At 71.4% G+C, this 113,757-nt stretch carries 101 protein-coding genes (1 of these 101 running past the window's edge); 48 read left to right on the top strand and 53 right to left on the bottom strand.

The window, feature by feature from the left end:
* Nucleotides 1-4: 4 nt before the first annotated feature.
* Nucleotides 5-1,594: an MFS transporter gene (locus ABZ860_RS17625; protein ID WP_357221015.1), complete on the top strand. Its 1,590-nt coding sequence runs from the start codon at nt 5-7 to the stop codon at nt 1,592-1,594.
* 75 nt (nt 1,595-1,669) lie between these two features.
* Nucleotides 1,670-2,464, top strand: a complete 795-nt coding sequence (locus tag ABZ860_RS17630; protein WP_357221018.1) for a DoxX family membrane protein — start codon at nt 1,670-1,672, stop codon at nt 2,462-2,464.
* A gap of 86 nt (nt 2,465-2,550) precedes the next feature.
* Here the strand turns inward: ABZ860_RS17630 and ABZ860_RS17635 are convergent, their stop codons facing one another.
* The gene (locus tag ABZ860_RS17635; RefSeq protein WP_357221021.1) at nt 2,551-3,933 is read right to left on the bottom strand and encodes a HAMP domain-containing sensor histidine kinase; all 1,383 of its coding nucleotides are present in this window, start codon (nt 3,931-3,933) and stop codon (nt 2,551-2,553) included.
* Between the two features lie 191 nt (nt 3,934-4,124).
* Here ABZ860_RS17635 and ABZ860_RS17640 point away from each other — a divergent pair, with 191 nt between their 5' ends.
* A complete protein-coding gene (locus ABZ860_RS17640; protein WP_357221024.1) occupies nt 4,125-5,135 on the top strand; it encodes a 2-oxoglutarate and iron-dependent oxygenase domain-containing protein in 1,011 nt (336 codons plus the stop codon).
* A gap of 34 nt (nt 5,136-5,169) precedes the next feature.
* Complete coding sequence (locus ABZ860_RS17645) at nt 5,170-6,300, top strand: low temperature requirement protein A (RefSeq protein ID WP_357221027.1); 1,131 nt, start codon at nt 5,170-5,172, stop codon at nt 6,298-6,300.
* Between the two features lie 12 nt (nt 6,301-6,312).
* Here ABZ860_RS17645 and ABZ860_RS17650 read toward each other — a convergent pair whose 3' ends face one another.
* From ABZ860_RS17650 to ABZ860_RS17715, 14 genes are all read right to left on the bottom strand, one after another.
* On the bottom strand, nt 6,313-7,596 hold the full coding sequence (locus ABZ860_RS17650; protein WP_357221030.1) for a GH1 family beta-glucosidase: 1,284 nt from the start codon (nt 7,594-7,596) through the stop codon (nt 6,313-6,315).
* Nucleotides 7,593-8,600 carry a LacI family DNA-binding transcriptional regulator gene (locus tag ABZ860_RS17655; protein WP_357221457.1) on the bottom strand — a complete coding sequence of 336 codons (1,008 nt, stop codon included), beginning with the start codon at nt 8,598-8,600 and terminating at the stop codon, nt 7,593-7,595. The genes ABZ860_RS17650 and ABZ860_RS17655 overlap by 4 nt, the downstream gene beginning before the upstream one ends.
* Nucleotides 8,591-11,416, bottom strand: coding sequence for a glycoside hydrolase family 3 C-terminal domain-containing protein (locus ABZ860_RS17660; protein WP_357221032.1), 2,826 nt, complete (start codon nt 11,414-11,416; stop codon nt 8,591-8,593). The genes ABZ860_RS17655 and ABZ860_RS17660 overlap by 10 nt, the downstream gene beginning before the upstream one ends.
* Before the next feature lie 328 nt (nt 11,417-11,744).
* Entirely contained in the window at nt 11,745-12,662 is a 918-nt protein-coding gene (locus ABZ860_RS17665) for a hypothetical protein (RefSeq protein ID WP_357221035.1), read from the bottom strand.
* A gap of 147 nt (nt 12,663-12,809) precedes the next feature.
* Nucleotides 12,810-14,021 (bottom strand): ROK family transcriptional regulator, encoded by a 1,212-nt coding sequence (locus ABZ860_RS17670; RefSeq protein ID WP_357221037.1) that lies wholly within the window; start codon nt 14,019-14,021, stop codon nt 12,810-12,812.
* 449 nt (nt 14,022-14,470) lie between these two features.
* Nucleotides 14,471-14,725, bottom strand: a complete 255-nt coding sequence (locus ABZ860_RS17675; RefSeq protein WP_357221040.1) for a hypothetical protein — start codon at nt 14,723-14,725, stop codon at nt 14,471-14,473.
* A 65-nt stretch (nt 14,726-14,790) separates the two neighbouring features.
* A complete protein-coding gene (locus ABZ860_RS17680) occupies nt 14,791-16,173 on the bottom strand; it encodes a hypothetical protein (protein WP_357221043.1) in 1,383 nt (460 codons plus the stop codon).
* An 804-nt stretch (nt 16,174-16,977) separates the two neighbouring features.
* Complete coding sequence (locus tag ABZ860_RS17685) at nt 16,978-18,360, bottom strand: serine/threonine-protein kinase (RefSeq protein ID WP_357221046.1); 1,383 nt, start codon at nt 18,358-18,360, stop codon at nt 16,978-16,980.
* Between the two features lie 2 nt (nt 18,361-18,362).
* On the bottom strand, nt 18,363-19,877 hold the full coding sequence (locus ABZ860_RS17690) for a serine/threonine-protein kinase (RefSeq protein WP_357221049.1): 1,515 nt from the start codon (nt 19,875-19,877) through the stop codon (nt 18,363-18,365).
* A 223-nt stretch (nt 19,878-20,100) separates the two neighbouring features.
* A complete protein-coding gene (locus ABZ860_RS17695; protein WP_357221052.1) occupies nt 20,101-23,031 on the bottom strand; it encodes a glycoside hydrolase family 3 C-terminal domain-containing protein in 2,931 nt (976 codons plus the stop codon).
* Between the two features lie 40 nt (nt 23,032-23,071).
* Nucleotides 23,072-23,911, bottom strand: coding sequence for a carbohydrate ABC transporter permease (locus ABZ860_RS17700; protein ID WP_357221055.1), 840 nt, complete (start codon nt 23,909-23,911; stop codon nt 23,072-23,074).
* Nucleotides 23,908-24,810 (bottom strand): sugar ABC transporter permease, encoded by a 903-nt coding sequence (locus ABZ860_RS17705; protein ID WP_357221058.1) that lies wholly within the window; start codon nt 24,808-24,810, stop codon nt 23,908-23,910. Before ABZ860_RS17705 ends, ABZ860_RS17700 begins: the two co-directional genes overlap by 4 nt.
* Before the next feature lie 107 nt (nt 24,811-24,917).
* Entirely contained in the window at nt 24,918-26,234 is a 1,317-nt protein-coding gene (locus ABZ860_RS17710; protein ID WP_357221062.1) for a sugar ABC transporter substrate-binding protein, read from the bottom strand.
* Nucleotides 26,235-26,256: 22 nt separating this feature from the next.
* Complete coding sequence (locus ABZ860_RS17715) at nt 26,257-28,539, bottom strand: TIM-barrel domain-containing protein (protein ID WP_357221065.1); 2,283 nt, start codon at nt 28,537-28,539, stop codon at nt 26,257-26,259.
* A gap of 158 nt (nt 28,540-28,697) precedes the next feature.
* Here ABZ860_RS17715 and ABZ860_RS17720 point away from each other — a divergent pair, with 158 nt between their 5' ends.
* Together ABZ860_RS17720 and ABZ860_RS17725 are read left to right on the top strand one after the other, a co-directional pair.
* Nucleotides 28,698-28,934: a hypothetical protein gene (locus ABZ860_RS17720; protein ID WP_357221069.1), complete on the top strand. Its 237-nt coding sequence runs from the start codon at nt 28,698-28,700 to the stop codon at nt 28,932-28,934.
* 89 nt (nt 28,935-29,023) lie between these two features.
* The gene (locus ABZ860_RS17725) at nt 29,024-29,884 is read left to right on the top strand and encodes a hypothetical protein (RefSeq protein ID WP_357221072.1); all 861 of its coding nucleotides are present in this window, start codon (nt 29,024-29,026) and stop codon (nt 29,882-29,884) included.
* A 75-nt stretch (nt 29,885-29,959) separates the two neighbouring features.
* Here ABZ860_RS17725 and ABZ860_RS17730 read toward each other — a convergent pair whose 3' ends face one another.
* From ABZ860_RS17730 to ABZ860_RS17740, 3 genes are all read right to left on the bottom strand, one after another.
* On the bottom strand, nt 29,960-31,051 hold the full coding sequence (locus ABZ860_RS17730) for a glycosyl hydrolase 53 family protein (protein ID WP_357221075.1): 1,092 nt from the start codon (nt 31,049-31,051) through the stop codon (nt 29,960-29,962).
* Nucleotides 31,052-31,162: 111 nt separating this feature from the next.
* Nucleotides 31,163-32,326: an arabinogalactan endo-1,4-beta-galactosidase gene (locus tag ABZ860_RS17735; protein WP_357221077.1), complete on the bottom strand. Its 1,164-nt coding sequence runs from the start codon at nt 32,324-32,326 to the stop codon at nt 31,163-31,165.
* A 90-nt stretch (nt 32,327-32,416) separates the two neighbouring features.
* Nucleotides 32,417-34,414 carry a beta-galactosidase gene (locus ABZ860_RS17740; protein ID WP_357221080.1) on the bottom strand — a complete coding sequence of 666 codons (1,998 nt, stop codon included), beginning with the start codon at nt 34,412-34,414 and terminating at the stop codon, nt 32,417-32,419.
* A gap of 207 nt (nt 34,415-34,621) precedes the next feature.
* Between ABZ860_RS17740 and ABZ860_RS17745 the strand changes: the two genes are divergently transcribed.
* Genes ABZ860_RS17745 through ABZ860_RS17760 form a run of 4 tightly spaced genes read left to right on the top strand, consistent with a single transcriptional unit; the run spans nt 34,622 to nt 38,765 of the window.
* Nucleotides 34,622-35,938: a sugar ABC transporter substrate-binding protein gene (locus ABZ860_RS17745; protein WP_357221083.1), complete on the top strand. Its 1,317-nt coding sequence runs from the start codon at nt 34,622-34,624 to the stop codon at nt 35,936-35,938.
* A 2-nt stretch (nt 35,939-35,940) separates the two neighbouring features.
* A complete protein-coding gene (locus ABZ860_RS17750; RefSeq protein ID WP_357221460.1) occupies nt 35,941-36,837 on the top strand; it encodes a sugar ABC transporter permease in 897 nt (298 codons plus the stop codon).
* Nucleotides 36,838-37,719: a carbohydrate ABC transporter permease gene (locus ABZ860_RS17755; RefSeq protein ID WP_357221086.1), complete on the top strand. Its 882-nt coding sequence runs from the start codon at nt 36,838-36,840 to the stop codon at nt 37,717-37,719. It begins immediately after the preceding gene.
* A 44-nt stretch (nt 37,720-37,763) separates the two neighbouring features.
* Nucleotides 37,764-38,765, top strand: a complete 1,002-nt coding sequence (locus ABZ860_RS17760) for a LacI family DNA-binding transcriptional regulator (protein WP_357221089.1) — start codon at nt 37,764-37,766, stop codon at nt 38,763-38,765.
* Nucleotides 38,766-38,829: 64 nt separating this feature from the next.
* On the opposite strand, the gene ABZ860_RS17765 is transcribed toward ABZ860_RS17760, so the two are convergent.
* On the bottom strand, nt 38,830-39,324 hold the full coding sequence (locus ABZ860_RS17765) for a helix-turn-helix domain-containing protein (protein ID WP_357221092.1): 495 nt from the start codon (nt 39,322-39,324) through the stop codon (nt 38,830-38,832).
* Nucleotides 39,325-39,430: 106 nt separating this feature from the next.
* On the opposite strand from ABZ860_RS17765, the gene ABZ860_RS17770 reads away from it, so the two are divergent.
* The 5 genes from ABZ860_RS17770 (at nt 39,431) to ABZ860_RS17790 (ending at nt 43,490) form a co-directional block, all read left to right on the top strand.
* Complete coding sequence (locus ABZ860_RS17770) at nt 39,431-40,900, top strand: MFS transporter (protein WP_357221095.1); 1,470 nt, start codon at nt 39,431-39,433, stop codon at nt 40,898-40,900.
* Nucleotides 40,901-40,922: 22 nt separating this feature from the next.
* On the top strand, nt 40,923-41,873 hold the full coding sequence (gene sigJ / locus ABZ860_RS17775) for an RNA polymerase sigma factor SigJ (protein ID WP_357221098.1): 951 nt from the start codon (nt 40,923-40,925) through the stop codon (nt 41,871-41,873).
* 1 nt (nt 41,874) lies between these two features.
* The gene (locus tag ABZ860_RS17780; protein ID WP_357221101.1) at nt 41,875-42,324 is read left to right on the top strand and encodes a carboxymuconolactone decarboxylase family protein; all 450 of its coding nucleotides are present in this window, start codon (nt 41,875-41,877) and stop codon (nt 42,322-42,324) included.
* Nucleotides 42,325-42,598: 274 nt separating this feature from the next.
* Complete coding sequence (locus ABZ860_RS17785; RefSeq protein WP_357221103.1) at nt 42,599-42,766, top strand: hypothetical protein; 168 nt, start codon at nt 42,599-42,601, stop codon at nt 42,764-42,766.
* Between the two features lie 88 nt (nt 42,767-42,854).
* Nucleotides 42,855-43,490: a pyridoxamine 5'-phosphate oxidase family protein gene (locus ABZ860_RS17790; protein ID WP_357221106.1), complete on the top strand. Its 636-nt coding sequence runs from the start codon at nt 42,855-42,857 to the stop codon at nt 43,488-43,490.
* A gap of 19 nt (nt 43,491-43,509) precedes the next feature.
* Here the strand turns inward: ABZ860_RS17790 and ABZ860_RS17795 are convergent, their stop codons facing one another.
* From ABZ860_RS17795 to ABZ860_RS17805, 3 genes are read right to left on the bottom strand one after another with little or no spacing between them, the layout of a single operon-like run.
* Entirely contained in the window at nt 43,510-44,022 is a 513-nt protein-coding gene (locus tag ABZ860_RS17795; protein WP_357221109.1) for a hypothetical protein, read from the bottom strand.
* 8 nt (nt 44,023-44,030) lie between these two features.
* Nucleotides 44,031-44,879 (bottom strand): SDR family NAD(P)-dependent oxidoreductase, encoded by an 849-nt coding sequence (locus ABZ860_RS17800; RefSeq protein WP_357221112.1) that lies wholly within the window; start codon nt 44,877-44,879, stop codon nt 44,031-44,033.
* Complete coding sequence (locus ABZ860_RS17805; RefSeq protein ID WP_357221115.1) at nt 44,876-45,595, bottom strand: SDR family oxidoreductase; 720 nt, start codon at nt 45,593-45,595, stop codon at nt 44,876-44,878. The genes ABZ860_RS17800 and ABZ860_RS17805 overlap by 4 nt, the downstream gene beginning before the upstream one ends.
* Before the next feature lie 74 nt (nt 45,596-45,669).
* Here ABZ860_RS17805 and ABZ860_RS17810 point away from each other — a divergent pair, with 74 nt between their 5' ends.
* The 4 genes from ABZ860_RS17810 to ABZ860_RS17825 all read left to right on the top strand — a co-directional run bounded on the left by ABZ860_RS17810 (nt 45,670) and on the right by ABZ860_RS17825 (nt 48,860).
* Nucleotides 45,670-46,203, top strand: a complete 534-nt coding sequence (locus ABZ860_RS17810) for a TetR/AcrR family transcriptional regulator (protein ID WP_357221118.1) — start codon at nt 45,670-45,672, stop codon at nt 46,201-46,203.
* 105 nt (nt 46,204-46,308) lie between these two features.
* Nucleotides 46,309-46,743 (top strand): YbjN domain-containing protein, encoded by a 435-nt coding sequence (locus ABZ860_RS17815; RefSeq protein WP_179155511.1) that lies wholly within the window; start codon nt 46,309-46,311, stop codon nt 46,741-46,743.
* Nucleotides 46,744-46,878: 135 nt separating this feature from the next.
* A complete protein-coding gene (locus ABZ860_RS17820) occupies nt 46,879-47,775 on the top strand; it encodes a helix-turn-helix transcriptional regulator (RefSeq protein ID WP_357221122.1) in 897 nt (298 codons plus the stop codon).
* Nucleotides 47,776-47,960: 185 nt separating this feature from the next.
* The gene (locus tag ABZ860_RS17825) at nt 47,961-48,860 is read left to right on the top strand and encodes an MBL fold metallo-hydrolase (RefSeq protein ID WP_357221125.1); all 900 of its coding nucleotides are present in this window, start codon (nt 47,961-47,963) and stop codon (nt 48,858-48,860) included.
* Between the two features lie 97 nt (nt 48,861-48,957).
* Here the strand turns inward: ABZ860_RS17825 and ABZ860_RS17830 are convergent, their stop codons facing one another.
* Both ABZ860_RS17830 and ABZ860_RS17835 read right to left on the bottom strand, forming a co-directional pair.
* Nucleotides 48,958-50,430: a M48 family metallopeptidase gene (locus tag ABZ860_RS17830; RefSeq protein WP_357221128.1), complete on the bottom strand. Its 1,473-nt coding sequence runs from the start codon at nt 50,428-50,430 to the stop codon at nt 48,958-48,960.
* Nucleotides 50,431-50,540: 110 nt separating this feature from the next.
* Entirely contained in the window at nt 50,541-51,176 is a 636-nt protein-coding gene (locus ABZ860_RS17835) for a TetR/AcrR family transcriptional regulator (RefSeq protein ID WP_357221131.1), read from the bottom strand.
* Between the two features lie 91 nt (nt 51,177-51,267).
* Between ABZ860_RS17835 and ABZ860_RS17840 the strand changes: the two genes are divergently transcribed.
* Nucleotides 51,268-52,377, top strand: a complete 1,110-nt coding sequence (locus ABZ860_RS17840) for a Gfo/Idh/MocA family oxidoreductase (protein WP_357221133.1) — start codon at nt 51,268-51,270, stop codon at nt 52,375-52,377.
* A 21-nt stretch (nt 52,378-52,398) separates the two neighbouring features.
* Here the strand turns inward: ABZ860_RS17840 and ABZ860_RS17845 are convergent, their stop codons facing one another.
* Complete coding sequence (locus ABZ860_RS17845; protein WP_357221136.1) at nt 52,399-53,025, bottom strand: NADPH-dependent F420 reductase; 627 nt, start codon at nt 53,023-53,025, stop codon at nt 52,399-52,401.
* Nucleotides 53,026-53,066: 41 nt separating this feature from the next.
* Entirely contained in the window at nt 53,067-53,534 is a 468-nt protein-coding gene (locus ABZ860_RS17850; RefSeq protein ID WP_357221138.1) for a MarR family transcriptional regulator, read from the bottom strand.
* Between the two features lie 128 nt (nt 53,535-53,662).
* Between ABZ860_RS17850 and ABZ860_RS17855 the strand changes: the two genes are divergently transcribed.
* Nucleotides 53,663-55,174, top strand: coding sequence for an MFS transporter (locus tag ABZ860_RS17855; RefSeq protein ID WP_357221141.1), 1,512 nt, complete (start codon nt 53,663-53,665; stop codon nt 55,172-55,174).
* Nucleotides 55,175-55,185: 11 nt separating this feature from the next.
* Nucleotides 55,186-55,992, top strand: coding sequence for an alpha/beta hydrolase (locus tag ABZ860_RS17860; protein ID WP_357221144.1), 807 nt, complete (start codon nt 55,186-55,188; stop codon nt 55,990-55,992).
* Between the two features lie 72 nt (nt 55,993-56,064).
* Here the strand turns inward: ABZ860_RS17860 and ABZ860_RS17865 are convergent, their stop codons facing one another.
* On the bottom strand, nt 56,065-56,568 hold the full coding sequence (locus ABZ860_RS17865; RefSeq protein WP_357221147.1) for an NAD(P)H-binding protein: 504 nt from the start codon (nt 56,566-56,568) through the stop codon (nt 56,065-56,067).
* Between ABZ860_RS17865 and ABZ860_RS17870 the strand changes: the two genes are divergently transcribed.
* Nucleotides 56,556-56,780: a helix-turn-helix domain-containing protein gene (locus tag ABZ860_RS17870; RefSeq protein ID WP_357221150.1), complete on the top strand. Its 225-nt coding sequence runs from the start codon at nt 56,556-56,558 to the stop codon at nt 56,778-56,780. The genes ABZ860_RS17865 and ABZ860_RS17870 overlap by 13 nt on opposite strands.
* Before the next feature lie 256 nt (nt 56,781-57,036).
* Nucleotides 57,037-57,390, top strand: coding sequence for a VOC family protein (locus ABZ860_RS17875; RefSeq protein WP_357221152.1), 354 nt, complete (start codon nt 57,037-57,039; stop codon nt 57,388-57,390).
* A gap of 223 nt (nt 57,391-57,613) precedes the next feature.
* Here ABZ860_RS17875 and ABZ860_RS17880 read toward each other — a convergent pair whose 3' ends face one another.
* The gene (locus tag ABZ860_RS17880; protein WP_357221155.1) at nt 57,614-60,520 is read right to left on the bottom strand and encodes a vitamin B12-dependent ribonucleotide reductase; all 2,907 of its coding nucleotides are present in this window, start codon (nt 60,518-60,520) and stop codon (nt 57,614-57,616) included.
* A 120-nt stretch (nt 60,521-60,640) separates the two neighbouring features.
* Complete coding sequence (gene nrdR / locus ABZ860_RS17885; protein WP_357221158.1) at nt 60,641-61,105, bottom strand: transcriptional regulator NrdR; 465 nt, start codon at nt 61,103-61,105, stop codon at nt 60,641-60,643.
* Between the two features lie 431 nt (nt 61,106-61,536).
* Between nrdR and lexA the strand changes: the two genes are divergently transcribed.
* A complete protein-coding gene (gene lexA / locus ABZ860_RS17890) occupies nt 61,537-62,253 on the top strand; it encodes a transcriptional repressor LexA (RefSeq protein WP_239108415.1) in 717 nt (238 codons plus the stop codon).
* Between the two features lie 89 nt (nt 62,254-62,342).
* Here the strand turns inward: lexA and ABZ860_RS17895 are convergent, their stop codons facing one another.
* Nucleotides 62,343-63,986 carry a cellulase family glycosylhydrolase gene (locus tag ABZ860_RS17895; RefSeq protein ID WP_357221161.1) on the bottom strand — a complete coding sequence of 548 codons (1,644 nt, stop codon included), beginning with the start codon at nt 63,984-63,986 and terminating at the stop codon, nt 62,343-62,345.
* A gap of 180 nt (nt 63,987-64,166) precedes the next feature.
* Nucleotides 64,167-66,629: a leucine--tRNA ligase gene (gene leuS, locus ABZ860_RS17900; RefSeq protein ID WP_357221163.1), complete on the bottom strand. Its 2,463-nt coding sequence runs from the start codon at nt 66,627-66,629 to the stop codon at nt 64,167-64,169.
* A 440-nt stretch (nt 66,630-67,069) separates the two neighbouring features.
* Between leuS and ABZ860_RS17905 the strand changes: the two genes are divergently transcribed.
* Nucleotides 67,070-68,524, top strand: coding sequence for a hypothetical protein (locus ABZ860_RS17905; RefSeq protein WP_357221166.1), 1,455 nt, complete (start codon nt 67,070-67,072; stop codon nt 68,522-68,524).
* A gap of 75 nt (nt 68,525-68,599) precedes the next feature.
* On the opposite strand, the gene ABZ860_RS17910 is transcribed toward ABZ860_RS17905, so the two are convergent.
* The gene (locus ABZ860_RS17910; protein WP_357221168.1) at nt 68,600-69,265 is read right to left on the bottom strand and encodes a hypothetical protein; all 666 of its coding nucleotides are present in this window, start codon (nt 69,263-69,265) and stop codon (nt 68,600-68,602) included.
* 198 nt (nt 69,266-69,463) lie between these two features.
* On the opposite strand from ABZ860_RS17910, the gene ABZ860_RS17915 reads away from it, so the two are divergent.
* Nucleotides 69,464-70,240 carry a helix-turn-helix transcriptional regulator gene (locus tag ABZ860_RS17915; protein WP_357221463.1) on the top strand — a complete coding sequence of 259 codons (777 nt, stop codon included), beginning with the start codon at nt 69,464-69,466 and terminating at the stop codon, nt 70,238-70,240.
* Between the two features lie 10 nt (nt 70,241-70,250).
* On the opposite strand, the gene ABZ860_RS17920 is transcribed toward ABZ860_RS17915, so the two are convergent.
* The 3 genes from ABZ860_RS17920 to ABZ860_RS17930 all read right to left on the bottom strand — a co-directional run bounded on the left by ABZ860_RS17920 (nt 70,251) and on the right by ABZ860_RS17930 (nt 73,641).
* A complete protein-coding gene (locus tag ABZ860_RS17920) occupies nt 70,251-71,534 on the bottom strand; it encodes a cytochrome P450 (RefSeq protein WP_357221170.1) in 1,284 nt (427 codons plus the stop codon).
* A gap of 66 nt (nt 71,535-71,600) precedes the next feature.
* Nucleotides 71,601-72,617, bottom strand: a complete 1,017-nt coding sequence (locus ABZ860_RS17925) for a hypothetical protein (RefSeq protein WP_357221172.1) — start codon at nt 72,615-72,617, stop codon at nt 71,601-71,603.
* A gap of 34 nt (nt 72,618-72,651) precedes the next feature.
* A complete protein-coding gene (locus ABZ860_RS17930; RefSeq protein WP_357221174.1) occupies nt 72,652-73,641 on the bottom strand; it encodes a helix-turn-helix domain-containing protein in 990 nt (329 codons plus the stop codon).
* Nucleotides 73,642-73,739: 98 nt separating this feature from the next.
* On the opposite strand from ABZ860_RS17930, the gene ABZ860_RS17935 reads away from it, so the two are divergent.
* Entirely contained in the window at nt 73,740-74,159 is a 420-nt protein-coding gene (locus ABZ860_RS17935) for a hypothetical protein (protein WP_357221176.1), read from the top strand.
* 6 nt (nt 74,160-74,165) lie between these two features.
* Here the strand turns inward: ABZ860_RS17935 and ABZ860_RS17940 are convergent, their stop codons facing one another.
* Complete coding sequence (locus ABZ860_RS17940) at nt 74,166-75,434, bottom strand: cytochrome P450 (protein WP_357221178.1); 1,269 nt, start codon at nt 75,432-75,434, stop codon at nt 74,166-74,168.
* A 163-nt stretch (nt 75,435-75,597) separates the two neighbouring features.
* Here ABZ860_RS17940 and ABZ860_RS17945 point away from each other — a divergent pair, with 163 nt between their 5' ends.
* Complete coding sequence (locus ABZ860_RS17945) at nt 75,598-76,662, top strand: transposase (protein WP_357221180.1); 1,065 nt, start codon at nt 75,598-75,600, stop codon at nt 76,660-76,662.
* Between the two features lie 184 nt (nt 76,663-76,846).
* Nucleotides 76,847-78,373, top strand: a complete 1,527-nt coding sequence (locus ABZ860_RS17950) for a long-chain fatty acid--CoA ligase (protein ID WP_357221182.1) — start codon at nt 76,847-76,849, stop codon at nt 78,371-78,373.
* Nucleotides 78,374-78,379: 6 nt separating this feature from the next.
* Here the strand turns inward: ABZ860_RS17950 and ABZ860_RS17955 are convergent, their stop codons facing one another.
* From ABZ860_RS17955 to ABZ860_RS17965, 3 genes are all read right to left on the bottom strand, one after another.
* The gene (locus tag ABZ860_RS17955) at nt 78,380-79,636 is read right to left on the bottom strand and encodes a class I SAM-dependent methyltransferase (RefSeq protein ID WP_357221184.1); all 1,257 of its coding nucleotides are present in this window, start codon (nt 79,634-79,636) and stop codon (nt 78,380-78,382) included.
* 25 nt (nt 79,637-79,661) lie between these two features.
* On the bottom strand, nt 79,662-81,032 hold the full coding sequence (locus ABZ860_RS17960) for an FAD-binding oxidoreductase (protein ID WP_357221186.1): 1,371 nt from the start codon (nt 81,030-81,032) through the stop codon (nt 79,662-79,664).
* Nucleotides 81,033-81,220: 188 nt separating this feature from the next.
* A complete protein-coding gene (locus ABZ860_RS17965) occupies nt 81,221-82,207 on the bottom strand; it encodes a 2-hydroxyacid dehydrogenase (protein ID WP_357221188.1) in 987 nt (328 codons plus the stop codon).
* A 75-nt stretch (nt 82,208-82,282) separates the two neighbouring features.
* Here ABZ860_RS17965 and ABZ860_RS17970 point away from each other — a divergent pair, with 75 nt between their 5' ends.
* The 6 genes from ABZ860_RS17970 (at nt 82,283) to ABZ860_RS17995 (ending at nt 86,723) form a co-directional block, all read left to right on the top strand.
* Nucleotides 82,283-83,401, top strand: coding sequence for a CaiB/BaiF CoA-transferase family protein (locus ABZ860_RS17970; protein ID WP_357221190.1), 1,119 nt, complete (start codon nt 82,283-82,285; stop codon nt 83,399-83,401).
* 113 nt (nt 83,402-83,514) lie between these two features.
* Nucleotides 83,515-84,162 carry a nitroreductase family protein gene (locus ABZ860_RS17975; RefSeq protein WP_357221192.1) on the top strand — a complete coding sequence of 216 codons (648 nt, stop codon included), beginning with the start codon at nt 83,515-83,517 and terminating at the stop codon, nt 84,160-84,162.
* Between the two features lie 94 nt (nt 84,163-84,256).
* Nucleotides 84,257-85,099 carry an ABC transporter ATP-binding protein gene (locus tag ABZ860_RS17980; protein WP_357221194.1) on the top strand — a complete coding sequence of 281 codons (843 nt, stop codon included), beginning with the start codon at nt 84,257-84,259 and terminating at the stop codon, nt 85,097-85,099.
* Nucleotides 85,096-85,884: an ABC transporter permease gene (locus ABZ860_RS17985; RefSeq protein WP_357221196.1), complete on the top strand. Its 789-nt coding sequence runs from the start codon at nt 85,096-85,098 to the stop codon at nt 85,882-85,884. Before ABZ860_RS17980 ends, ABZ860_RS17985 begins: the two co-directional genes overlap by 4 nt.
* A 30-nt stretch (nt 85,885-85,914) precedes the next feature.
* On the top strand, nt 85,915-86,148 hold the full coding sequence (locus tag ABZ860_RS17990) for a helix-turn-helix transcriptional regulator (protein WP_357221199.1): 234 nt from the start codon (nt 85,915-85,917) through the stop codon (nt 86,146-86,148).
* On the top strand, nt 86,145-86,723 hold the full coding sequence (locus ABZ860_RS17995) for a hypothetical protein (RefSeq protein ID WP_357221202.1): 579 nt from the start codon (nt 86,145-86,147) through the stop codon (nt 86,721-86,723). Before ABZ860_RS17990 ends, ABZ860_RS17995 begins: the two co-directional genes overlap by 4 nt.
* On the opposite strand, the gene ABZ860_RS18000 is transcribed toward ABZ860_RS17995, so the two are convergent.
* Entirely contained in the window at nt 86,690-87,193 is a 504-nt protein-coding gene (locus ABZ860_RS18000) for an effector binding domain-containing protein (protein WP_357221205.1), read from the bottom strand. The two genes, ABZ860_RS17995 and ABZ860_RS18000, sit on opposite strands and share 34 nt — an antisense overlap.
* A gap of 104 nt (nt 87,194-87,297) precedes the next feature.
* Here ABZ860_RS18000 and ABZ860_RS18005 point away from each other — a divergent pair, with 104 nt between their 5' ends.
* From ABZ860_RS18005 to ABZ860_RS18020, 4 genes are all read left to right on the top strand, one after another.
* The gene (locus ABZ860_RS18005; RefSeq protein ID WP_357221207.1) at nt 87,298-88,737 is read left to right on the top strand and encodes a GuaB1 family IMP dehydrogenase-related protein; all 1,440 of its coding nucleotides are present in this window, start codon (nt 87,298-87,300) and stop codon (nt 88,735-88,737) included.
* 83 nt (nt 88,738-88,820) lie between these two features.
* Nucleotides 88,821-89,516 (top strand): YrzE family protein, encoded by a 696-nt coding sequence (locus ABZ860_RS18010; protein ID WP_357221210.1) that lies wholly within the window; start codon nt 88,821-88,823, stop codon nt 89,514-89,516.
* A 146-nt stretch (nt 89,517-89,662) separates the two neighbouring features.
* Entirely contained in the window at nt 89,663-90,037 is a 375-nt protein-coding gene (locus ABZ860_RS18015) for an FKBP-type peptidyl-prolyl cis-trans isomerase (RefSeq protein ID WP_079316111.1), read from the top strand.
* 191 nt (nt 90,038-90,228) lie between these two features.
* Nucleotides 90,229-91,719, top strand: coding sequence for a glycosyltransferase family 39 protein (locus ABZ860_RS18020; protein WP_357221213.1), 1,491 nt, complete (start codon nt 90,229-90,231; stop codon nt 91,717-91,719).
* Nucleotides 91,720-91,902: 183 nt separating this feature from the next.
* Here ABZ860_RS18020 and ABZ860_RS18025 read toward each other — a convergent pair whose 3' ends face one another.
* Nucleotides 91,903-92,748 (bottom strand): SDR family oxidoreductase, encoded by an 846-nt coding sequence (locus ABZ860_RS18025; protein ID WP_357221216.1) that lies wholly within the window; start codon nt 92,746-92,748, stop codon nt 91,903-91,905.
* Nucleotides 92,749-93,005: 257 nt separating this feature from the next.
* Here ABZ860_RS18025 and ABZ860_RS18030 point away from each other — a divergent pair, with 257 nt between their 5' ends.
* Entirely contained in the window at nt 93,006-94,532 is a 1,527-nt protein-coding gene (locus ABZ860_RS18030; protein WP_357221219.1) for an ATP-dependent DNA ligase, read from the top strand.
* 18 nt (nt 94,533-94,550) lie between these two features.
* Here ABZ860_RS18030 and ABZ860_RS18035 read toward each other — a convergent pair whose 3' ends face one another.
* Complete coding sequence (locus ABZ860_RS18035) at nt 94,551-95,075, bottom strand: DUF1707 and DUF4870 domain-containing protein (RefSeq protein WP_357221222.1); 525 nt, start codon at nt 95,073-95,075, stop codon at nt 94,551-94,553.
* Nucleotides 95,076-95,290: 215 nt separating this feature from the next.
* On the opposite strand from ABZ860_RS18035, the gene ABZ860_RS18040 reads away from it, so the two are divergent.
* Nucleotides 95,291-95,641, top strand: coding sequence for a hypothetical protein (locus ABZ860_RS18040; protein WP_357221225.1), 351 nt, complete (start codon nt 95,291-95,293; stop codon nt 95,639-95,641).
* Between the two features lie 7 nt (nt 95,642-95,648).
* Here ABZ860_RS18040 and ABZ860_RS18045 read toward each other — a convergent pair whose 3' ends face one another.
* The gene (locus tag ABZ860_RS18045; protein ID WP_357221228.1) at nt 95,649-96,731 is read right to left on the bottom strand and encodes a DUF4192 domain-containing protein; all 1,083 of its coding nucleotides are present in this window, start codon (nt 96,729-96,731) and stop codon (nt 95,649-95,651) included.
* A 307-nt stretch (nt 96,732-97,038) separates the two neighbouring features.
* On the opposite strand from ABZ860_RS18045, the gene ABZ860_RS18050 reads away from it, so the two are divergent.
* Entirely contained in the window at nt 97,039-98,631 is a 1,593-nt protein-coding gene (locus ABZ860_RS18050; protein ID WP_357221231.1) for an ABC-F family ATP-binding cassette domain-containing protein, read from the top strand.
* Here the strand turns inward: ABZ860_RS18050 and ABZ860_RS18055 are convergent.
* Together ABZ860_RS18055 and ABZ860_RS18060 are read right to left on the bottom strand one after the other, a co-directional pair.
* Nucleotides 98,604-99,458, bottom strand: a complete 855-nt coding sequence (locus ABZ860_RS18055; RefSeq protein WP_357221233.1) for an EI24 domain-containing protein — start codon at nt 99,456-99,458, stop codon at nt 98,604-98,606. The genes ABZ860_RS18050 and ABZ860_RS18055 overlap by 28 nt on opposite strands.
* Nucleotides 99,459-99,468: 10 nt before the next feature.
* Nucleotides 99,469-100,056 (bottom strand): nucleoside triphosphate pyrophosphatase, encoded by a 588-nt coding sequence (locus ABZ860_RS18060; RefSeq protein ID WP_357221236.1) that lies wholly within the window; start codon nt 100,054-100,056, stop codon nt 99,469-99,471.
* Between the two features lie 61 nt (nt 100,057-100,117).
* Between ABZ860_RS18060 and ABZ860_RS18065 the strand changes: the two genes are divergently transcribed.
* A complete protein-coding gene (locus tag ABZ860_RS18065) occupies nt 100,118-101,983 on the top strand; it encodes a potassium transporter TrkA (RefSeq protein ID WP_357221239.1) in 1,866 nt (621 codons plus the stop codon).
* A gap of 19 nt (nt 101,984-102,002) precedes the next feature.
* Here ABZ860_RS18065 and ABZ860_RS18070 read toward each other — a convergent pair whose 3' ends face one another.
* Both ABZ860_RS18070 and ABZ860_RS18075 read right to left on the bottom strand, forming a co-directional pair.
* Entirely contained in the window at nt 102,003-102,659 is a 657-nt protein-coding gene (locus tag ABZ860_RS18070) for a response regulator transcription factor (RefSeq protein WP_357221466.1), read from the bottom strand.
* An 80-nt stretch (nt 102,660-102,739) separates the two neighbouring features.
* Complete coding sequence (locus ABZ860_RS18075) at nt 102,740-104,713, bottom strand: sensor histidine kinase (protein ID WP_357221242.1); 1,974 nt, start codon at nt 104,711-104,713, stop codon at nt 102,740-102,742.
* 145 nt (nt 104,714-104,858) lie between these two features.
* Here ABZ860_RS18075 and ABZ860_RS18080 point away from each other — a divergent pair, with 145 nt between their 5' ends.
* Complete coding sequence (locus tag ABZ860_RS18080; RefSeq protein WP_357221245.1) at nt 104,859-105,755, top strand: CPBP family intramembrane glutamic endopeptidase; 897 nt, start codon at nt 104,859-104,861, stop codon at nt 105,753-105,755.
* On the opposite strand, the gene ABZ860_RS18085 is transcribed toward ABZ860_RS18080, so the two are convergent.
* Nucleotides 105,756-106,682 (bottom strand): alpha/beta hydrolase, encoded by a 927-nt coding sequence (locus ABZ860_RS18085; RefSeq protein ID WP_357221248.1) that lies wholly within the window; start codon nt 106,680-106,682, stop codon nt 105,756-105,758.
* A 149-nt stretch (nt 106,683-106,831) separates the two neighbouring features.
* On the opposite strand from ABZ860_RS18085, the gene ABZ860_RS18090 reads away from it, so the two are divergent.
* A complete protein-coding gene (locus ABZ860_RS18090) occupies nt 106,832-107,707 on the top strand; it encodes a helix-turn-helix transcriptional regulator (protein ID WP_357221251.1) in 876 nt (291 codons plus the stop codon).
* Between the two features lie 24 nt (nt 107,708-107,731).
* Here the strand turns inward: ABZ860_RS18090 and ABZ860_RS18095 are convergent, their stop codons facing one another.
* Nucleotides 107,732-108,283: a TetR family transcriptional regulator gene (locus ABZ860_RS18095; protein WP_357221254.1), complete on the bottom strand. Its 552-nt coding sequence runs from the start codon at nt 108,281-108,283 to the stop codon at nt 107,732-107,734.
* 418 nt (nt 108,284-108,701) lie between these two features.
* Here ABZ860_RS18095 and ABZ860_RS18100 point away from each other — a divergent pair, with 418 nt between their 5' ends.
* Nucleotides 108,702-109,544, top strand: coding sequence for an oxidoreductase (locus ABZ860_RS18100; RefSeq protein WP_357221257.1), 843 nt, complete (start codon nt 108,702-108,704; stop codon nt 109,542-109,544).
* A gap of 78 nt (nt 109,545-109,622) precedes the next feature.
* Here the strand turns inward: ABZ860_RS18100 and ABZ860_RS18105 are convergent, their stop codons facing one another.
* The 3 genes from ABZ860_RS18105 to ABZ860_RS18115 all read right to left on the bottom strand — a co-directional run bounded on the left by ABZ860_RS18105 (nt 109,623) and on the right by ABZ860_RS18115 (nt 112,652).
* Complete coding sequence (locus ABZ860_RS18105) at nt 109,623-110,537, bottom strand: hypothetical protein (RefSeq protein WP_357221260.1); 915 nt, start codon at nt 110,535-110,537, stop codon at nt 109,623-109,625.
* A 136-nt stretch (nt 110,538-110,673) separates the two neighbouring features.
* On the bottom strand, nt 110,674-111,396 hold the full coding sequence (locus tag ABZ860_RS18110; protein WP_357221262.1) for a peptidyl-tRNA hydrolase: 723 nt from the start codon (nt 111,394-111,396) through the stop codon (nt 110,674-110,676).
* On the bottom strand, nt 111,393-112,652 hold the full coding sequence (locus ABZ860_RS18115) for an MFS transporter (protein ID WP_357221266.1): 1,260 nt from the start codon (nt 112,650-112,652) through the stop codon (nt 111,393-111,395). The genes ABZ860_RS18110 and ABZ860_RS18115 overlap by 4 nt, the downstream gene beginning before the upstream one ends.
* A 72-nt stretch (nt 112,653-112,724) precedes the next feature.
* Here ABZ860_RS18115 and ABZ860_RS18120 point away from each other — a divergent pair, with 72 nt between their 5' ends.
* Nucleotides 112,725-113,687 carry a helix-turn-helix domain-containing protein gene (locus ABZ860_RS18120; protein WP_357221269.1) on the top strand — a complete coding sequence of 321 codons (963 nt, stop codon included), beginning with the start codon at nt 112,725-112,727 and terminating at the stop codon, nt 113,685-113,687.
* Between the two features lie 40 nt (nt 113,688-113,727).
* Here ABZ860_RS18120 and ABZ860_RS18125 read toward each other — a convergent pair whose 3' ends face one another.
* A protein-coding gene (locus ABZ860_RS18125) for a DUF6203 family protein (RefSeq protein ID WP_357221272.1) crosses the window boundary here: on the bottom strand, nt 113,728-113,757 show its final stretch. The gene runs 177 nt beyond the window's last position; 30 of the gene's 207 nt are visible here — the last part of the coding sequence; its start codon lies beyond the right edge, outside the window — the gene reads right to left on this strand; the stop codon is at nt 113,728-113,730.

The raw sequence follows: 113,757 nt of genomic DNA on the forward strand, positions 1-113,757 counted from the left end.
GACTATGATCATGGTTTCGGTCGAGTCCGCCACCGTCCGCGCCGCGGGTGCCCTGCGGGAGCACCGCGCGAGCCGATGGTCGGTGCTCGCGCTCCTGTGTTTCAGCCTGCTCCTGATCGCGGTCGACGCGACCGTGCTGCACATCGCCGTCCCGGCGCTCACCGCGGCCCTGGAACCGTCGTCCGTGCAGCTCCTGTGGATCATCGACAGCTACTCGCTGGTCGTCGCGCCGCTGCTGGTGACGTTCGGCACGCTGGGCGACAGGTACGGCCGGCGGCCCTTCGTGCTGGGCGGCTACGTGGTGTTCGGCCTCGCCTCGCTGTCCGCCGCGTTCGCCGCGACCCCGCTCGCGCTCATCGTCTCGCGGGCCTTCCTCGGCGTCGGCGGCGCGATGATCATGCCGGCGACCCTCTCGATCATCCGGCAGGTGTTCACCGACCGGCGCGAGCGGGCGATCGCGCTCGGCGTGTGGAGCGCCGTCGCCGCCGCGGGAGCGGCCGTCGGGCCGCTGATCGGGGGAGTCCTCGTCGAGCACCTGTGGTGGGGCGCGGTCTTCCTCATCAACGTGCCGCTGCTGCTGGTCGCGTTGCCGCTCGCCGTACGGATCCTGCCGGCCTCGCCCCGGCGGGCCGGCCATCCGTGGGACGCGCTGAGCGCGGCGCTGTCCACCCTGGGCATCCTGGCCGTCGCGTTCGGGCTGAAGGAGGCGGGGTCGGGACACACTCTGGGCCGCGCGCCTTCGCTCGCCGTCCTCCTGGCCGGCGTCGCGCTGCTCGTCTGGTTCGTACGGCGGCAGCGGCGGCTGCCGTTCCCCCTGCTCGACGTCGGGCTGTTCGCCCAGCGCGGCTTCGCCACCGGCGTCGGCTGCGTGTTGCTGGCCATCTTCGCGCTGGTCGGCCTGGAGCTGATGCTGGCGCAGTATCTCCAGCTCGTGCTGGGGCTGTCTCCGCTGGAGGCCGCCGTGCGCATGCTGCCGCTCATGGTCGCGGCCATCGCGGGCGGCCTGGCCGCCGCGCACGTGCTGGGACGCGTCGGGCTGCGCGCGACGGTCGGCGGCGGCCTCGCCCTGACCGCGCTGTCCCTCGCCCCGGTGCTGACCTGGGGCACCGAGCAGCATCCGGTGATGCTGACGGTCTGCTTCGTGGGGATCGGCTTCGGCGTCGAGGTCGCCCTGCTGGCGGCGTCGGACACGATCATGGCCACCGTGCCGGAGTCGCGGGCCGGCGGCGCCGCCGCGATCGAGGAGACGGCCTACGAGCTCGGGGCGGGCCTCGGCATCGCCGTCCTCGGGACGATCACCACGATCGTGTACGCCCCCTCGCTCACGCCCGTCCCGGGGATCCCGGCCGGGCTCATGGCGCAGGCGCGTGAGTCGCTGGCCGCGGCCGCGCACGTGGCCGGCGAGACCGGCACGACCGGAACAGCGCTGCTGGACGCCGCCCGCGCGGCCTTCGTCACCGCCCTGCACTCCACCGTCGTGGTCAGCGTGGCGCTGCTCGCGCTCACCGCGCTGGCCGTGGCCCTGCTGCTCCCCCGCCACGTTCCCACCCCCGCGAGCGCCGACGCCGAGGAGTCCGGCGGCGTACGGACCTGAGCCGGCCGGGCGCATGACGGCGGCGCAGGCGGGGAAGTGTCCGGGCAAGTCACCCCCCACCCAGAGTGAGAAGCCGTGAAGAGAACCCTGCACGACTTAGCCTCGCTGGCCGCCCGCATGGGCGTCGGCGGGATCTTCTTCGCCAACGGCTGGCAGAAGCTCGAAGCCGGCCTCAACGCCACCGCCGACCAGTTCACCGCGCTCCAGGCCCCGCTGCCCCGCGTGTGGGCGCCGGTGACCATGCTGACCGAGCTGGTGGGCGGCACGCTGCTGATCGCGGGCCTCGCCGTGCCGTTCGTCGGGCTGCTGCTGTTCGCCGAGGCCCTCGCGGTGTTCGTGGTCACGGCCGGGGACAGCGGCCTGCCGCTCACCGGAGGCGACATCGAGCTGATCGTGGCCCTCGGGGCCGCCTCCGTGCTGCTGGCCGTCACCGGCGCGGGCCGGATCTCGGCCGACCACATGGTGGTCATCAAACGGCGCGAGGCCGAGGCGGCCGGGGAGTTCGCCGCCGAGGCGGAGGCCGACGCGGTCATCGCCGCGCTGCGCCCGCCACGGCCCGGCGAACCGGGTGCGGGCGAATCCCCGGCCCGGCCCGCCCCGTCGGAGCCCGCGCCGTCCGGTCCCGCGCCGTCCGGGCCTGCTCCCGGGGAACGGCAGTCCAGGCCCGCCGCCTCCGCCGACTCGCCCGGATCGCCGGAGCCATCGCCGACCGGTGGCGTGAGTGCGGGCGCCACCGCCGCCGGGACGGCCGCGGAGCGGCCCGGCGAGGAGCCCGCGGCCACGACGACCGTCCGCAAGGCCGCGCCCCGGCAGCGGCGTACGCGGCGAGAGGACGACACGACCACGGAGAGCCGCGCCGAGGCCCGCTGACGCCGGGTCGGCATACGCGCGGGTGAGGGACCCGAGGCGATCATCACCGCGGTCGGAGCCGAGCGGTAGTGACGTCCGTGACCCGGTCAGGGCTCCCGGGAGAGCGGCAGGCGCAGGAGGAAGCGCGCGCCGCGCGGGCTGTCGGTGATCGTTAGGGTGCCGCCGTGGCTCTCGGCGATCTGCCGGGCGATGGGCAGGCCCAGGCCCGCACCCCCGGCGTGCCTGCTGCGGGCCGTGTCGAGCCGGGTGAACCGCTGGAACACGAGCTCGCGCTGGTCACGCGCGATGCCCGCGCCGTCGTCGAGCACCTCGAGCACGGCCACACCGGAACCGAAGCGGGGGTCGCCGTCGGGCGGGTCCTCGCGCCGCACCTCCAGCCGTACGGTCGTGGCGGCGTGCCTCTCGGCGTTGTCGAGCAGGTTGGTGACGAGGCGGCCCAGCCGGGTGCGGTCCCCCCGGACGACCACACCAGAAGTCAGCTGCGAGACGATCCTCCTGGCCGGGCGGCGGGCGTCCAGTTCAGCGGCCACGAGCCGGCCGAGGTCCAGCGGCTCGCGCTCGCAGGGCGCGCCCGCGTCGAGACGGGCGAGCGTCAGCAGGTCGGAGGCGATCGCCTGGAGCCGTTCGAGGCTCTTCAGCACGGCGGGCCCGATCTCCCGCAGGTCGGACTCCTGGGGGGCGAGCAGTGCGTCCTCCACCTGCGCGCGGATCGCGGTGATCGGGCTGCGCAGCTCGTGGGACGCGTCGGAGGTGAAGCGCCGTTGCTGTTCGAGCGTCTCCTCCAGCCGGTCCAGCGTGTAGTTGACGCTCTGGGCGAGGTCGTGGATCTCCCCCTTGGCCTCGGGGACCGGCACCCGCCGCCCGAGGTCCGAGGCGTTGATCTCGTCGAGCTCGGCCCTGATGGCCCGCACCGGCAGGAGCGCCCGCTTCACGCTGCGCCGGGCGCCGTAGGCGACGGCGCCCGTGACGAGCGCGGATCCCGCGGCCAGGCCGGCCACGAGGGCCGGCGGCGCGCTGAACGCCTCGACCGGCGCGGCGCTGTAGACGGTCCAGTCTCCGCCGCCGTCGTAGACCTGCTGCGCGACCACGATGTGACACCGGTCCGCTCCGAAGACGCCGCCGCAGACCTCTTGTGTGGCCTTGCGGAGCGGGGGCTTGGGCCGGAAGGTCGCCATGACCGGCTTTCCGGCCATGTCCGGCGTCGCCGCATGCACCCTGCCCTGCGGGTCCACCACCTGGACGGGCCGATACCGGCCATAGGGAGGCAGCACGCTCCCCGCCTGTCCGTGGTCCACGAGGTAGGCGACCCGGCCGCCGTCCATCGTCACCTCTCGCAGGAGGCTCTCCCGGGCCGCCACCTGCAGGGACCACACCAGGACGATCGAGAACGCGGCGCACAGCAGAGCGACCACCGTGCCGGTGAACAGCGCGATGCGACTCCTGACCGACCACCGATCCCCGAAACCCACGTGATCGCCCGCTTACGACGTGGCCTACTGACCGTGCGTAAGAAATCTACTCTTCAGGGCGTTATTAAGCGGTAACGGAACAAACTTGACGAGATGGTCCTATCGGGTCGAAATGCCGACACGCGCAACACGACTGGCAAGCAGGTAAAGGAGCCTTCCGGACGGCCCTTCCGGATGGTGGGATATGGGGTATGAACGCCGCCGGACCACTGCCGGTAATCGACGTGGCCGCCCTCACCGGCCCCGGGACCGCCAGGGAGCGTGCCGAGGTCGCACGCCGGATCGAGGCCGCCTGCCTGGACAGCGGTTTCTTCTACATCAGCGGCCACGGGGTGCCCGAGACCCTGATCGCAGAGCTCAGGGACGCCGCGGCGCGCTTCTTCCGCTTGCCGGAGGAGCACAAGTCGCGCATCTCCATGGATCGGGGCGGGCGGGCCTGGCGCGGATATTTCCCCGTGGGCGGCGAGCTCACCTCCGGCCGGCCCGACCTCAAGGAGGGCGTCTACTTCGGCGCCGAACTGGGCCACGACGATCCCCGCCCGCTGCACGGGCGCAACCTCTTCCCCGAGGAGGTGCCCGAACTGCGCCCGGCCGTGCTGGCGTACATGGACGCCCTCACCCACGTGGGGCAGGCGGTCATGCGGGGCGTGGCACTGAGCCTGGGACTCGGCGAGGACTACTTCGCCGCCGGCTACACGGCCGCGCCCACGATCCTGTTCCGGATCTTCCACTATCCGCCCCCGCCGTACGCGGATCCGGAGGAGTGGGGGGTCGGCGAGCACACCGACTACGGCCTGCTGACGCTGCTGCTGCAGGACGACAATCCCGGCCTCCAGGTGCACACCGCCCGCGGCTGGATCGAGGCGCCGCCCATCCCGGGCACGCTGGTCTGCAACATCGGCGACATGCTCGACAAGCTGACCGGCGGCCTGTATCGGTCGACCCCGCATCGCGTGCGCAACGCCACGGGCCGCGGCAGGCTGTCGTTCCCCTTCTTCTTCGACCCTGGCTGGGACTGCGAGGTGCCGCCGCTGCCCTCCCTGCCCGCCCGAGAGGGGGGCCGTGCCCGCTGGGACGGCCTGGACCTGCGGGCCTTCACCGGCACGTACGGCGACTATCTGACCGCGAAGGTCGCCAAGGTGTTCCCGGGGCTCGGCGACCGAGTGCTGCCGCCGACCTCCGGAGCGCGTGAAAACGTGTAATCAAGAAAGCGGTGCAACCGGCACAATATTCGCCATGCCTCTCCCCCGCTGGTTCGCCGAGCGCGTCGAACCGACCGCTCCGGACGCCGAACTGCGCGTCTCCACGATCGAGCTCTTCTTCGACCTCGTCTTCGTCTTCACGATTACGCAGCTGACGTCGCTGCTGGTGGGCGATTTCACCCGGCAGGACGGAGAGGGGTTCGCCGGCCAGGGCACCGTGCAGGCGATCCTGATCTTCGGTCTGCTCTGGTGGATGTACTCCGGCTACGCCTGGCTGACCAACACCGTGCCGCCGGAGCGCGCGGCCCGGCGGGTGCTGATCCTGTGCGGCATGGCCGGATTCCTGATCATGGCCCTGGCCATCCCGCGCACCTTCTCGGGCAGCGGCGTGGCGTTCGCCGTCGGCTACCTCGTCATCGTGCTCGTCCACGGCGGGCTCTACCTGCAGGCGACGGCCGCGATCGCGCGGGTCGTGCCGTTCAACCTGGCCGCGACCGCGCTCGTCTTCGCCGCCGCCTTCACCGGCGCGCCGTGGAACTACGCGCTGTGGACGGCGGCCCTCGTGCTGATCTGGCTGAGCCCGGTCTTCATCGGGCAGAAGGGCTTCCCCCTGCACCCGGCGCACATCGTCGAGCGGCACGGCCTGCTGGTCATCATCGTGCTGGGCGAGTCGATCGTGGCGATCGGCATCGGAGCGACCGACGGCCACCCGGGGGCGGCACTGATCGTCGCGGCCCTGCTGGGCCTCGCCCTCACCGCGTCGCTGTGGTGGGTGTACTTCGGACGCGGCGAGAGCGGGCCCGAGCACGCGCTGATGCGCGCCGAGGTCGTCCGGCGGACGCGGCTCATCCTGGGCGCGTACTTCTACGCCCACATCCCGATCCTGCTCGGGGTCGTCGCGACGGCGGCCGGGATCAAGAAGGCCGTCGGCCACGACCACCTCGGCCTCGGCCCCGCCCTCGCGCTGGCCGGGGGAACCGCCCTGTTCCTGCTCGGCGACCTGTGGTTCCGCCGGGTGCTGGGAATGGGACGGACCGCCGTGCGGGTCGCCGCGGCCCTGCTGGCCGCGGCGACCGTTCCGATCGGCCTGTGGTCGTCGGCCGCCCACCTCGGCGCGCTGGTCGTCCTGCTGGTCGCGATGATCAGCCTGGAGAACGTCCTGTAGGGGCGGGCCGCCTCAGTCCTCCAGACCGTTCCTGGCGATCACCTCGCGATACCAGCGGGCGCTGTCGCGCGGCGTGCGCTCCAGCGTGTCGTAGTCGACGCGGACGAGACCGAACCGCTTGTGGTAGCCCCGGGCCCACTCGAAGTTGTCCATCAGCGACCACACGAAGTAACCGCGCAGGTCCACGCCCTTGTCCATCGCCGCGCGGGCGGCGCGGAAGTGGCCGTCGAGATAGGAGATCCGGCCGGGGTCGGACACCCCGTCGGGAACGGCGGCCCCGTTCTCCGTGATCATCAGAGGTGTGCCGGGATAGTCGCGCGCCAGCCGTACGAGCAGGTCCTCCAGCCCGGCCGGGTTGATCTCCCAGTCCATCTCGGTGACCTCGCCGTGCGGGTCCTCCCAGGCGACGCCCTCGCTGCCGGGATACTCCGGATGCCCCTCGGACGAGGGGTCCGCGACGACCCGGTTGACCGTGTAGTAGTTGACGCCGAGCACGTCGATCGGCTGCGCGATCGTCGGCAGGTCGTCCAGGTTGACCTTGGTGAAACGCTCCAAGTGGGCGAGGACGTCGGCGGGGTACTCGCCGCGCAGCACGGGGTCGAGGAAGAGCCGGTTCGCCATCCCGTCGATCAGGCGGACCGGCTCGGGGTCGCCGAGGATCGGCGTCAGGTTCAGCGTCAGCGAGACGGTCTGCGCGCCCCCCGCCCGCAGGGCCTGCACGGCCAGGCCGTGCCCGAGCATCAGGTGGTGGGCGGCGGTGAACGCGGCGGCCGGATCGGTCACCCCCGGCGCGTGCCGGCCCGAGCCGTACCCCACGAACGCCGACACCCAGGGCTCGTTGAGCGTCGTCCAGACGCCGACGCGGTCGCCGAGGCGGCGGTGCACGGCGGCGGCGTAGTCGGCGAAGCGGAAGGCCGTCTCACGGTTGGTCCAGCCGCCCGTGTCCTGCAGCGTCTGCGGCAGGTCCCAGTGGTAGAGCGTCGCGACGGGCGTGATGCCCTTGGCGAGCAGCGCGTCGACCAGCCGGTCGTAGAAGCTCAGGTCGGCCAGGCGCGGCCAGGCCACCGAGAACCGGTAGGCCTTCAGCCCCAGCCACGCCATGATCTCGACGTCCTCGAGATAGCGGTTGTAGTGGTCGCAGGCCACGTCACCGGTGTGGCCGTCGGCGACCATCCCGGAGGTGTGAGAGAAGGTGTCCCAGATCGAGGGGACTCGGCCGTCGGCGTGGACCGCTCCTTCGATCTGGTACGACGCGGTCGCGGCCCCCCACAGGAAGCCGTCGGGAAAAGAGATCATCGTGAACTTTCGCGAATCGTCAGCCGAGGTTCGAGGAGCGTCGACTCCGGGACGGTCTGGCCCTCCAGCTTGGCCATGAGCAGCCGGACCGCCTGCCTGCCGACGTCCTCGGCGGGAATGAGCACGGAGGTCAGCGCGGGGCTGGCCCGCTCGGCGATGTCGTCCGGGCAGATCGCCACCACCGAGACATCCTCGGGCACCCGCCTGCCGAGGATCCGCAACGCCCCCAGCACGTGGCCGGCGGCCGCCTCATTGTGCACGACGAGCCCGGACAGCCCCGGCCGCTCGTCGAGCAGCAGCTTCACGGCGGCGTGGACCTCGTCGAACGACTCCTCGCAGGGCCGCGCGTCGGCCTCCATGCCGTGCCGCCGGGCCGCATCGACGAAACCCGCCATCGTCCGCTCGGCGAAACCCGTGCCGCGCTCGTAGACCACGCGCGGCGCGCCGAGCAGCGCGATCTCACGATGCCCCAGATCGGCCAGGTGATCGGCGCACAGCGCCCCGGCGCGGGCGAAGTCGAGGTCGACGCAGGTCAGCCCTTCGGGGTCGGCGGGGAAACCGATCAGCACGCTCGGCTCGGCGAGCTTGCGCAGCAGCGGCACGCGGGGGTCGTGGATCTCCACGTCCATCAGCAGCAGCCCGTCGACCAGGGCGCTGGCCGCCACCCGGTGCAGTCCGTCCGCCCCCTCGTCGGCCGTCATGAGCAGCACGTCGTGGTCGTACTGGCGGGCGGTGGTGACGACCGAGGTCGCGAACTGCATGAGGACCGGAAGGTTCATGCCGGCCCGCAGCGGCAGCACCAGCGCGATGACCTTCGCGCGCTTGCTCGCCAGGGCCCGGGCGCCGGCGTTGGGGTGGTAACCGAGGACCCGCACGCTGTCGAGGACCCGCTGCCGGGTGGTCGCCGAGATCGCCCGCTTGCCGCTCAGCACGTACGAGACCGTGCTGACGGCCACCCCCGCGTGCTTGGCGACGTCGGCGATCGTCACGGTCCTCACGGGCAGAACCCCAGCGCGCTCACCGTGACCCCCTCGCTCTCGTACACCACATAAAGATCGCGCACTCCGGCGGCTCCCGCCAGAGGGGTGCTCACCTCGACGAAATCATGCCTGGTCGCCGTCGGCGGGACGCTGACCGCGCCGGCGACCTCGCCGGTCAGGGGGTCGTCGAGCCGCAGCGTGACCACGCCGCCCTCGTCGCTCGACACCGCGAGCACGCAGGCGGACGGGCCGCGGTCGCCGAAGTCTCCTCCGAAGCCGCAGTCCTTGAAGGCGATCCACGTCCCCGGTCCCGTGGAGCGGACCGCGTCGCCGGAGTCGAGGGCGGCGTCGCACAGCACCACACCGTCGTACTCGTCGTGATCGGCCGCGTCCAGTGGCCCCGAGGTCAGATCACGCGGCGGGATGCGCTCGCCCCGCACGCGGAACGGCGCGCACAGCCGGATGTCGCCCGACGAGGCGCCCACCTGCACCTTGTGCGCGCCCTCCTCGACCACGAACCTGCCGCGCGTCACGTCCCAGAAGGCCAGGTCGCCGACCGGAACGTCCACCGACACCGTACGGCTCTCGCCCGGCGCGAGCCGCACCTTGACGAAGCCGCGCAGCTGGCGCAGCGGCTGCTTGACCCGGGAGCGCTGCTGATGGCTGTAGAACTGCACGACCTCCTCCCCCTCGCGCTCGCCCACGTTCGTCACGGTCACCCGGACGGTCAGCGTGTCGCCCTCGCCGAGGTCGGCCGACGCCAGTTCCAGATCGGAGTAGGCGAAGCGGGTGTAGCTCAGGCCGTGCCCGAACGGATACAGCGGCCGGCCGCGGTAGTAGAGGTAGGTGGCGTCGGAGGCGATGATGTCGTAGTCGAGCAGGTCGGGCAGCTCGGCGGCCGAGCGGTACCACGTCTGGGTGAGGCGGCCGCCCGGGTCGTCGTCGCCGAGCAGCACGCCGGCGAGCGCGTGGCCGTACTCCTGGCCGCCGTGGGCCGACCAGACGATCGCGGGCAGGTGCTCCTGCGCCCACGTCACGGCGAACGGGTAGCCGCTGGAGACCACGAGCACGGTGGCCGGGTTGGCCGCGTGGACGGCCTTCAGCAGGGCCTCCTGCCGCTCGGGCAGGGCCAGCGTCGCGCGGTCCTCGGTCTCGCGGCCGTTCACCAGCGGGTGGTCGCCGAGCACGACGATCGCGACGTCCGCGCGGGCCGCCGCCTCCGCCGCGCGGGCCGCGCCGCTCTCGACCAACTCGACCGACAGCACGGACGCGGCGTCGGGGTCGTCGGTGGTGCGCACGACGCCGCCGGCCACGGTGACGTACCGGCCGGAGGAGATGTTGCGCAGCACCACGCCCCTCGGCCGCTCCTCGATCCGGAAGGTCTGGCGCACCTCCCAGCCGCTCGGTCCCGGCTGGTCGTTGACCAGCACGCCGTCCTCATCCGCCGACACGTGCCGGCCGTTGGCGCAGGACCGGAACGCGAACGCGCCGCCGCCCCAGTCGAACACATCGAAGCAGGAGCGCTCGCTCCCCACGTACAGCGGCCCGCCGGCGGGGTCGGCGGACGCGCCGACGTACCCGCCCTCGGTGCGCAGCGCCACCCGGTCGACGCCCTCGCAGTGGACGGTCTCGCACCGCTCGGCGAGGCCCGCCAGGGCCGTGACCTGGTAGGGCAGCGTGCCGCTGTACCAGTCCTCGAACAACGCGTCGGCCAGCGGGCCGATCACCGCGACCGTACGCGGGGCGGCCAGCGGGAGCAGTCCGTCGTTCTTCAGCAGGGTGATCGACTGGCGGGCCGCCTCCCGCGCGAGCCGCTGGTGCTCGGGGCTGTTGACGACGTCGTGGGTGATGTCGTCGTACGGCGTGGCGGGGTCGAACTCGCCGAGCCGCACCCGGATCGACAGCGCGTGCCGGGCGGCGGCGTCGATGTCGGCCTCGGTGAGCAGGCCGCGGTCGAGCGCCGTCCTGACGTGACCCAGAGTGGCGGCGGCGTCCGCGTCGTCCTGGGTGAAGCTGTCCAGCCCGGCCTTGATCGCGTGCGCGTACGCCTCGGGCAGGTCCTTGTGGTAGCCCTGCAGCCCGGTGAGGTTCCCCGGCGCGTACGCGTCGCTGACCACGAGGATGTCGTCGGGCGCCCACGTGCGCAGATGGCTGCCGATCAGGGGCGACAGGTGGGCCGGCCGGCCGTTGACGAGGTTGTACGACGGCATGACGGCCACCGCGGCCCCCGCCTCGACGGCCGGGCGGAAGGCCTTGAGCTCGTATTCGTGCAGCACCCGCGGCGGCAGGCCGCTGGAGGTCACGCACCGGTCGGTCTCGTTGTTGTAACCGAGGAAGTGCTTCAGCGTGGGCGCCGTCTTCAGCACGGCGTGGCCGCCGCGCAGGCCGCGGGCGTAGGCCGTGCCCATCACCCCGGTCAGCCAGGGGTCCTCGGAGTAGCCCTCCTCGTTGCGGCCCCAGCGCGGGTCGCGCAGCGGGTTGACCACCGGCGCCCACACGTTGCGGCCCACGCTCTGCGGGTCCTTGTGGTGGAAGGCCATGACCTCGTCGCCCGTCGCCTCCCCCACCTGGCGGACCAGGTCCGGGTTCCAGGTGCTGGCCAGCCCGATGGCCTGGGGGAACACGGTGGCCGGGCCGTGCCAGGCCAGGCCGTGCAGAGCCTCGGTGCCAGTGCGGAAGACCCGCAGGCCGAGCCGTTCCACCGGCGCCTGGTATTGGTGCAGCAGGCCGATCTTCTCGTCAAGAGTGAGCCTGCCGAGCAGGTCGTCCACCCGTTCGGCGGGAGACAGCGCGGGGTTCCGGAATGCCGGGTCCTGGTCATGTCTCGCCGGTTCGTTCATCTGGAGACTCACCCTTCGCGTCGAAGCGCTTCGATGACCTGCCGAAAAACGCGCCCATGGGGGCGTCGCGAGGATCCGCATGTTCGGTTGGAGAAGCGCCGCTGTCGAAGCGCTTCGAAAGGGTTACCGCAAGTTTCCGGCGTGTAAATCCGGGCTTATCCGGAAGAGTGCCCTCATCCTCGGCTCAGGTCAAGACCCCCGTCGCACCGGTTTCACCTCAGATGCCACCTCGACGTCCGCTCCGGTCGTACGCCGGCCGTATGACGAAGACGGGCGCGGGGCCGGGAGTCCCGGCCGGTCCGCGCCCGCCCTTCCGCTGATGCTCGGGTCAGCCGACGATCTGCAGCAGCGCCTGCCGCCTGGCCGCGGCCGGCTCGGTCAGGCGCTGCACCTGCCTGCCGTTCTTGTCGAGCACGACCAGGGTGTTGGCGGTGCCTCCGGCCACCCGGACGACCAGGCGGCCGTCCCGCAGGTAGAAGGCGCCGATGAGCGAGCCCTTCACCGGGATCGCGACCTTCGTGCCGGTGGCGACGTCGACCACGGCCGGGCGGAAGCCCCCCGGCCAGGAGCCGTCGCCCCCCGGCGCCGTCCTCGACAGCGGCGCCACGACGACCTTCGATCCGTCGGGCGACAGGCTCTGCACGTGGTTGGCGAGGCCGACGCCCTTGACCTTGACCGCCTTGCCGGTCTTCACGTCGAGGCGGTAGACGCCGTCGGTCGTCCCGGCGTATCCGGCGAGGTAGCGGCCGTCGGCCGACCAGGCCAGGTGGCAGACCCCGAGGGTGGTGCCCGCCTTCCTGCGGCCCCTGCCGTCCGCGCCGACGACCGAGACGGACCCGGCGTCGGAGTCGCCCTTCGCCACGTACGCGACCTGCCTGGAGTCGGGCGACCAGACCGGGGTCAGGCACGGCGCTCCGGCGCCGGCGCCCTTGGCCGCGGTCGTGACCGTGCGGCCGTCCCCGACCCGCACGTACCCCGCGCCGGTGATCCAGGCGAGCTTCCTGCCGTCCGGGGACGCGGAGAACTGGCCCGTCATCGGCATGGCGCCCAGCTTCGTGAAGCCCTTGCCGGGCTCGTAACGGCTGACCGGGAAACCCTTGCCGTAGGACAGGTAGACGGCGACCCCGGTGAGGGGCTTGGGCGAGGCGGCGGCCCCGGCCGGAGCGGCGGCGGCCGCGGGGGCGGCCAGTGCGGCCGTGAGCGCGGCGGACAGCACGGCGGCGGACAACAGGCGAGTGTTCATCATGGTCCAATTCGTCGAAGGTGCCATGTTCGACGCCTCGCACCCCGGCCGGGTTCGCAGCCGCTCGATATCGGTACGCCTGCCGCCGGGAACGGTGTGCCGGGCGCATGGCTCGCCCGGCGGCGGCAGAGGAGGCGGCGGGGAGGACCGTCAGCGCTGCGCGGGCAGGCGGCCGGAGTCGACCGAGTCGAGCACCCGCGCGGCGGCCCCAAGCGCGGCCGCGCCGTACCCGAGCGTGGACACCTCCAGCCGGCAGCCTCCCCCGCCGGGGGCGAGCACCCTGCCGTACATCTCCTCCTCCGCGCACGCGACGAGCCAGGGCGCCAGCGGCACGTAGTAGCCCCCGAGGATCACGACCTCGGGGTTGAGCATGTTGGCCACGGCGGCCATTCCCCTGCCGAGATGGCGTCCCACGTCCTCCAGGAGCGCGAGGATGTCCCGCTCGCCGTTGCGGGCGCGGCGTACGACCTCGTCGATCTCGAGTTCGAGCTCGGACGGCGAGGCGTCGGGCGCCGTGTGGGCGAGGATCGCGCCGATCCCGGCGACGGCCTCCAGGCAGCCGCGCCGGCCGCAGCGGCAGGTGGGCCCGGCGGGATCGAGCTCGATGTGGCCGATCTCGCCGCTGTAGCCCTGCCCGCCCCGCCTGAGCCTGCCGTCCAGGACGATGCCCGCGCCCACGCCGACCTCGCCGGTCACGTAGACGAGGTTGGCGGCGTTGCGGTGGGGCCCGAACCGGTGCTCCGCCAGGGCGGCGAGGTTGGCGTCGTTGTCCACGAGCACGGGGAAGCCGGGGTCGCGCAGTGCCTTGGCGAGGTCGCCCGCGAGGTCGGCGTCGCGCCAGCCCAGGTTGGGGGCGACCCGCACGATGCCGCTGACGTCGACCAGACCGGGCACGGCCACGGTCAGGCCGAGCACCTGGCGGGCCTCCTTGGTCATCCGGCTGACGACCCGCCGGGCGAGCGCCGCCATGGCGACGACCGCCTGGCCCGCGCTCGAGGTCCCGCCGGGGAAGGACCGCCGCCAGTTCAGGAGTTCCTCGCCCTTGAGGTCCACCGCGACCGCCGTGATGTAGTCGACGTTGACCTCGATGCCGATCGCGGCGTACGGCGAGCCGTCCAGGACGAGCATGGTGGCGGGCCGGCCGACGCGGTGCTCGGTCAGGCCGGTCTCGCGCAGCAGGCGCCGGTCGATGAGGTCGGCGACCAGGCTGGACACGGTGGCCTTGTTCAGGCCCGTCGAGGCGGCGATGTCGGCACGTGAGCAGGGCGCGTTCTCCCGGACGAACCGCAGCACGACGGCGAGGTTGGTCGCCCGTACGTCGGTGAAGTCGGCCGGCTGTGGCCCGTTGTGCGATGTGATCAATGTCCGCCCCGTTCCCGCTCGGGCTCATAATGCCGCAATTGCGAGCAATTTGACACGACAGCGGCGGCCGGAATCGTGGCTCGCGCGGACGCGCGGGCAGCGCCGCGCCCGGTTCGGCACCGGCCACCGGCCCCAGCGCCTCCCGGGTAACCTGGTGGCACTCGCTCCTCCGACATTTGTTTGGCTAGGGAACTAACTAAAGACTAGCGTGGAGCGTCATGGGAATCCAGGGGCAAGCACGCGGGTGAAGCGGCCGGCGTCTCCGCGGCGCCTCAGCCGGGGCACAGATCCTCTTGCGGCGGGTGTCGGCGATACCGGAGTCGGTCAGCTCAAGCCGCCAGGAACGTGGAGAGCGCGAGGCAGGGGACGTCGCCGTACGGCATGAGGGCCTCCCCGCGGGTCCGGATCCCGCGCGGAGGCCCTCACAACCGCCAAAGCGGCCCGCCGTCCTAGCGGGCGACGGCGCCCGTGACCTCTCTGTCGACAATCCTGGTCGCGCCGGATTCCCGGGCGCAGTGCGCGCAGCAGAACCAGCGGCCGTCGAACTCGGAGCCGTGGCCCACGATGCGGCACCCGCAGTGCTCGCACACGGGCGCCATCCGGCTGATAGCGCACTCGAAGCTGTCGAAGACGTGCACCACTCCCTGAGTGTGCACCTCGAAGGCCATGTCGTAATCGTTGCCGCAGACCTCACAGGTAGCCATGGTTTCCCCCCGTCGACTCGCGGTCGAGGGGGGAAATACCCGCGCAAACCTGCACGAACACCGGCTCACAGGGCGTCGAGCAGGGCTTTGGCCACGGACTTGGCCCCGGTGACCGCCTCCTTCGGGTCCATGAGCACGGAGTCCGGTGCGTTGATCGGCGTGTTCTCCGGGCGGTCGCTGCCGGACAGCAGCACCCATATGACGTTCTTGCCGTCCAGCGCGTAGATCTCGTACCGGTTGCCCTGGGCCGTTTCGGTGCGCTGCCGGATCGCCTGGCCGAACGCCTCCTGCCCGAAGCCGGTCAGCTTCTCGACCTTGCCCCAGCGGATGCCGCCGATCTCGCTGCTCGCCGTGAACTTGGTCTTCGAGCGCTGGTCGATGAGGTAGTAACGGGCGGATTCCGCGTCCCAGAAGGTGTGGACGGCGATGCGCAGGTTGCGCCACCGGACCTTGCCTCCGCCGAGCGGCAGCTTGTCGTTCCACCACTGGCACTGGGTGACGTTCGAGTTGCCCTCCTTGCTCCGCACGGCCGCGCCCTCCGTGTTCGGCACCAGGGTGGCGGCCAGCGTCTTGAGGCTCACGCAGGCCCGGGGCAGGGGGATCCGGGTGGGTGAGGGCGACGGCGACGGGCTCGGCTTGGGACGCGCGTGGTAGGGCAGCGGCTGCCCGGCGCGGAAGGCGGTCACCGACTTCGCGAGCTGCCCGAGCAGGCCCTTCACCTCGCGCAGGGCGTTCTCCTCGGTGATCGACTGCGTGCTCTCCGTCGACAGGAGGTCGGCCTCCTTCTTCTTCTGGCTCGCCTCGAACTTGACCTGGAAGACCACGTCGCCCACCCGGCCGACTCCCTGGCCGAACGAGTACCAGTACTGCTTCCCCTCCCGCGTCCATTGGTACTGGGCGGCGGCCCCTTCTCCGACGCCCTGGTACTCCTGGACCGCCGAGTAGTAGTGCTCCTTGTCCGAGTGGGTCGCGCCGTACTTGTACTGGCTGAGCTCACCGTTGTACTGGATCTTCGCCGCCTCCACGGCCGTGGTCGTCCCGAGCGCCTCGTACTTGGACACGTTCACCGTGATCTCGCGGCTGCGGGTGACGTCCTTGTAGGAGATGTTCCGGTTGACCCAGCGGCACTGCCACCGGACGTAGCTCACGAGGGTGCCGCCGCGGTTGTCGCTGGTCGAGGAGTCGATCTCGGCCCGCGGCACGAGACGCTCGGCCTCGTCCGGGTCGAGCATCGAGCACACGTCGGCGGTCGCCGCCACCGGCGCGGCCGACGCCGACTTCTCGGCCGCCGTCGCCGCCGTCGCCGTCGGACTCGCCTTACTGGGCGTTCCCGTCTGGCGCACCGTCATGAACGCGAACGTCCCCCCGGCCACCACCAGCACGGCGACGACCGCCACCACCGGCAGCACCCACCCCCGCCGCGCCGGGGCGGAGGGCTGGGTCGGCATCTGCCACAGCTCTGGCGGAGGCGGCGTCGCCGCCTGCCAGCCCTGTCCCGGCTGCCCAGGCGGCGGGGTCCCCTGCCCGCTCTGGGACGGATACGGATAGGGATTCGACTGGGGTGATTGCGGCGGTTGAGGCGTCGGCCCGGCCTGCGGCCAGCCCTGCCCACCCGGCGCCCCGGGATACCCCCCGGGCGGAGGGGCCCCACCGGGCACACCAGCCGGATACGCGGCGGGATGAGGCTGCGGCCCGGGCGGGGAACCGGGATACGGAGCAGGGGGGGAGTACGCGCCCGGCTGCGGGCCGGGCTGGGGACCGGCGGGATACACCCCCGGCTGCGGCTGCGGACCGGCCGGCGGACCGGGATACGCCCCCGGCTGTGGGTCCGGATACGGGCCCGGCGGGGGGCCGGGATACGCGCCTGGCTGGGGACCCGCGGGATACGCGCCGGGCTGCGGCTGCGGACCGGGATACGGGCCCGGCTGGGGACCGGGATACGCCCCCGGCTGAGGCGGCTGAGCCGAAGGCGCCCCGGGCGGGGGCCCGAGCGGGGGCCCGGACTGGGCGGCGGAGGGCTGCGAACCGGGCTGCGGACCGAACTGTGGACCTTGCTGGGGACCTTGCTGGGGACCGGGCGGCGGGCCGTACGGGGGCGGGTAGGGCGGCACACCCGGGCTGGGGTGCCCCTGCGGCGGGTACGGCGGCATGCCCTGCCGGGGGCCCTCGTCCCGGGGAGGCGTCTCGCCGGGCTCGACGGGGGCGTCGTCACCGCTGGTCATGGGGGTCTCCTACAGATGCAGAGCGGGAGGTCACCCGAGCCCGATGCCGACGAGTTCGGCGGCGCGCTCGGCCGTGCGCCGGTCGGCCGGGGTGACCGAGGGGTCACCGGCGCGCCGGTAGGCGACCTCGACGATGAGATTGCTGAGGCGGAACCAGACCGAGGCACCGGTGGTCCCGGCGGCGGGGTCGGCGGAGTCACAGGTGAAGGCCTCGTCGGCGATCCCGGGCCGGTCGCGTGCGGCCGCGCCCCGCGCGGCCCGCTCCGCCGCGAGGTCGCGGGAGGCCGCGGTCTCCCCCTCCCCCGCGGCCGGCAACCGGTATCCGACCGTGATCGTCCCGTCGTGGCCGGTGGTGTGCTCCTTCCACTCGCATCGCCCCTCGGCGGCGGGTTCCCCGCGCGGCGTGGCGCCGAGGAGGTCACGGATCTGCGCCTGGGTCAGGCTGCGGCAGGCGTCGGGGACGGCGGCGAACCGCCCCGAGCCGCCCTGTTTCCCGGACACGAGAAGCCAGGCGCCCAGGCCCGCCGCCAGACCGACCACGACGACCAGGGCCGCCACGGCGGCCAAGCGCCACGTTCTGGCGGGCCGGTCGGCGGGAGCGGCGGCGGGCGGCGCGGCGGCGGCCCGCAGGGCCTGCCGTACGACCTCGGGCGGCGGACGCCGCGCCGGATCCTTGTCGAGCAGGGCGAGCACGATCCACGTGAGCACCCGCGAGGCCCGGGTCATGGGCCGGGGCTCGTGGAGCAGGACGGCGGCGACGAGCGCGGCGGCCATGCTGCGGTGGAAGGGCGGCTCCCCCTCGACGGCGGTGTAGAGCGTGGCCCCGAGGGACCACAGGTCGGAGGGCGGGCCGTCCGGCTCGTCGCGGAACCGTTCGGGGGCCATGTAGTTGGGCGAGCCCGCCGAGCTCTGCCAGGAGTGCCCGGCGCCGCCCAGCGGCGCCGCGATCCCGAAATCGGTGAGCAGCGCGCGGCCGTCCGGCCCGATGAGGACGTTGGCCGGTTTGACGTCGCGGTGCAGGACGCCCCGGGCGTGGGCCGCCTCCAGCGCGTCGAGCACGGCCAGCCCGATCTCGGCCACGCGCTCCGAGGCGAGCGGCCCGTCCTCCCGGATGATCTTGTCAAGCGAGCGGCCCGGCACCAGGTCCATGACGATCCACGGCTGCCCGGCGTGCCCGACGACGTCGTGGACCGTCACGATGGACGGGTGGGTGAGCCGCCCGGCCGCCCGGGCCTCCTCCACGGCCCTGCCGAGGAAGTCGGCGCGCTGCCGGTCGTCCAGGCCCGGCGGGACGTGCAGCTGCTTGATCGCCACCTCCCGGCGCAGCAGCTCGTCGTGGGCGCGCCAGACCGTGCCACCTCCGCCCTCGCCGAGCGGTTCGGCGAGGCGGTACCGCCCGGCGAGCAGGTCCACGGCTAGGCCAGCCCCCTCAGGCCCTCGGCCGCCGACGCCGCCGCCGCGACCGCCCGGTCCCGCAGGGCCGCTGGAGAACTCACGCCGAGATCGGCGTACCGGAGCCGGGCGACGAGGTCGCCGAGCCTGAAGTACACGTAGACGGCCTGGGCCCTGCCCTCCGGCGTGGTGAGGTCGACGGCGAACGCCTCGTCGGCCACATTCGGCGTCTCCCGCCCGGCCGTCTCGATGGCCGGGGTCCTCCGGTCGAGACCGATCTCGTACCAGAGCCAGCTCGCGTCGCGCGGCCCCGACGCGTACTGCCTGCGCAGCCCTTCCATCAGCGTCTGCGCCGAGGCGGTGTCGAGCGCCCACGGCTCAGGGGTGTCGGAGTCGGTCTCGGCGCTCAGCTCGACGCCGCGGCCCTTCACGGTCCACTGGCAGCTCGCCTTCCCCGGCCGGGTCTGCGCCGAAGCGCCCAGGATCCGCCGCACCTCCTCGGCCGGCAGCGACCGGCACAGGTCCACTGCGCCGTCGAAGGTGGGCGAGACCCGGTGCACCGGGTCGTGGGGCGGTTCGTCCGTCCTGAGGGAGAACACGACCGCCGCCACGGCGACCGAGACGCCTGCCACGGCGGCGGCCCCGGCCGCGTACCACCGGCGGGGACGCCGCTTCGGCGGCTCGATCCGGAGGCCGCGCCGGGGATCCACGTCCGGGGTGCCGCCGTCGGCCACCTGCCGCAGCAGCGTGAGCGCGGTCGCCGCATCCGGCCGGGCGGCCGGATCGCGCGCCAGCATCCACGTCAACAGCGGTCCGAGCGGCCCCGCGAGCACCGGAGGACGGGGAGCCTGGGTGAGGGTCGCCCGGATCACTTCGGCATGCGACCCCTGGTGGGGGGTGACGCCCTCGACGGCCGTGTAGAGGGTGGCGGCGAGCGACCACAGGTCGGCGGCCGGGCCGCCGGGCTCGCCCGCGAGCCGTTCCGGCGCGATGAATCCCGGCGAGCCGACCATTAGGCCGGCCTCGGTGATCGACGCCTGGTCGGCCGGGCGGGCGATGCCGAAGTCGGTGAGGATCACCCGTCCGTCGGCGGAGAGGAAGACGTTGCCCGGCTTGACGTCCCGGTGCTGCACGCCCTGCGCGTGCGTGGCCGCAAGCGCGTCGAGGAGGCGGGCGCCGAGGTCCGCCACCTGCCGGTACGGCAGCGGCCCGTACGCGGCGATCTGCCGGGCGAGATCGTGGCCGTGCAGCAGTTCCATGACGATCCACGGCCTGCCGTCCTGGAGGAGCACGTCGTGGAGGGCGACGATCCCGGGATGCCGGACGCGCGCGGTGACCTCTGCCTCGCGCATGACCCTGGCGACCAGCTCGGCCCGCTCGCGCTCGCCGAGTCCCTCCGGGAGGCGGAGTTCCTTGATCGCCACCTCGCGGTCGAGCACGGAGTCCCTGGCCAGCCACACCGTGCCCATGCCGCCTGAGCCCAGTGGGCGCAGCAGGTGGTATCGCGAGGCCAGCGTCCCCCTCAGCGATTCGGCCATATCGGGGAGAATAGCGAAAGCGTGATCGATACGCCCGCCGCGCGCGGAACCGGCCTCACCACCCGGCACAACGCGCCGCCCTCCGGTCTCGATCGTCACGCCCAGAAAGCGCCCCCGATCATCACGCCCGGAAAGCGATCAGCCTGCCCGCCCCACTCGTCGCCCGCACAGGCGGAACGCCCCGCGCAGCACGCGCGGGGCGTCCGTCGTCCTCCGGGGAGCCTCAGCTCAGTGCGAGGTCCTTGATCCGGACGTCGCCGGTGAAGACCAGATAGACGTCCTTCACGCCGTTCGCGCCGGACACGGGAGCGGTCGCGGTGGCCCAGTTGTAGATCCCGCCGGTCGCGGCGACCGGGATCGTGGCCACCTTCGCGCCGGTCGGCGAGCCGAGGCGCACCTCGACGGTCCCGCCGCCCGTGGAGGCCACTCCGGCCGTCACCGTGCGGGGCTTGCGGAGCCGGACGTCCTTGAAGGCGATCCAGCCGCCGTTCGCGCCCGCCACCGCGTCGCCGCGCACCTTGGTCTCGTCGACCAGGTGGATGCCCGAGTAGTCGTCGAAGTCGACCGCCCGGGTGGTCGCCGACAGGTCGCGGTGCGGGATGTTCTCGCCCCTGACGTCGATCGTCGCCCGCTGGCGGATGTTCGCCGAGGACGATCCCACGAGCACGTCGTGGGTCGCGTTCTCGACGGTCCACTTGTTGCGCGTGACGTCCCACAGCGCCAGGTCGCTCTTGTCCACGCCGAAGGCGACCGTCTTGGTCTGTCCCGGCGCCAGCGTCACCCGCTGGAACGCGCGAAGCTGCTTGACCGGCTGCTTCACCCGGGAGCGCTGCTGGTGTGTGTAGAGCTGCACGACCTCGTCGCCGGCCCGGGAGCCGGTGTTGGTCACCTTGACCGAGACCTCGTACGCGTCGCCCTTCTGCACCGCCTTGAGGCCCTGGTAGGAGAACGACGTGTACGACAGGCCGTACCCGAACGGGTAGAGCGGCCTGCCCTGGTAGTACAGGTAGGTCCGGTCCTTCTTGACGATGTCGTAGTCGAGGATGCCGGGCAGCTCGTCGGCCGAGCGGTACCAGGTCTGCGTGAGCCGCCCCGCCGGGTTGACGTCGCCGTACAGCACGTCGGCGAGGGCGTGCCCGGTCTCGGCGCCCGCGTGGGTGGTCCACAGGATGGCCGGGACGTTGTCCTGCTCCCAGCCGATCGTCGTCGGGTAGCTGTTCTCCAGCACGACCACCGTGTTCGGGTTGGCCGCCTTCACGGCCTTGACCAGCGCCTCCTGGCCCTCGGCGAGGTTCATGTCGGTGCGGTCGTGGGCCTCTCGGCCGTTGATGAACGGCATGCTGCCGACCACGACGACCGCGACGTCGGCGGCCTTGGCCTTGGCGACGGCGTCGTCGACGCCGCTGGAGACGACCTCCGTGGCGTAGTGCGTGGCCTGGTCGGCCGTGGTGAGGCTGAGCGTGCCGTCGGCCGCCGCCTTGACGTAGGTGTTTTGCCCGAACCAGCTCTCGGCCGTCTCGTAGCCGGCGTACCGCAGCAGGGACGTGCCGTCGGACTGCCGTTCGAGCTTGAACTGCTCCTGGACGAACCAGCCGGACGGCTGGTCGGCGGTGTTGGCCAGCGTCGCCCAGTTGGCCCGGCTGACGTACTTGCCGTTGGCCACGCTGCGCAGCGTCAGCACGCCCTGGCCCCAGTCGAACGCGTCGAACTGCTCGGTGGCGCCGGCCGAGGTGGCGCTCTCCTTGAGGTCGCCGCCGGCCGCGGGCGCGCTGAGGTACCTGCCGGTGGCGACGTCCTTCAGCGCGATGCGGTCGACGCCCTCGGAGGAGGCCACCGACCCTGCCCGCTCCTTGATCCCGTCGAGCGGGGTCACCTTGTAGGGCAGGCTGCCCGAATACCAGTCGGTGTAGAGCACGTTCGCCAGCGGGCCGACGACGGCGACCTTCTTGCCGGGCTTCAGCGGCAGCGCGCCGCCGGAGTTCTTCAGCAGCACCATCGCCTTGGCCGCGGTCTCACGGGCCAGCTTCTGGTTCGCCGGGCTGTTGACCACGTCCTTGGTGATCTTCGCGTACGGCCCGCCGTCGGGGTCGAACTCGCCGAGCCGGAACCGGACGCTGAGCTGGTGCCGCACCGCGTCGTCGACGTCCGCCTGCGTGAGCAGCCCCTTCGACAGCGCCTCCTTGACGGACGCGACCGTCGGGCCGCCGTTGGTGTCGTCCACGGTGAAGCTGTCGAGGCCCGCCTTGATCAGCGCGGCGGCGGCCTCGGGCTGGGTGGCGTAGTACTTCTCGGTCTGCACCAGGTTGTTCGGCGCCCAGGCGTCGGAGACGTTGAACAGCGTCCGCTTCGTCCAGGAGCGGACCACGTCGTCCAGGTCGGGGTTGACCGTGTTCGGCCGGCCGTTGACGAGGTTGTACGACGCCATCACGCCGGTCGCCGCGTCGGCCGCGATGGCCGGCTTGAAGGCCGCCTCGTCGTACTCGTGCTTGACCCGCGGCGGCAGCTCCGACGACGTGGTGTCGCGGTTGACCTCGTTGTTGTTGGCCAGGTAGTGCTTCAGCGTGGGCGCCGTCTTCAGGTGGTCGGGGTCGTCGCCCTCAAGGCCCGAGCCGTACGCGGTGGAGATGGCGCCGGTCAGCGTCGGGTCCTCCGAGTAGCCCTCCTCGTTGCGTCCCCAGCGGGGGTCGCGCAGCAGGTTGACCACAGGCGCCCACAGGTTGAGCCCCCACACGGTGGGGTTCTCTGCGTGGTAGCCGCGGGCCTCGTCGCCGACGGCGGAGCCGACCCGCTTGATCAGGGCCGGGTCCCAGGTGCTGGCCAGGCCCACCGCCTGGGGGAAGACGGTGCCCTTGGCGGTGACCACGGCGCCGTTGTTGGTGTAGTCGGTCGACCAGGCGACGCCGTGCAGCGCCTCGGTGCCCGTCTTGAACATCTTGATGCCGAGACGGTCGATCGCGGGGGCGTACTGGTGCAGCATCGAGACCTTCTCGTCCAGCGTGAGCCGGCCGAGCAGGTCGTCGATGCGCTGGGCGAGCGGCAGCGACGGGTTCCGGAACGGATAGTCGTCGGCCGCCCTCGCGGAGCCGGCGCCCAGGCTCAGTGCCAGAGCCAGGGCGGCCGACGCGGACAGCATCGCCGAACGGCGATGGGACATTGCGCCTCCAGGTCAGGTAGTGACGCGTTACTTGGGGGTGTTACTTGATGGCGCCGACCGTGATGCCACGGGTCAGCGTGCGCTGGAAGATCAGGAAGAAGGCCACGGCGGGGATGATGCCGAGCAGCGCGGACGCGCTGGACATGGTGGCGTCCATCATCTTCTCGCCCTGCAGGACGCCCAGGGCGACCGGCACGGTCTGGTTGTCGTTGGAGATCAGGAACACCATCGGCAGGAAGAACTCGTTCCACGTCCAGATGAAGAAGAAGATGAGCAGCACCGAGAGGGTCGGGCGGCTGATGGGCACGACGATGCCCCACAGCATCCGCCGCCTGCTCGCGCCGTCGATCTCGGCCGCCTCCAGGATCCCCCGGGGGAACTGCCCGAGCACCGACGAGAGCAGGTAGGTCCCGAAGGCCGCCTGGATGACCGTGAAGATCAGGATGACGGCGAGCTTCGAGTCGTACAGCCCCACCTCCTTGGACAGGTAGTAGAGCGGGTAGACCAGCGCCTCCTGCGGCAGCGTGTTGGCGACCAGGAACAGCACGAGGATCCACAGCCGGCCGCGGACCTTGCCGATGCCCAGCGCGTACGCGTTGAGCACCGACAGCACCACCGCGGCGACCGCGACGACGCCGCTGATCAGGAGGCTGTTCCAGAGCTTCAGGCCGAAGTCGACGCGATCCCAGAAGGAGACGATCCCGTCGAGGTAGAGCCCGTGGGGCAGGCTCAGCGGGCCGCCCGAGGAGTATTCGGCCGGGGACTTGAACGCGTTGAGCGTGACGATGACGAACGGGAAGAGCATCACGACCGCGAGCACGGCCAGTGCCGCGAGCACGGCCCACCGTCCCGGCTGGCGGAAGGTGCGATCGGCGTTCACGAGTCACTCTCCTGGTCCCGCTCCTGCACCCGCAGGAAGAGGAAGGTCACCACGACGATGATCAGGGCGAGCACGGTCGCGATCGCCGAGCCGTACCCGACGTTGACCTTCTGGAAGAAGTTCAGGTAGGAGAAGTACGACGGCACCATGGTCGCCGAGCCGGGTCCTCCCCTGGTGAGCACGAAGATCGGCCCGAACACCTTGAGCGCCGCGATCGTGCAGGTCAGCAGCACCACGAAGATCTCCGGCCGGATCTGCGGGATCGTGATGTGCCAGAACCTGCGCCACCACGAGGCGCCGTCGATCTCGGCCGCCTCGTACAGGGAGGGGTCGACCCGCTGGAGCCCGGCCATGAAGATGACGACCGGGTAGCCGAGCTGGAACCACACCATGATCGCCATGACCGTCGCCAGCGCGATGTCGGGGTCGCCCAGCCAGTTGACCTTGATCCCGAAGATCTGGTTCACGGCGCCGTACGACGGGTGGAGCATCCAGCCCCAGACCACGCCGGCCACCGCGACCGGCAGCACCTGCGGCAGGTAGAACGCCGCGCGCAGGGCCGAGGCCGTACGCCCGCCGAACCGCTTGGCGATGTAGTCGAACAGCGCGGCGGCGAGCACCAGGCCGATGATCGTCGGCACCACGGCCATCGCGATGATCAGTGCGACGTTGTGCTCGAAGGACGCCCAGAAACGCTCGTCCTTGAACAGCTTGGTGTAGTTGTCGAGCCCGATCCAGGTCGGGGTGCCGACGCCGGACCAGCGGGTGAAGCTCGTCGCCACGTTCATCAGGAACGGCACGACGATGATCGCGAGGAACAGCACCAGGCTCGGAACCAGGTAGAGCCAGTAGCCGCCCCTCCCGCGCGGGCGGGCCGCGCCCGCGCCGGGTGGTGCCATGTGCAGACCTTTCCGGAAGGGGACCGGCGGCGGGGGCCGGTCAGGCAGCCCCGCCGCCGGGGTCGGAGGGAATAGCGGGTCCCTGATCGCGGGACCCGCCCGCGACCCTAGTTGCCGATGTCGGCCAGGTTGTCGTTGTACGGCTGGGCGATCTCGTCCAGGACCTCCTCGGGCTTCTTGCTGCCGTTGATCAGTTCCTGGATGCCGGCGACGAGCACGTCGTAGTAGCCGGGAGCCGGCCAGTCAGGGTAGAAGGCCAGGCCGTCCTGCGTCGAGAGCTTGTTGAAGTTCTCGATGAGCTCCTTGTTCTGCGCGTCGGTGATCGCCGACGGGTCGGCCGCGACCGGGACGCCGCCCGAGTTGCCGAGCAGGTTCTGGATCTCCTTCTTCATCGTGATGTCGATGAAGTCGTAGGCGAGGTCCTTGTTCTTCGACTTCTCGGGCACGACCCACAGGTTGCCGCTGGAGCCCGGGGCGAACTGGCCGGGCCACAGGAACGAGCCCCACTTGAAGTCCTTGATCTCCTCCGCCATGCGGCCGAACCACCAGCTGCCCGACACCATGATCGGGAACTTGCCGCCGATGAACGCCACGCCCATGTCCTCGGCCTTCATGCCGGCCGAGTCCTTGCTGATGTAGCCCTTCTTCACCCAGTCGGAGAAGGTCTGGGCCGCGTAGGTGAACTCGGGACCGTGGAAGTCGACCTTGCCCTTGTAGAGCTCGAAGGAGTCGATCCAGGCGCGGTTGGCCTTGTTCAGCGCGAGCAGGTAGAACAGCTGCTGGGCGGGGTACTCGGCGCCCGCCATCGCGATCGGGGTGGTGCCCTTCTTCGCGAACGCGTCGAGCGCGGCGGTGAACTCGTCGAACGTGGTGGGCACCTTCACGCCCGCCTTATCGAACATGTCCTTGTTGTAGTAGACCATCACGTACTCGCCGTAGTTCGGCACGCCGAACCACTTGCCCGAGCCCATGATGCCCCGCTCGTCGTACTTCGCGGTGGTCTGCAGCGACGGGCTGAGCAGCTTGTCCCAGCCGCGCTTGGTCGCCTGCTCGGTCAGGTCGGTGAGCAGGCCCTGCTTGGACAGCTGACCGGCCGTCGCGTTGCCCTTGTTGTACTCCATGATGTCGGGCGCCTCATCGGAGTTGAGGACCATGGACGCCGTCTTCTGGATCTGCTCGAAGCCCTTCTCCTCGAACTTCACCTTGACGCCGGGGTGGCTCGCCTCGAACTCCTTCATCGCCTGGGCCCAGGCGGTGCCCATGGCGCTGTTGCCGGTCTCGTAGTGCCAGAGGGTGAGGGTCTTGCTCTCCGCGGAACCGCCGCTGCCGCTATCGGAATCGTCAGAGGATCCGCCGCACGCGCTGAGCGCCAGTGCGGCCGCGGCCAGTGCCGCCACCGCCGCGCTCCTGCCTACTCTGAACATGGTCGTTCTCCAGGGGGTTTGTCTAGTTGATGACGACCGGGGCGCCGGGGCCGACGAACTCGACGCCGTCGATCTGCTTGGGGCCCTCGGCGGTGACGACCAGCCTGTCGCCGTCGCGCACCGCCGTGACCGTCGTGTCCCCGTCCAGGTCCCTGATCGTCGTACGGCTCTCGCGCTCCGGCAGGCCGAAGGCGAGCAGCGAGACCCGGGGGTCGTCGGCCACCGTGTCGCCCGGCTCGGTGACCGGGATCAGCGAGCCGTGCCGTACGAACAGGGGGATCTGGTCGAGCGGCGGCGACACCGTGACGTACCGCCCGCCGTCGACGGCCTCACCCGTCCAGTAGTCCACCCACACCCCCGAGGGCAGGTAGACCTTCCGGGTGCCGTCGGCGGAGGTCATCGGGGCGACGAGCAGGTCGGTGCCGAGAAGGTACTCCAGGTCCGCCTGCCAGGCCACCGGGTCGTCCGGGTAGTCGACGCACAGCGCGCGCAGCATCGGCGCGCCCGTCTCGGCCGCGGTGACGGCCGCCGAGTAGATGTACGGCATGAGCCGGTAGCGCAGCCGCAGCGCCTCGACGGCGGCCTGCTCGGCGTGCGGGGGGAACTCCCAGGGCTCCCGGGTGGTCGTGCCGTGGAACCGTACGAGCGGGGACAGCGCGGCGAACTGCGACCAGCGGATGTAGAGGTCCGGGCTGGGCGTGCCGGTGAACCCGCCCGCGTCGTGGCTCCAGAAGGGGATGCCGGACAGGCCGTGCGACAGCCCGCCCCTGATCGTGCTGCCCATCGCGGAGTAGGTGGTGTCGACGTCGCCGCTCCACTGGGCCGAGTGGCGCTGGCCGCCGAGGTAGGACGAGCGGGCCCAGACCAGCTCGTGCCCGTGCACCTCGCGGGTCACCTCGGCGACGATGTCGTTGAACAGCAGCGTGTAGACGTTGTGCAGCTCGGTGCCGGTCATGCCGTTGAAGGCCACGGCGTCGGCGGGGACGCCCTCGGCGAAGTCGGTCTTGAACGCCGACACGCCCTCGCGCAGGCGGTCGCGCAACAGTCCCTTGAACCACTCCACGGCCTCGGGGTTGGTGAAGTCGACGATGCCGCAGGCGGGGTAGGAGCCGTGCCAGGTGTCGGCGACGTACGTCTCGCCGTCGGGCCGCTTGAGGAAGTAGCCCTTCTCCGCCGCCTCGGCGAAGGCCGGGCTGAGGTGCGAGATGTAGGAGTTCATCCAGAGGCAGACCTTGAAACCCTGCTCCTTGAGCGTGGCGAGCATGCCCACCGGGTCGGGGAACGTCTCGGGGTCCCACTGGAGATCCGACCAGTGCCCGTCCGCCTGCCAGTAGCAGTCGAGATGGAGCACGTCGCAGGGGATGCCCCGCTCCCTGATCTTCCTGGCGCGCTCCAGCACGCGCTCCTGGCTGTCCCGGAAGAAGCCCGAGGAGATCCAGGTGCCGAACGCCCACTTCGGGGGCAGCTGCGGACGGCAGGTCAGCCCGTCGAACCGGTCGAGGACCTCGGCGGGGGTCGGGCCCGCGATCACGTAGTAGTCGATGAGGTCGTCGGGCACGATGATCTGCACCGCGCTGTGCGTGGACTGGCACATGTCGAACTCGACCGGCGTGCCGCTGTCGACGCAGATGCCGTACCCCCTGCTGGACAGGTAGAAGGGCACGTTCTTGTACGCGCGCTGCGACTCGGCGCCGAACGCGTCGAAGTTCCACATGAGCGGGCGCTGGCCGCGCTTGTCGAGCGGCGTGAACGACTCGCCGAAGCCGCCGAACGCCTCGTCCGCCGGGGCCACGAACGTGTCGTGGTAGGCGACGGGAGCGCCTTCCGCCGTGGAGCGGCCGAAGGGCAGCGTGCGCAGGCGGCCGCTGATGTCGGGGTGGCCCGGGTCCTGCTCCACCAGCGTCCGGCCGGCCCGGTCGGTGAAGCGCAGGTTCCAGGGGTTCAGCCGCACCTCGGCACGCAGCGACCCGGCGTCGACCACCACGCGGCTGTGGCTCGCCTCCACGACGGCCTCGCCGTACTCGCCGGGGGTGACCATCGAGATCGCGCGGGAGGATCGGGTGCGCGCGTCGGGATCCTCCGACAGGCGCACCCGGATCACCCCCTCACCCGCGACCGTGATCTGCACGACGAGCGTCTCCTCCGCCGAGGTGGAGCCCTTGAGCGTCACGCCCTGCCCGTCGGAGGCCACCACCTCCGCGCTGGTCAGCGCGGACAGGCCCTCCTCGCCCGGCTCGCGCACCGGAAGCTCTGGAGGATCCGCCACGAAGAACTCGCGCGCGATCAATGGGGGACGGTACGGCATTGCGGCACTCCATCGGCTCATCCGGCGATTGTGGAGTTAGTTTGCCGTCCATCCCAACAAAGGTCAATGGGTTAGGCCTGCTCCGGATTTGTCCAAGTTATTCCCGTTTGTGTCTAGTTGGGGTAACGTGACCGCAATCCCCCGTCTAGGTAGGTGACATGGACAGGTTCGTACACGTGATGCCGCTCGACGACGTGATCGACCACGAGGGCACCCCGGAGTGTGTCTGCGGCCCGGGCGGCCAGCCCGTCACCGCCGCCGATCTCGGCGAGCCGGTGCCGCAGACAGATCCCGACGCCGTCGCGCTCGGCTGGTCCCGCCCCGCCGTGGGCGTCATCTACCAGCACCACCCACTCAGCCTCTGCCGCGAATGGGAAGCCATCCCCGAGTCCTGAGCCGGCCCACGCCCCTCAATGGCCGCCAATCACCGTCACTTTCCCGAACTCAGAGTAATTGACTGACAGCGGTCAGTAATGTCCCGGCCATGCCTGGCTTCGATCACGAGATGCCGCTGGAACTCATCCGCAACCGGCCGGAGACCGCACTGGAGCTGCTGCGATGCGTGACCGGAGACGACATCCCGCCGCACACCGCCGCCCGCCTGGAGGCGGTCGACTGCACCCAGGCGCCGATCGAGTTCCGCGCCGACTCGGTCGTGGTGCTACGGGACGAGACCGGATCGGCGCTGATGGCCGTCATCGTGGAGGTGCAACTCCGCAGAGATTCCGGCAAGCGGTTCAGCTGGCCGGTCTACGTCACGACACTGCGGTCGCAGCACAAGTGCGACGCCGCGTTGCTGGTCATCTGCCCGGACCGGTCGATGGCCCGGTGGTGCGAGAGGACGATCCGGCTGGGCCCGAACGGCGCCGTCACGCCGCTGGCGATCGATCCCAGCCGCATGCCGCTGATCACCGACCCCGACCAGGCCCGCGCCTGCCCGGAACTCGCGGTGCTGTCGGCCGTGGCACACCCCGACGAGGCCGACGACGAGCCGGTGCTGGAGGCGATGCTGGCGGGGCTGGCGACATTGGATCAGGATCGGGCCAGAGTATATTTGAGCTACGTGATCAGCTCGCTACGTGCTGTGACGGTCAAGCGTCTGGAGGAGATGGTGACCACCATTCAGGACTTCGACTACCTCGGAGAGAAGTACTTCTCTCACTGGCTGGACAAAGGCGAGGTGAGAGGGGAGGTCAAGTCGATCTTCTCCGTGCTGGACGCCCGAGGCCTGGTGATCTCCGACGATGCCCGCGAGCGCATCCGTCGGTGCGAGGACCCGGACCAGTTGATCGACTGGGTCCGCAAGGCCGCCGTCGTCACATCGGCCGACGAGCTGTTCGATTGAAGGCGCCCCGGTCTGTGCGCCGGGGGCGGGCCGTCCGAGGAGTGCACCTGAGACGGCCCGCTCGGCATCAGTGGGCTACGGGGTCCACCTGACATTGGGGTTCAGATGGCCGGTCCAGTTGAAGATCGCCATGTTGTCCCAGCCGTCGCCGGTGCCGTTGATGTTCGCCGGGTCCCAGCCGTTGCCGGGCACCGCGTACCAGGTCGGCTCCCAGTAGAAGACGCCGATGGCGCCCGCGTTGCGGGCGGTGTTCTGCACCGCCGCGAACTCGGCGCCCTGCCCCTGCCAGGTGAGGCCGTAACCCGCGCATCCCGACGTGACCGAGTTGCCCTCCCAGTCGGCGTTGTCGGCCGTGAACGGGTAGGCCGTCTCGGCGATGACGACCGGCTTGCCGTAGCGGGACCGCACGTCCGAGATCACGTTGTAGAGGTTGGACAGCGTGCCGTGCCACATGCAGTAGTACGACAAGCCGGTGATGTCCCACGACACGCCCTTGGCGCGGATGCCGTCGTAGAACCAGCGGGCGTGGGCGTCGCTGTCCGCGTCCGCGGTGTGGATGATCACCTGCGTGCCGGAGTTGCACGCCTTGGTCGCGTTGTAGCCGGCCTTGAGCAGCAGGCTCAGGTTGGTGAAGTCGTTGTTGACGACCTTGCCGTCGTTCCACAGCATGCCGACGTTGATCTCGTTGCCGATCTGCACGCTGTCCGGGGTGGTGCCCTGCGCCTTGAGGCTGGAGCACACGTCGTAGGTGTAGTCGTAGACGTCGGTCTGCAGCTGGCCGATGCCGTGGCTCGCCCAGGCGGCGGGCTTGTACTGCTTGCCGGGATCGGCCCAGGTGTCGGAGTAGTGGAAGTCCACCAGCAGCTTCAGGCCCTTGGCCTTGACCGTCTTGGCGTACTGCAGGACCTTGGCCTTGTTGTTGTAGCCGCTGGCCGGGTTGTTCCAGATGCGCAGCCGGACGTAGTTGACGCCGATCCCTTTGAGGATGTCCAGCGGATCCCTCTGGTTACCGCTCGCGTCGTAGTAGTTCGCGCCCAGGTCGAGGGAGCGCTGCACGGAGGAGACGTCGGCTCCGAGCATGGTCAGTGTGGTGGCGGCGTGCGCCGGTTGTGCGGCGGGGAGCACCGCGGCGGCGCACGCGACCAGCGCCGCCAGGATCTTTCTCATGGTTCCTCCGGTCAGGAGAGGATCTGATGGACGCCCCGAACCCCCGAACCCCGAATCCCCCGGGCCCTCCCCGCGGCGTGGTCAGGTCGTCGCCGCGAGGAGGGAGACCAGCTACCGGCGGGCGAACTCCCGCAGCGCGGGCAGCGCCCGGTCGTCGAAGCCGAACAGGGCCTGGTTCTCCCAGGCGTTGCCCGACGCCGGGTCGGCGGGATCCCAGCCGTTGCCCTTCACCCCGGTCCAGGTGGCCTCCCACCAGAAGGCTCCCAGCCCGCGCCCGCCGGGCACCGCCCTCACGATGTTCATCAGGTCGCGGGCGAACGCCGCCTGGCCGGCGGGAGTGGCCGGATAACCGGGGTACGGCTCGGTGGAGGTGACGATGTTCTCCCAGCCGTCGTCGTCGCCGGTGGTGAACGGGTAGGCCGTCTCGGCCACCACGACCGGCTTGCCGTACCGGGCGGCGACGTCGTTCAGGTTGGCCTGGAACGCGGCGAGCGTGCCGTGCCAGTAGGGGTAGTACGACAGCCCGATCACGTCGTAGCGGACGCCGTTCGCCGTGGCGTTGTCGAACCACCACCGGTAGAGGCCGTTGTCGCCGCCGTTCGCCAGATGCAGCACGACCTTGGTGCCGCCGGAGACCGCCTTGACCGCGTCGTAGCCGGCGTTGAGCAGGGCGGCGAGCTGCGGCCAGTTGTCCCAGCGGCCGTCGGGCCACAGCAGGCCGCCGTTGAGCTCGTTTCCCACCTGCACCATGTCGGCTGTCGTGCCCTGCGCCTTGAGCGCGCTCAGCACGTCGTAGGTGTGGTCGTAGAGCGCCTGCTTCAGCTCGTCGAACGACAGCGACGCCCAAGCGGCCGGCTTGTTCTGCTTGCCGGGATCGGCCCAGGAGTCGGAGTAGTGGAAGTCGACCAGCAGGCCCATGCCGAGCGCCTTGGCCCGCTTCGCGACCGCCAGCACCTGGCTCCTGCTGTTGTAGCCGTCGGCGGGGTCCACCCACACCTTGAGCCTGATGTAGTTCAGCCCGCCGCGCCGCAGGATCGCCAGCGCGTCGCCCCACCGCCCGTTCGCGTAGCGGTAGACCCCGCCGAGCGCCTCGGACTTGGCGAGGCTCGACACGTCGGCGCCCCTGATCGCGAGCGGGGGCCCGCCGGTCGGCCTCCGGCCACCGGCGTCCGGAGCCGCGGCGGCGTGCGCGGACGCCGCCGCGGCCGACGGTGTGGTGAGCGGAGCGAGAAGTGCGGTGGCCGCGCACAGCAGGGCCGCCAGGTGTCGAACCATCGGATCCTCCGGTCAGGAGAGGACGTCAGCGGATATCCCCCGGGGCCCGGCACCGCGCCGCCGGTCAGGTGCGGCACGGCGCCGGGAAGCTCATCTTCGTACGACCACGACGCCTCCGGCGGGGACCGTCGCCGAGCCGTCATAGGCGGCGCCGTCGAGCACGCCGCTGCCGGTCACCCCGTCCACCGTCACCGGCGCGTCCGCGTGGTTGATGAGGAACAGGTGGTCGCCCCTCCGTACGAGTTCCAGCGTGTCGGGCAGGCCGTGCGGCCGGGACACGCCCGCGTGGTCGAGAACCTCCGCGACGAGCCCGCGCAGGCCGGACTCGGCGTCCAGGGCGGTGGACACATACCATGCGCTGCCCGCGCCCAGGTCGTGCCGGGTGACGGCGGGATGCCCGGCGTCGGGCCCGTCGGCGAACTCGTGCACGGCCCGCGCGCCCGCGAGCCGTACGCGCTCGGACCAGATCCGGCCGGTCGCGGACGAGGGCCCCGTCCCGGATGAGCTCAGAGTGACGGTCTCGTGCTCGCGGAGCGGGTGGAACTCCTCGACGGCCACGCCGAGCACCTCGCGCAGCGCCCCGGGGTAGGGCCCCGGGTGGATGGTGTCGTTCTCGTCCACGATGCCGGAGAAGTACGACACGAGCAGGTGGCCACCCGCCTCCACGTGGCGGTGCAGGTTCTTCGCCGGCGCCTCGCCGAGCAGGTAGGAGCTGGGCGCGACGACCAGCCGGTACGGCGACAGGTCGGCCGACGGGTGCACGAAGTCGACGGTGACGTGCTCGCGCCACAGCGCCTCGTAGTAGGCCTCCACCCGTTCCCGGAAGCGCAGGTCGGCCGAGGGCCGCCACTCGAGTTCGAGCGCCCAGTAGGACTCCCAGTCCCACACCACGGCGACGTCGGCCGTCACCCTGGCGCCCCTGACCCCGGCGAGCCTGCGGAGGTCGGCGCCGAGCGCGACCACGTCGCGCCAGATCTGGGAGTCGGCGCCGGCGTGCGGCACCATCGCCGAGTGGAACTTCTCCGCGCCGTATCGTGAGGCGCGCCATTGGAAGAACATCGCCGAGTCCGAGCCGCGCGCCACGTGGGCGAGGGTGTTGCGGCGCATCTCCCCCGGCCGCTTGGCGAGGTTGCGCGGCTGCCAGTTGACCGCCCCCGTCGAGTGCTCCATCAGCATCCAGGGGCGGCCCCCGGCCACCGATCGGGTGAGGTCGGCGGCCATGGCCAGCTCGATGTGCGGGTCGGCCCGGCCCGAGTCGAGGTAGTGGTCGTTGGCCACCACGTCGACCTCGGCCGCCCAGCGCCAGTAGTCCATGGGCTTGCAGTTGGGGATCATGAAGTTGGTCGTGACGGGCAGGTCGCTGAACCGCCGGATCGTCTCGCGCTCCCTGCGGAAGCAGGCGATGTGCGCGTCGACCGAGAACCGCATGAAGTCGAGCTGGAGCCCGGTGAGCAGGCCCACCGGCGCGACGACGGGCGGCTCGACCTCCTCGAACGAGCCGTAGGTCAGCCCCCAGAAGGTGGTGCCCCAGGCGGCGTTGAGCGCGCCCACGTCGCCGTACCTGTCCCGGAGCCAGGCGCGGAACGCCTCGGCCGACGTCGGGCAGTAGCAGTGGGCGTTGGCCCAGCCGTACTCGTTGTGCACGTGCCACATCGCCAGGGCGGGGTGGCCGGCGTACCGCGCGGCGAGGGCGGCGACGACCCGCTCGGACGCCGCGGCGTAGTCGGGCGAGCTCGGGCAGAAGCTGTGCCGGGAGCCGCCGCCGAGCACGCGGCCCTCCCTGTCCACCAGACGGCTGCCGGGGTAGCGGCGGCGGAACCACGTAGGGGGCGAGGAGGTGGGGGTGGCGAGGTCGGCGTACACCCCGGCCGAGTGGAGCAGGTCGAGGATCCGGTCCAGCCGGGAGAAGTCGTACTCGCCCTCCCGCGGCTCGATGAGTCCCCAGTTGAAGACGCCGAGGGTGACCAGGTTCACCCCGGCCTCGCGCATCAGGCGGACGTCCTCCCGCCACACCTCTTCCGGCCACTGCTCGGGGTTGTAGTCCCCGCCATAGGCGAGCCCCTCGGGCAGGACGGGATATCCGGGCACGTCTCCCCCTCGATTCTGCTTCTGTGAACGTGCACAGTAGCGCACAGGCGCTTTTCAGAGAAGGTTCGACCGATTCGCGCTGATCAGAAAGGGTCGTTAACAACCACGTAACGCCCATTGACAGCACGGAGGGGAACTTCCAGTCTGTGAACGCTCCCAGACATTCCCGCCTCCTGTCCCCCCTCCCCCACCCGCCTGGAGGAACATATGCGTGTGAACCGGTTAGCAGTGGCGGCGGCCGCGATCCTCACCGCCGCGCTCTCGACGGCCTGCTCAGGCGGCTCGGACGAGCCGTCCGCCCAGGCCGCGAGCCAGAGCGCGGCGCCGGCCGGCCCGGTGAAGCTGACCTACTGGACCTGGGTCCCGAACATGGACAAGATCGTCACGGTGTGGAACCAGGCCCACCCCGACATCCAGGTCACGGTCAGCAAGCAGGCGGGGGGCGACGACGCGGCGGCGAAGTTCCTCACCGCCGCTAAGGCGGGCAACCCGCCCGACCTGGTCCAGGCCGAGTATCAGATGCTGCCCTCCTTCGTCGCCGCCGACGCGGTGGCCGACCTCAAGGCGGAGACCGCGCAGGCGAAGGCCGAGTTCGGCGAGGGCATCTGGGGGCTGGTGACCCTCGGCACCGACGCCGTCTACGCGGTCCCCCAGGACAGCGGGCCGATGATGCTCTACTACCGCAAGGACCTGTTCGAGAAGTACGGCATCGAGGTGCCGAAGACCTGGGACGAGTACGCCGAGGCCGCCCGCGCCGTGCACAAGAAGGACCCGAAGGTCTTCCTCGGCACGTTCTCCAGCAAGGACCCGGGCTGGTTCGCCGGGCTCGCCCAGCAGGCGGGCGCCCAGTGGTGGTCGATCAGCGGCGACGCGTGGAAGGTCGCGGTGAACGACGAGGCCACCAAGAAGGTCGCCTCCTACTGGGGCGGCCTGGTGAAGGAGGGCGTCATCGACGGAATGCCCTACTTCACCCCGGAGTGGAACAAGGCGCTCAACGACGGCAAGCTGCTCACCTGGCCGTCGGCCGTGTGGGGCCCGGGCGTGCTGTCGAGCAACGCGCCGAAGGCCAAGGGCAAGTGGGCCATCGCCCCGCTGCCGCAGTGGAACGCGGGTGAGAACCACAGCGGCTTCTGGGGCGGCTCGTCCACCGCCGTCGCCGCCAAGTCGCCGAACAAGGCGGCCGCCGCCACGTTCGCCACCTGGCTGAACACCGACCCGCAGGCGCTCGGACTGCTCATCAAGGAGGGCGCGGTCTATCCGGCCTCCGCCAAGGGCGCCGCGCTGATGACCGAGGCTCCCGACTACTTCTCCAACCAGCCCGACTTCTGGAAGCAGGCGGCCGACATCGGCGCCACCGCCCGCGGCTTCACCTTCGGCCCGAACGTGGGCGTGACGTACAACGCCTACAAGGACGCCTTCGACAAGGCCGTCGCCGCCACGTCCGACTTCGCCGCCGCCGTCCAGAGCATGCAGGACGCCACCGTCGCCGACATGCAGAAGTCCGGCTTCACCCTCGCCCAGTGATCATGACGTCGCGGAAGAAGGGCGCCCGCGCGCACCGCGCGGGCGCCGTGCCCTACCTGTTCCTCGCCCCGGCGATGGCGCTGTTCGCGCTCTTCATGGCCCTGCCCATCGGCTACACGATCTATCTGAGCCTGCGGCGCACCAAGGTCTCCGGCCTGGGCCTCGGCAAGGGGGCCCGCACGGAGGTCTTCGCCGGGTTCGCCAACTACGCCACCGCCGTCGGCGACGGCGAGCTGTGGGCCGGCTGGCTGCGCGTCCTCGCGTACGGGGCGCTGGTGCTCGTGCTGATGCTGGGGCTCGCCCTCGTGTTCGCGCTGATGCTCGACGCGGCGCACGTGCGGCTCGCCCGTCTCACCCGGATCTCGATCTTCCTGCCGTACGCCGTGCCGGGCGTGGCGGCGACGCTGATGTGGGGCTTCCTCTACCTGCCCAGCCTCAGCCCGTTCGGCGAGCACCCGTTCCTGAGCGCCGACCTGGTGACGTTCTCCATGGCGAACGTGGCGGTCTGGGGCGGCACCGGCTTCAACATGCTGGTGCTCTACACGAACCTGCGGGCCGTGCCGCGGGAGTACTACGAGGCGGCCAGGATCGACGGCGCGAGCGAGCTGCGCATCGCGCTGCGCATCAAGATCCCGATTCTCGTGCCGTCGATCATCCTGACCACGGTGTTCTCCGTCATCGCGACCGTCCAGGTGTTCACGGAACCGACCACCCTGCGGCCGCTGACGAACACGATCAGCTCGACCTGGAGCCCCCTGATGAAGGTGTACCGCGACGCGTTCGTCACCGGCGACCTGTACTCGGCCGCCGCGACGTCCATGGTGATCGCCGGGATCTCCCTCGTGCTGTCGTTCGGCTTCCTGCGGGTCGTGAAGAACCGCGCGTTCGGGGAGAGCTGAATGGCCGCCACCGCCCTGCCGGGGACCCGCGGGCACGCCCGCACGTCGCCCCGCCGCCCGCTGGGCATCGTGCCGACCGGCGTGCTCGTGCTGGGCGCGCTCTACACCCTGTTCCCGGTGAGCTGGGTGGTGGTCGCGGCCACCAAGTCCAAGGCCGAGCTGTTTTCCACCTCGACCTTCGCGCCCGGCACCGGACTGCTGTCCAACCTGGCCGACCTGTTCGCCTACCGCGACGGCGTCTTCTGGCTCTGGCTGCTCAACACCGTCCTGTACGCCGGGGGCGGCGCGGTTCTGTCGACCGCGGTGTCCACCATCTCGGGGTACACGCTGGCGAAGTACTCCTTCCCCGGCCGCGCCCTGATCTTCAACCTGCTCATCGGCGGCATCCTGGTGCCGTCGGTCGTGCTGGCGATCCCGCAGTATCTGCTGTTCTCCAAGGCGGGCCTGGCCGACACGTACTGGTCGGTGCTGCTGCCCCAGATCCTGCACCCGTACAGCATCTACCTGGCCAGGATCTATTCGCAGGCGGCGATCCCCGGCTCGCTGCTCGAGGCGGGGCGGCTGGACGGCGCGGGCGAGTGGCGGCTGTTCCGCCAGGTGGCGCTGCCGCTGCTGACGCCGGGCATGGTGACGATCTTCCTGTTCCAGTTCGTCGCGATCTGGAACAACTTCCTGCTGCCGTTCATCATGCTGGGCGACGACCACCGGTTCCCGCTGACGGTCGGCCTCTACACGCTGCTCGCCGCGGGCGCCAACCAGCCGTCCCTGTACAACCTGATCATCACGGGGACGATGCTGTCGCTCATCCCGCTGATCGCGCTGTTCCTCACGATGCAGCGCTATTGGCGTACGGACCTGTCCGGCGGGGCCGTGAAAAGCTGATGAGCACGGGGGAACACGCTGATCGGCGGGGGGACAATACGACCATGGCGAAGCGTCCGACCATTCACGACGTGGCCGCGGCGGCGGGCGTCTCCCGGGGCACGGTCTCCCGGGTGCTCAACGACGACCGGTACGTGAGCCCGGCCGCGCACGCCGCCGTCCGCCGCGCCATCGCCGAGACCGGCTACATCGTCAACCGCAACGCCCGCAGCCTGGTCACCCAGCGGACCGGGTCGGTGGTCATGGTGCTGTCGGAGCCGCACGAGAAGGTCTTCGAGGACCCCAACTACAGCACCACGATCCGCACGGCGATCCGGCGGCTCGGCGAGCGGGACGTCTCCCTGGTCATCATGCTGGCCGGGGACGACGGCGACCGGGACCGGGTGGTGCACTACGTGCGCGGCGGCCACGCCGACGGAGTGCTGCTGATGTCCACGCACGCGGGCGACCCGCTCGTGGACGAGCTGGAGTCGCTGCGCATCCCGGCGGTCGCCTGCGGCGCCGTCATCGGGAAGGAGAACGTGATCCCCTACGCGGCGGCCGACGACCGCGAGGGCGCCCGGCAGATGACCCGTCACCTCGTCGAGCAGGGCCGCAAGAAGATCGCCACGATCACCGGCCCGATGGACACGCCCGGCGGCATCCAGCGCCTGGAGGGCTTCGCCGACGTCCTCGGCAGGAAGGCGTCCAGGAAGCTGATCGAGCACGGCGACTGGACCCAGCTCAGCGGCGAGAGCGCGATGGCGCGGCTGCTGGAGCGCACCCCCGACCTCGACGCCGTCTTCGTCGCCTCCGACCTCATGGCGGCCGGCGCGCTGTCCACGTTGCGCGCGGCCGGACGCCGGGTGCCCGACGACGTGGCGGTGGGCGGCTTCGACGACTCGTCGGTCGCCGCCACCACGCATCCGCCGCTCACCACGATCCGCCAGCCGCTCGCCGACGTCGCGGAGGAGACCGTACGGCTCCTGCTCGCGCTCATCGACGGCGGCGGCCCGGTGGACCCGGTCATCCTGCCCACCCGCCTCATCGTGCGCGAGTCGGCCTGAGCGCGCGTCGTGTCCCCGCCCGGCCGGCCCGCCCTCACCCTGACGCGGGCGCCTTCGCCGGCGGTCAGCCCCTGATCGGCAGGGCCGCGCGGGCGACGGCCCGGCGTTCGGCCTCTTCGCGCTCGGCGGCCTCCTGCTCGGCAACCACGCGCCGGTCGTACGCTGCGCGGGCCGCGGCGATGGCGTTCTGGTGCTCCTCGGTCCAGACGACCAGGGCACGGATGGTGGCGTGCAGAGTCGCGCCCATCGGCGTGAGCGCGTAGTCCACGCGCGGCGGGACGGTCGGGTGCACCGTCCGGCTCACCAGCCCGTCGCGTTCCAGATGCCGCAGCGTGCGGGCCAGCATCCGCTGGCTGACCCCGTCGATCGCGCGGCGCAGCTCGGTGAAGCGCAGGCTCCTCTTGTCGAGCAGCGCGATCACCAGGAGCGACCACTTGTCGGCGATGCGGTCGAGGATCTGCCGCACCTCGCAGTCCGCGCGCTGGTCCCATTGGAGGACGTCGTCGTCGACGCCGGTATCCGCGCAGTAACCGAGGGACTCGAAAGTGCCGTCTTCCATGGTCATTGATGGTGCCTGACGATGCACTCGGTTACAAGAGGGAACCGGCAGGCACTCGGGGAACCGCCCCGGGACCGGTTCCCCGACGAGATGGAGCCGGACTCCGATGTCCAATTCCATGGGCGGAATCGCCGTCAGGCAGCACGCCCCCATGACGGGGCGCGCGTGGGGCGTGCTGCTGGTGTTGTGCGGCGCGATCTTCCTGGAGGGGATCGACGTGGCGATGCTGAATGTGGCGCTGCCGTCGATCCGGGCCGACCTCGGCCTGTCCACCGGGATGCTCAGCGGCGTGGTCAGCGCCTATGTGCTCGGCTACGGCGGGTTCATGCTGCTCGGCGGGCGAGCCGCCGACCTGCTGGGCCATCGGCGGATGTTCCTGCTGTGGCTGACCGTCTTCCTGGTCTTCTCCGGGCTCGGCGGGTTCGCCACCCAGGGCTGGATGCTGCTGGCCGCGCGGTTCGTCACGGGGGTCGCGTCCGCGTTCATGGCCCCCGCGGGGCTGGCGCTGGTCACGTCCAACTTCCCCGAAGGGCCGGTGCGCACCAAGGCGCTCGGCGTGTACGCGGGCACGGCGGCGGGCGGGTTCTCGCTCGGCCTGGTCGCCGGCGGCGTGCTCACCGCGTTCGGCTGGCGGTGGGTGTTCTTCGCGCCGGTCATCCTGTCGGTGCTGATCCTGGGCGCGGCGCTGGTCCTCGTCCGCGACACGGGTGGCGAGCGCCCCTTGGGCGGCTTCGACCTGGCGGGGGCGTTCGCCGTCACGGGGGCCATGGTGCTCCTCGTGTATGGGATGGTCCGGTTGGAGCATCCCGGCGAGGGGCCCGGCCTGACCGCCGGCACGATCGCGGCGGGGCTTGCGCTGCTGGGGCTGTTCGTCGCGATCGAACGGCGATCGTCGTCGCCCCTCGTGCGGCTGGGCATGCTGCGCGCCGCCCCGCTGGTGCGGGTGAACGCGGCGGCGCTGCTGTTCCTGTTCGCGTTCGCGGGATTCCAGTTCCTGATCACGCTGTATCTCCAGGAGTGGCGTGGCTGGAGCACGATGCAGACCGGCCTGGCCATGCTGGTGATCGGGATCGACACGGTGCTCGCGCCGACGCTGACGCCGCGCCTGGTGAGCCGCTTCGGCAACACCCGGGTGCTGCTCTGCGGCATCGTCCTCGCGGCGGTCGCGTACGCGCTTTTCCTGCCCGTGCGGATGGACTGGACCTACGCCGCCATGCTTCCGGCACTGCTCCTGCTCGGCCTGTCCTTCTCACTGGCGTACGGCCCGCTGACCATGGCCGCGACGGAGGGCGTCGACGAGGACGAGCACGGCCTGGCAGGCGGCCTGCTCTACACGGCGATGCAGTTCGGCACGGCGCTCGGGCTGTCGGCCGTCACCGCTGTCAGCGTCGCGGCCGGGCCGGGGCCCGGCGCGCTGCGGACCGCGCTGGTCGTCCCGGTGGCGGCGGCGGTGCTCGGCGCGGTCGTCGTCGCGTCCGGCCTCCGCACCCCCGGCCGCCGCGCCTCCGGCGGAGCCTCGGCGCCGGCTCAGGACGCGGCGCGAGCGCGGTCGCCGCAGAGGGATGTCACACACTGAGGGGGTGTCTCGTCCTCAGTGTGTGAACGACCATGACGACGGCACGGCCGTCCTCGACGCCGAGTTCCAGGCGATGCGGCCCCGGCTGCTCGGCGTCGCGTACGGCCTGCTCGGCAGCCTCGACGAGGCCGAGGACGTCGTGCAGGACGCGTGGCTGCGGCTGCGGTCCGCCACGGCCGCCAGCGGCGGCGAGGAGATCAGGGACGTGACCGGCTGGCTGGTGGTCACGGTCTCCCGGCTCGCTCTCGACGTGCTGCGCTCGGCGCGGCACCGCAGGGAGGAGTACGTGGGGCCGTGGCTGCCCGAGCCTGTGTTGACCGGGCCCATCCTGACCGGGCCGCTTCCCGCCAGGCCCGTTCTCACCCAGCCCGATCCCGCGGAGCGGGTGACCCTGGACGAGTCGCTGAGCATGGCGATGCTCGTCGTGCTGGAGTCGCTGAGCCCGGCCGAGCGGACGGCGTTCGTGCTGCACGACGTGTTCGGCCTGACGTTCGCCGAGGTGGGCGAGGCGGTCGGGCGCAGCCCCGCGGCCTGCCGGCAGCTCGCCGCCCGGGCGCGGGCGCACGTCGCGTCCCGCGCGCCCCGGTTCGACGTGGACCCCTCCGAGCACCGGCGGGTGGTGCGCGCCTTCGCCCGGGCCTGCCTCGGCGACGACATGGACGCGCTGGTCGCGCTGCTCGACCCGGACGTCGTGCTCCGCAGCGACGGCGGCGGCCGGGTGCGCGCCGGGAGGCGGCCCGTCTTCGGCGCGGCCAAGGTGGCCAGGCTGCTGTTCGGCATCCAGAGGTTCGGCCCGTTCGAACTGGTCCCCGCCGTTGTGAACGGCTGGCCGGGCCTGCTGCGCTACCGCGGCGACCGGCTGGTCTCCGTGCTCGGCCTCACCGTCGCCGGCGGCCGGGTCACCGCCGTCGACATGGTCCTGAACCCCGAGAAACTCGCCCGCGTGACGCGGGCCGACGAGACGAGGAGATGACGTGACCGAGAGGGTCAACGTTCGCGAGCTGGCTCCCGAGGCGTACCGGGCCATGCTCGGAGTGGAGCGTTTCCTGCACGAGTGCGACGTGCCCCACGCCGTCCTGGAACTCGCCAAGATCCGGGCCAGCCAGATCAACGGCTGCGCCTTCTGCCTGGACATGCACTTCCGGGACGCCAAGAAGGCCGGGGAGAGCGACGAGCGGCTGTGGTCGGTGGCCGCCTGGCGGGAGGCGCCGTACTACACGGACGCCGAGCGGGCCGCGCTGGCGCTGACCGAGGCCGCGACCCGGCTCGCCGACCGGCCCGACCCCGTGCCGGACGAGATCTGGGCGGATGCGGCCGAGCACTACACCCAGGAGCAGCTGGCCGCACTGATCGTCGCCATCGCGCAGATCAACGCGTGGAACCGGATCTGCGTCGTGAGCCGGAAGGTGCCCGGCTCCCTCTGAGTGAAAACGGGAGGACGGCGGCAGGCGGGGCGAATAGTCTGCCTACGTCATGGAAGGAGGATGGGCCATGAGACGTACCACGATCCGCAGGCCCCGCCGCGTCCGTCGTCCCGCCGCCGATCTCGACCTGCGCACCCCCTCCGGCCGGCCGCTGCCGTACTGAATCGTCCTTACGAGGCTGGTGTGACAGCGGAGGCTTTACGCCCCTTTTACCGGCTCTCCGGTATCTATACCGGAAAGGTCACGGAACCATCACGGTCGGGGGGAAACGAACATGGTCACGGTGGTGCCGTCGCTCGCCAAGGTCAGGGACATCAGGTCCGCGCTGCGCCGCAGGCCCGCGCGGGACAGGAGGGACCGGAAGATCGTCGATCTCAAGGCCTACACGGGCGGGAACGTCATCCGGTTCCCGAGGACGTCCGGGCCGACGTCCGCCGCCTGAGCCGGCTCCTCCGCAAGGGTCCACCAGACGGCCCGCCCGGCGTCCCCGCCGGGCGGGCCGCCGGCTTCTCCTGGTTGAATGTCGCCTCATGAGTGATCTGTCCGCGACCGAGCGGACCCGGCACCGCCGGCTGCGGGAGCAGGGCCGCAGCGACCGGGAGGCACTGTCCGAGGTGCTCCGGGCCGGGTTCGTCTGTCATCTCGGCGTCGTCGTCGACGGCGACCCCATGGTGGTGCCGACGGTGTACGGCTTCGACGACGACCATCTGTACGTGCACGGCTCGGTGGCCAGCCGCAGCCTCACCCGCGGCACGACGGTCTGCGTGACGATCACCCACGTCGACGGCCTCGTGCTGGCCCGGTCGGTCTTCGAGCACGGCGTGAACTACCGCAGCGCGATGATCTACGGTGTGCCGCGCGTGCTGGAGGGCGACGAGAAGCTGGCCGCCCTGCGGTGCCTGACCGAGCACGTCACCCCCGGCCAGTGGGACTACGCACGGCAGCCGAACCGCAAGGAGCTGGCCGCCACGACGATCCTCGCGGTCCCGCTCGCCGAGGCGTCGGTGAAGGTCCGCGAGGGCCACCCGGAGGACGCCGACGACCCGCACGACGTGTGGGCCGGGATCCTGCCGCTCACCCGCTCATGGCAGGCCCCCGTGACCGACCCGCAGGCCGCCGCCCATCCCGTCCCGCCGCACATCCTCGCCCGCACCACGCCCCACTGACCGCGGGCCGGGGCTCGTCTCACCGGACCGGCAGCCACACCGTGCCCGAGCCCCGGTCGCGGGTCAGCGTGATCTCCCAGCAGCCCGGCTTGGGGAAGACGAACCCCGTTCCCCACTCCTGACCGGGCCGGTGCCAGGTCGATCCGCCGTGCGCCTCGGGCCCCCAGGTCGGCCTGGCGGCCGTGCCGTCGGGGAGCGCGGCGGTCACGCGCAACGGCCCCTCACCCGTCATCCGCCACACGATCTTGACCTCCCGCCCGGCCGCGAACGGCAGCGGCGCGAACATCAGTCCCCACACCTCGGCTCCCCGCCCGGAGCCCCGCACCTCGGGTAGTGCGTCCGCCGTGCTGCCGGCCGTCCGTGCGCAGAAGCCCTGGACGGAGACGGACACGGGGACGGACGCGGCCGGGAGCGACGTTCCGGTGCCGGTGCCGGGGATTCCGGTGCCGTGGGCTCCGGCGCCGTGGGCTCCGGCGCCGGCGCAGCCGGCCACGAGCGCCAGGCCACACAAGCCGACCACAGTTCGCCTCATGCCTCTTACTACCGCCGCGGCTCCCCGGAGGTTCCCTCGGAGGCGGCCCCCGAGTGCCGGCCGGCGCCGAGGGCCTCGCGGACGAGGCGGTCGCTCAGCTCGCGGAGGCGGGCCCGGGCCTCGCGGTCGTACGCCTGGGGGTCGGCCCGGGCCTCGCTCACCCCGACGTGGTAGGTGCCGCTGGGCACCTTCCCGTCGATCAGGCGGAGGGTGGCGTCGCCGCCCTCCCGCACCGAGCTGAGGACGGGCACGCCGGCCTCCCTGACCATCGTGGTGTCCATGTACGTCGCCGGGTGCAGCGCGGTCACCGACACCCGCTGTCCGGCGAGCTCCTCCGCGAGGTCGAACGTGAACATGATCTGCGCGAGCTTGCTCTGGGAGTAGGCGCGCTGGCGGCCGTAACCCCGGGTGAGCATCGGGTCGTCGAAGTCGATCGCCCGCTGTCCCACCGACGCCACGTTGACCACGCGCGACGGCGCGGACCGTACGAGCAGGGGGACGAGGCGCCGGGTCAGGTGATAGCCGGCCAGGTAGTTGACCGCGAAGCGCAACTCGACGCCGTCGGCGCTCTCCTGCCTGCCGGAACCCGGGGCTCCCCCGCCGACGCCCGCGTTGTTCACGAGCACGTCCAGACGGTCGAACCGCTCCTCGATCTCCGCCGCCATGCGGTCGACCTGCCGCAGGTCGGCGAGGTCCGCGAGCAGGCCCTCGGTCGTCCCGCCGATCTCCGCCCGGACCCGGCGCACCCGCTCGGGATCGCGCCCGTGCACGATCACCCGGTCGCCCGACGCGGCGAGCCGGGCCGCCAGGTGGCGGCCCAGTCCGTCCGTCGCCCCCGTGACGAGGATCGTCCTCATGCCGCGCTCGGCTTGAGGCGGACGCCGCCGTCCACGGTCAGCACGGTGCCCGTCGTGTAGCCCGTCTCCACCAGGTACGCGATCGCGTTCGCCACGTCGGTGGGCGTGCCGACCCGGCCGAGCGTGGTGGCGGCGGCGAACGCGTCGAGCATGCCCTGCCGGTCGTCCCCCAGCCCGTCCCACCACTCCGTGTCGATCACGCCGGGCGAGACCGCGTTGACCCGGACCGGGGCGAGCTCCACCGCCAGTCCCGGGACCATCGACTCGATGGCGCCGTTCACCGCCGCGAGCCCGGCCACCTCTGCCATCGCGCCGTTCGCGCTGGCAGCAGAGACGAACGTCAGCGACCCGTCCCGTCGCAGCGCCGCAAGCGCGGCCTGGGCGGCGACCACCTGGGCGACCAGTTTGTCGTCCAGGGCGCTGCGCAGGTCGTCGGGCGACAGCGATCGGAAGGGTCCGCCTCCCTTGCGGCCGGACACGTTGATCACGACGTGATCCACCTGGCCCACCTCGGCGAACAGGTTCCGCATCGCCTCGGGGTCGCGGGCGTCGGCCACCGCCCCGGAGCCCCGCTCCCCGATCTCCTTGACCGCCCGCTCCAGCCGTTCCGGCGTACGGCCGGTGACGACGACCTCGCGGCCCGACGCGGCCAGCCGTACGGCGGCGGCCAGGCCGATACCGCTCGTGCCCCCGACGATCACCACACGCTCACTCATCGAACTTCCCCTCAATACGAGACATAATGCCTCGAAATCATAAAACGAGACATGGTGTCCTGTAAAGTGACGGCATGGTTGGAAGGCCACGCAGCGAGCAGGCGCGCCGGGCGATACTCGAGGCCGCGCTGCGGCTGTGCGAGCGCGACGGATATCCGAACGTGACGCTGAAAGGCATCGCCGAGGAGGCGGGCACCGGCAGGCAGACGCTCTACCGCTGGTGGGACACCAAGGCCGACCTGCTGCTGGAGGCGCTGACCGACGTCGTCGGAAGCTCCCGGGCGCCGTCGGAGGCAGATCTGGAGACGTTCCTGAGCGAGACCTTCGCGCTGGCGGACGGCGCGGTCGGCAGGGTCGTGGCCGGCCTCATGGCGGAGGCCCAGAGCGACCCCGCCCTGGGCGAGCGCCTGCGGGAGCGGCTGATCGGCCCGCGCCGGGACACCCTGCGGGCGGTGCTGGAGCGGATGCCGCCGCCCCCGGGCACGGACCTCGACCTCCTGGTCGACATGATCTTCGGGATCATGTGGTATCGGCTGCTCAACCGGCACGCCCCGCTCGACGCCGCCCTGGCGGAGGACATCACGGCGCTCGTCCACAGGATCGGTTGAAGCCGCGGAGCTCGATCGAGCAGCGGATAGGGTACCGATCTCCTCAGCGGGCCCCCCTGTCACCTCTGCCACTTCACCGGCGGCACGATGCGGCAGGATGGAGCGGTGACGCCTTCCCCAGCGGTCGTCCAGCCGGACCGGGACCTCCTCGAGGAAATCCTGGACGAACTGGACATCGAGCACACCATAGACACAGAGGGCGACCTGGCGATCTCCACCGCCCACCTCACGATCTACTTCCTGTTCGGCAAGGAAGGAGACCTGTTCACCGTACGAAGCTTCTACGACAGGCAATACTCGGTGGACGACAAGCCGATGCTGCTCACGGCGCTCAACGAGTGGAACGCGGACACGATGTGGCCGAAGGTGTACGCGTTCACCCAGGACAACGGCACCATCCGGGTCGTCGGCGACTCCCAGGTCTACATCGGGGCCGGCGTGACCAGGGAGCACCTGACCACGATGGTGGCCCACTGGGTCAGGTTCTCGATCAAGTTCTACCGCTGGCTCACCGACCGGCTCGCCTTCGAGACCGACTAGGCCTGTTCGACGTCTGGATCAGAGGCTGCCGGTCACAATCGTGTGACTCGCTCGTGCTGAGGCGGTAGCGGGCGGGGGTTGCCTGTCCACGGCAGGGTGTGGTTAAGGTCCGCCGGACGCTGAAGACTGGCGGGCATGGACGGATGGCAGCTCGGAGAGTTCCTGCGGACGCGTCGCTCCCGGTTGCGCCCGGAGGACGTCGGACTGGTGCCGTACGGGGACCGGCGACGGGTGCCGGGGCTGCGGCGCGAGGAGTTGGCGCAGTTGGCCGGGGTGAGCGCCTCGTATTACTCCAGGCTCGAGCGGGGGCATTCGCGGGGCGCTTCTCCCGAAGTGCTGGACGCGATCGCCCGGGCTCTGAGTCTGGACGAGGCCGAGCGCCGTCACCTGCATGACCTCGCCTCCGCCGCCCAGCACCGTCCGGCGGGCGGCCGCCGGCCCGCGCCCGAGCGGGCGACCGCGGCGGTGCGTCAACTGGTCTCGGCGATGACGGACGTCCCGGTCGTCGTCCTTGGCCGTCGCGGTGACGTGCTGGCCTGGAACCGTACGGGACACGCGTTGTACGCCGGGCATCTGGACCCGCGTAGCCCGGACCGCCCGGCCGAGCGCCCCAACATGACCCGTCTGGTGTTCTTCGACGCCCACACCCGTGAGCTGTACGCGGATTGGCCGCAGAAGGCGAAGGACGTGGTGGGCAACCTGCGTCTCGCGGCCGGCCGCGACCCCGGCGATCCCCTATTGGCGTCGCTCATCGGTGAGCTGACGATGCGGAGCCCGGAGTTCACCACGATGTGGTCCGACCACAAGGTCCGCGTCTGCGACGTCGGCGTCTACGACATGCGGCATCCCCTCGTGGGGGTGATGACCCTCACCCAGCAGACGCTGCACACGGAAGAGGGACAGCGGGTCGTCATGGCGACGGCCGAACCCGGGTCCGCCTCGCAGAGCGCGCTGATCCTCCTGGCCCAGACCGTCATGTCCGTCGACGACACCTCGGCGACGCCGAAGAGGAAGCGTCTCACCGACCGCTGACCATCCCCGTCTCCCCATGACTCGGCCCTGGCACGGGGCGCGGCCGGCGCTGACCGCGTCCTGACGCGAGTTCCATCGCGCGCCACTGCCGCAGTTCACCACGGCGAAATCTGCTGGTCGCGCGCCCGCGCGGCCGCCCGCAACCGTACGCGAAGGACAACAGCACCTGAGAAGGAAGGCACACCATGAGTGACATCATTTTGGGCGACGTGGACGTGACCCGCGTGGAGGAGATGCACGGACCGGTCGGCCTGACCCCGGGACAGTTCTTCCCCACGGTTGCGGAGGAGGAATGGCGCAAACACCATTCCCTGCTCGTCCCGGACTTCTTCGACGCCGAGACCGGCATCTGTGAGAGCGCCGTCCAGACGTGGGTGCTGCGCAGCGAGGGCAGAACGATCCTGATCGACACCGGTGTCGGCAACCACAAGGAACGTCCGTACGTTCCGGCCTGGGGCCACCTCGATCTGGACTTCCTCGGCAACCTCGAACGCGCCGGCGTCAAGCCCGACGACGTCGACATCGTGGTCAACACGCACCTGCACGTCGACCACGTCGGATGGAACACCCGCCTGGAAGGCCAGAGTTGGGTGCCGACGTTCCGCAACGCGACATACCTGATGTCCAAGGCGGATTTCGAGTTCTGGAACCCGGCCAACAATCCGAACATCGCGGGCGGGGTCAACCAGAACGCCTTCGAGGACAGCATCGCACCCGTCCACGCCGCGGGTCAGGTCGTGCTCTGGGAATCCGAGTACACCATCGACGCGAACCTCCGCCTGCGGGCGGCGCCCGGTCACACCCCTGGATCGAGCGTCCTCACGCTGACCTCGGGCTCCGACCGCGCCGTCTTCGCGGGCGACCTGGTTCACACCCCCTTCCAGATCATGCGGCCGCACCACAACAGCTGCTTCTGTGAAGACGCCGAGGCCGCCCGGGCCAGCCGCCGCGAGATCCTCGGGTGGGCCGCCGACACCAACGCGCTCGTCCTGCCCGCCCACTTCGCGGGACATGGCGCCCTCGAGGTCGGGCGCGACGGTGGATCGTTCCGCATCGAACGGTGGGCATCCCTCCCCCGGCTCTGATCCCCCTCCGGACGATGCCGTCGACGCGCGTCGCCGGGACGGGTCGGAGGACGGGTTCGGTGCCCGCGCCGGGACCTGTCCCGGCGCGCGGCCGGCGTCAGGGGGCGACGGGCGTCCGCGGCCGCAGCGACACGCCCGCCTGGGCGAACCACTGGCGCAGGCCCGGCACCTGCGCGGGATCGGCCGCCACCCGGGCCGCGTACTCCTCGACGTCGACTTCCTTGCCCGCCGCGTCGCGCAAGGTGGCGGGGCCGGTCCACGACAGCGTCCACCGGGCCCTGCCACCGCCGATCAGCACGCCCTCGACGGCGCGGGCGAGGACCTTGGCCACCAGGTCCGGCGACGGCCGCCATCCGAGGCGGACGAGCTCCTCGTGAAGGGCGGCGGCCTGGCCCCGGGCCAGCGCCTCCAGGGCGGCGTCCAGGGACGGCTCCGGCCCGCCCACGATCCGCTGGCCCGCGGCCGACAGGTCCTGCAGCGCCTCGTCGTTGACGCCCATGTACATGCCCTGGGCGACCATCTCCTCCCAGGGCAGCGGGCGCAGCTTCAGCGCCTCCTCGGTCCAGAAGGTCTGCTCCACAGCGCCCGCGGCGACGGCGGGGTCCCGCAGGAGCGCCAGCGCGGGACGCGGGTCACGGGCGTGCGGGACGTCCTGCAGGACGGCGATGGCGGCCAGCCGCTCCGGCAGGCTCGGGTGGGAGTCGTACGGCCCGGCCTCCTCGCCGTCCCCGTCCGCTAGGGCGATCTGCGTCCGATGCGCGTCGGCGAGGGCGTGGAAGCCGCCGAACAGGTCGGCCGGACGGCTGCCCGCCATGCCGGTCATGCCGACGTACCGCTCCATGAACAGGTTCCAGGCGTCCGCCGTGCCGTGCACCTTGCGCAGGGCGTTCGCGGCGGCCTCACGGCTCGCGACGGCGGCCGCGAACCGGTCGGCCTCCAGCTCCTGCCTGCGGGAGACGGCCTGGGAGACCCGCAGGAAGAGCCTGGCGTACAGGGAGAAGAGCTTCTGGATGAAGGCGTGGTTCCGCAGGGATGCGACCGCCGCCAGCACAGCGATCCTGCCGCGATAGACCGGCGCGCCCAGTCGCGTGTGCGCGCCGCTGTAGTGACCGAGCTCGTGACCCAGCACCGCGCGCATCTCGTCCACGGAAAGCGTCATCAGCAGGGGCAGGCCGACGTACATGACGCGACGGCCCGCTCGCAGCCCCAGCCAGCTCGTGTCCTCCCGCACCGCCGCGTTCACCTCGGCGACCAGCCGGATCTCGTCCGGCGGGCGGGTCCCCACCCGCGCGGCCAGCTCCTCGACCGTCTGCCAGAGCACCGGCTCGTCCCCCCGGCCGACCGCGACGCCCGGCTCCTCCTGGCGTCCGCGCCGGTTGACGAGGATGAGGCCGCGCAGCAGCGCCAGGGCGGCCAGGGTGAGCACGATCGCGATCTTCACCGAGCCTGCGGTGACGTGCCGCACGACCACGACGTCGACGAGCACCGCGGCCCCGAGCACGGCCGCGACCAGCACGTAGAAGCCCGCCAGCAGGCCGAATGCGATCGTGGCGCGGAAGGCGGTGACCATGTCATGACTCCGGTGAAGGTGAGGACGAGAGGCAGAAATTAACGGATCTCACCGGATCTGTCATCCCGATTGACTCGCCGGCATCGTCAGCGAGCGGATCCACGACGGCGTCAGGCGGGCGGCGTTCCCGGCAGCCCCTGCGATCGCGGCGCCCGCAGCCCATCGAGCACGATGCGCAGGTTCCGGCCCCACTGCTCGTCCCCGGCCCGGAGCCTGAGCGTACGCGGCCCGGTCGCCACGGCCGCCAGCAGGAACGGCACGTCCTGCCAGGCCACGTCGGCCCGCACCACCCCCGCCTCCTGCGCGCGCTCCACCAGGAGCCGCAGGCCCTCCTGGATCTGCCCGAGAACCGGGTCGAGGTTCGGCCCGCAGGCGCCGCCCACGGCCTCGCGGATGCCGCAGCTCTCCGCGCGCAACCGCACGTACGCGGCGGCGAAGGTCTCGAACCCGCGCCAGGGGTCGGGGTCGGCCGCGGCGGTCGCGGCCAGGCCGGCCATCTCGGCGAGCACCTCGTCGAGGACCGCCTCCAGCAGCGCCTCGCGGGAGGACACGCGCCGGTAGAAGGTCCCGATGCCCACACCGGCCCTGCGGGCGATCTCGTGCGCCGTGACCTCGACTCCGATCTCGGCCACCGCCGCCCGCGCGGCCTCCACCAGCCGTTCCATGTTGCGCCGCGCGTCGGCGCGGGGCGTCCGCCCCGGCTCCGCCGCCAGCAGCACGCCGACCGCTCCGTCCCGACTGCTCATGACCGCAGCCTACCAACCGGACTCGGCGCGTCCGCTTATGCTAGAGTCGCAACCGGACGCATCGAGTCCGGTTATTGCGTGGAGGCGGGAAATGAGCGGTATCCGTGTGGGCATCGTCGGCGCCAACCCCGAGCGCGGCTGGGCGGTGCGCGCGCACGTCCCGGCGCTGCGGGCGCTGCCGGACTACGAGATCACGGCCGTGGCGACCAGCCGGGAGGACAGCGCCCGCGAGGCCGCGCGCAGGTTCGGCGCCGCGCACGCGTTCACCGATCCCCGGGCCCTCGCCGCGCACCCCGAGGTGGACCTCGTCGCCGTCACGGTCAGGGTGCCCCGGCATGCCGAGCTCGTCGGCGCCGCCCTCGAGGCCGGCACCCACGTGCTGTGCGAATGGCCGCTGGCGCGGACGACCGCCGAGGCGCGGGACCTGCTCGACCAGGCGCGGACGGCCGGCGTCCGCCACGCGCTCGGACTGCAGGGCCGGTTCGCGCCCGCCGTGGTCTACGCCCGCGACCTGCTCCTGAAGGGCGCGGTGGGCCGGGTCACCTCGGTGAACGTCCACTCGGCGGTCGGCAAGGGCGCGAGCGGCAGGCTGCCGTCGTGGTCGGCGTACACGGTCACCCGCGCCGGCGCGGCCGGGCTGCTCGAGGTCGTGGGCGGGCACACGCTCGACGTCGTGGAGCATCTCCTGGGCGGCGTCGCCTCCCTGTCCGCCACCCTCTCCGTGCAGCGCGGGGAGTACGTCATCGAGGAGAGCGGCGAGACGATCGAGGCCGACGCCCCCGACCAGCTCATGCTCTCCGCGACCATGACGAGCGGCGCCGTGGCCTCCCTGCACCTCCACAGCGGCAAGGTCACCGAGCCGGGCACGCGAATCGAGATCTCCGGCACCGAGGGCGACCTCGCCCTCGTGTCCACCGGCCCCGGCAGCCCGTACGGCGTGCAGATCACCGAGCTGCGCCTGCACGGGACGGCCGGCGGCGCGTGGAAGGAGCTGCCGGTTCCCGAGGAGTACGTCCGGGTGCCCGGGGCGGCGGGCGACGCGCGCAACGTCGCCGAGCTCTACGCCGCGCTCGCCGCCGACCTGCGGACGGGCGGAGGGCAGGTGCCGGACTTCGCGCACGGCCTGCGCCTGCACGGCCTGCTCGACGCGATCCGCCGCTCCGCCGAGACCGGCACCCGCCAGACGGTCGTCCCCGACTGATCGGCGCTCCGGCCTGATCCGTCAGCCTCGCGCGAGGGCGTCGCGCAGCTCGGCGGCCGTGAGGCGAGGACCGTAGGCGGGCTTGTCCCGCTGGAACCGCCGACCCTCCGCGAGCGGGCCCGCGTCGACCACGTCGAAGCCGAACGAGTCGATCAGCTCGGCGACCGCCTTCTTGGCCTCGGCGTCGTCGCCCGCGATGGGCAGCGCCCGCCGGTCCTCCGCGCCGGCGGGCAGACCCTGCTCGGCGAGGTGGACGTAGTTGATGGAGTTGAACGCCTTCACGACCCGCGACCCCGGCAGATGCGCGGCGAGCACCTCGGTGTCGGTGGTCTCCCCCGCGTCGAGCTCGGGGAAGTGACCGTCCCGCTCGAAATAGTAGTTGTTCGTGTCGATGACGATCTTGCCGTCCAGCGGCTCGACCGGCACCTCCCGGTATCTGCCGAAGGGAATCGTCACGACGACGATGTCCCCCGCCGTCGCGGCCTCGGCCGGGGTGGCGGCTCGCGCGGCCGGGCCCAGCCGGGCAACGAGTTCGGAGAGCGTGTCCGGCCCGCGGGAGTTGCTCAGCACCACCGTGTGCCCGGCGTCGACCGCCAGCTTCGCGAGGGTGCCGCCGATCTTCCCGCTGCCGATGAATCCGATGACCATGGCTGCGCCAACACGGCCGCCGCCGGTGTCATTCCCGTGCCTCAATCCCCCGGCGGCGCCTCCTGCAGGACGACGACGGCCCGTTCGAGGAGGTCCCTCAGCCGGTCGGCCTCGTCGGGCGTGAACTCCTCCACCAGCCTGCGCTCCACGGCCACGGCCGCCGCGTCGGCCTTGCGCAGCAGCGTCTGCCCGGCCCGGGTGAGCCGGGTGACGAGCACCTGGGCGTGATCGCTTGAGGGACGCCGCTCCACCAGCCCACGCGACTCCAGCGTCTTGAGCACGGTCGTCATGCTCTGCGGGGTGACCGAGCAGAACCGCGCCAGCTTCGCCCCCGAGATGCCGGGCGCGAGCGACAGCGCATACATCGCCGCATACTGCGGGACGGTCAGCCCGAACGGCCGCAGCACGCGGCTCTTCTCCGCGATCAGCGCCTGCTCGGCGCGCTTGATGGCGTTGCCGGGCCGCCACGCCACCGCCTCGGCGATCCTCGCCTCCTCGGCTCCCGTCATCGCGCTCCCCTCTCACCGTCAGGGCTCTGACGTGCGGACTTTATCACCGGTTTGACAGGTGCTCAGCTATTCACTCATCCTCTGATGCCCATCAGGGTTCTTATGGTTATCAGGATTGGATGGTATCGATGCCTGAGGATTGTCCTCGTCATCGGCGGCGGGCGCCGTCCCTCGCCGTGGTCTGCGCCGCGGTGCTGCTCGTCCCGGTGACCGCGACGGGCACCGCCGAGGCGCTCGGCGACATCGGCGCGGACCTGCACGCCGGGCTGGACGCCACCCAGTGGGTGGTCAACGCCTTCTTCCTCACCTTCGCCGCGTTCATGGCGAGCACCGGGGCGCTGGCCGACCGCATCGGGCGGCGCAGGATGTTCGCCGTCGGCGCCGGCGTGTTCACCGCGTCGATGCTCGTGGCCGCCGCCGCTCCGGACATCGGCGTACTCATCGCGGCCAGGGCGCTCGCGGGCGCCGGCGCCGCCGCTGCCACCACGGGCGGCACCGCGCTGCTCGCGCACGCCTACTCCGCGGGCCGCGAAAGGACCAGGGCGTTCGCGTGGTTCGGCACCACGATCGGCCTGGGTCTCGCCTTCGGCCCGGTGATCGCCGGAACTCTGGTCGGCGCCGTCGGCTGGCGCAGCCTGTTCGCGGCGGCCGGGATCGCGCTGCTGCCGGTGCTGCCGCTGAGCGCGTTGCTGGACGAGTCGCGCGCCGCCCGGGACGTCCCCATGGACTGGGGCGGCGCGGCCGCCTTCACCCTCGCGCTCACCGCCTTCACCTTCGGCGTGATCGAGGGTCCGGCTCTCGGATGGACGCATCCGGCGGTGCCGGGCGCCTTCGCCGCCTGCGCCGTCCTGTCGGCGGCCTTCGCCATGGCCGAACGGCGTCATCCCGCACCGCTGGTGGATCTGTCGCTGCTGGCCCGGCCCCGGTTCGCGGCGATCGCGTCCATGCCGTTCCTGCTCGCCTTCGGCTTCGTCGCGCTGACGATCGTCCTGCCGCCGTACCTCATGGCCACCTCCGGTTACTCGTCCCGGCAGGCGGGCCTGACGTTGATGCTGCTGACCGGGCCGACGCTGGTCATGCCGCCCGTCACCGGCGCCCTGGCCCGCCGTCTGTCGCAGCGCGTCCTGCTGGTGACCACGCTGCTGCTGGTCGCGGCCGGGACCGGTCTGCTGGCGACGGTGCCCGCCGGAGCGGGCCCGGCGCGGCTCGCCGTGCCGTTGCTGCTGATCGGGACGGGTTTCGGCGTGTCGCTGGCCGTGGTCGACGGGGCCGCTGTGTCCTCCGTCGAGCCCGCGCGGGCCGGCATGGCGGCGGGGCTGTTCAACACGGCCCGCATCACCGGCGAGGTCGTCGCCATCGCCGTGCTCGGCGCCGTGCTGTCCGCGCTGACCCGGGCGAGCCTGACCGGCCGGTACGGCGAGGCGCGGGCGGCCCGGGCCACCTCCCGCCTGCTGCAGGGCGACATCGCGGGCGCCGTGCCTGCGGGGGCCGGGCAGCTGGAGTTCGCCCGACTGGCGAGCGCCGGCTACGCCGACGCCCTGCACACCGCCCTGTGGCTGCTGACCCTCCTGTCCCTGGCCGGCGCGCTCGCCGTCGGCCTCCTGATGTCCGTCCGCGAACGCGCGCGGATCACCGTCTGAGAGGAACGAACATGCCCGTCGTCACCGTCGGCTCCGGCACCGTCAACTATCTCGTCACCGGAACCGGCCCCGGTCTCGTGCTCGTCCATGGCACCGGCGCCACCGGCGAGACCAACTGGGCCCCGCTCGTCGAGGCCGTCGCCGGCCGCTTCACCGTGGTCGCCCCCGACCTGTCCGGCTCGGGCGCGACCGTCGACGGAGGCGGCCCGATCCACGTGGAGGACCTGGTGGCCCAGGTGCTCGGCGCGGCCGGGCACGCCGGCCTGGAGCGGTTCCACCTGGTCGGCCACTCGCTCGGGGCCGTCGTGGCGCTGGCGGCGGCCGGCACCCGGCCGGAGAAGGTGCTGTCGCTGACCGCGCACGCCGGATGGGCCAGGACCGACCCGTGGATGGCCTTCCAGATGGATTTGTGGATCCGCCTGATGCGGGCCGACCGCGAGTTGCTGGCCCGGCTGCTCCAGTTCACCGCCATGGGCGATGCCACGCTGCGCGCCCGCTCGCCCGAAGACTTCGAGCAGGCCGCCGCCGCCTTCACGGCCATGCTCAACGGCGCGGAGGACGGGTTCGCCAGGCAGGCCCAGGCCGACATCGCCGTCGACATCACGGAGCTGCTTCCACACGTGACCGCGCCGACGCTGATCGTCTCCAGTGCCGACGACCGGATCGTGCCGCCGCACCACCAGCGCGAGCTCTCCCGGCTCATCCCGCACGCCGAACTCGTGACGGTCCCCGGCGGCCACGGCCTGCCGTTCGAGGACCCCGCCGCGTTCGTGGACGTCATCGTGGCGGGTCTGGACCGCATGGCCGCGACGGTCTGAAGAACACGAAGGGGGCCGGCACACGCACCGGCCCCCTCGCGTCCCGGGTGAGATCAGCCGGACCTGTTGAGGTCACCGAGGACCCCGAGGGTCCGGCTGATCTGCTCCTGGGACCCGAACGGCACAGCGATGAAACTCCGTCGCGCCGTCGTCCAGCACGACCGGCGGCGGGGCCAGAACCAGCCAGTCGATCGCCGTGTCCGCGGCGCGCAACACGTCGAGTTGCGCCACATGCCCCAGGGAGAACTCCCGGTGCTCCACCGGGAAGCCGGGAGCGTCCTGGAGCATCATCCCGGGTGCGGTCTCGAGCGTGGTCCCGATGCCGAGCAGCACCAGCCGGCCGACTCCGGCACGCCCGAGACCGTCGACCAGGGCGTGCGCCGCCTCAGTGAAGAACTCCCGCGAGGGGACGTCGAGCCGGACGGCGACGTCGACCGCCGCGTCGTGCCGTGCGGCGGCCGCCGCGACGCTGTCCGCCCGGGTCACGTCTCCGGCGACCACGCTCACGCCCTCACTCGCCAGATCCCGATGCCTGTCCGGCTGCCGTACGACGGCCGGCCGGCGTGCGACAGACACTCGATCCCGACATGTTCGCGCACTGCCATGCCTCGGAAAGCCCACTGATCCGGATCGGCGACAAATGGACGGGACGGATTATCCGTTGCCTGGAGTCCCGTCCCCGGCGCTTCTCCGAATTGCAGATCCCGTTGCGCGGCATCACTCCGAAAGTGCTCACGGAAACGCTCCGGGCGATGGAGCGTGACGGCCTGGTGGAGCGCACGGCCTAACGCCGGAATGCCTCCCCGCGTCGACTACGAACTGACGCCGCTCGGCCATTCCCTGCGCGAGCCCATGGCGGCCTCCTGCGCCTGGTCACGGACACACCTGCCGGAAGTCCTCGAGGCGCGCGACGCGTATGAACTCGCGGAAGACCGGTCCGGCCGGGAAAGACATCACGGGTTCTCCCGAGATCGAGATGAAATTCGCCGAGCGGCGATGCCGTAGCGCCGGCCCGCCCGATTCCCGGCCTGGCAGGATGGCGCTATGGAACGTGTGCTTGGAATAGGTGGATATTTCCTGCGGGCCGCCGACCCGGTGGCCCTGGGCGCCTGGTATCGCGAATGCCTCGGCCTGGACGCCGACGAGAACGGCCTGTGGCGTCAGGAAGCCGGCCCGACGGTGTTCGCGACGTTCGAGTCCGATACCGACTACTTCGGGTCCCGCACCCAGCAGGCCATGCTCAACTTCCGGGTCCGCGACCTGGACGCGATGCTCGCGCAATTACGCGCCAAGGGAGCGGACGTGGCCGAACAGACGCAGGACATGGAGGGTGTCGGCCGATTCGGCTGGGTCACCGATCCCGAAGGCAATCGAGTCGAGCTGTGGCAGCCCGCCTGACCTCAGCCGCCCGCCACCGGCCCTCGTCCGGTCGAAGCTCCAGGTGACAGCACCGAGCGCCTGGCCTCCCAGGAAGCCAGGCGCTCGCCGTGTCAGCCGTCGTACGGACGACCGTGACGGTGGTCTCCTCCGGGCCACGGCCCGGAGGAGACCACCTTTGTTCATCTATCCGCGCCTCGTCTGAGCGCTTGCCCGGCTATCGCGTTCCGCTTTTCGCCCGTTTTCAGCTGCAGCCGCTGGTGCTGCCGCAGCCCTCGCAGACGTAGCAGCTGCCGGCCGGGCGCATCTTGGTGCCGCAGGTCATGCACAGCGGCGCGTCGGCCGTACGGCCCTGGTGGCTCTCCAGCGAGGCGCCGACCCGGCGCGGCTCCGGCACCGCCACCGGCGCGACCTGCCCGTTGGACGGGCCCTCGGCGGGCTTGGCCTCGATGGACGACGCCTTCTCGATGGGCGCGGACTGCCCGCTCTCGATGGGCGCAGACTGCGCCAGGGCGGCGGTGTCCACGTCCTGGAGCGCGGCCGGGTCCTCGCCGCGCTGCTGCGCGGCCCGCTCGGAGGCGGAGAAGATGCCCAGGGCGGCCCGGTCCTCGTACGGCAGGTAGTCGAGCGCGAGCCGCCGGAAGATGTAGTCCATCACCGACTGCGCCATCCGGACGTCGGGGTCGTCGGTCATGCCCGCCGGCTCGAAGCGCATGTTGACGAACTTCTGTACATACGTGTCGAGCGGCACGCCGTACTGGAGGCCGATCGAGATCGCCACGGAGAAGGCGTCCATCACGCCCGCGAGCGTGCTGCCCTGCTTGGACATCTTGAGGAAGACCTCGCCCAGGCCGTCGTCGGGGTAGGACGAGGCGGTCATGTAGCCCTTGGCGCCGCCCACCGTGAAGCGGGTGGTGGTGCTCGGCCGCTGGTTCGGCATCCGCCGCCGGGTCGGCCGCGCGACCTCCACGACCTGGACGATCGGCTCCTTCTCGACGGCTTCCTCGGAGACCTCCTCGGAGGTCTTCTTCGCGACCGACAGCGGCTGCCCGACCTTGCAGTTGTCGCGGTAGACGGCCAGGGCCTTGAGGCCGAGCTTCCAGCCCTCCAGGTAGACCTGCTCGATGTCGTCCACCGTGGCCGACTCGGGCAGGTTCACGGTCTTGGAGATCGCGCCGGACAGGAACGGCTGGACGGCCGCCATCATCCGGACGTGGCCCATCGGAGCGATGGCCCGCTCGCCCATCGCGCAGTCGAACACCTCGTAGTGCTCCGGCCGCAGGCCCGGGGCGTCCACGACGTGGCCGTGCTCGGCGATGTACTCGACGATGGCCTCGACCTGCTCCTCGAGGTAGCCGAGCCGGCGCAGCGCCCGCGGGATCGTCTGGTTGACGATCTGCATCGAGCCGCCGCCGACGAGCTTCTTGAACTTCACCAGCGCCAGGTCCGGCTCGATGCCGGTGGTGTCGCAGTCCATCATCAGGCCGATGGTGCCGGTCGGGGCGAGCAGCGACGCCTGGGCGTTGCGGTAGCCGTTCTTCTCGCCGAGCTTGAGGCACTCCTGCCACTGCCGGGTGGCCTCGGCGTGCAGGGCCTTGTCCATGTCGTCGAGCGTGCGCAGGTCGTCGTTGGCCGCGGCGTGCTTGCGCATGACCCGCTTGTGCGGCTCGGCGTTGCGCTGGTAGCCGTCGTACGGGCCGACGATCCCGGCCAGCTCGGCCGAGCGGCGGTAGGACACGGCGGTCATGAGCGAGGTGATCGCCCCGGCGATGGCGCGGCCGCCGTCGGAGTCGTACGCGTGGCCGGTCGCCATCAGCAGCGCGCCCAGGTTGGCGTAGCCGATGCCGAGCTGGCGGTACGCCCGGGTGGTCTCGGCGATCTTCTGCGTCGGGAAGTCAGCGAAGGTGATCGAGATGTCCATGGCGGTGATGATCAGCTCGGTGATCTTCACGAAGGTCGCGACGTCGAAGGAGTCGTCGTCGCGCAGGAACTTCAGCAGGTTGATCGACGCGAGGTTGCACGAGGAGTTGTCCAGGTGGACGTACTCCGAGCAGGGGTTGCTGGCCGTGATGCGCCCGGTCTCGGGGCAGGTGTGCCAGTCGTTGATCGTGTCGTCGTACTGCACGCCGGGGTCGGCGCACTCCCAGGCGGCCTGGGCCATCTTGCGGAACAGCGACCGGGCCTCGACCTCCTCGATGACCTCGCCGGTCAGCCGGGCCCGCAGGCCGAACGAGCCGCCGGCCTCGACGGCCCGCATGAACTCGTCGGAGACCCGCACGGAGTTGTTGGCGTTCTGGTACTGGACGGACACGATGTCCTTGCCGCCGAGGTCCATGTCGAACCCGGCGTCGCGCAGCGCGCGGATCTTGTCCTCCTCGCGCGCCTTGGTCTCGATGAACTCCTCGATGTCGGGGTGGTCCACGTCGAGGACGACCATCTTGGCCGCCCGGCGGGTGGCGCCGCCCGACTTGATGGTGCCGGCGGAGGCGTCGGCGCCGCGCATGAAGGAGACCGGGCCGCTGGCCGTGCCGCCGCTGGACAGCAGTTCCTTGGACGAGCGGATGCGGGAGAGGTTGACCCCGGAGCCGGAGCCGCCCTTGAAGATCACGCCCTCTTCCTTGTACCAGTCGAGGATCGACTCCATCGTGTCGTCCACGGCCAGGATGAAGCAGGCGCTCACCTGCTGGGGCGAGCGGGTCCCGACGTTGAACCACACCGGGGAGTTGAAGCTGAAGATCTGGTGGATCAGCGCGTGCTTGAGCTCGTGGTCGAAGATCTCCGCGTCCTCCTCGGATGCGAAGTAGCCGTTCTCGACGCCGGTCCTGGTGTAGACGCCCACGACCCGGTCGACGAGCTGCTTGAGGCTCGACTCGCGCTGCGGGGTGCCCACCGCCCCGCGGAAGTACTTGGTGGTGACGATGTTGGCCGCGTTGACCGACCAGAAGTCGGGGAACTCCACGCCGTGCTGCTCGAAGTTGACCGAGCCGTCTCGCCAGTTCGTCATCACGACGTCGCGCCGCTCCCAGCGGACCTCGTCGTACGGGTGGACACCGGGGGTGGTGAAGACGCGCTTCATCTTCAGGCCCTTGCGCGGGCGCTTACCCGGCCTGCCCCCCACGCCCGATACGGTGCCGCTCACGGTCTCCGTCATGACTTCCCCCTCCCAGGGCCCGGTGGAGCCCCTCTTTCGGACCACGCTCGTTACAACCTCATCGTCGCGCCGCGCCGTCGCGCGCCGCCGCCCGCCTCGTCCCGGCCCCCCGGAAGGCGCCTACTCCTCACCCTCCGGGCCGTGGGCCGCGCGCAGCCGCTCGATCTCCGCCTCGAAGTCCGCCAGCGTCTCGAAGCTGCGGTAGACCGACGCGAAGCGCAGGTAGGCCACCTCGTCGAGGTCGCGGAGCGGGCCCAGGATGGCCAGGCCCACCTCGTGTGAGGCGATCTCGGCCGCGCCGGTGCCCCGGATGCTCTCCTCGACGCGCTGCCCGAGCTGGGCGAGGGAGTCCTCGCCGACCGGGCGTCCCTGGCAGGCCCGCCGCACGCCGGCGATGACCTTCTCCCGGGAGAACGGCTCGGTGACCCCGCTGCGCTTGCTCACCATCAGCAGCACGGTCTCCTGGGTGGTGAACCTGCGCCCGCACTCGGGGCAGGTGCGCCGGCGGCGGATCGCCGCCCCGTCTTCGGCCGCACGGCTGTCCACGACCCGGGTGTCCGGATGGCGACAGAACGGACAGTGCACTTCATCGCCTCCCTGAACGCACATCCCGAACACAAGGTGTGGTGAACTTACACCGGTGTGACTACTAGATGTTGTGGTCCAACCGTAGAAGTGCCCGACCTTGAACGCAAGTCGAACCGGCCTTGGGCGAGGAAGTGCCTGTTCGGCGCGCGTGTCGCGCCTCCGGTCACGACGGCATCACCTGCCCCAGCCGTTGGCCAATACGCCCTTTACGCGCCTTTCCCTGCCGATTTCCGCAGGGCTTCTGACCTGGGCGTACAGCCACCAGAGAAGATCGGGTAAATCGAACACGGGATCGATCGAACTCCCGTACGATGAGGTGGACGGCGAGATCGGCGATTTCGCTGGATATCGAACAATTGTTTGACGGTGATCTTGAATCGCGGTACGGTCGCTCTGTGCGACATGAGGAACACGGATTGAGAGGTGGCATCGTGAGTGACCGAAGTGAGCAAGCGGATGGCGTCAGCGACCTCGCGGTTCGCAGGCGCGACTCGCTTGGCCTCACCCCCAGGCAGCGGAAGATCCTCGAGGTGATCCGCGACTCGGTCCAGCAGCGCGGTTATCCGCCGTCCATGCGGGAAATCGGGGAAGCGGTCCAGCTGACCAGCACCTCCAGCGTGTCGCACCAGCTCACGGCGCTCCAGCGTAAGGGCTACCTCCGGCGTGATCCGCATCGGCCCCGGGCACTGGAGGTCCGGCTGCCGGGCGAGCCGGTGCTGTGGGTGGACCCGGACGCCACATCCGAGGAGGAGTCCGGATTCAACCGGCCCACCGCGGCCTACGTGCCGCTGGTCGGCCGCATCGCGGCCGGTGGCCCCATCCTCGCCGAGCAGAGCATCGAGGACGTGTTCGCGCTGCCCAAGCAGCTCGTGGGCGAGGGCACGCTGTTCCTGCTCCAGGTCTCCGGCGACTCGATGATCGAGGCCGCCATCGCCGACGGCGACTGGGTCGTGGTGCGGCAGCAGCCGGTCGCCGACAACGGCGACATCGTGGCCGCCATGATCGACGGCGAGGCCACCGTGAAGACGTTCAAGCGCAAGGACGGGCACGTGTGGCTGGTGCCGCACAACCCCAACTACGAGCCGATCCCCGGTGACGAGGCCACCGTGCTCGGCAAGGTCACGGCCGTCCTGCGCAAGCTGTAGCGCGGCCCGCCGGTTCCGGACGCCGCACAGGGACAAGCCCGGCGCTCACGAGAGCGCCGGGCTTGTGCTGTGCCGTGTCCGGTCAGCCGTCAGGAGGCGGTGCAGCTCACGGGCGAAGGAACGCCGTTGGTGCCCGACCAGCTGCCGTTGAAGCCGAACGTCGTCGAGGCCCCGGCGCCCAGCGCGCCGTTGTAGGACAGGTTCGTCACCGTGATGTTGGACCCGCTCGCGCTGAGCGTGCCGCTCCAGAGCTGGCTGATGCTCTGACCGTTCGGGAAGGCCCACTTCACGGTCCAGCCCGAGATGGCCGAGGACCCCGCCTTCACCGTGACCTCGCCCTGGAAACCACCGGGATACTGATTGGCGATCTTGTACGTGGCCGTGCAGGTCTTCCCGCCCGGCGACGAGGGAGACGCGGACGGCGACGCGGAGGGAGACACGGAGGGAGACGCCGACGGCGAGACCGACGGGGACACGCTCGGCGAGGCCGAGGGCGACACCGGCGGCGTCGGGTTGCCGCCTGTCGGCGGGATCAGGTAGGGCGAGATGATGCTCTGCTTGGCCTGGTCGACCGTCGCCCAGTCGTCCTTCAGGATGCCGCCCGTGTCACCCGAGTTGGGGTTCCACGACCAGTAGGTGAACGACATGCCGTTCACCCCGCTGCCCATGTACTTCATGAGCTCCTGGAGCCAGATCTTGTCGGTGTTGCTGGCCAGTGTGGTGCCGAACTCGCCCACCATGATCGGCGCGATGTTCTGCTTGTACAGGTAGCCCCAGTACTTGTCCCAGATGGCCGGCATGTTGGCCGGGTAGGACGGGTCGTCGAACCACGCCTGGTGGTAGACCGACGTGGCGTACTCGTGCGGCGAGTAGACCAGCCGGTTGGCCACGTTCAGCCGCACCGGGTACTGCCCGGCCTTGGTGAGGTTGCCGCCCCACCAGCCGCAGTCCTCGTCGTTGCTGGTGTCGTTGTCCCAGACGTTGGACAGGCCGCCGCTCGGGCAGCTCACGCCCTCGACGAAGATCAGCCAGTTGGGCTGCACGGAGAGGATCGCGTTGCCCGCGCGCTCGGCCGCCAGACGCCAGTCGCGGGACTCGTCGCCGCAGCCCCAGCAGGAGCCGGTCGCGTTCGGGTTGGTCCCGTCGGCGTGCGGCTCGTTGTGCAGGTCGGCCCCGATGACGGTGGTGTTGCCGGCGTAGTGCTGGGCCAGTGACTTCCAGTCGCTGATCCAGGTGGACTCGGGGACGCCCGAGGTGTACCACAGGGCCGTCTGGCCCGCGCTGGTCGGGCGGTGCCGGTCGAGGATGATCCGCATGCCCTTCTGGCCGGCGTAGTCCACGACCTTGTCGAGGATCTGCAGCGGGGACAGGCCGATCAGGTCGGGGTTGGAGTAGGTGTTGACGCTCGTCGCCTGCGCGCCCGGCTTCAGCGCGTCGTCGGAGAACGGCACCCGGATGGTGTTGTAGCCGAGGCTCGCCATGAGGTCGAGCTGGCTCTTCCACGGGTTGTTCGCCCACAACCCGTGGAAGGTCTTGTTGTCGGTCTCCATGCCGAACCAGTTGATGCCGGTCAGCCGGACCGTGGCGCCGGTGCTGTCGACGATCTTGTTGCCGCTGGTGTGCAAGTAGCCGGTGCCCGTGCCGGCGGCGTTCGCCGGCGACCCGGTGACGACGAGAACGGTCGCCGCCATCGCGGCGGCTGTCGCCAGCCCGCCGAGAATTCGTCTGAACAAGACGTGCCTCCCACGCGGGGCGCACGCCGACGGCGAGCCATACGGTCAGGCGCGCACCCCAGACCACCGCCGGAGCGGTGGTGGTCGCGGCATGCCCTGACCGCACGCCTACATCGATATGACTAGTTTGTGGCTCGGGCGTAATTTTGTCCGGTAGGCCAGCCGATCGTCAACGTCCCGTCAGGGCACGATGTTGACGAGCTTCGGCGCCCGCACGATCACCTTGCGCGGCTCGCCGTCCAGGTAGGGCCGGACCTTGTCCGACGCCAGGGCCAGGGCCTGCAGGTCGGCCTCGGAGATGTCCGGGGAGACCTCCAGCCGGTCGCGGACCTTGCCCGCCACCTGCACCACGGCCGTGACCGACTCCTGGACCAGCAGCGCCGGGTCGGCCTCGGGCCAGCCGGCCTTGGCGACCGACGGCGCGTGCCCGAGCCGCTCCCAGCCCTCCTCGGCGACGTACGGCGCGATCAGCGACAGCATGATCGCCAGGGTCTCGGCGGCCTCGCGTACGGCCGGGTCGGCCGCGCCGGGCCCGGCGTCGATCGCCCGGCGGGCGGCCGTGGTCAGCTCCATCATGCGGGCCACCGCGACGTTGAAGCGGTAACCCTCGACGAGCTTGGTGACCTCGTCGATGGTCCGGTGGGTGACCTTGCGCAGCTCGACGTCGCCGCCGGAGAAGTCGATCCCCGGGGCGGACGCCGCACCGGCCTCGGCCATGACGCGGAACGCGCGGGCGAGGAACTTCTTCGAATGGGCCGGCGAGAGGTCTGCCCAGTCGATGTCGTCCTCCGGCGGCCCGGCGAAGATCATCGTGAGCCGGACGGCGTCCACGCCGTACGCGTCGATCTGCTCGCCCAGGTCCACACCGTTGCCCAGCGACTTCGACATCGCCTTGCCCCGGTTGATCACCTGGCCCTGGTTGAGCAGGCGCAGGAACGGCTCGGTGAAGCCGACCAGGCCCATGTCGTACAGGACCTTGGTGAAGAACCGCGAGTACAGCAGGTGGAGCACGGCGTGCTCGACGCCGCCGACGTACTGGTCGATCGGACCCCACTTGCGGACCTTCTCGACGTCGAACGGCCCGTCCTCGAAGTGCGGATCGCAGTACCGCAGGAAGTACCACGACGAGTCGACGAAGGTGTCCATCGTGTCGGTGTCCCGCTGGGCGGGGCCGCCGCACTTCGGGCAGGCGACGTTGACCCACTCGGTGGCCGCGGCCAGCGGCGAGACGCCCTTCGGCTGCAGGGCCGCGCCGCGCAGGTCGGGCAGCGTGACCGGGAGCTGGTCGTCCGGCACCGGGACCTCGCCGCAGTCCACGCAGTGGATGATCGGGATCGGCGTGCCCCAGAACCGCTGCCGCGACAGCAGCCAGTCGCGCAGCCGGTAGTTCACCGCGGCCTTGCCGGTGCCGCGCCCCTCCAGGATCTCGATGATCTTCTGGATCGCCTCGGTCTTCGTCAGGCCGTCCAGCGGGCCGGAGTTGACCAGCGTGCCCTCACCAGGGGTGGCGACGCCGGTCTCGCCCGGGTCGGCCAGGCCGGTGTGCACGACGACCTTGACCGGCAGGCCGAACTTCAGCGCGAAGTCGAGGTCGCGCTGGTCGTGCGCGGGCACCGCCATGATCGCGCCGTGGCCGTAGTCGGACAGCACGTAATCGGCCGCCCAGACCGGGATGCGCTCCCCGTTGACCGGGTTGATGGCGTACGTGCCCAGGAAGACGCCGGTCTTCTCCTTCTCGGTGGACAGCCGCTCGATGTCGGAGAGCTTGGCGACCTCGGCGCGGTAGGTGGCCAGCGCCTCCGCCTGCTCCGGAGAGACGATCTCCTCCGCCAGCGGGGCGTCGGCGGCCACGACGAAGAACGTCGCGCCGTACAGCGTGTCGGGGCGCGTGGTGTAGACGGTGACCGGCTCGTCGCGGCCCTCGATGCGGAACTGGACGTCGGCCCCGGTGGAGCGGCCGATCCAGTTGCGCTGCATGGTGAGGATGCGCTCGGGCCAGCCGCCCTCGATCTGCGCCATGTCGTCGAGCAGCCGGTCGGCGTAGTCAGTGATCTTGAAGTACCACTGCGTCAGCTCGCGGCGGATGACGTCGGCCCCGCAGCGCTCGCACTTGCCCGCCACGACCTGCTCGTTGGCGAGCACGGTCTGGTCCTGTGGGCACCAGTTGACCAGGCCGCCCTTGCGGTAGGCCAGGCCCCGCTCGTAGAAGCGGGTGAACAGCCACTGGTTCCAGTGGAAGTACTCCGCGTCGCTGGTGTGCAGGCGCCGCGACCAGTCGAAGGAGATGGCGTACCGCTTGAACGAGTTCGCCTGGGTGTCGATGTTCTTGTACGTCCACTCGGCGGGGTGGGCGTTGCGCTTGATGGCCGCGTTCTCCGCGGGCAGGCCGAAGGAGTCCCACCCGATCGGGTGCAGGACGTTGTAACCCTTCTGGAACCAGTAGCGCGCGACGACGTCGCCGATCGCGAAGACCTCGCCGTGCCCCATGTGGAGGTCGCCTGAGGGGTAGGGGAACATGTCGAGCATGTACTTGCGCGGCCTGGTGTCCGCGAGGTCCTCGACCGCCGCGAAGGGGTTCAGCTCCTCCCACCGCGGCAGCCACTTGGCCTGCAGCGCCTGCGGGTCGTACACCGGCTCGTCCACTTCCACTCCTCGCCAGGCGGCTGGAATCACACAGATGATTGCGCCCGCCGGGGGCAGGGCCCTGCGTCACGGTCCGAGGCAGCCACGGTCTCCGCGCTCTCGCGCTCCGAGACGGCTGCCCGCTCAGCAGGGTGGCGGCACGCGTGTCAAGCGTAGCGCAGACCGCAACCGGGACGCGGATCGATCTTCCGGGCTGACCTCGTGTGTCAAAGCGTGATATCCGATGGTGATAGTTCCGTTGTGGGCTCTTATGTCCATTCCCCTACTGTGCTGCCGTGGCCAACTCATTCCCGCCCGCGGATTTGCCGATGCAGGACCCGCCCACCGACCCCACAGGTGAGCAGTTCCGCGAGGCATTCCGCGGTTTCGCTGCGGCAGCCCCCGGCTCGCATGAGATCATGCCAGGCACCCCCAATTCGGGCATGATCTCGGGAGGTACCGTGCCCACGGACCGCAGCGAACACCAGCGGGAGCCGGCGTGGCCGGAGATCCCGCCGGCCTGGCCCGAGATGCCTCCCCCCTCGTCCTTCACCCCGACCGTCCGGTCCTTCGTCGACGGGGCGCCGCAGCAGTCCGCGGACGCGACCGCGACCATGGCGGGCCAGCCTTCCGGCACGGCTCCGAGCCGGCCCTTCCCCGCCTTCAACACTCCGGACGGCTTCAACGGCCCAGAGGGTTTCAGAACCGCAGAGGGTTTCGGAAACGCGGAGGGTTTCGGCGGCTCGGAGGGTTTCGGCGGCCCCGCGCCGAGGTACGGCACGCCGGGGCCCGCGGGCCCCGGTCAGGACCAGGGCCGGCGCCAGGGACATGGCCAGGGACAGGCCCAGGGACAGGGGCAGGGCCAGGGGCAGGGGCAGAGCCAGGGGCATGGGCAGACCGGCCCGCACGGGGGCGCTTTCCCGGGCGGCCCCGACCACTCCCGGCCCTCCGCGCCCTTCACTCCCTCGGTCCGCTCGTACGCCGAGTCCGCCCCGCCCGCCTCCGCCGCCCCGCCGGCGTCCGCCCCGCCGCCGCCTCCCCAGCCGGAGGACCCGTACCGGCCGTTCGTGACGGCGGGACAGATCAGCGGGCCCAAGACGCCTCCCGCGCACCGGCAGCAGGAGCTGTGGAACACGGTGTTCGGGGAGAACTACCAGGCCATCGACGAGTACGAGGAGGACGAGCCCGGCCGGCCGGTCTGGCTGTACGCACTGGTGGCCTCGGTCGTCGCCGCGCTCGTCGGGGTGCTCGTGTGGGCGTTCGCCGCCGGGCCGCTCAGCTCCGGCGACGCGGCCGAGGCGGCGACGTCCGCGAAGCCCTCCCCCGTCAAGTCCGGCGCCACGACCAAGCCGCAGGCGCAGACGTCGTCACGGCTGCCCGTTTACAAGGGCACGGCCTCCCCCGTGAGCGGCGTGCTCACCGACACCGCCGGCCGCATCACGCTGCCCAAGCTCGGCGGCCCCTGGCAGGCCGACGCCGACCCGGCTCAGATCAAGGCGACGTACGGCTTCACCAGCAGGCAGTACGTGCCGGCCGGCATGACCACGAAGGGCAAGCGCGAGTTCGCCGTGGTGATGTCGGGCCCGCTGGCGCAGTCGCTGGCCGTGAAGTACACCACACCCGACAACCTGAGCCCGGTCGTCAGCGCCGTGATGTTCCGGGCGCGGCAGACCCAGTTCCCCAAGGACAACAAGGTCACCAAGGTCGCCCAGCAGCGCCTGGCGCGCAACAACCTCACCGGCCTGGCCGCCGCCTACAAGGTGACCGCCGACGGCGCGACCACCACGGTCGTGGTCGCGGCCGTGAACACCGGCGCCGATCTTCCCACGATCGTCTACATGGCCGTGCCCCAGCTCAAGGACGACCTGCTCCCCGACATCAACACGGTCTTCCGGTCGATCAAGCCTCTCCGCTGACCGTGAGCCCGGCGGTGCGACGCCGGTGCGCGGGCAGGGCCTGCGCACCGGCGCGGCGGATCCGCTCCGAGCCTCCTACAGGGCCGTCGCCTCCACATATCCCCACCGCTGGGCGTTGGGCACGAACACGTAGACCCAGTGCCCCTGCGACCGGCGCTTGTCGCTGACGTGGACGTGCCACCCCGGTAGGACGTTGCCGATGACGAAGTTGGCCTCGTCGCGCAGGGTGGCGTTCCGGGTCACGAGCCTGCGCTGCTCGACGATCCGCGCCGGGGGCAGGGTGAAGCCGACGGGGCGCCATCCCGAGGGCGAGACGTTGCTCCGGCCCTCCTGAATCCTGTCCGGCACCGGCTGGCCCGCCGGATAGTCCTGCTGGGGAACCGATTTGCCGATGCAGTCACGCCGGGTGAAGCCCCACCAGGGGAATGCGTCGTGTGCGCGTCCGGGGTCCGAGACGAGGGCCCATTCGCCGTCCACGTTGTACCGCCAGATGAGGTGGCGCCCCGCGGGGATGGTGAAGGTCGTGTTCGCGACGACCCCGGGCTTGGGGTAGTTGAGATAGACCGTGCAGGTGCTGCCTGCGGCGTAGCGGACGAACAGCTTCGTCTGCGCCGTCGCGGTGCGGGCGGCGGTCTGCGCGTCGCTCCTGGCGCCCGCGGCCGCGTCTGCCGCGGCGGGCAGGCAGAGCACCGCCGCCAGCGCGAGCGTCACCGGAGTCTGGACTGCGAGGGCAGGTCTCACGTGGAAGCCTTTCGTATGGCGTACGGAATGCGGGTCATTAGCCGGAATCAACCGGACTGATGCGATTATGTACGTCACGATCACCTGCAACAGGTATTTTCACTGCTGAAATCGATGAAACCCAGAAAGCGCACCCACCAGCGGAAACGCAGGCGTGAAAACCGGAAACAGCAGGGGTGAAAACACGTGACGGAGACGGTGGCCGACGAGGTCCGGCGGGCGCGGGAGGCGGCGGGGATGACGCAGCGGGAGCTCGCGAAGGAGGTCAGCCGACAGGGGGTGCGAATGTCGACACCGACGCTGTCACGGTGCGAAATGGGTCGACGCGCGTTCAAAAAGGAGGAATTGGCCGTCATCCGCCGGATCCTCGCACCGGCCTCCGACACGAATCGGGCAGACGATTCGACACCCGGGTTCGGCGCGCCGGAGCTCGGCGGGAATTCGGCGCCGGAGCTCGGCACGCCGGCCGCGATCGGATTGCTCCCCGGCGGCGCACAGCCGGCAGGCGGTGAGGCCGCGTCCGCGCGCGGCGTCACCGCGGAGGCCGCAGGAGCCTCGGCGCCCGGTGGCGGGAGAGGACGTCGAAGCCACACCGGCCTGCGGGCGCCGTGGGCCGCCGTCGCCCTCGGCGCCGGGGCGATCGTACTCGCGCTCGTGCTCGCGCTCCAGGTCCGCACCGCGCTGACGGGCGGGGACGCCGCGGCCTCCCCCTCCGTCTCCGCCTTCGCCTCCGCCTCGGACGCGGGCGTCGGCTGCGGCCGGTACGAGGTGGCCGCGCGGGACTTGTGGCTGCGCGACCGCTACGGGGAGCCGCTCGTGCAGCTCCCGCACGGCCTCGCCGTGACCGACGCGGACCGGGGCGACGTGACCGGCGCGGGCGGAGGCGACGCCACCGGCCACTACCGCCACGTGTCCACGATGGACGGGAGGAGCGGCTGGGTCGATCCCGCCTATCTCAAGCCTCGGTGCCAATGATCTGACCGGTTCAGAACTCGCAGGGCATGTGCTTGATGCCGTTGATGAAGCTGGACAGCAGCCGCTCCGGCTCCCCCGCCTCGATCTGGGGAACCCGCCGCAGCAGCTCGCGGAACATCGCGGTGATCTCGCGACGGGCCAGGTGGGCGCCGAGGCAGAAGTGGGGGCCCGGGCCGCCGAAGCCGACGTGCGGGTTGGGGTCGCGCAGGATGTCGAAGCGCAGCGGGTCGTCGAACACCCGCTCGTCGCGGTTGGCCGCCCAGTAGTACAGCAGGACCTTCTCGCCCTTGCGATAGAGGTTGCCGTTCATCTCGTGGTCGCGGGTGACCTTGCGGCGCATGTAGTTGACCGGCGCGGCCAGCCGGACGATCTCCTCGATCGCACGCGGCGCCCTGCCCTCGAAGTCCTCCAGCCACAGCCGGCGCTGGTCCGGGTTGAGCGTGAGCAGCCGCATGCCGTGCGAGATGGCGTTGCGGGTGGTCTCGTTGCCGGCCACGACGAGCAGGATGAAGAACGAGCCGAGCTCCTGGGCGGTCAGCCGTTCCCCGTCGATGTTGGCGTTGACCAGGGACGAGGTGAGGTCGTCGGTGGGCGTCTCCATCCGCAGCGCGGCCAGGTCCTGGACGAGCTGCTGCAGCTCCATCCCCGCGGTGAGCAGCGCGTGGGCGATGTCCTCACGCTCGCTGACGTATTCGGGGTCGGTGGCGCCGAGGACGATGTTCGAGCGGTCGAAGACGAACCGGTAGTCCTTCTCCGGGATGCCCATCATGTCGCAGATGATCTTCAGGGGCAGCTTCGCGGCCACCTCCGTGACGAAGTCGCAGCCGGGGCCGGTCTCCAGCAGCTCGTCTACGATGCGCGAGGCCGCGGCGTCCACGTCGGACTCGAACTGCTTGATCATCCTCGGCGTGAAGGCGCGCGAGACGATCCGCCGCAGGCGCGCGTGCCGCGGGTCGTCCATGTTGATCATCGAGCCGAAGTATTCGGCGAACTCCGCCGGCAGGTCCGGGATGTTGGTGGCCCCGCCGTCGCCCGAGCAGAAGACCTCGGGGTTGCGGCTCGCCTCCAGGATGTCTGCGTGCCGGACGAGCGCGTGATAGCCCGGCCCGGTGATGCCGCCCAGGCTGAACTCGGGCTCGGGGAAGAAGGCCGGCTTGTCCAGGTCGCGGAGCAGTCCGAAGGCGTGCTCCCGCTCCTCGTCCGGGCGGCCCCAGAAGTCCCAGTCGTTCAGGTCGATGTCCGCCGCCGAGGTGATGGGCATGCGCTCCGCGGGCTCCGTCGGCTGTGTGGTCATGGTGGGGGCCGGCCCTTCCGAGTGACTAGAACCACATTCGGTTGTCAGTCTGCCACACCCGCCGGTTCAGCCGCAGTGGGTCAAGCGGGCGTGCTTGCGCCGGCAGCGCGGATCCCAGTGCGCACCGAACCGCATCAGTGAGGCGGCCAGATCAGGGTGCGCGGCGGCCCAGACGTCGTCGAAGAGGAACCACTGCCGGTGCCCGAAGTATTCGTCCATGTGGATCGCCATCTGGGCCAGGTGGTCGTCGCATCGGATGAGCGTGCGACCGGGGTCGCGTCCGCCCGCCGGGGCGCGGTCCTCCAGCAGGCGCAGCGCGTGTTCGTGCGCCCGAGAGTGCGGAGCACTGATCTCAGGCACCCACTCCTCCAGAGGCCCCCAGTGGTTGCAGCGCTCCAGCGCGGGCCCGATCTCCTCGTCACCGGAGGCGGTCAGGGCGCGCAGGGCACACAACTCGTAGGACAGGGCACCGGGGTCCGCCGCGCGCAGGGCCGCCGCGAGCCCCGGCAGCCGTACGCCCGGCAACGCCTTCGGGTATCTGCCTCCGACGCTGTCGGCGGTGGCGTGAAACGTGATCAGCACGGCGTACGTCACGCCCTCCCCGCCGGGCGGCGCAGGGCTGACGACGTCGACCGGGACCGGAGGCGTGAACGTCCGCACGGACGGTGGTGCGTCCGCAGGCAGGTCCCAGCTCTCGTGCACCAGGTAGGCCCAGCGGTCGGGTTCGTCCGCCACCACGTGGTCGTCCACGAAGAAGTACGCCAGCTCGACCTCGTCGTCGTCGGTGAGCACCCGCACGCTGTGCCGGTCCACCCGCAGCGTCCCCTCGACGTACAGGTGCTCCTTGAGCATCCGGCGCAACTCGGCATGCGTGCGGGGAGCCGGTAGCCCGGTCTCGAAGATGGTGTTCAGGCCGTAGACGTCGGTGCCGAGCTCGCGCTCCACCCAGTCGCACGCGTCTTCCGACGCGGCGGCGTCGTCCCACACCCTGCGGAACCAGTCGAGCACGGTGGCGTCGGGGAAGTGCCGGACGAGCCGGCCGGACGGCCCCTCGTAGACGCTGCGGTAGACGAAGTAGACCACGCCGCCACCATCGCAGGCGGCACCGACACAATCGTCACTTGTGGTTGCCGAAGGAGGACGGCAACGCGGTCGCCTGGGTCGAGCGGTAGCGCGAGGGCGGGATGCCGTACAGGTCGACGAACGCCTGGCGGAGGGCCTCGGCCGTCCCGAAGCCGCAGCGGACCGCGACGGCGGCCATGGGAAGCGAGGTGGAGGCGAGCAGGTGGGCGGCGGCCTCGGTGCGGGCCCGGCGCACGTACCGGCCCGGCGTCTGTCCCGTGTGCTTGAGGAACAGCCGGGTCAGGTGGCGCTCGCTCACGCCCGCGCCGGCCGCCAGGGCGGCGGTGGACAGGTCGGCGTCCGGATGGCCGGTGACGTGGTCGACGACGCGCTTGACCAGGCCGTCGCCCGGCGGCGGGCCCTCGGTGAACATGCTCATCTGGGCCTGGTTGCCCGGTCGTTGCAGGTAGGTCACCAGGTTGCGGGCCACCACCCTGGCAAGGGCAGGACCGTGATCCTCCTCGATGAAGGCGAGGGTGACGTCCAGTGCGCTGGTGACGCCGGCGGCCGTCGTGACGTTGCCGTCGCGGATGAAGATCGGGCGGGCGTCGACGGCGATCTCCGGGTGGCGAGCGGCGAGCGTCCCAGCGAACTGCCAGTGCGTCGTGGCGCGCCGCCCGTCGAGCAGGCCGGCGGCGGCCAGCACCGCCGCGCCCGTGCACACCGACGCGACGCGGCGGCTCTCGCGCGCCAGCCGCCGGACGTGGCTCACGAGCACCCGGTCGGCGGCCGCCTCCTCGTGCCCGATACCCCCCGAGACGACAAGCGTGTCCAGCGGCCCGGTGACGCGTTCGAGCGCCTGCTGCCCCTGCAGCGTCAACCCGCTGCCGCAGGTGACGGGCAGGCCCGACGGGGTGGCCAGGCACACTTCGTAGCACGGGGACGCGCCGTGCGCGTTCGCCATGATCAGGCTCGAGGTCACGCACGCGATGTCCACGAGCTCCGCCGCGTGGTATCCGACCACGATCACGCGCCGTTGGGTCATGACCCGACTGTAGGCCGGACGGACCGGGAGCCCAAGATTCCGGACCTGTCCCCGTCCGCCTTCTTGGCGCGTCCGGGGACCGCCCGGACAGTTGGGCCATGACTCACACCACGCCAGAAAGACACAGCGGTCACCGGCCCGGCACGAGGCGCTGGGGACGTTTCGCCCTGCACTACATCGAGATGGTCGTCGCGATGTTCGCCGGGATGTTCGCGCTCGGCCTGCTGTGGTCCGCCCTGGGGATCGAGCTCTCGTACGCCCGCGATCCCGAGCTCGCCTATCTGCTGATGGCGTTCGACATGTCGGCCGGCATGGCCGCCTGGATGCGCGTGCGCGGCCACGCGTGGGCTCCGACCCTGGAGATGTGCGCCGCGATGTTCGCCCCGGTCGTGCCGCTGTTCCCGCTCCTGTGGCTGGGCCTGATCGACGGCATGGTCCTGATGGTCGTGGCCCACGTCGCGATGTTCCCGCTGATGCTCGCGGCGATGCTCCGGCGTCGCGCGGAGTACGCCCACTGAGTCGGGTCAGAAGCGGTAGCTCATGTGCTTGACCCCGTTGATGAAGTTGGACAGCAGATAGGACGGCTCCCCCACGGAGCGGACGGCGGGCATGCGGTCGAACAGTTCCCGGAACATCACGGTGATCTCCCGGCGGGCGAGGTGGGCGCCCAGGCAGTAGTGGGGGCCGTGGCCGCCGAAGCCGACGTGGGGGTTGGGGCTGCGGGTGATGTCGAAGACGTCGGGATCGCGGAAGACCGCCTCGTCCCGGTTCGCCGAGTTGTAGAACAGCAGGACCTTGTCGCCCGCGCGGTAGTCGTGGCCGTTCATCGTGTGGTCTCGCGTCACGGTGCGCCGGAACTGGATGACGGGGCTGGAGTAGCGGACGATCTCCTCGACGGCGCCCGCGATGCGGCCGTCGAAGTCCTCCAGCAGCAGCGCGCGCTGGTCGGGGTGGTCGGTGAGCAGTTTGAGCCCGTGGGCGATGGCGTTGCGGGTCGTCTCGCTGCCCGCGACGACCAGCAGGATGAAGAACGAGCCGAGTTCCTGGGCGGTCAGGCGTTCCTCGCCGTTCACGAGCTTGGTGGTCAGGTCGTCGGTGGGCCGGCGGCGGCGCTCCCCGGCCAGGCGACGGGCCAGCGCGTTCAGGTCGTGCCCGGCCCGCAGCAGCGCGCCCAGGCCGCGTGCCGTCGTCCAGCGGCCGAAGGAGCCGTCCGGCCGGGACGGGTCGACGGCGACGCCCGAATACTCGGAGTCGGCGTTGGCCAGGATCGTGTTCGTACGGCGCAGCACCCGGTCGTGATGTTCGGCGGGGATGCCCATCATGTCGCAGATCACCCGTACGGGTAATCGGGCGGCGATCTGGGTGACGAAGTCGCCCGGCCCCTCCCGCACGGCCCCGCCGACGATCTCCCGGGCGGCCCGGCCCAGGTCCTCCTCCATCTTGGCCAGGATGCGCGGCGTGAACGCCCGCGAGACGATCCGGCGCAGCCGGGCGTGCCGGGGATCGTCCATGTTGATCATCGAGCCGAAGTAGACGGCCAGCCAGCGCGGCATGTCGGGGATGCTGTTGGCCGTCGGCTCGCTGCTGAAGACGGCGGGGTCGCGGCTCGCCTCCGTCACGTCGGCGTGCCGTACGAGCGCGTAGTAGCCGGGGCCGTGGCCGACGAAGGGGATCTTGTTCTCGCGGAAGAAGGCGGGATGGTCGAGCGCACGCAGGCGGCGGAACGCCTCGTGCCGCTCGGCCTGCGGCAGCCCCCAGAACGGGATGTGGGACAGGTCGACAGCCGTGTCCATCAGCACCTCGGCAGGGGACCGTCGCCTTCAGGCGACGGGGGAATGCCGTCCCTGTCTGGTTTTCTCCCTGAACTCATCGCGGATGCCTTTCACCGTGGATTAATGGACGGTGCTTTCATGGTGATCGTGTGACTCGTCAGGTGCGCGCCTCCCGGTGCGGCCTATGACCTCGGGTGCCACGTGGGGCGGGGACCGCGGGCGGCCGTCCCGTCCGCAGGACATCCGTGCCGATGACCCCGAGGGTCAGGGCCGGTGGTCGTTCTCCTCTCAGCAGGCCACGCTGCGGCGGTTGGACAAGGCGTTCGCGGCGTTCTTCACGCGGGTCCGCGAGGGGCGCATTCCGGGGTTCCCCAGGTTCAAGGGGCGCGGCTGGTTCGACACGGTGACCTGGCCCAAGGATGGCGACGGGTGCCGGTGGGACTCCCAGCCCGAACACCCCTCGGTGACGTTCGTCCGCCTTCAGGGCATCGGGCACGTCCGGGTGCACCAGCACCGCCCCGTCAAGGGCCGGGTGAAAACGATCAGTATCACGCGGGAAGGAACCCGCTGGTATGTGATCCTGTCCTGCGACGATGTGCCCGCCGAGCCGCTTACGCGGACGGGTGCGGCCGTGGGCCTGGACATGGGCGTGGCGTCGCTGGTCACCACCAGTGACGGTAACCCCCTGGACAACCCGCGCCACCTGGCCGCGTCCGCCGGCCGTCTCGCGTCGGCCCAGCGGGCTCTCGCCCGCAAGAAGCGCGGGTCCAAGCGGCGGCGTAAGGCAGTGGCGAGGGTGGCGGCGCTGCACACCAGGGTGCGGCGGCAGCGCTTGGACGGCGCGCACAAGGCCGCCCTCGCACTGGTCCGCGACTATGACGTGATCGTGCACGAGGACCTGCGGATCACGAACATGACCCGGTCCGCGTCCGGCACGATCGAACAACCCGGGCGGAACCTCGCGGCCAAGTCGGGGCTGAACCGGAGCATCCTGGACGCGGGTTGGGGGGTGTTCCTGCGTGTGCTCGCGCACAAGGCTGAAAGCGCCGGTCGCAAGCTGATCGCAGCTAACCCCGCCAACACCTCCCGCACCTGCTCGCGCTGCGGACACTGCGCGAAGGACAACCGCCTCACCCAAGCCGAGTTCGCCTGTACGGCGTGCGGGCACACCGCGCACACCGACGTGAACGCGGCCAAGAACATCCTCAGGGCAGGGCTTGCCCTTCGCGACGCTGCGGAAGCGGCCTAGCGAGAAGCCGCTCCCTCCAGGGAGCGGAGGAGTCACGCCGCCCACTCTTGTGCGGGGGCACAGCATCGTCAAGGGTCGAGACCGCCCTTGTAACCGCACCCTCAAAATCCACTCCCCGAGCCGTTACGCTGAGGTACCTACCGGTTGGTATGGACCGATGGTCCGATAGAAGAGGGAGCGGCAGATGCTCAACCTGGCCGTCGTGCTGGAAGACAGCGCACGGGAGAAGCCCGACGCCACCGCGGTCGTCTTCGGCGACATGCGCCTGCCGTACTCGCTCGTGAACACCGTCGCCAACCAGGTCGCCAACCTGCTGGTCTCGCGCGGCATCGGCAGGGGCGACAAGGTGGCGCTGGCCTGCCCCAACCTGCCGTACTTCCCGTTCGTCTACTACGGGATCCTCAAGGCGGGCGCGACCGTCGTCCCGCTGAACGTGCTGCTGCAGGCCAGGGAGATCGCCTATCACCTGGACGACTCCGACGCCAAGGCCTTCTTCTGCTTCGAGGGCACGCCGGAGCTGCCGCTGGGCGAGCGGGGCCGCACCGGCTTCGCCGACGCCGAGCGCGCCGAGCACTTCTTCGTGCTGCCGGCCACGCCGTTCGCCACCGAGTCCGAGCTCGGCGAGACGCTGTGGGCGGCCCTCGAAGGAGTGTGCGGCGAGTTCGAGACCGTGCAGACCTCCGCCGACGACACGGCCGTGATCCTCTACACCAGCGGCACCACCGGCCAGCCGAAGGGCGCCGAGCTCACGCACCAGAACATGGTCATGAACGCCATCGTCAGCGACGAGATGTTCCCCCGGCAGGCGGAGAACACCTATCTCGTCGCGCTGCCGCTGTTCCACTCCTTCGGCCAGACGGTGCTGATGAACGCCGGGTTCCGGCGCAACGCCGCGCTCGTGCTGCTGCCGCGGTTCGAGCCGGCCGAGGCCCTCACGCTGATGAAGCGCGAGCAGGTCACGCTGTTCGCGGGAGTGCCGACCATGTACTGGGCCATGCTCACCGCCGTCCACGCCGGAGCGGCCGAGGTGCCGTCGTCACTGGTCACGGCGGTCTCCGGCGGTTCGGCGCTGCCGGTCGAGGTGCTCAAGGACTTCAGCGCGACGTTCGGCGTGGACATCCTGGAGGGCTACGGGCTGTCGGAGACCTCGCCCGTGGCCTCGTTCAACCAGCCGGGCAGGCCCGCGAAGGCCGGCTCGATCGGCACGCCGATCTGGGGCGTGGAGATGAAACTGGTCGACGCCGACTGGAACACGGCCGGCGACATCGGCGAGATCGCCGTCCGCGGCCACAACATCATGAAGGGCTACTACAACCGGCCCGAGGCGACGGCGCAGGTCATGAAGGACGGCTGGTTCCGCACCGGCGACGTGGCCCGGCGCGACGAGGACGGCTACTACTTCATCGTCGACCGGGCCAAGGACATGATCATCCGGGGCGGCTTCAACGTCTATCCCCGGGAGATCGAGGAGGTCCTCATGACCCACCCGGCGGTCTCGCTCGCCGCGGTCGTCGGGGTGCCCCACGACTCCCACGGCGAGGAGGTCAAGGCGTACGTCATCCGCAAGCCCGGCGCCACGATCACCGAGGAGGAACTGGTGGCGTGGTGCCGGGAGACGATGGCGGCCTACAAGTACCCGCGGATCGTGGAGTTCCGCGAGTCCCTGCCGATGACCGCCACCGGCAAGATCCTCAAGCGCGAGCTGCGGTAGGAACGTCTACGGCCAGTCGAGGGACGGGCGCAGCGGAACGTGCGACTGTCCCTCGTCGAGCCGGACCCCGAGCACCTGGTGCAGCTGCACCTTGTTGCGCTCGAATCCGACGACGCAGCCGGCCATGTAGAGCCGCCAGACCCGGGCGGTGCCCTGGCCGACCTCCTCGACCGCCTCGTCCCAGTGGTCGTCGAGGTTCTTGCACCACTCGCGCAGCGTCAGCGCGTAGTGCTCGCGCAGGTTCTCCTCGTGGCGGACCTCGAAACCGGTGTCCTCCATCTGGCGGATCAGGTAGCCCACCGACTCCAGCTCACCGTCCGGGAAGACGTAGCGGTTGATGAAGCCGCCCTTGTTGAGGGTCTTCTCGGTGCTGGTCGGGCGGGTGATGCAGTGGTTGAGCAGGCGCCCGCCCGGCTTGAGCTTGCCGTACAGGAAGGAGAAGTACGACGGCAGGTTGTCCTTGCCGATGTGCTCGGTGAGGCCGATCGAGCTGACCCGGTCGAAACCGGTCTCGGCGACGTCGCGGTAGTCCATGTAGCGGACCTCGGCGAGCTCCGACAGCCCGGCCTCCGCGATGGCCTTCTGCGCCCACTCGGCCTGCTGGCGCGACAGCGTGACGCCGAGGCCCTTCACGCCGTACTCCTTGGCCGCGTGCATGACCATGCCGCCCCAGCCGCAGCCGACGTCGAGCAGCCGCATGCCGGGCTTGAGGTCGAGCTTCTTGGCGACCAGGTCGAACTTGGTGTACTGCGCCTCCTCCAGCGTCGCGTCCGGCCGGGGGAAGACCGCGCAGGTGTACGCCATGGAGGGGCCGAGCACCCACTCGTAGAAGCGGTTGGAGACGTCGTAGTGATGGTGGATCACCTCGGCGTCGCGCTGCTTGGCGTGCCGGCTGCCCAGTTTCGCCAGCGTGCTCTGCCGCGCCTCCTGAGGCGGCGGCGGGACACGCATCAGCAGCGGCTTGATCCCGAGCGAGCGGATCGCGGCGACCTTCTCGCTGAGCGGCAGGTCGTTCAGCGTCAGCGACCACATCCGGTCGAGCAGGGTGTACATGTCCCCGTGCACGTCGATGTGGCCGGAGATGTACGCGCGGGCGAGGCCGAGCTCTCCCGGCGCCTGCGCGAGGTAGGCCACCGCCACCGGCGACTTCACCTCGATGCGGAGGTCCGACCCCGAGGATCCGGCCTTGCTGCCGTCGTAGGCGACGAACTCGACGCCCGCGTCAGGACCGACGATCTTCTCGAAGATCTTCGCAAGAGTCATTGCACCTCTCCCGACGTATCGACGCCTACCGGCCCCTGACGCACTTGTCATAGAGGTCCAGCAGCCGGCCGCCCGGGTCGTAAGCGCGTTTGACCGGCCAGTAGGCGTCTCCGTTGTAAAGCCGCCAGAACTCCTCACGCTCGTAGAAAGAGGTGGAGTACAGCGACTTGTGGCCGTCGAGCGAGTGCACCGCCCGCTCGATCAGCCGGTTGTAGTACCCGTCGTACTGGCCGCGCGGCAGCGGAACCATGCCCCAGAAACCGAAGTTCACGTACAGGCGGCCGGGCTCCAGCGGGTAGAGCGCCCACTGGTCGGTCGCCTTGAGCGGGCACATCCACACCGGGGTCATCCCGACCTTGTCGTGGAAGACCTCCAGGAACTCGGCCCCGCGCTCGATCGGCACCTCGACGTCCTGGATGACCGACTCGTGCACCGGGTTGTTCCGCCAGCGGTCGATCCGGGCGGTCACGCCGTACCTCTGATCGAGGCCGACGAGCTTTCGATAGACGTCCGACCGCATGTAGCGGCGCGGGAGGAGCGACCGGACCAGCGGCTGCTGCACGCCGAAGGCGCGCGAGCACCAGAACCAGTCGGTGTCCCAGCGCCACAGGTAGTCGCGCACGGTCAGCCAGTCGCGAACGCGGCTGCGGATCGACTGGTAGTAGATCCGCATGCCGGTGTAGTCGGACGTGTAGGGCGCCCGGTCGGAGAACGAGCCGACCGTGATGTACAGCTCGTCAGGACCGAAGAACGTGCCGTCGACGAAGTCCACCTGCTCGCCGTCGTGCTCGCGACTCTCGCAGATCTCCTGCATGGCGAGCATGCACTTGTCGGCGTCGCTGAAGCGGATGTGCGTCAGCTTGACGTACGGCTTCACCCGGGCCAGCTTGATGCGGATCCGCAGCGCGTAGCCGAGCGTGCCGTAGGAGTTGGGGAACGCGTGGAACAGGTCCGCGTACTCGTTGTCGGCCCGCGCCACCAGGATCCGCCCGTCGCCGGTGAGGATCTCCAGTTCCTCGACCGACTCGTGCGGCAGGCCGTCCTTGAAGCTCGTCGACTCGATGCCGAGGCCCGTGACCGCGCCGCCCAGCGTGATCGTCTTGAGCTGCGGCACGACGTACGGCATGAGCCCGTGCGGCAGCGTGGCGTCCACCAGGTTCTCGTACGTCGTCATGCCCTGGACCTCGGCCGTCATGGTCACCGGGTCCACATGGATGACCTGGTCCAGATCGCGGGCGGACAGCGTGGCCGTCTTGGCCGGCGTGCGGAAGCGGAACAGGTTCGTCGTGGCCTTGGCCAGCCGGGGAGCGGAGTCCTCGGGAATGGCCGCGTAGGAGTCCCTGATCTGCTCGACGGCCTTCTGATGGGCGGTCATACTGGCCGTGCGCTCTGGCATGACACCACCCCCATGGATCGTAGAGATCGCCTCTTGGCACGCTATCCCCGGAGGGGAACGCAGACCAGAGTAGACACGTTACGCCCGCGAAAACTATCTGGAATTCCCGCGGCACCCCGTCGGCGTAGATCGTATCCTGCCCTTTTTCATCGCCTCCGGCGCCCCTGCCGTAACTGGGGAAACCGTCATCACCTGGGCGGACGCCGGCGGACGAGCGGGTCGGCGCCGTTGACCACGTTGACGACGGGACGGCCCTCCAGCGCCGCGGCGAGGTTGTCGAGAACGCACCGGATCAGCCGGGTCGTCGCCTCGGGCGTGACCCCGGCCGCGTGCGGCGACAGCAGGACCCCCGGGCAGGAGCGCAGCGGGTCGTCCGGCGCCGGGGGCTCGCTGTCGTACACGTCGAGCGCCGCGCCCGCGAGGTGGCCCGACTCCAGCGCGGCCAGCAGCGCCGCCTGGTCGACCACCCCGCCCCTGGCCGCGTTGACCAGCACCGACCCCTTCGGCATGCGGGCGATCCGCTCCGCGTCGATCAGCCCCCGGGTCTCCGGGGCGAGCGGCACGGCCAGGACGAGCACATCGCTGCCCGCCACCAGCGCCTCGAGGTCCAGGTAGGCCGCGCCGTACGCCTCGGTCCTGGGCGTGCGCGACCAGTAGGAGACCCGGCAGCCGAGCGCGCCGAACAGGCGGGCGCAGGCCGCGCCGATCGGCCCGAAGCCGATCACCCCCATGCGGCAGCCGGCGAGCTCGCGGCGCTGGTAGGCGAACTGCGGCCACTCCCCCGCCCGCATGTCCCTGTCGCCGTCCGCGAGGTGGCGCAGCAGCGCCAGCGCGGCGGCGAGGCACCACTCGGCCACCGCGGCGGCGTTCACCCCCGCGGTGTTGGCGAGGGGCACCCCGGCGCGGGCCAGCGCCTCCAGGTCGTGCCCGTCCACGCCGACCGACGGCTGCTGCACGAACGCCAGGCGCGGCGCCAGCCGTACGGCCTCGGCGTCGAGGGCCAGGGCCCCGCTCCAGTCCCCGACGACGATCTCGGCCTCGGGCAGCGCGTCGAGCAGCGCCGCGCGGTCGTGGCGGGCGGGGACGAGCACCTCGACACGGCCGTCGAGGTCGGCGAGCAGGCCGCGCACCGCGTGCTCGGGAAGCGGTGGCAGCGCGAGAACATTCCACGTCACGGGCGCAGTCTCGCACGCCTACAGAAACATGTTCTACTTAGCGCGTGACGTGATGCCGCTCTGAGGAGGGTACGGATGGAGGAGTCGCGGGGACCGCTCGCGGGGATCCGGGTGCTGGAGCTGGCCGGTCTCGCGCCCGGACCGTTCGCCGGGATGATGCTCTCCGACCATGGCGCCGAGGTGCTGCGGATCGACCGGGTGAAGGCCGTGAACGACACCCCGCGCCGCGACGTGATGGACCGCGGCAAGCGCACGATCGGCCTCGACCTGAAGTCGCCCGAGGGCGTCGCCGCCTTCAAGCGGCTGGCCGAGCGGGCGGACGTGGTGATCGAGGTGTTCCGGCCCGGGGTCGCGGAACGGCTCGGCATCGGACCCGCCGACCTCCACGCGGTGAACGAGCGGCTGGTCTACGGCCGCATGACCGGCTGGGGCCAGGACGGCCCGCTCGCCTCCACGGCCGGCCACGACATCGACTACATCGCGATCGCCGGGGTGCTGTCGATGCTGGGCCGCGAGGGCGGCAGGCCCACCCCGCCGATCAACATCCTCGGCGACTTCGCCGGCGGCGGGCTCATGCTGGCGTACGGCGTGCTGCTGGCCCTCCTGGAGCGCGAGCGCACCGGGCGCGGCCGGGTGGTCGACGCCGCGATGGTGGACGGCGCGGCGCTGCTGTTCTCGATGTTCTACGGCGCGGTGCACTCCGGCCACTGGGGCCCGCGCGGCACCAACCTCCTCGACACCGGCGCCCCCATGTACGACACGTACGAGACGGCCGACGGCGGCCACCTCGCCGTGGGCGCGCTCGAGCCGCAGTTCTGGGCGGAGCTGCTCGCCCGGATGGGCATCGACGACATGCCCGACCGGGACGACCGGGCGAACTGGCCGGCCATCAGGGAGCGGCTGGCCGAGGCGTTCCGGTCGCGCACCCGGGCCGAGTGGGAGGCGGTCTTCGAGGGCTCCGACGCCTGCGTGTCCCCCGTGCTCGACCCACGCGAGGCCGTCCGGCATCCGCACAACCAGGCGCGCGGCACGTTCGTGGAGGTGGACGGGCTGCCGCAGGCCGCGCCGGCGCCCCGGCTGGCCGGTGTGCCGCGCGGCGACCTGTCCCCGGCCACCCGGCTGCACGACCTGAGCGCCTGGGGCCTGCCCGACGACGAGGCGAAGGCCCTGCGCGCCGCCGGGGTGCTGGCCTGACCGTGCCGCTTCGACCGTGCCGCCCTGGGTGTGCTTTCTGGGTGTGCTCTCCGACCATGCCGGCCTGACCCCGGCTCCCCCTTCCCCCGCGACGACTGAGGAGTTCCCCGCACATGGACCTTTTCGAGGCCCTCTACACGACCCGCGCCATGCGGCGGGTCAAGCCCGACCCGATCCCGATGGAGGTCCAGGAGCGCATCCTGGACGCCGCCGTCCGCGCCCCCAGCGCCGGCAACACCCAGGGCTGGCGGTTCCTGCTGGTCGACGACCCCGGGGTGAAGTCCCAGCTGGGGCCGCTGTACCGGGACGCGCTCGGCAGGCTGTTCGAGGGGCACTACAAGCCGATGCGCGAGCAGGCCGAGGCGACCGGCGACACCCGCACGCTCAGCGTGCTGCGGTCGGCGCAGCACCTCGCCGACCACTTCGAGTCCTATCCCCTGCTGATGTTCGCCTTCACCCGCAACGACCCGAGCGGCGGCTCCATCTACCCGTCGGTGTGGACCGCCCAGCTGGCCGCCCGCGCCTTCGGCGTGGGCAGCGCGCTGACGTCCGTGCTGGGGCTGTTCCACGGCGAGGAGACGATGCGGATCCTCGGCGTGCCCGAGGACAAGGGCTGGCAGGTGGCGTGCATGGTCACCTTCGGCTATCCGACCGGCCGCTGGGGCGTGGCCCCGCGCAGGCCCGCCCATGAGGTCGCCTACCGCAACCAGTGGGGCGAGCCGGTCGGCTTCGAGATCCCCGAGCCCCTCTGGACGCCCTGAGCGATCACTTGAGCGCCCTCCGATGCAGCGGCTCTTGTCTCAGATGTAGTACTCCTACTACATTCCTTAGCAAGGCTGCTTCATTGGAGGGCGCATGGATGATGTCGTCATCCGCGTACGCGGGCTGCGCATGGCGTACGGGCCGGTCCCGGTGCTGGACGGCGTGGACCTCGACCTGCGGCGCGGCGAGGTGTTCACGCTGCTGGGCCCGAACGGCGCCGGCAAGACCACGCTCGTGGAGATCCTGGAGGGGTTCAGGACCGGCTGGTCCGGCGAGGTCGAGGTGCTCGGCGAGAACCCCGCACGGGCCGGCGACGCCTGGCGGGCGCGGCTCGGCGTGGTGATGCAGTCGTGGCGCGACCACCCGCGCTGGCGGGTGCGCGACCTGCTCCGGCACGTCGCCGCGCACTACGACGACCCGCGCGACGTCGACGACCTGCTGGCCGTGCTCGGCCTCACCGAGTCCGCGGGCGTCCGGGCCGGTGTGCTGTCCGGGGGCCGGCGACGGCGGCTCGACGTCGCGCTCGGCATCGTCGGGCGGCCGGAGGTGCTGTTCCTGGACGAGCCGACCACCGGCTTCGACCCGGAGGGCCGGCGGGAGTTCCACCTGCTCGTCGAGCGGCTGGCCGCCGAGGAGGGTCTGACCGTGCTGCTCACCACCCACGACCTGGCCGAGGCCGAACGGCTGTCGGGCCGCATCGCCGTCCTCGTCGCCGGGCGGGTGCTCACCTGCGGCAGCCCCGCCGAGCTGGCGAGAGCCGTACAGGCGCCGTCGCGGGTGCGCTGGGAGGAGGGCGAGCTGGAGACCGCCGACCCCTCCGGCGTGGCCTGGGAACTGCACCAGCGGTACGGCGGCCCGGTTCCCGGGCTGGAGATCCTGCGGCCGACGCTGGAGGAGAGCTACCTGGACCTCATCGAGGAGGCGAGGACCCGATGAACGCGACGACGCTGGGGATGCGGCGGGGCTGGATCGAGCAGCTCAACCAGTGGAGCGACCGCAAGGAGCTGTTCAACGCCCTCGCGGGGAGCGTCGTCACCTACGGGCTGCTCACCCTCTGGATCGGCGACAAACCGGTCGAGGGCACGACCGTGACCCAGGGGGCGTTCATGACCCCGGGCTTCATCGCGTTCGCGATCTTCTCGACCGGGCTGATGGCGCTGCCCATGCTGATCGCAGCGGACCGGGAGGAGGGCACGCTGCTGCGGGCGCGCACGCTGCCCAAGGGCGTCCGGGTCTACCTCGTCGGCCGCGCCACCATGGTGCTGCTGACGATCCTCGTCAACATCGCTCTGGTCCTGGCGTTCGCGATCCCACTGGCCGGACTCCCGGCGCCGGCGACGCCCGCGCGATGGTTCACCCTCGCCTGGGTCGTGGTGCTCGGCACGCTGGCCGTCGTCCCGGTGGGCGCGGTCATCGGCAGCCTGTTGCCCGGCCCGAAGGCCGGCGCCATGCTCGCCCTGCCGGCGATGCTCCTGATGGTCCTCTCCGGGGTCATGCTGCCGCTGGAGACGCTGCCCGACCTGGTGCGCCGCATCGCCGAGGTGTTCCCGCTCTATTGGCAGGCGCTCGGGCTCCGCGCGGCGCTCCTGCCCGACTCGATCCTCGCCACCGAGGTCGGGCACGCCTGGCGGCTGGGCCAGGCGGCCGTGGTGCTGGGTGTGTGGGCGGGCGGCGGTATGGTGCTAGCCCCCTGGCTGCTGCGCCGGATCCGCGGGCGATGAGCGGACCCGACGCCCCGACGGAGGTGAGGCGTGGCCGACGAGACGGTGTTCAACCGGATCGCGGTGCTGAGGGCCGACCGCGGGATCTCGCGGCGGGACCTCGCGGCGGCACTCGGCGTGCACTATCAGACGGTGGGCTACCTGGAGCGGGGCGAATACAGCCCCAGCCTCCATCTGGCCCTGCGGATCGCGGAGTTCTTCGAGGTGCCGGTGGAGGTCGTGTTCTCGCTCAAGCCCTTTCCCAAGCTGGGGAGCACGTCATGAACTGGCGTGAGAGATGGCATGCGCACATGGCCGCGAGCATGGAACACGAGCTGTTCGTGCCGCTCTACCGCACCCGGGCCCGGCGCCGCCTGCTGGTCGCCACAGGCGCGACCGGCCTGCTGGTGATGTGGGCCGACGCGGTCGTGTCCTGGTACATCGCGCCGAGCGAGACGGCCGTGACGGTCAACTTCGTGCTGCTGGCCGTCGCACTCGTGTGCTACCTGCCCGCCGTGACGACCCTGAACGCCGCCACACGCGGACTGGCCTCACTGCCGGAACGCCACCTGGACGAGCGGCAGGTCGTGGAACGGCTGCGCGCCTACACGGGGGCCAACACGCTGATGCGGCTGATCCTCACGGTCGTCGCGGCCCTGGTCCTCGCCGCGATGTGGGGAGACGGCCCCGCGGCCGGGGTGCCGGGCGCCGCCGTCGCCCTCGGCCTCATCGCGGTGTGGCTGACGCATCTGGTGCTGCCGCTGCTGGTCGCCGGGTGGCGGCTGCCCGACCCGCCGCCGGACGAGCCGGACGAGCCGGACGGCCCTCAGGACACGGGCGAGGGCACGGGCTCGGTGTAGGAGTCGCCGAACGACGGCAGCGTGGCCACGTAGACGTCGGCGCCGCCGGGGTGGTGGATTTCCAGGTCCGTGGTGAAGGCGCGCGCGGGGACGCCGCCCGACTCGGTGTGCTTCCACACCTGCTGCCAGGCCTCGACGAGCGCCCCGGGCATCGGCCCCCGCGCCTCGAACAGCAGCGCGGGCACGCCGGGCACCCGCACGGCGACCATGCCCTCGGGCAGTCGCGCCGCCGTGCGCACGGCCACGCCGACGATCTGGGTGTAGGCGCCGTTGTGGTCGCTCTCGTAGTCGGTCAGCACGGCGTACAGGTTCTCGTCGATCCGGCCGGGCACGTGCGCGAAGGCTCCGGGCGCTCCGGCTCGGGCCCACAGGCCCGGCAACTGGGCGCGGGCCGGGTCCGCCTCCGCCGCGTTGGTCGTCCGTACGGCATAGCCGACGACGAGCGTCTCCGGACGGTCAACGATGATCACATGCTCTCCTTTCAGGCGAGGTCAATGTATCCCGTGTCCGGGTCTGCTCCGGCGTCGGCCGGGAATGCCGGATATGACCCGCTCACAACGTAGGCTGGACAAACGTGCGATTCCTCAATGATGTGACGCCGCCCTACGATCTCACGTACAGCGATGTGTTCATGGTGCCGTCCCGTTCCTCGGTCGGGTCGCGCCTGGCCGTGGACCTGTCCACCGGCGACGGAACCGGCACCACGATCCCCGTCGTCGTCGCCAACATGACGGCCGTCGCGGGCCGCCGCATGGCCGAGACCGTCGCCCGGCGCGGCGGCATCGCCGTCATCCCCCAGGACATCCCGATCGACGTGGTTGCCGACGTCATCGAATGGGTGAAGAGCCGCGACCTCGTCCACGACACGGCCCTCACCCTCACCCCCCACGACACCGTGGGTGAGGCGCTCACCCTGCTGCCCAAGCGGGCGCACGGCGCGGTCATCGTCGTCGACTGGGACAACCGCCCGGTCGGCGTGGTGACCGAGGCCGACTGCCACGGCGTCGACATGTTCACCCAGCTCTCCCAGGTCATGACGGCGTCGCCGCAGACGCTGCCGCACGGCGTCGATCCGCAGACCGCGTTCGACGCGCTGCACGAGGGCCGCCACCGGCTGGCGCCCGTGGTGGACGAGGACGGCCGCCTGGTCGGCATCCTCACCCGCACCGGGGCCCTGCGCTCCACGCTCTACCAGCCGGCCGTGGACACGCGCGGCCGGCTGCGCATCGCGGCGGCGGTCGGGGTGAACGGCGACGTGGCCGCCAAGTCCAAGGAGCTGCTCGACGCCGGCGTCGACGTGCTCGTGGTCGACACGGCGCACGGCCACCAGGAGAAGATGATCTCGGCGCTGCGGGCCGTGCGGGCGCTGGAGCCCTCCGTGCCGATCGCGGCGGGCAACGTCGTCACCGCGGAGGGCGTACGCGACCTCGTCGAGGCCGGCGCCGACATAGTGAAGGTCGGCGTGGGCCCGGGCGCCATGTGCACGACCCGGATGATGACCGGCGTGGGGCGGCCGCAGTTCTCCGCCGTGCTGGAGTGCGCGGCCGAGGCCCGCCGTCTGGGCCGGCACGTATGGGCCGACGGCGGCGTGCGCCACCCCCGCGACGTCGCGCTGGCGCTCGCCGCGGGCGCCTCCAACGTCATGATCGGCTCGTGGTTCGCCGGCACGTACGAGTCGCCCGGCGACACCCGCACCGCCCCCGACGGGCGCAAGTACAAGGAGAACTTCGGCATGGCCTCGGCCCGTGCCGTACGGCTGCGCACCGCGGAGGACTCGGCGTTCGAGCGGGCCCGCAAGGCGCTGTTCGAGGAGGGCATCTCGACCTCCCGGATGTACCTCGACCCGGCGCGGCCCAGCGTGGAGGACCAGATCGACGCCATCGTGGCCGGTCTGCGCTCCTCCTGCACATACGCCGGCGCCGCCACCCTGGAGGAGTTCCACGAGCGGGCGGTGGTCGGCGTGCAGAGCGCCTCCGGCTACAGCGAGGGCATGCCGCTGCACCAAAGCTGGTGACTCCTCCTATTCCACGGAGGAATATCGGGCTCTCCGGGGGTAGTGCGTTCGTGTACCGACCGCACTACCCCGCGGAGGCGATCATGCAGTACTCCCCGGCCGGAGGGCCGGTCAGTCCGGCGGTCGACAGACGACTGCTGGTCAGTTACGACAACTACGCCGCGGCGCAGCGCGCCGTCGACACCCTGTCCGACGCCGGATTCCCAGTGGAGAACACCGCGATCGTGGGCAGCGACCTGCGCCTGGAGGAGACCGTCACCGGGCGGCTCACCAACGGCAGGGCGGCGCTGTCCGGCCTGATCACCGGAGCGGTGTTCGGACTCATCGTCGGCCTGTTCCTCGGGCTGTTCACCTCGGCCACGACCTCGTTCTTCGGGCTCGTGCTGTGGTCGATCCTCTGGGGCGCCATCGCCGGCGCCGCCTTCGGCTTCACCAGCCACGCCTTCACCGGCGGGACGCGCGACTTCTCCTCCAGGAGCTCGATCGTCGCCGGGCGCTACGACGTGCTGGTGGCCTCTTCCGTGCTCGACCAGGCCCAGGCGCTGCTGCAGGGCGGCGTGCAGCCGGCCGACACCGTCGTCGTCCAGCGTCCGCCGTCGGCCGGGCCCGTCACGACGTCACCGGTCTCCGCGGGTGACACCGCTCCGCAGACCGGTGGCTACCCGGTGACCGAGGACCGGGTGGAGGCCCGTGCGGACGAGGCGCGTGCGGACGAGGCCCGTGCCGAGGAGGCGCGCGACGACGACCGGGCGGGCCTGTCGAGGGGCCGTCGCCTGTAACCCTCGCCGCTCTCCGGAGTTCCGACGCCTTCCCCACCCCGCGTGGGGAAGGCGTTCTCGTGTCGGCCGTCCCCGGTAGAGTCGTCAGCCTGCCGGAACTTCCGGCGCTCGAAGCGCTTGGGGCACAGACAGAACAGGAGGCCCACGTGGCACTGGAGAAGCCGGAGATCGACTTTCCCGAGGGCGCGCCGCCCGCTGACCTGGAGATCGTCGATCTCGTCGAGGGGGACGGGCCGGAGGCCAAGCCCGGGCAGAACGTGACCGTGCACTACGTCGGAGTGGCGTTCTCCACCGGTGAGGAGTTCGACGCCTCCTGGAACCGCGGCCAGCCGTTCCAGTTCCCGCTCGGCGGCGGCCGGGTCATCGCCGGCTGGGACCGCGGCGTGGCCGGCATGAAGGTCGGCGGACGGCGCCGTCTGACGATCCCTCCGCACCTCGGATACGGCAACCGCGGCGCGGGCGCCCTCATCAAGCCCGGTGAGACGCTCATCTTCGTCGTCGACCTGCTCGGCGTCGGCTGACCGGGACGTCGGTGCGGCGACGGCGGCGCTCGGAAATCGGGGGTAGGAGGGCGGGAGCGGTTCGAGGATGATGGCCGCGTGGACGATGCCCTCCCGAACCGCCGCCTCATGACCCCCCTCGATCGGAGTCCCTCCGATCACGGCCGCCCCCAGGACGGCCCCCCGCGGACGCCGGCTTCCGGGAGGCCGGCGTGACCGGAGCCGACGTCACAGCCGCCGACGGTGCGGCGGTCCGGGCGGCGACGCCGCTCACCGGGCCGCCCCGGGCCGTGGTCGCGATCGCCGCCGCGACCGTGGCCGTGCTGCTCGCGGTGAGCCCGTGGTACGACTACCACCGCGACGAGCTGTACTTCCGGATGCTGGGCGAGCGGCCGCGGCTCGGATACTTCGACACTCCGCCGCTGACGCCGATGATCGCCCGGCTGTCCACGACGATCTTCGGGGACACGGTCGTCGCACTGCGGATCGTCCCCGCTCTGTGCACCGGGGCTCTGGTCGTGCTCGTCGCGCTGGCCGCCCGGGAGCTGGGTGGCGGCCATACCGCCCAGATCCTCGCCGCGGCGGGGACGGCGACCTCCGTGCTGCCTCTCGTGGCCGGTCACGCGCTGCTCACCCTCACCCCCGACCTCGTGCTGTGGAGTGCGGTCACGCTGTGCCTGCTCCGGGTGCTGCTCAGGGGGGACGGGCGCTACTGGCTCTGGGTGGGAGCGCTGTGCGGGATCTCGGCGTACAACCGCGATCTGATCGTGGTGTTGCTGGGCTGCGTCGGCCTGGGCGTCCTCGTGGCCGGGCCGCGCGAGGTGCTGCGCGACAGGCGACTGTGGGCCGGCGCCCTCCTGGCCCTGGCCATCGCCTCACCCGACCTGCTCTACCAGGCGACACACGACTGGCCGCAGTTCCAGATGGCCGAGGCCTTGAAGATCGACGAGGGGGCGGACAACCGCGCCGCCTTCCTCCCCCTTCAGATCGTGCTGCTCGGGCCCGCGCAGGCGGTGGTCTGCGTGGCCGGCTGGCTGCGGCTGTGGCGCGACCGGCGGGTCCGCTCCCTCGCCATCGCCTACCCCGTTGCCTGCGCGCTGGTCCTCTATTCGGGGGGCCGCCCCGACTACACCGGCGGCTTCCTGCTCTACCTGTTCGCGGCAGGCTGCGTCACGGCGGCCGGGTGGCGGTGGAGAGGCGCGTTGGTCGCGGCGCTGGCGGTCGACGCCGTGGTCGCGGTGGTCGTGGCGCTGCCGGTCGTCCCTGCGGCGTCGCTCGGGGGAACACCGGTCGCCGCCATCAACGAGGTGGCCCGTGAGTCGGTCGGCATGCGCGATGTGGCGGCGCAGACGGCCCGGGTGGTGAACGGCCTGCCCACAGGCGAGCGCGCCGGGGCGGTGCTGCTCGCGGCGAACTACGGCGAGGCCGGCGCGCTGCGTCGCTGGGCGGGCGAGTTCGGGCTGCCCGCGGTCTACAGCGGCCACAACGAGCTGTGGTGGTGGGGTCCGCCGCCGGAGGGGACGCGCGTGGTCGTGTCCGTGGGCTATCCGCCCGCCCACCTCGCCACCGTCTTCGCCCGCTGCACGCCGGCGGGGAGGCTCAGCGGGATGCCGGGCGAGGAGCAGGGTGTGCCGATCACGGTCTGCCGCGACCCCGTCCGCCCCTGGCGGGAGCTGTGGCCGGACACGCGCCACTACAGCTAGTGCCCCTCCCGCCGATCTGTGCCCCGTCGCGTCTCCAGAACGGCACCTCGCGGCGTTGTCGTCGTCGGCCGTAGAGTCCCCTACGACCTCCTCCGCCTTGCGATGCACCACACCGGACACCGCTCCGTCCAGGCGAACCTTGTCGGTCACGGTGCCGGGACTTTGCGGCTGTTGGGGGCTGCTTCAGTTCCGCAGCTGGGCGAAGGCTTTGGCCAGACCCGCACGCTCGGCGAGGGCGACCGAGGCCGGGCGGCCGGCGGAGATACCGCCGTCCACGACCAGGTCGTGGCCGTTGACGAAGGCCGAAGCGTCGCTCGCCAGCCACAGCGCGGCCTGGGCCACGTCATCGGGGGTGCCGGGCCGGTGAATGGGCTGGTAGTTCTCGAGTGCGGCGGCGAAGGCCTCGCCCAGGCGTACGGCGGTGCGGTCGGCTTCGGCCGGGTCCATTCCGGCGCCCTTGGCGAAGATGCCGGTGAGGATCGGCCCGGGAGAGATGCTGTTGACCCGGATGCCCTTCTCACCGAGTTCGACCGCCGCGCCGCGAGTGAGGTGGATGACCGCGGCCTTGGCCGCCGAGTAGCCCAGCCCGGACCAGCCGGCGAGGCGTCCGGTGGTGCTGGCGATGTTGACGATGCTGCCGGATCCCTGCCGCAGCATGACCCGGGCCGCGTGCTTCATCCCGGACAGCACGCCGCCGAGGTGCACGGCGAAGGTCTGCTCGAACGCCGTCAGGTCGACGTCGGCGATGCTGCCGCCGGGCCCGGGGTCGCCGGCGCTGTTGACCAGCACGTCCAGCCGGCCGTAGCGCTCGACGGCGTGCGCGACGAGGGCCTCGACATCGGCTTCCACGGCGACGTCGGTGCGGACGAAGCCGCCGCCCAGCCGTTCGGCGAGCGCTTCGCCCTCGTCCTTGCGCCGCCCGGCGATCACCACGTTCGCGCCCTCGGCCGCGAAGAGTCCGGCCGTACGCGCCCCGATGCCGCTCGTGGCGCCGGTGATGATCGCGATCTTGCCGTCCAGGGTTCCCATGTTCGCTGCTCCATTCAAGAGGAGGTAGAACGTTTGGTCTATCTCTCGTGCAGCTCTATTAGATAGACCGATCGATCTACTGTCAATCTCCGGCACCCTTTTTCTCAGGAACGCCGTCGCTGTCTCCCCAACACCTCGGCTGGACCAGGTCCCCACGAGCGGCCGTCGTCGGCCGCCGGAGATCTTTCGAATCCGGTGGCAGCGCCGCTTGGCCCCCGGCCTGGGCACCTGCCGCTGTGGTGAGGCAGGATTACGGTGTGTTGCTGATCGACCTTGCCAGGACGTCCGCGGCGGTCGCCGCGGACTCGGCGCGGCTCGCCAAGATCAGGCACCTCGCCGAGCTGCTCGGCAGGGTGGGACCGGACGAGGCGGAGATCGCCATCGCCTATCTGTCGGGTGAGCTGCCGCAGCGCCAGATCGGGGTGGGCTGGCGGAGCCTGTCCGACCTCCCCGAGCCGCGTCAGATCGCCACGGCGACCCTGACGCAGGCCGACGCGCTGCTCGAACGGATCAAGTCCCAGTCCGGCGCCGGTTCGCAGGCCGCGCGCCGTGAGCTGCTCGGCGAGCTGTTCGGCGCCCTCACCCGGCAGGAGCAGTCGTTCCTGCACCGGCTGCTGACGGGCGAGCTGCGCCAGGGAGCGCTCAACGGGGTGATGATCGAGGCCGTCGCCATGGCCGCGAACGTGCCCGCGGCCGAGGTGCGCCGGGCCCTGACCCTGCGTGGCTCGCTGCCCGCCGTCGGCGCGGCCGCGCTGCGCGGCGGCGTCGCGGAGCTGAAGGCGTTCCACCTGGAGGTCGGGCGGGCGGTGGCGCCGATGCTCGCGCAGAGCGCCCCCAGCGTGACCACCGCTCTGGAGAAGGCCGGCGCCCCCGCCGCCGTCGAGTGGAAGCTCGACGGCGTCCGGGTCCAGGCCCACCGGTCGGGCGACCGGGTCGCCGTCTTCACCCGCACGCTCGACGACATCACCGCGCAGGTCCCCGAGCTGGTCGAGGCCGTGCTCGGCCTGCCAGGGACCGACCTCGTGCTCGACGGCGAGGTCATCGCGCTGCGCCCGGACGGCCGCCCCGAGCCGTTCCAGGTCACCTCGGGCCGGGTGGCCAGCAGGACCGACGTCGCGTCGCTGCGCGCGACCGTGCCCCTGACCGTCTTCTTCTTCGACGCCCTGCGCGTGGGCGGCGCCGACCTGCTCGACCTGCCGGACGAGGAGCGGCACGCCGCGCTGGAGGCCGCGGTCCCGGCCGAGCTGATCACCCCTCGGCTCGTCACGGCCGACGCCGAGGAGGCCGAGGCGTTCTTCGGCGACGCCGTGCGCCGGGGCCACGAGGGCGTCGTGGTGAAGTCGCTGCGCACGCCGTACGCCGCCGGCCGGCGGGGGGCAGGCTGGATCAAGGTGAAGCCGCGGCACACGCTCGACCTGGTCGTGCTGGCCGCCGAGTGGGGCAGCGGACGGCGCCACGGCTGGCTGTCCAACCTGCACCTCGGCGCCTACGACCCCGACACCGGCGGTTTCGTGATGCTCGGCAAGACGTTCAAGGGCCTCACCGACGAACTGCTGACCTGGCAGACCGAGCAGTTCCTGCGGCTGGCGGAGGGGCCGACGGACGGCTACGTCGTCACGCTCAAGCCCGCACTGGTCGTGGAGATCGCCTTCGACGGCGTGCAGCGGTCGAGCCGTTATCCCGGCGGCATGGCGCTGCGGTTCGCCCGGGTGCTGCGCTACCGGCCCGACAAGCGGCCGGAGGAGGCCGACACCGTGGCCGCGGTCCGCGGGCTCATGCCCTGACCGGAAGCCGCTTCACGGTTACTTGACCAGGCGGATGGTCAGCGGGTAGCGGAACTCGGTGGCGGCGAGCGCCGACACCCCGCCGACGACGCACAGGACCAGTCCGACGACCCAGATGACCGGCAGCAGGACGACGCCGACGACGGTGAACGGCAGCAGCACCGTCGCTCCCAGCACGGTGAGGTGGAAGTTGAGCGACTCCACCGCGTGCTTCCTTATGTAGGGGGACGTCCGCCCCGCCGTCACCATCATCAGCAGCGGGCCGATGATGAACAACCCCAGCAGCGCGAACAGGTGCGAGGCCGCCGCCCCGACCCGGTCTCCCCCGTCCACGACCGTGGCCTGGTAGGAGGGCGGCCGGGGGACGTACGCCGGGCGGGTGCCGTACAGGTCGTTCATGATGGGCACGAGATCGGCGTGCGTCCGCGCGGTCATCGCCAGGTGCAGCCGCTCGTCCATCTCGTGCTTGTCGAGCCTGCCCTCGGCGTAGGCCGCTTTGACGTGGTCGACCACCTGCTCGCGGTCCTGGTTGGTAACGCGCAACTGAGGGTGTGGCATCGGGGCACGGCCCGGCCACGGTGGTGTCGCTGCCGCGGGCATCACAGCATCGCCTTCCGTCGATCGACTGCTCGGCTCTCTTCGAGTCTGCCTCCATCTTGTGCCGCGTATGCGTCCCACGGCATCAGGGACAACCCCGACATCGCCCCGAGACCTTTCCCTTAACGCCATCGTGATCCACGGCGATGTATACAAGCACTATGAGATGGCGAGATCGCTACGGGCTCCGGCGGCGCCGGGGCGCCCGCGTGGCCAAATTCGACCGCGAGGCGACCGACGCCGACATCGAGGCCCTCATCGAGTTCGCCAAGACCCGGCGTGGAGTCGAGTTCTACGTCGAACCCGAGACCTTCGCGACCGACACCACCGCGGTGGCCGTGGCCCACGACGGGGAGTGGACCCGCCGCCGCGTCGGTGCTCCCCAGGTGATCGCCAAGGTCGCCAGGGATCTCGCCCTTCCGGTGTACGACGTGCAGCTCACCGGTTATCCCGCCCGGATGCGGGCCTACAACGAGCGCCGGCGTCAGGCTCAGGGCGGCGACCCGATCTGACGGCCGCTCAGGGTCGTCGCAGAGCCGATGCGGAGGCCGGACCGGGCAGGTCCCGGGCCAGCAGTGCGCGCAGCGGCGCGAGCCAGATCGCCCGGGGAGCGCCCATCTCGTCGTCGAGTTCCTCCGGCGTCGGCATGCGGTCGCGGAGCAGAGCGGGGGACATCATGTGCACCAGTGCCTGCCGGAGAAGGAGCGCCATGGAATAGCCGGGGTCGGCGTCGAGCGCCCGCTCCAGCGCTATCCCGGCCAGCGCGCACTCCCCCCGGTGCCAGGCGGCGGCCGCCAGCAGTGAGGCCGCGGGCGCGACGTGCCCCGGCTCCAGCCGGCGGGTGAGGTCGCGCCACAACGCGATGTGCGCGTCACGGTCGTCGATCAACGCCCACGCCTCGTCGCGCACCCTGACCACGGCGAGGTCGAGCCCGAGCCGGGCGGCGCCCTCGTCGTCAAGGCGGCCTCCCGAGTCGTACAGGCCGATGGCCCTGCGCACCCGCGCCAGCCCCTCGGCGACGAACCGCGCGGCCGCTTCGTCGGCGACCGGTCCCCCGGGCTCGGGCAGCGCCCGCAGATCGGCCACGACGCGGGAGGTGACCTGCCGCATCGCCGCTCCGGCGCACCGCTCGACCGAGCGCCGCAGGCTGCCCCGGTCGGGCAGGGCGACCAGCCCGTGCATCACGGCCTCGGCGGCGACGTGGCTGCGCTCGGTGTCGTACGGCGTGCCCTCCGCGGGACAGCAGCTCGCGCTGCCGCAGGAGTAGGACCAGTAGCGCCCGCCTTCGGCCCGGAGGCTCTCGGCCACGGGAATGCCTCCGGCGCGCAGCAGCCGGGTCACCGTGTCGACGGCGGGGGTCACCAGGGCACCGGGGCCGTACCCGACGACGAAGGCGGCGGTCACCGCCTCGCGGCGCAGCAGCGCGACCAGCCGGTCGAGGTCCCCGGAGGCGACCGGCAGGTCCCAGCGCGTCGTCAGCCGCACCTCCGCGCCGGCGACGCCGGTCACGACGAGGCTGTCGGCGGGATGGAACCCGACGAGGTAGGGCACGGCGGCCAGGATGTCGGCCGGCGAGGAGAGCACGAGCTTCGGGATCGTCATGGCCGCAAGCCTCGCCGGACGGCCGCGCCCCCACGACGGCCGAAGCGCGTTCTGGGGACAGCCGTCCTCCTGTGGACAACCGGCCGGACGGGCAGCCGGACGGCCGGTCACCGGGACGCCGGGCAGCCGGACGGCCGGGCGGTCAATCACCGGGATGACCAAGCAGCGCGGGCGGCCGGAAAACCGTTGGCACCGGGCCGGGCGCTCGGCCTACACTCGGCGCCATGTCTACGCCCCGGATCTCCTAGCTCGGACACCCGCTTCCACGCCACCCGTGTGTCCTTGAGCTTATCCGGAGCGTCAACAAATGATCACCCTTCGCGGTGTCGACGTGCGCGTCGGCGCCCGTCTCCTGCTGTCGGACGTCACCGCCCACGTCGCCCCCGGCGACCGCGTCGGCCTGGTCGGCCGCAACGGCGCGGGCAAGACCACCCTGCTGAAGACCCTGGCCGGCGAACTGCAGCCGGCCGCGGGCGCCATCACCCGGACCGGCGAGGTCGGCTATCTCCCGCAGGATCCCGCGGCGGCCGATCCGTCCCTGTCCGTCGCCGCCCGCATCCTGTCGGCCCGCGGCCTCGACGAGGCCGAGCGCGCGCTGCGCGCCGCCGAGGCGGCCATGAGCGACCCCGCCCTGCAGGAGCGGGCGATGCGGCGGTACGTCCGGGCCGAGGCGGAGTTCGAGGCCCGCGGCGGGTACGCCGCGCAGGCCGAGGCCGCCCGCATCGCCGCCGGACTCGGCCTGCCCGACCGGGTTATGACCCAGCCGGTCGGCACCCTGTCCGGCGGGCAGCGCCGCCGGGTCGAACTCGCCCGCATCCTGTTCGCCGGGCAGGCCACCCTGCTGCTCGACGAGCCCACCAACCACCTGGACGCCGACTCGGTGGCCTGGCTCCGGTCGTTCCTCGCGAGCCGCACCGGCGGGCTGGTCCTGATCAGCCACGACACCGCGCTGCTGGACGACACCGTGAACAGGATCTGGCGCCTCGACGCCGACCGAGCCGCGCTGGACGTGCACAACACCGGCTGGCGCACCTACCTGGCCGACCGCGACGCCGCCGAGCGCGGACGCGCCCGGCAGCGGGCGGTCGCCGAACGCAAGGCCGCCGCGCTGCACGCCCAGGCCGACAGGATGCGCGCCGGCAAGGCGACGGCCGTACGGGCCAAGGAGATGGCGCGCCGGGCCGACCGCATGCTGGCCGCGGTGGAGCCTGTCCGCCGCGCCGAGAAGGTCGCCCGCATCCGGCTGCCCGAGCCCGCCCCCTGCGGGCGCACCCCGCTCGGCGCGATCCGCCTGACCAAGGCGTACGGCGGCCTGCGGGTCCTCACCGGGGTGGACCTGGCCGTGGACCGGGGCAGCCGGCTCGTCGTGCTCGGTCTCAACGGCGCGGGCAAGACCACGCTGCTGCGGATCCTGGCCGGGCGGGAACGCCCCGACTCGGGCCGCGTGGTGCACGGGCCCGGCCTGCGACTGGGCTACTTCGCGCAGGAGCACGACACCCTCGACCCGGCGCGCACCGTCGCCCAGAACCTCGCCGCCGCCGCGCCGCACCTGGCCGACGGCGAGGTGCGGCGGATCCTCGGCTCGTTCCTGTTCGGCGGCGACGACGCGGGCAAGCCCGCGGGCGTGCTGTCGGGCGGCGAGAAGACCCGGCTGGCGCTGGCCACCCTGGTCAGCTCGCAGGCCAACGTGCTGCTGCTCGACGAGCCCACCAACAACCTCGACCCGGCGTCACGGGACGAGGTGCTGGCGGCGCTCGCCTCCTACCAGGGCGCCGTCGTGATGGTCACCCACGACGAGAAGGCCGTGAGGGCCCTGCGCCCCGACCGCGTCCTGCTGCTGCCGGACGGGGTCGAGGACATGTGGAACTCCGGTTACGCCGGTCTCGTGTCCCTGGCCTGATCTCCCGGTGCCTGACCTCCCGGTGCCTGATCTCCTGGCGCCCGACCTCCCGGTGCGGGCGCCGGCGCGAGCCGCGTGCGGACGAGCATGGCGGCGCCGGCGACCGCGCCGGGCATCGCGACGACGCTGACGAGCGGCACCAGGAACGCGAGGAAGAGCGGCACGCCGAACCCGAGCGAGACGGACATGTTCGACCGGAGCAGGGCGAAGCGCTCCTTGCGCCGCAGACCCCGCCGTTCCATCGCCAGCGCGGTCAGTTCGACCGTGAGGAAGAACCCGGAGACGAACGCCCCCACCACGGGCACCACGGTCTGCCCGACGACCGGCACGAAGCCCAGCACGAACAACGGCACGGAGAACAGCACGACCCACCAGAGCGTGACGAGGCTGTCGCGGATCGACCGGAACAGGGACGCCCAGAAGGGCAGGTCACCGCCACCGGGAAGCCCGCCGAGGTCCTCCTCGACCCGCTCCGACAGCTTCTCGTAGAACGGGTCGCCGATCACGAGCGTGACGGCGGTGAACGTCAGCACGGCGAGCGCGAGGCCCACCACGAAGATCATCACGCCGACCAGCGTGCGGAACCCGTCGCGCCAGCCCCAGTCGTCCGCGAACGGCGTCGCCCAGGCCGCCACGTCGGTCGCGTGCGTGCCCAGCCAGACCAGCGCCAGGGCGTAGAGCACCAGTGCGATCAGGGCCGGGATCAGTCCGAACAACCACCAGCGGGGGTGCCGGGCGGCCCACCCGAGACCCCGGAAGCAGAACCCGATTCCCTCGGCGAGACCGCCGACGCCGCGCCGTCCGGCGGGCCGCCCGATGCCACTCATGGCGGGCAGGCTAGCGCCACAAGGTCGTCACAGGCACGCCCAGATCGGCGAAAAGGCGGCGGAGCAGGGGCAGCGAGATGCCGAGCACGTTGCCGTGGTCGCCTTCGATGCCCTCCACGAACCAGCCGCCCAGGCCGTCGAGCGTGAACGCTCCCGCCACGCGCAGCGGCTCCCCGCTGGCGACGTACGCCTCGATCTCCTCCTCCGACGGCGTGCCGAACCGCACCACGGTCGCCGCCACCTCCGACACCCTGCGGCCCGCGGACACGTCGACCACGCAGTGCCCGGTCAGCAGCCTGCCGGTCCTGCCCCGCATCATGTGCCAGCGGTCCACCGCGTTCTCCGGCGTCCCCGGCTTGCCGTACGCGACGCCGTCGAGCTCGAGCACGGAGTCGCAGCCGATCACGATGCCGCCGCCGAGCGTCCGGGAGACGGCGTCCGCCTTGGCCACGGCCAGTTTCAGACACAGCTCCTCGGGCGTCGCGGCCGTGATCGCGTCCTCGTCGACCCCGCTGACGATCACCTTCGGATCGAGTCCGGCCGCCCGCAGCACGCCGAGGCGGGCGGGCGAAGCGGAGGCGAGTATCAGGTCCGTCACACGGTGAAGCCTAGTCGCTTCTACTATGTCTGGCGTTTACCGATCACATACGGGGGTGCCGGTGTCAAAAGCCACGGTCAAAGAGCGTGCGCGTTACTGGTTCGACAACACCATGGCGAAGGGCACGGCCGCGCTGATCGGCTGGCTGGCCCTGGTGTCGCTGGGGCTCATCGTGGTGGCCGGCGCGCTGACGATGTGGCTGACCCCGGACGAGGCGCTCAAGTACCACGGCTGGCCGGGCGTGCTGTGGCTGTCGCTCATGCACGCCCTCAGCCCGGGGAAGATCGCCGGGGACGCCGGGACGGCGCCCTTCCTCGCCATCATGCTCGGCGCGTCCCTCGGCGGCATCTTCATCGTCAGCATCCTCGTCGGCGTGCTCTCCGCCGGCCTGCGCGGCAAGATCGAGGAGCTGCGCAAGGGCCGCTCGCGCGTCATCGAAAGCGGCCACACCGTCATCCTCGGCTGGTCCGAGCAGCTCTACACGATCGTCTCCGAGCTGGTGAAGGCGCACGCCAGCCAGCACGGCTCGGTCATCGCGATCCTGGCCGACAGGGACAAGCCGGCCATGGAGGACGCCATCCGGACACGGGTGGGCGACACCGGCAAGACGCGGCTGGTCTGCCGCACCGGACGCCCCACCGAGCCGACGGACCTCGCCCTGCTGAGCCTGAGCACGGCGCGCACGATCGTGGTGCTGTCCCCAGAGAAGGACGACCCGGACGCGCACGTGATCAAAACCCTGCTCGCGCTGGCGAAGCGTGCCGGCGACCATCCTCCCGTGGTCGCCGCCATCGCGTCCTCGCGCAACATGGCCGCCGCCCGGCTGGCCGGCGGGCCCGGCGTCCACCTGGTCGACAGCGACGACATCGCCGCCCGGCTGATCGTGCAGTCGTCCCGCCAGTCCGGCATGTCCGTCGTCTGCATGGACCTGCTGAACTTCGACGGCGGCGAGATCTACCTGCGCCGCGACCCCTCCCTGTCCGGCCGGACGTACGGCCAGGCCCTCGATGCGTACGCGACCGCGACCGTCCTCGGTCTGCGCACGTCCGGCGGCGTGGTGCTCAACCCGCCGGCCGACACGGCGATCGGGACCTCCGACGAGCTCGTCGTGCTCGCCCAGGACGACTCGCTCATCCGCCTGGCCAACGGCACCCAGCCCGCCGACGAACGGCACATCGTGCCCGCGAACGCCCCGGAGAGGGCCGCAGAGCGGACGCTGATGCTCGGCTGGAACGGCAGGGCCGCGCGGATCATCCGCTACCTGGACGGCTACGTGACCCCCGGCTCGGTGCTCGACGTCGCGAGCGACCATCCCGCCGCCGGGATCGGCCTGGCCGACCTCGCCAACCTGACGGTGAACGTCAAGGAGTGCGACGGCACCGACAGGTACGCCCTGGAGTCCCTCGGCGTCGGTGTCTACCAGCACGTCATCGTGCTCTCCGACGACCGGTACGACCCGCATCACGCCGACACCCGGACGCTGATGACGCTGCTGCAGCTTCGCGACATGCAGGCGACCCTCGGCGAGAAATACTCGATCGTCAGCGAGATGCACGACGAGAACAACCGCTCGCTCGCCGAGGTCACCGAGGCCGACGACATCGTGATCAGCGACACCGTCATCGGCCTGCTGCTCGCGCAGCTCGCCGAGAACCCGCACCTCGCCGAGGTCTTCGGCTACCTCTTCGACTCCGCGGGCTCGGAGGTCTATCCCCGGCCGGTGGAGAACTACGTGACGACCGGCGGGCCCGTCGCCTTCCGCACGATCGTGGAGTCGGCCCTGCGGCGTGGCGAGACCGCGATCGGTTACCGCGTGGCGGCGAAGTCCGAGGAGCCGCCCCACTACGGCGTCGTGCTCAACCCGGACCGGTCCCGGGCGGTGACGTTCACGCCCGGCGACTCCGTGATCGTCCTCGCCGAGCGCTGAGCCCGGTCGTCCCCGCCGCTCACTCGCCGAGGCCGGCGCGGCGGGCGCGCACCACGGCCTGCGCCCGGTCGGCCACCTGGAGCTTGGCGAAGACGGACGTCAGATGGTTCTTCACGGTCTTCTGGCTGAGAAACAGGGCGCGGGCGATCTCCGCGTTCGACCTGCCGGACGCGAGCAGGTCGAGGATCTCCCGCTCCCTGGCGGTCAGCTCGGGGAACGGCGTGACGTCCGGGGCCGGCGCCAGGAACCTGCGGATGCGCCGGGCCACCGCGGGGCCGTACACGGCCTCGCCCCGGGCGACGGCCCGGACGGCGGCGATGAACTCCGCCCCGCCCGTGCCCTTGAGGACGTAGCCGCGCGCGCCCGCCCGCAGTGCGGCGAACACCGACGCGTCGTCCTCGCTCATCGTCAGCACGAGCACGCCGAGGCCGGGATCGCGGTCGATCAGCCGGCGGGTGGCCTCGATCCCCGAGGTGCCCGGCATCACCAGGTCCATCACGACCACGTCGGGCCGCAGCGACAGGGCGAGGGCGACGGCCTCGTCGCCGTCTCCCGCCTCGCCCACCACCTGGGCGCCGCCGACCTGTTCGAGCAGCGCCCGCAGGCCGTGCCGCAGCAGCGGGTGGTCGTCCACAAGCAGGACGCGCACCGGCTCGGCGGCCTCGGACTCGGCCAGGGAATCGGCCAGGGAATCGGCCGGGGAATCGGCCGTGGGGTCGGCCTTGGAACCTGCTTCGGGGTCGGCCTTGGGGTCGATCACAGCGGCAGCACCGCCTCCACCGTCGTGCCCGCCCCTGGGGCGGACGTCCTGCGCAACACGCCGCCGAGTTCCGCGGCGCGCTCTCTCATGCTGCCCGATCCCACGCCCTCGACGAGCGGCTCGGGCAGTCCCCTGCCGTCGTCGCCGACCCGCAGGACCAGCCCGTCCCGCTCGATCCGGGCGACGATCTCGATGGTCCGGGCCCGCGCGTGACGCAGGGCGTTGGCCAGGGCCTCCTGGGTGATGCGGTAGGCCGCCACCTCGACGGCGGCGGGCAACTCGGGCAGCGGCTCCGGCACCCGGACCGTGACGGCCGGGCCGCCCTCCACCGCCTCCTCCGTGTCCAGGGCCAGGTCCTCCAGGGCGCCGGCCAGCCCGAGCTCGTCCAGCGCCGGCGGGCGCAGGTCGTGGACGATCCTCCGCACGTCGCCGAAGAGGCCCTGCACGAGCTGCCTGACCTCCGACAGCGACGACCGCATTGCCGGCGACATGTCCGCGGCGGTGGCCTCGATCACGTCGAGCCGTACGCCGATGGCGGCCAGGCCGGGCCCGAGACCGTCGTGGAGGTCACGGCGGAGCCTGCGCCGTTCCTCCTCCCTGGCGATGACCAGCCGCTCCCTCGACGTCTGCACCTCCCTGGCGAGACGTACGGCGGCGAGGGCGACGGCGAGCTGGCGGGCGAGGTCGTCGAGCACGGCCAGGTCGGCCGCCGACAGCGCCTCGCCCGGCGACCGGGGGGCCGCGCGCAGCTCCCCCTCCACGCGTCCGCCCACCATGAGCGGGAGCCGTACGCCGTCGGCGGGGACACCGCCCTCGGCGCAGACCGGCGTGCCGTCGGCGGCGAGCACGGCGACCGCGGGCAGCCGCAGCGTGTGCGCCACGGTCTCCGCCGCGCGGTCGAGCAGCCGCGTCGGGTCGGCCGACGACTCCAGGCGCTGGCCGAGCAGGGACAGCGCGGCGGCCGGGTCGCCCCGGTTGCCGAACAGCAGACGGCCGACGGCCCGCTGCGCGGCGTCGCGGGCGGGCGCGAACGCCACCGCGACGACGGCGGTGGCGGCGAGCGGCTCGATCAGTCCGCTCCCGGTTCGCAGGAGCGCGCCGATCGTGGCCACAGTGACCAGGTAGGCCCCCAGCAGCACGACCGTGACCAGCGTGTACACGACGGTGCGCCGGATCAGCACCTCGATCTCGAACAACCGGTAGCGGAAGATCGAGACCGCCGTGGCCGCGGGGAACAGCGGCAGCACCGCGGCCTGCAGCCACACCCCCACCGGCGGGTCGGGCGGCAGCAGGGTGTCGGCGACGACCGAGAGCCCCACCGCGACGACCGCCGCGAACACCGGCAGGAGGCGGCGCCGGTTGTCCGAGCGCGTGACCCGGGTGGCCAGCGCCGCGACCCCCGACAGGGCCAGCCCGGTCACCACCACGCCGAAGGCGGCCTCCGCGACGGGATCCGTGGGGACGAACCCGAAGGAGCTGGGCACCTCGTGTCCCCAGACCCAGACGCGGTCGCGGAGCATGAGCATGACCTGCAGCACCGCCATCGCGGCGACGGCCGCGACCAGCACCGGTCGCCACCGTGCCGACGGCAGCCGTCCGTCGGGCAGCAGCAGCGGCAGCAGCAGGAGCGGCCCGAAACCGGTGAAGAACACCCAGTTCGTGACCCACGCGGCGAGCAGGGCGCCGGGCAGCCCGCACCACTGGGCGTACGCGGCGTATCCCCCGGACAGCGCCTGGAGCGCCAGCCCGGCGCCACTCAGGCAGAACAGCCACCCGATGGGGTGGCGCGGCCATCGCGACAGGATCAGCACGCCGACCGCGGGGCAGGTCAGGCCGACGACCGCGTCGAGCACCAGATAGGTGGTGTCGGGCACGGACACGGCCGCGGTGAGCGCGATGCCGACGACGACGGCTGCCCCGCACAGGACGGGGATCGCCCAGAGCCGTCGGGGCCACGCACCAGTTCGCATCAGGACATCATTGGACATTCCTCACCTCGACGGGAATGGGACCCGGGTCCCGTCCCACCCGGGACCCCCTCGCGCCGGGACGCCGGGGCGCGAACGGGACCCGGTCCTCAGGCGGACGGGACCGCCGGGCCGCTGGAATCGGCCCATGCGAACGACCACGTCACCCGCCATCGTCAACGAGGCCACCGCTCCCGCCGCCCGCCGGCCGCGGCTCGCCGTGTACGGCGTCACCCTGGCCGCCCTCGTGCTGCCCGTCGTGGCCCTCGCCGTCTCACAGGGCGCCGACCTCGACCGGATCGGCGACGCCCCGATCGGCACTCAGATCGCCGTCTACAGCCAGGCGTTCATGCCGGCGCTCGCCGCGCTCGCCGCGTGCCTGGCCGGTGGAGGCGTCCGCGCTGTCGACTGGGGTTTCCACCGGGTGCCCTGGCGCACGCTCGGCACCGCGTGGGCCGTGCCCGTCCTCGGCACCGGCCTCGCGTACGGCACGGCCTGGCTGACCGGGGCCGCGCGCTTCGATCCGGGCAACCTCGCCGCGTCCACCGGGCTGAATCCGGCGCTCGGCGTGGTGCTCGGCCTCGTTCCCGGGGTGGCGCCGTTCGTCGTCCTGGCGCTCGGCGAGCAGCTGGGGTGGAGTTCCCTGCTCGTCACGAGGCTCGCCGAGCGCAGGGGCCCGGCCGCGACCGCGGTGATCCTCGGCCTGGCCTGGGCCTCGTTCCACTACCCCCTGATGCTGTTCGTGCCGGGGGCGGTGGAGGAGGGCGTGCCGGTGTCGTACGCGCTGCTGATGTTCACGCTCCAGACCGTCACGCTGGCCTTCCCGCTCGTGTGGCTGCGCCTGCGCACGCGGAGCATCTGGCCGGTCCTGGTGCTCCACGCCACGATGAACGCGTCGCTGTACTTCGTGGCCGAGGCGATGACGTCGGCGCACGACAGATCGGCCTGGATGGTCGGCGAGGGCGGCGCCCTCACCACCGCGGGGCTGGCCGTGGCCGTGCTCCTGACCCACCGCCTGTGGCGGCGCCCCCGCTCGTCCCGCTAGCTAGGCCGTCCGGCTCAGGTTCTCGCCGAAGAACCCGGCGATCCTCTCGACGGCGCGATCCACGTAGTTCTTCTTGTCATAGAGGTCGACGTGGCTGGCGCCGTCGATCCAGTGGATCTCCTTGGGGCCGGTGGCGCGCTGGAAGGCGTCGATGCTCATCCAGGACGTGACGGCTCGGGTGCCGACGATCATGAGCAGCGGCCGGCCCCCGATCAGCGGGATCGGCGCGAAGGCGTCGAAGGACGCCATCCTGTCGATGCTGTTCCAGGTGAGGAAGCCCGCTGAGCGGGGGTGCCGGCCACGTTCGGTGCGGTAGTACTCGAAGCCCTCGGCACCGTGCTCTCCGCCGAGCGCGTAGGCCTCCTCGACGGTGTCAGGGAAGAGGGTCAGCACCGGCGGTTCCTCGCCCCGGGCCTCCACCGTGCGGGCGTGGGCCGCGGCGTCCAGCATGCCGGGGAACACGGCCGGGTCCTGGGCGCCGTCGGCACCCAGGCGGAACTGACGGGCGACGTCGACGGCGCTGACGGTGGCGACGGCCTTGACGCGGCGATCGCCCGCGGTGGCCGCGAGGGCGTAGCCGCCGGAGGCGCAGATGCCGAGCACACCGATGCGGTCCGGATCGACCTCATCGCGGCCGGTCAGGAAGGAGACGGCGGCCTTGAGGTCCTCGACCCGCTGCGCGGGGTCCTCCAGGCCGCGCGGTTCGCCGCCGCTCTCGCCCTGGAAGGCCGCATCGTAGGCGAGCGCGACGAACCCTCTTTCGGCCAGGTGGCGGGCGTAGAGGCCGGCGGCCTGCTCCTTCACACCGGTGCCGGGATGTCCGACGACGATCGCCGGACGCGGCCCCTCGGCCGGGGTGCCGGGAAGGTGGAGATGGCCGGCGAGCGGGATGCCGGCGCTGTGGAAGGTGATGTCGATCTTCGCCATGGAACTCTCCGAGTGGTCGGCCGGCCCGGCACGATGCCGGGCACGTGTCCACAGTCGTCGCGACCCCGGACAGGCAAAAGCGGCGAGTTTCTGCCTGGGAAAAAACCTGCCCCTCATCCCCGCCACCGCAGGTCCGCACAATGGAGGACATGACCAGCGCATCCGGCCCCGGCGAACTCGGCGCCTTCCTCAAGGCCCGCCGGGCACAACTGGCCCCGCAGGACCTCGGCCTGCCCGAGCAGGACTCCCGGCGCAAGGTCGCGGGGCTCCGCCGTGAGGAGGTCGCCCAGCTGGCCGCGATCAGCGTCGACTACTACACACGGCTGGAGCAGGGCCGTGTCCGGGCGTCCGCTTCCGTGCTCGCCACGCTGGCCCGCGCACTGCGCCTCGACGACGACCAGCAGCGGTATCTGTATCAACTGGCCGGCAAGGCCGACGATCGGCCTCGCAGGCGCCGGCCCCCGCAACGCGTGCGCCCTGCCATGCGGCGCCTGCTCGACCAGCTCACCGCGACCCCCGCCGTCGTTTTGGGCAAACGGCTGGACATCCTCGAGTGGAACGCCTGCGCCGCCGCCTTGTACATCGACTTCTCGCAGCTCCCGGTGGACCGGCGCAACTACCTCTATCTGCTGTTCTGCGACCCGATCATGCGGAGCATGCACCTGGAGTGGGAGCACGACGCCCGCGACGCCGTCGCCGCCCTGCGCATGGAGTCCGCGGCCGATCCCCGCGACCCGGAGCTCGCCCGGCTCGTCGGCGAGTTGTCCGTGCGGGACGCCGACTTCCGCACCTGGTGGGCGGAGCAGCGCGTCAACAACGCCGCCTACGGCACCAAGCGCTACCGGCATCGGCTGGTCGGCGATCTCACCCTCGACTGCGACACGTGGAGCAGTCCCGACGGCTCGGGACAGCGCCTCATGGTCCTCACGGCCGAGTCCGGTTCGCCATCGGATGACGCGCTGCGCATCCTGACCTCGTGGGCGCCCGGGCGACCGAGCGGCAGCCTGTCCCCCACGTCCGGATGACCCGCACGCCACCACCGCGGGGGGTCAGCGCGCCGGTGGGACGCCGACGCCTCGCAGCAGCGTGTCGACCACGACGTCGGCGGCCTGCGCGGCGCTCAGCTCGGACAACTCCTCGGCGGCCTGTTCCAGCAGCGGCGGCAGGACGGTGGCCACCCAGCCGGGCGGCAGGTCGGAGCGCAGCAGGCCCTCGTCGGTCGCGCGCCGCAGGAAGGCGTCGACGTCGTCGATCAGGCGGCGGCGGCGCTCGCGGAGCGTCACTTCGCGGAGCATACGGCTCGTTTCCACGGGCCATTTGCGGTTGACGGCGATGATGCCCTCGACGTAGAGATGCAGTGCGACCGCGACCGGGGCCTCGTGCAGCCTGGCGGCCTTGATGACCTCCTCCACCGCGTCGTAGCGCGCCGCGTAGACGGCGGCCATGAGGTCTTCACGGGAGGCGAAGCGGCGGTAGACGGTGCGGCGGTCCACTCCTGCCGCGGCGGCGATGGCGGCGACGGTCACCGAGGGGTCGTCGGCGAGCATGCGGGCGCCCGTGCTCAGGACGCGTTCCAGGTTGCGCGTCGCGTCTGCTCTCACCCGCCCAAGATACCCCTGCACGTAGCACCTGGCGGAACTTAATGTCACCGTCATGGGGCGATTACGCCATTAAGTGTTACAGCTTTGAGGTAGTTACAGCGCCAGCCGATGACGTGTCCATGATCGGCAGGCCCACGAGGACCGGCCGGCCGCGGCGTCGACGTCACCCGTTCCACGACGCGACCGGCCCCTTCCATCAGGCCGGCGAGACCGGCCGCGTCATGGGCCTGCACCCGCAGCGTGCCGGCTACGGCTCCTTCGCCTCGTTCGCCGACCCCGACGGGGAACCGCTGGTGCCTGCAGGAGATCAGCCGGTCGCAGCATGGAGAGACTCATGTCACATTAGCGCGGAAATTAACCCTGTAAGTGCTACATTCATGAGACAGTTACCTGGATATCGATCACATAGGAACCGTTCATGGCCAAGACATGGCTCATCACCGGAGCATCACGCGGCATCGGACGCCGCCTCACCGAAGCCGTACTCGAAGGAGGCGACCAGGTCGTCGCCACCGCGCGCAGCCCCAGGCAACTCGACGATCTGGTGGCCCGCCACGGCGACCGGATGCGAGCGGTCGCACTCGACGTCACCGACGCCGCCGCGGCGTCCCGGGCGGTCAAGGCGGCCACCGACGCCTTCGGCAGCCTCGACGTGGTCGTCAACAACGCCGGCTACGGCAACAGCGCGCCGATCGAAGAGATGGCCGAAGACGACTTCCGCGCTCAGATCGAGACCAACCTCTTCGGTGTCGTGAACGTGACGCGGGCCGCCCTGCCCGTCCTGCGCACCCAGCGCTCAGGAGTCTTCGTGCAGTTCTCCTCCATCGGAGGACGCGTCGGCGGCACTCCCGGAATGGGCGCCTATCAGACCGCGAAGTTCGCCGTCGAAGGCTTCTCCGAAGTCCTCGCCAGCGAAGTCGCGCCCTTCGGCATCAAGGTCGTCATCGTCGAGCCGGGCGCCTTCCGCACCGACTGGCAAGGCTCCTCCATGGAGATCCACCCCGTCGGGCCCGACTACGAGCAGACCGTGGGCGCCATCCACCGCTACCGGCGCGACACCGACGGCACCCAGCCCGGCGACCCGGCCCGCGCGGCCAGGATCATCATCGACGTCGTCCGCGACGACGACCCACCCCGGCGACTCCTCCTCGGCAGCGACGCCGTCGCCTCCGCCCGGAAAGCCGCCGAGATCCGTGCCGCGGAGACCGAGAAATGGGCCGACGTGAGCCGCTCGGCCGACTACCCCGCCGACGAACGCTAGTCAGGAGCTCCGGCGAACGCCGGAACCCGACGGCGGCGGGGTGATCCGGAACGTGGCCCGCGAACCCTGGCTGTGGCGCTAGAGCGCCTTGACCGAGGACATCACCTTGTTGATGTCGTGCCAGCGCTTCTTCTGGCTGTCGGGGATCGTGACGAACACGACGGCGGGCTTCTTCTCCGGTACGTCCACGAGGGCCAACGCCGCCGAGGAGACCCGCTTTTTGCCCTTGAGCGTGTAGTGCACCGTGTAGCCGAGCAGCCAGCCCTTCCGCTTGCCCGCCTTGATGGGCTGGGAGGCCGTCCAGGTGATCGTCGCGCCCGACGGGTGGTGGTTCAGCGTCCAGCGGGCGGCCAGGAAGGCGGTGTCGCGCAGCGTCTTCTGCTCGGGGGTCGGCACGGGGCAGGAGACCAGCATCCCGCGGTACGACGCGCCCTTGACCTTGGGCAGCAGCTGACGGGAGGCGAACGGCGCGGGCTTGGCCGACGCCCACGTCTTGGTGAAGCGGGGCAGGGCGACGCCGGAGCGCCGATCCTTGATCAGGCCGTGCGTGGCGGCCGCCCGGCCGGGCAGGCTGCGGAGCCTGCGGCCGTCCTTCGGCAGCGCGGGCACGCGGGGGTCCTTGAGGGCCGCCGCGAGGGCGGGATCGACCGCGTCCGCGCTGGTCCCGGGGCTGGCGACGGCGCTGGCGGCCGCGCTGGGCGTCACGCTCGCCCCGGTGCTGGAGAGGGGGCTGAGGCCGGGCGTGGCCGCCGCGCCCGCGGCCGGTGCGGCCGCGCCCGACGCGGACGAGGCCGGTACGACCGAGGGGACGGCGACGGCCGCGGAGTGCCGCGGCGCGGCGGTCGCGGTGGCGGAGTCGCCCCGGTTGAGCAGCACGACGGTCGCGCCCGCCCCCAGGACGACGACTCCCGCGGCGACCGCGATCCCCCGGTAGACCACCCGCATCGGCAGGTCCCACAGGCCCTTGGACGAGCTCGCCGGTGGCGTCGCCACAGGGACCGTGATCTTCGGTAGCGGAGTGGTCTCGGCCTCGGCCGCTATGTAAGAGGGAACGGCCTTCGTCCCATAGTCCCCAGGTGACACGATCGGGAGCGTACGGCATATCCCGCTATTTCGGGTGCCTTCCCTATCACACTTCGGGAACGCCGACCCGGAGCCACGGCGCGTCGGCCACGACCGTCGCGGAGCCCGGTTCGATCTCCGTGAATCCGGCGTCCCTGACCACCGGCAGCCCGCTCCCGGCCAGCGCGTCCCACTCGGCGTCGCCGGCCGTCCTGACGCGTAGGGCGAAGCCTCGCTCGCGCCAGGCCGCCCTGTCCGCCTCGCCCGCGCCCCACCAGGCGAACTGGGCGCCGTGGCCCGCCTGGGCCATCGCCTTGCCCGCCGTCATCTCCAGCCGGGGGTTGATCCAGAGCACCACGTCGCCGGGATCCGCCTCCGGCGGGGCGACGTCGTCGGACAAGTCGGTGCCCGACACCTGGAGCCGGGCGAGGTCACGCGGCCAGTCGTCAAGCGGCACGGGAGGATGCACCCGCACCTCGGCCGTGCGCACGGTGACGGTGATGCCGGGCAGGGCGAGCGCCCGCCGCCACTCGGCGCCGCGTGCCCGCCTGACCACCTTCCTGATCCGGCCGTCCTGCCACTCGGCGACCTCGCCGGACCACTCGCCTCCGTCCTCGGCACGGTTCTCGGCAGGGTTCTCTGGACGGTTCTCGGCACGCTTCTCAGCACGCTTCTCAGCACGGTCGAGCAGGCACACCACGGCCGTCGCCGCCGCCTCCAGCGCGTCGGTCCGCTGCGGCGGCGCTGCCCGCTCGATGCGTACGACCAGGGGAAGAACGCGTTCGGTCACCCGACAAGGATCGCAGCTTCACGGCGATCCCGGACACGCGTGACGATACGGGACGACATGAGTGCGGCGAGCAGGCACAGCACGCCCGCGCCGTACCACGCCAGGTCGTAGTTCCCCAGGTGGTCGCGGGTGACCCCGGCCACGGTCGCGACGACGGCCGCGCCGACCTGGTGGGAGGCGAAGACCCAGCCGAACACCACCGCGCCGTCCGTGCCGAAGATCCTGCGGCACAGCGCGACGGTCGGCGGCACGGTGGCCACCCAGTCGAGGCCGTAGAAGACGATGAAGACCAGCATGCTCGGCTCGGCCGTGGCGGCGAACAACTGCGGCAGGACCAGCAGCGACAGCCCGCGCAGCCCGTAGTAGACGGCGAGCAGGAGCCGCGGGTCCACCCGGTCGCTCAGCCAGCCGGAGAAGACGGTGCCGGCGATGTCGAAGACCCCGATCACGGCGAGCAGCGAGGCGGCGGTGGTCTCCGCCATGCCGTGGTCGTGCGCGGCCGGGATGAAGTGGGTGCCGACCAGACCGTTCGTGCTCGCGCCGCAGATGGCGAAGCCGGCGGCGAGATACCAGAAGCGCCGGGTGCGGGCGGCCTCGCGCAGCACGCGGACGGCCCGCGCCGCGGCGCCCTTGGCCGGCGTGCGCACGACCGGCTCGGTCGCGCCCAGCGCGGTCAGGCCGATCTCCTCGGGAGTGTCCCTGAGCAGGAACCACACGAGGGGCACGACGGCGAGGGCGCCTCCCGCCACCGTGACCGAGGCCCACCGCCAGCCCTGCATCTCGGTCAGGTGCGCTAGCACCGGCAGGAAGATCAGCTGCCCGGTCGCGCCGCCGGCCGTCAGGACGCCGGTGACCAGCCCGCGGTGCCGTACGAACCAGCGGTCGGTCAGCGTGGCGGCGAAGACGAGCGCCATCGAGCCGGTGCCGAGCCCGACCAGGACGCCCCACAGCGCGATGAGCTGCCAGCTCGCGGTCATGAACACGGTCAGGCCGCTGCCGGCCGCCACCAGCAGCAGGGCGCAGGCGACGACGCGGCGCATGCCGAAGCGGTCCATGAGCGCCGCCGCGAACGGCGCGCACAGCCCGTAGAGCATGAGGTTCACCGAGACGGCGAGCGAGATCGTGCCCCTCGACCAGCCGAAAGCGTCCTCCAGTGGCGTGATCAGCACGCCCGGCGTGGCGCGGAACCCGGCCGCCCCGATGATCGCGACGAAGGCGACGGCGGCGACGATCCACGCACGATGCAGCGACTTCATGGCGAGCATCCTTCATCGTGCTCGCCTTCCGGGAACAGTGGCCGGGAGGTCAACATGTGAAAGAATCCGGCCATGCACCGCGTCGCCGTACTGGCCCTGGACGACTTCTCCACGCTCGATCTGGGGATCCCCGGGCAGGTGTTCTGGGCCGCCCGCGACCCCGGCCCGCTGTACGAGGTCGTCACCTGCACCCCGGGAGGCCGCCCGGTGCGCGGCCCGGCGGGCTACAGCGTCGTCCCCGACCACGACCTGAGCGTGCTCGCGACGGCCGACACGGTGGTGGTGCCGGGCATCCACAGCGGGACGCCACTGGAGAACGGCACGCTCGACGAGGAGGTGCGCGCGGCGCTGTGGCGCGTCGCGGGACGCGGCCGGCTCATCTCGATCTGCACCGGCGCCTTCGTGCTGGCCTCCGCGGGACTGCTGGACGGGCGCCCGGCGACGACCCATTGGCGCAACGTCGCGGACTTCCGTGCGCTGTTCCCGCGCGTACGGCTCGATCCCGACGTGCTGTTCATCGACGACGGCGACGTGCTGACCTCGGCCGGCGTGGCGGCGGGCATCGATCTGTGCCTGCACGTGATCCGGCGCGACCACGGCAGCGAGGTGGCCAACCGCACCGCCCGCCGGTGCGTCACCCCGCCGTTCCGGGAGGGCGGGCAGGCCCAGTACATCGAGCGGCCGCTGCCCGATCCCGCCGGGACCACCACCGCGCCCACGCGGGCGTGGATGCTCGAACACCTGGAGGAACCGGTCAACCTGGCGGCCCTGGCCGCGCACGCCCGGATGAGCGTCCGGACGTTCACCCGCAGGTTCCGTGAGGAGACCGGCCTCAGCCCGGCCAGGTGGCTCGCCGGGCAGCGGATCGCGCACGCCCGGCACCTGCTGGAGACCACCGACCTGCCGGTCGACGCGATCGCCAGGAAGGCCGGGTTCGGCAGCGCGGTCTCGCTCCGCCAGCACCTCCACGCCGCCGTCGGGGTGTCCCCTCTGGCCTACCGCCAGACGTTCCGCACTCCCGCCGTCCTCGGCTGATCAGTGTCTTCTACTGATCAGTGTCTTCGGCCGGCCGGTGTCAGCGGCGGTCGCCCGTGGTGGGGCCGCG

Source organism: Microbispora sp. NPDC046973, assembly GCF_040644495.1.
Lineage (GTDB): Bacteria > Actinomycetota > Actinomycetes > Streptosporangiales > Streptosporangiaceae > Microbispora.

Bases quoted from the DNA above. Each gene is read 5' to 3' on its own strand.
- ABZ860_RS17625 (WP_357221015.1), top strand. From the start codon at position 5: ATGATCATGGTTTCGGTCGAGTCCGCCACCGTCCGCGCCGCGGGTGCC.
- ABZ860_RS17640 (WP_357221024.1), top strand. From the start codon at position 4,125: ATGAACGCCGCCGGACCACTGCCGGTAATCGACGTGGCCGCCCTCACC.
- ABZ860_RS17645 (WP_357221027.1), top strand. From the start codon at position 5,170: ATGCCTCTCCCCCGCTGGTTCGCCGAGCGCGTCGAACCGACCGCTCCG.
- ABZ860_RS17650 (WP_357221030.1), bottom strand. From the start codon at position 7,596: ATGATCTCTTTTCCCGACGGCTTCCTGTGGGGGGCCGCGACCGCGTCG.
- ABZ860_RS17660 (WP_357221032.1), bottom strand. From the start codon at position 11,416: ATGAACGAACCGGCGAGACATGACCAGGACCCGGCATTCCGGAACCCC.
- ABZ860_RS17665 (WP_357221035.1), bottom strand. From the start codon at position 12,662: ATGATGAACACTCGCCTGTTGTCCGCCGCCGTGCTGTCCGCCGCGCTC.
- ABZ860_RS17675 (WP_357221040.1), bottom strand. From the start codon at position 14,725: ATGGCTACCTGTGAGGTCTGCGGCAACGATTACGACATGGCCTTCGAG.
- ABZ860_RS17680 (WP_357221043.1), bottom strand. From the start codon at position 16,173: ATGCCGACCCAGCCCTCCGCCCCGGCGCGGCGGGGGTGGGTGCTGCCG.
- ABZ860_RS17690 (WP_357221049.1), bottom strand. From the start codon at position 19,877: ATGGCCGAATCGCTGAGGGGGACGCTGGCCTCGCGATACCACCTGCTG.
- ABZ860_RS17695 (WP_357221052.1), bottom strand. From the start codon at position 23,031: ATGTCCCATCGCCGTTCGGCGATGCTGTCCGCGTCGGCCGCCCTGGCT.
- ABZ860_RS17705 (WP_357221058.1), bottom strand. From the start codon at position 24,810: ATGGCACCACCCGGCGCGGGCGCGGCCCGCCCGCGCGGGAGGGGCGGC.
- ABZ860_RS17710 (WP_357221062.1), bottom strand. From the start codon at position 26,234: ATGTTCAGAGTAGGCAGGAGCGCGGCGGTGGCGGCACTGGCCGCGGCC.
- ABZ860_RS17715 (WP_357221065.1), bottom strand. From the start codon at position 28,539: ATGCCGTACCGTCCCCCATTGATCGCGCGCGAGTTCTTCGTGGCGGAT.
- ABZ860_RS17720 (WP_357221069.1), top strand. From the start codon at position 28,698: ATGGACAGGTTCGTACACGTGATGCCGCTCGACGACGTGATCGACCAC.
- ABZ860_RS17725 (WP_357221072.1), top strand. From the start codon at position 29,024: ATGCCTGGCTTCGATCACGAGATGCCGCTGGAACTCATCCGCAACCGG.
- ABZ860_RS17730 (WP_357221075.1), bottom strand. From the start codon at position 31,051: ATGAGAAAGATCCTGGCGGCGCTGGTCGCGTGCGCCGCCGCGGTGCTC.
- ABZ860_RS17735 (WP_357221077.1), bottom strand. From the start codon at position 32,326: ATGGTTCGACACCTGGCGGCCCTGCTGTGCGCGGCCACCGCACTTCTC.
- ABZ860_RS17745 (WP_357221083.1), top strand. From the start codon at position 34,622: ATGCGTGTGAACCGGTTAGCAGTGGCGGCGGCCGCGATCCTCACCGCC.
- ABZ860_RS17750 (WP_357221460.1), top strand. From the start codon at position 35,941: ATGACGTCGCGGAAGAAGGGCGCCCGCGCGCACCGCGCGGGCGCCGTG.
- ABZ860_RS17755 (WP_357221086.1), top strand. From the start codon at position 36,838: ATGGCCGCCACCGCCCTGCCGGGGACCCGCGGGCACGCCCGCACGTCG.
- ABZ860_RS17760 (WP_357221089.1), top strand. From the start codon at position 37,764: ATGGCGAAGCGTCCGACCATTCACGACGTGGCCGCGGCGGCGGGCGTC.
- ABZ860_RS17765 (WP_357221092.1), bottom strand. From the start codon at position 39,324: ATGGAAGACGGCACTTTCGAGTCCCTCGGTTACTGCGCGGATACCGGC.
- ABZ860_RS17770 (WP_357221095.1), top strand. From the start codon at position 39,431: ATGTCCAATTCCATGGGCGGAATCGCCGTCAGGCAGCACGCCCCCATG.
- ABZ860_RS17785 (WP_357221103.1), top strand. From the start codon at position 42,599: ATGGTCACGGTGGTGCCGTCGCTCGCCAAGGTCAGGGACATCAGGTCC.
- ABZ860_RS17790 (WP_357221106.1), top strand. From the start codon at position 42,855: ATGAGTGATCTGTCCGCGACCGAGCGGACCCGGCACCGCCGGCTGCGG.
- ABZ860_RS17795 (WP_357221109.1), bottom strand. From the start codon at position 44,022: ATGAGGCGAACTGTGGTCGGCTTGTGTGGCCTGGCGCTCGTGGCCGGC.
- ABZ860_RS17800 (WP_357221112.1), bottom strand. From the start codon at position 44,879: ATGAGGACGATCCTCGTCACGGGGGCGACGGACGGACTGGGCCGCCAC.
- ABZ860_RS17805 (WP_357221115.1), bottom strand. From the start codon at position 45,595: ATGAGTGAGCGTGTGGTGATCGTCGGGGGCACGAGCGGTATCGGCCTG.
- ABZ860_RS17810 (WP_357221118.1), top strand. From the start codon at position 45,670: ATGGTTGGAAGGCCACGCAGCGAGCAGGCGCGCCGGGCGATACTCGAG.
- ABZ860_RS17820 (WP_357221122.1), top strand. From the start codon at position 46,879: ATGGACGGATGGCAGCTCGGAGAGTTCCTGCGGACGCGTCGCTCCCGG.
- ABZ860_RS17825 (WP_357221125.1), top strand. From the start codon at position 47,961: ATGAGTGACATCATTTTGGGCGACGTGGACGTGACCCGCGTGGAGGAG.
- ABZ860_RS17830 (WP_357221128.1), bottom strand. From the start codon at position 50,430: ATGGTCACCGCCTTCCGCGCCACGATCGCATTCGGCCTGCTGGCGGGC.
- ABZ860_RS17835 (WP_357221131.1), bottom strand. From the start codon at position 51,176: ATGAGCAGTCGGGACGGAGCGGTCGGCGTGCTGCTGGCGGCGGAGCCG.
- ABZ860_RS17840 (WP_357221133.1), top strand. From the start codon at position 51,268: ATGAGCGGTATCCGTGTGGGCATCGTCGGCGCCAACCCCGAGCGCGGC.
- ABZ860_RS17845 (WP_357221136.1), bottom strand. From the start codon at position 53,025: ATGGTCATCGGATTCATCGGCAGCGGGAAGATCGGCGGCACCCTCGCG.
- ABZ860_RS17850 (WP_357221138.1), bottom strand. From the start codon at position 53,534: ATGACGGGAGCCGAGGAGGCGAGGATCGCCGAGGCGGTGGCGTGGCGG.
- ABZ860_RS17855 (WP_357221141.1), top strand. From the start codon at position 53,663: ATGCCTGAGGATTGTCCTCGTCATCGGCGGCGGGCGCCGTCCCTCGCC.
- ABZ860_RS17860 (WP_357221144.1), top strand. From the start codon at position 55,186: ATGCCCGTCGTCACCGTCGGCTCCGGCACCGTCAACTATCTCGTCACC.
- ABZ860_RS17875 (WP_357221152.1), top strand. From the start codon at position 57,037: ATGGAACGTGTGCTTGGAATAGGTGGATATTTCCTGCGGGCCGCCGAC.
- ABZ860_RS17880 (WP_357221155.1), bottom strand. From the start codon at position 60,520: ATGACGGAGACCGTGAGCGGCACCGTATCGGGCGTGGGGGGCAGGCCG.
- ABZ860_RS17920 (WP_357221170.1), bottom strand. From the start codon at position 71,534: ATGACCACACAGCCGACGGAGCCCGCGGAGCGCATGCCCATCACCTCG.
- ABZ860_RS17930 (WP_357221174.1), bottom strand. From the start codon at position 73,641: ATGACCCAACGGCGCGTGATCGTGGTCGGATACCACGCGGCGGAGCTC.
- ABZ860_RS17935 (WP_357221176.1), top strand. From the start codon at position 73,740: ATGACTCACACCACGCCAGAAAGACACAGCGGTCACCGGCCCGGCACG.
- ABZ860_RS17940 (WP_357221178.1), bottom strand. From the start codon at position 75,434: ATGGACACGGCTGTCGACCTGTCCCACATCCCGTTCTGGGGGCTGCCG.
- ABZ860_RS17945 (WP_357221180.1), top strand. From the start codon at position 75,598: ATGACCTCGGGTGCCACGTGGGGCGGGGACCGCGGGCGGCCGTCCCGT.
- ABZ860_RS17950 (WP_357221182.1), top strand. From the start codon at position 76,847: ATGCTCAACCTGGCCGTCGTGCTGGAAGACAGCGCACGGGAGAAGCCC.
- ABZ860_RS17955 (WP_357221184.1), bottom strand. From the start codon at position 79,636: ATGACTCTTGCGAAGATCTTCGAGAAGATCGTCGGTCCTGACGCGGGC.
- ABZ860_RS17960 (WP_357221186.1), bottom strand. From the start codon at position 81,032: ATGCCAGAGCGCACGGCCAGTATGACCGCCCATCAGAAGGCCGTCGAG.
- ABZ860_RS17970 (WP_357221190.1), top strand. From the start codon at position 82,283: ATGGAGGAGTCGCGGGGACCGCTCGCGGGGATCCGGGTGCTGGAGCTG.
- ABZ860_RS17975 (WP_357221192.1), top strand. From the start codon at position 83,515: ATGGACCTTTTCGAGGCCCTCTACACGACCCGCGCCATGCGGCGGGTC.
- ABZ860_RS17980 (WP_357221194.1), top strand. From the start codon at position 84,257: ATGGATGATGTCGTCATCCGCGTACGCGGGCTGCGCATGGCGTACGGG.
- ABZ860_RS17985 (WP_357221196.1), top strand. From the start codon at position 85,096: ATGAACGCGACGACGCTGGGGATGCGGCGGGGCTGGATCGAGCAGCTC.
- ABZ860_RS17995 (WP_357221202.1), top strand. From the start codon at position 86,145: ATGAACTGGCGTGAGAGATGGCATGCGCACATGGCCGCGAGCATGGAA.
- ABZ860_RS18010 (WP_357221210.1), top strand. From the start codon at position 88,821: ATGCAGTACTCCCCGGCCGGAGGGCCGGTCAGTCCGGCGGTCGACAGA.
- ABZ860_RS18025 (WP_357221216.1), bottom strand. From the start codon at position 92,748: ATGGGAACCCTGGACGGCAAGATCGCGATCATCACCGGCGCCACGAGC.
- ABZ860_RS18040 (WP_357221225.1), top strand. From the start codon at position 95,291: ATGAGATGGCGAGATCGCTACGGGCTCCGGCGGCGCCGGGGCGCCCGC.
- ABZ860_RS18045 (WP_357221228.1), bottom strand. From the start codon at position 96,731: ATGACGATCCCGAAGCTCGTGCTCTCCTCGCCGGCCGACATCCTGGCC.
- ABZ860_RS18050 (WP_357221231.1), top strand. From the start codon at position 97,039: ATGATCACCCTTCGCGGTGTCGACGTGCGCGTCGGCGCCCGTCTCCTG.
- ABZ860_RS18055 (WP_357221233.1), bottom strand. From the start codon at position 99,458: ATGAGTGGCATCGGGCGGCCCGCCGGACGGCGCGGCGTCGGCGGTCTC.
- ABZ860_RS18075 (WP_357221242.1), bottom strand. From the start codon at position 104,713: ATGCGAACTGGTGCGTGGCCCCGACGGCTCTGGGCGATCCCCGTCCTG.
- ABZ860_RS18080 (WP_357221245.1), top strand. From the start codon at position 104,859: ATGCGAACGACCACGTCACCCGCCATCGTCAACGAGGCCACCGCTCCC.
- ABZ860_RS18085 (WP_357221248.1), bottom strand. From the start codon at position 106,682: ATGGCGAAGATCGACATCACCTTCCACAGCGCCGGCATCCCGCTCGCC.
- ABZ860_RS18090 (WP_357221251.1), top strand. From the start codon at position 106,832: ATGACCAGCGCATCCGGCCCCGGCGAACTCGGCGCCTTCCTCAAGGCC.
- ABZ860_RS18100 (WP_357221257.1), top strand. From the start codon at position 108,702: ATGGCCAAGACATGGCTCATCACCGGAGCATCACGCGGCATCGGACGC.
- ABZ860_RS18115 (WP_357221266.1), bottom strand. From the start codon at position 112,652: ATGAAGTCGCTGCATCGTGCGTGGATCGTCGCCGCCGTCGCCTTCGTC.
- ABZ860_RS18120 (WP_357221269.1), top strand. From the start codon at position 112,725: ATGCACCGCGTCGCCGTACTGGCCCTGGACGACTTCTCCACGCTCGAT.